This window comes from Xanthomonas sp. NCPPB 1067 (genome assembly GCF_020783795.1).
Taxonomy (GTDB): domain Bacteria; phylum Pseudomonadota; class Gammaproteobacteria; order Xanthomonadales; family Xanthomonadaceae; genus Xanthomonas; species Xanthomonas melonis.
On the sequence record NZ_JAJGQG010000005.1, the window covers coordinates 1 to 113511 of the forward strand.

103 protein-coding genes, 2 other RNA genes, 1 pseudogene and 1 riboswitch (1 of these 107 only partly in view) are annotated in these 113511 nt (G+C 65.9%); of the genes and pseudogenes, 49 read left to right on the top strand and 57 right to left on the bottom strand.

The window, feature by feature from the left end; genetic code table 11:
• Window positions 1-417: 417 nt before the first annotated feature.
• The gene (locus tag LL962_RS05475) at window positions 418-1152 is read right to left on the bottom strand and encodes a 16S rRNA (uracil(1498)-N(3))-methyltransferase (protein WP_228316226.1); all 735 of its coding nucleotides are present in this window, start codon (window positions 1150-1152) and stop codon (window positions 418-420) included.
• Complete coding sequence (gene bioA / locus LL962_RS05480; RefSeq protein WP_228316227.1) at window positions 1143-2561, bottom strand: adenosylmethionine--8-amino-7-oxononanoate transaminase; 1419 nt, start codon at window positions 2559-2561, stop codon at window positions 1143-1145. The genes LL962_RS05475 and bioA overlap by 10 nt, the downstream gene beginning before the upstream one ends.
• Window positions 2562-2602: 41 nt before the next feature.
• Here bioA and nudE point away from each other — a divergent pair, with 41 nt between their 5' ends.
• The 8 genes from nudE (at window position 2603) to gcvH (ending at window position 8660) form a co-directional block, all read left to right on the top strand.
• Window positions 2603-3151: an ADP compounds hydrolase NudE gene (gene nudE / locus LL962_RS05485; protein ID WP_167395245.1), complete on the top strand. Its 549-nt coding sequence runs from the start codon at window positions 2603-2605 to the stop codon at window positions 3149-3151.
• Complete coding sequence (cysQ, locus tag LL962_RS05490; protein ID WP_228316228.1) at window positions 3148-3948, top strand: 3'(2'),5'-bisphosphate nucleotidase CysQ; 801 nt, start codon at window positions 3148-3150, stop codon at window positions 3946-3948. Before nudE ends, cysQ begins: the two co-directional genes overlap by 4 nt.
• Before the next feature lie 169 nt (window positions 3949-4117).
• Complete coding sequence (mazG, locus tag LL962_RS05495) at window positions 4118-4969, top strand: nucleoside triphosphate pyrophosphohydrolase (protein WP_228316229.1); 852 nt, start codon at window positions 4118-4120, stop codon at window positions 4967-4969.
• On the top strand, window positions 4966-5301 hold the full coding sequence (locus LL962_RS05500; RefSeq protein ID WP_104586531.1) for a YnfA family protein: 336 nt from the start codon (window positions 4966-4968) through the stop codon (window positions 5299-5301). Before mazG ends, LL962_RS05500 begins: the two co-directional genes overlap by 4 nt.
• 153 nt (window positions 5302-5454) lie before the next feature.
• Entirely contained in the window at window positions 5455-6420 is a 966-nt protein-coding gene (locus LL962_RS05505) for an SPFH domain-containing protein (RefSeq protein ID WP_104586530.1), read from the top strand.
• A gap of 3 nt (window positions 6421-6423) precedes the next feature.
• Window positions 6424-6858: an NfeD family protein gene (locus LL962_RS05510; RefSeq protein WP_104586529.1), complete on the top strand. Its 435-nt coding sequence runs from the start codon at window positions 6424-6426 to the stop codon at window positions 6856-6858.
• A gap of 157 nt (window positions 6859-7015) precedes the next feature.
• Window positions 7016-8125 (top strand): glycine cleavage system aminomethyltransferase GcvT, encoded by a 1110-nt coding sequence (gene gcvT, locus LL962_RS05515; protein ID WP_228316230.1) that lies wholly within the window; start codon window positions 7016-7018, stop codon window positions 8123-8125.
• 139 nt (window positions 8126-8264) lie between these two features.
• The gene (gene gcvH, locus LL962_RS05520) at window positions 8265-8660 is read left to right on the top strand and encodes a glycine cleavage system protein GcvH (RefSeq protein WP_104586527.1); all 396 of its coding nucleotides are present in this window, start codon (window positions 8265-8267) and stop codon (window positions 8658-8660) included.
• Window positions 8661-9108: 448 nt separating this feature from the next.
• On the opposite strand, the gene LL962_RS05525 is transcribed toward gcvH, so the two are convergent.
• A complete protein-coding gene (locus tag LL962_RS05525; RefSeq protein WP_228316231.1) occupies window positions 9109-9522 on the bottom strand; it encodes a hypothetical protein in 414 nt (137 codons plus the stop codon).
• Window positions 9523-9670: 148 nt separating this feature from the next.
• Between LL962_RS05525 and LL962_RS05530 the strand changes: the two genes are divergently transcribed.
• Window positions 9671-10123 (top strand): hypothetical protein, encoded by a 453-nt coding sequence (locus tag LL962_RS05530; RefSeq protein ID WP_228316232.1) that lies wholly within the window; start codon window positions 9671-9673, stop codon window positions 10121-10123.
• A 423-nt stretch (window positions 10124-10546) separates the two neighbouring features.
• On the opposite strand, the gene LL962_RS05535 is transcribed toward LL962_RS05530, so the two are convergent.
• Window positions 10547-11890 (bottom strand): serine hydrolase domain-containing protein, encoded by a 1344-nt coding sequence (locus tag LL962_RS05535; protein WP_208621409.1) that lies wholly within the window; start codon window positions 11888-11890, stop codon window positions 10547-10549.
• A 364-nt stretch (window positions 11891-12254) separates the two neighbouring features.
• Here LL962_RS05535 and LL962_RS05540 point away from each other — a divergent pair, with 364 nt between their 5' ends.
• On the top strand, window positions 12255-13613 hold the full coding sequence (locus LL962_RS05540; RefSeq protein WP_228316233.1) for an NTP/NDP exchange transporter: 1359 nt from the start codon (window positions 12255-12257) through the stop codon (window positions 13611-13613).
• 295 nt (window positions 13614-13908) lie between these two features.
• The gene (locus tag LL962_RS05545; protein ID WP_104586522.1) at window positions 13909-14262 is read left to right on the top strand and encodes a DUF1304 domain-containing protein; all 354 of its coding nucleotides are present in this window, start codon (window positions 13909-13911) and stop codon (window positions 14260-14262) included.
• Window positions 14263-14738: 476 nt separating this feature from the next.
• Here LL962_RS05545 and LL962_RS05550 read toward each other — a convergent pair whose 3' ends face one another.
• Window positions 14739-17213 carry an acyl-CoA dehydrogenase gene (locus LL962_RS05550; protein WP_104586521.1) on the bottom strand — a complete coding sequence of 825 codons (2475 nt, stop codon included), beginning with the start codon at window positions 17211-17213 and terminating at the stop codon, window positions 14739-14741.
• Window positions 17210-18133, bottom strand: coding sequence for an alpha/beta fold hydrolase (locus LL962_RS05555; protein WP_228316234.1), 924 nt, complete (start codon window positions 18131-18133; stop codon window positions 17210-17212). Before LL962_RS05555 ends, LL962_RS05550 begins: the two co-directional genes overlap by 4 nt.
• A 136-nt stretch (window positions 18134-18269) precedes the next feature.
• Between LL962_RS05555 and LL962_RS05560 the strand changes: the two genes are divergently transcribed.
• The 3 genes from LL962_RS05560 (at window position 18270) to LL962_RS05570 (ending at window position 24169) form a co-directional block, all read left to right on the top strand.
• On the top strand, window positions 18270-18878 hold the full coding sequence (locus tag LL962_RS05560) for a TetR/AcrR family transcriptional regulator (RefSeq protein WP_228316235.1): 609 nt from the start codon (window positions 18270-18272) through the stop codon (window positions 18876-18878).
• A 341-nt stretch (window positions 18879-19219) separates the two neighbouring features.
• Entirely contained in the window at window positions 19220-22183 is a 2964-nt protein-coding gene (locus tag LL962_RS05565) for a TonB-dependent receptor domain-containing protein (protein ID WP_228316236.1), read from the top strand.
• Window positions 22184-22378: 195 nt separating this feature from the next.
• Window positions 22379-24169, top strand: coding sequence for a tetratricopeptide repeat-containing sulfotransferase family protein (locus LL962_RS05570; RefSeq protein WP_228316237.1), 1791 nt, complete (start codon window positions 22379-22381; stop codon window positions 24167-24169).
• On the opposite strand, the gene LL962_RS05575 is transcribed toward LL962_RS05570, so the two are convergent.
• The 4 genes from LL962_RS05575 to hslO form a co-directional block, all read right to left on the bottom strand.
• Window positions 24170-24832 carry a 2OG-Fe(II) oxygenase gene (locus LL962_RS05575; RefSeq protein WP_228316238.1) on the bottom strand — a complete coding sequence of 221 codons (663 nt, stop codon included), beginning with the start codon at window positions 24830-24832 and terminating at the stop codon, window positions 24170-24172.
• The gene (locus LL962_RS05580) at window positions 24786-27713 is read right to left on the bottom strand and encodes a TonB-dependent receptor domain-containing protein (protein ID WP_228316239.1); all 2928 of its coding nucleotides are present in this window, start codon (window positions 27711-27713) and stop codon (window positions 24786-24788) included. Before LL962_RS05580 ends, LL962_RS05575 begins: the two co-directional genes overlap by 47 nt.
• 197 nt (window positions 27714-27910) lie before the next feature.
• A complete protein-coding gene (locus LL962_RS05585) occupies window positions 27911-28747 on the bottom strand; it encodes an XOO1806 family protein (protein WP_228316354.1) in 837 nt (278 codons plus the stop codon).
• Window positions 28748-28899: 152 nt separating this feature from the next.
• Complete coding sequence (gene hslO, locus LL962_RS05590; RefSeq protein ID WP_228316240.1) at window positions 28900-29790, bottom strand: Hsp33 family molecular chaperone HslO; 891 nt, start codon at window positions 29788-29790, stop codon at window positions 28900-28902.
• A 76-nt stretch (window positions 29791-29866) separates the two neighbouring features.
• On the opposite strand from hslO, the gene mtgA reads away from it, so the two are divergent.
• The 3 genes from mtgA to LL962_RS05605 are packed head-to-tail and all read left to right on the top strand — an operon-like array spanning window position 29867 to window position 32038.
• Window positions 29867-30604 carry a monofunctional biosynthetic peptidoglycan transglycosylase gene (gene mtgA, locus LL962_RS05595; protein ID WP_228316241.1) on the top strand — a complete coding sequence of 246 codons (738 nt, stop codon included), beginning with the start codon at window positions 29867-29869 and terminating at the stop codon, window positions 30602-30604.
• 2 nt (window positions 30605-30606) lie between these two features.
• Complete coding sequence (locus LL962_RS05600) at window positions 30607-31650, top strand: glycosyltransferase family 2 protein (protein WP_228316242.1); 1044 nt, start codon at window positions 30607-30609, stop codon at window positions 31648-31650.
• Entirely contained in the window at window positions 31610-32038 is a 429-nt protein-coding gene (locus LL962_RS05605) for a CBS domain-containing protein (protein ID WP_104586511.1), read from the top strand. Before LL962_RS05600 ends, LL962_RS05605 begins: the two co-directional genes overlap by 41 nt.
• A 90-nt stretch (window positions 32039-32128) precedes the next feature.
• Here LL962_RS05605 and LL962_RS05610 read toward each other — a convergent pair whose 3' ends face one another.
• The 4 genes from LL962_RS05610 to LL962_RS05625 form a co-directional block, all read right to left on the bottom strand.
• The gene (locus tag LL962_RS05610; protein ID WP_167395242.1) at window positions 32129-34093 is read right to left on the bottom strand and encodes an AsmA family protein; all 1965 of its coding nucleotides are present in this window, start codon (window positions 34091-34093) and stop codon (window positions 32129-32131) included.
• A 52-nt stretch (window positions 34094-34145) separates the two neighbouring features.
• Window positions 34146-34790, bottom strand: coding sequence for a PAQR family membrane homeostasis protein TrhA (gene trhA / locus LL962_RS05615; protein ID WP_104586510.1), 645 nt, complete (start codon window positions 34788-34790; stop codon window positions 34146-34148).
• A gap of 75 nt (window positions 34791-34865) precedes the next feature.
• Window positions 34866-36470, bottom strand: coding sequence for a peptide chain release factor 3 (locus LL962_RS05620; RefSeq protein ID WP_228316243.1), 1605 nt, complete (start codon window positions 36468-36470; stop codon window positions 34866-34868).
• A 126-nt stretch (window positions 36471-36596) separates the two neighbouring features.
• Window positions 36597-37505: a M23 family metallopeptidase gene (locus LL962_RS05625; protein ID WP_434988014.1), complete on the bottom strand. Its 909-nt coding sequence runs from the start codon at window positions 37503-37505 to the stop codon at window positions 36597-36599.
• 129 nt (window positions 37506-37634) lie between these two features.
• Window positions 37635-37755: riboswitch (SAM riboswitch) on the top strand.
• 71 nt (window positions 37756-37826) lie between these two features.
• Between LL962_RS05625 and metX the strand changes: the two genes are divergently transcribed.
• The 3 genes from metX to LL962_RS05640 are packed head-to-tail and all read left to right on the top strand — an operon-like array spanning window position 37827 to window position 41157.
• The gene (gene metX / locus LL962_RS05630; RefSeq protein ID WP_228316244.1) at window positions 37827-38858 is read left to right on the top strand and encodes a homoserine O-succinyltransferase MetX; all 1032 of its coding nucleotides are present in this window, start codon (window positions 37827-37829) and stop codon (window positions 38856-38858) included.
• Window positions 38855-40072: an O-succinylhomoserine (thiol)-lyase gene (locus LL962_RS05635; RefSeq protein WP_228316245.1), complete on the top strand. Its 1218-nt coding sequence runs from the start codon at window positions 38855-38857 to the stop codon at window positions 40070-40072. Before metX ends, LL962_RS05635 begins: the two co-directional genes overlap by 4 nt.
• The gene (locus LL962_RS05640; protein WP_228316246.1) at window positions 40069-41157 is read left to right on the top strand and encodes a homoserine dehydrogenase; all 1089 of its coding nucleotides are present in this window, start codon (window positions 40069-40071) and stop codon (window positions 41155-41157) included. Before LL962_RS05635 ends, LL962_RS05640 begins: the two co-directional genes overlap by 4 nt.
• 352 nt (window positions 41158-41509) lie before the next feature.
• On the opposite strand, the gene LL962_RS05645 is transcribed toward LL962_RS05640, so the two are convergent.
• Both LL962_RS05645 and LL962_RS05650 read right to left on the bottom strand, forming a co-directional pair.
• On the bottom strand, window positions 41510-42517 hold the full coding sequence (locus LL962_RS05645) for an alpha/beta fold hydrolase (protein WP_228316247.1): 1008 nt from the start codon (window positions 42515-42517) through the stop codon (window positions 41510-41512).
• A 339-nt stretch (window positions 42518-42856) separates the two neighbouring features.
• Window positions 42857-44239, bottom strand: a complete 1383-nt coding sequence (locus tag LL962_RS05650) for an L-serine ammonia-lyase (protein ID WP_104586506.1) — start codon at window positions 44237-44239, stop codon at window positions 42857-42859.
• Window positions 44240-44324: 85 nt separating this feature from the next.
• Here LL962_RS05650 and LL962_RS05655 point away from each other — a divergent pair, with 85 nt between their 5' ends.
• Window positions 44325-44567: a glutaredoxin family protein gene (locus LL962_RS05655; RefSeq protein WP_104586505.1), complete on the top strand. Its 243-nt coding sequence runs from the start codon at window positions 44325-44327 to the stop codon at window positions 44565-44567.
• 186 nt (window positions 44568-44753) lie between these two features.
• Here the strand turns inward: LL962_RS05655 and LL962_RS20950 are convergent, their stop codons facing one another.
• The 4 genes from LL962_RS20950 to LL962_RS05680 all read right to left on the bottom strand — a co-directional run bounded on the left by LL962_RS20950 (window position 44754) and on the right by LL962_RS05680 (window position 47263).
• A complete protein-coding gene (locus LL962_RS20950; protein WP_268983287.1) occupies window positions 44754-45329 on the bottom strand; it encodes an excalibur calcium-binding domain-containing protein in 576 nt (191 codons plus the stop codon).
• 132 nt (window positions 45330-45461) lie between these two features.
• A complete protein-coding gene (locus tag LL962_RS05670) occupies window positions 45462-46031 on the bottom strand; it encodes a YceI family protein (RefSeq protein WP_228316248.1) in 570 nt (189 codons plus the stop codon).
• A 9-nt stretch (window positions 46032-46040) separates the two neighbouring features.
• The gene (locus tag LL962_RS05675) at window positions 46041-46604 is read right to left on the bottom strand and encodes a cytochrome b (RefSeq protein WP_104586502.1); all 564 of its coding nucleotides are present in this window, start codon (window positions 46602-46604) and stop codon (window positions 46041-46043) included.
• On the bottom strand, window positions 46601-47263 hold the full coding sequence (locus LL962_RS05680; protein ID WP_104586501.1) for a YceI family protein: 663 nt from the start codon (window positions 47261-47263) through the stop codon (window positions 46601-46603). The genes LL962_RS05675 and LL962_RS05680 overlap by 4 nt, the downstream gene beginning before the upstream one ends.
• Before the next feature lie 96 nt (window positions 47264-47359).
• Between LL962_RS05680 and LL962_RS05685 the strand changes: the two genes are divergently transcribed.
• Both LL962_RS05685 and LL962_RS05690 read left to right on the top strand, forming a co-directional pair.
• Window positions 47360-50947, top strand: coding sequence for a hybrid sensor histidine kinase/response regulator (locus LL962_RS05685; protein WP_228316249.1), 3588 nt, complete (start codon window positions 47360-47362; stop codon window positions 50945-50947).
• 154 nt (window positions 50948-51101) lie between these two features.
• Complete coding sequence (locus tag LL962_RS05690) at window positions 51102-54710, top strand: two-component regulator propeller domain-containing protein (protein ID WP_434988033.1); 3609 nt, start codon at window positions 51102-51104, stop codon at window positions 54708-54710.
• A gap of 55 nt (window positions 54711-54765) precedes the next feature.
• Here the strand turns inward: LL962_RS05690 and mdtD are convergent, their stop codons facing one another.
• Entirely contained in the window at window positions 54766-56187 is a 1422-nt protein-coding gene (gene mdtD, locus LL962_RS05695; RefSeq protein ID WP_228316250.1) for a multidrug transporter subunit MdtD, read from the bottom strand.
• On the opposite strand from mdtD, the gene LL962_RS20885 reads away from it, so the two are divergent.
• A complete protein-coding gene (locus tag LL962_RS20885; RefSeq protein WP_255626208.1) occupies window positions 56186-56311 on the top strand; it encodes a hypothetical protein in 126 nt (41 codons plus the stop codon). The genes mdtD and LL962_RS20885 overlap by 2 nt on opposite strands.
• 314 nt (window positions 56312-56625) lie before the next feature.
• Window positions 56626-58161 carry an AraC family transcriptional regulator gene (locus LL962_RS05700; RefSeq protein WP_228316251.1) on the top strand — a complete coding sequence of 512 codons (1536 nt, stop codon included), beginning with the start codon at window positions 56626-56628 and terminating at the stop codon, window positions 58159-58161.
• A 158-nt stretch (window positions 58162-58319) separates the two neighbouring features.
• On the opposite strand, the gene LL962_RS05705 is transcribed toward LL962_RS05700, so the two are convergent.
• The 6 genes from LL962_RS05705 to LL962_RS05730 all read right to left on the bottom strand — a co-directional run bounded on the left by LL962_RS05705 (window position 58320) and on the right by LL962_RS05730 (window position 62955).
• Window positions 58320-59504: a hypothetical protein gene (locus LL962_RS05705; protein ID WP_228316252.1), complete on the bottom strand. Its 1185-nt coding sequence runs from the start codon at window positions 59502-59504 to the stop codon at window positions 58320-58322.
• A gap of 65 nt (window positions 59505-59569) precedes the next feature.
• Window positions 59570-59644, bottom strand: a non-coding RNA gene (locus LL962_RS05710) — sX9 sRNA.
• A gap of 399 nt (window positions 59645-60043) precedes the next feature.
• Window positions 60044-60730, bottom strand: coding sequence for a glycoside hydrolase domain-containing protein (locus tag LL962_RS05715; RefSeq protein ID WP_228316253.1), 687 nt, complete (start codon window positions 60728-60730; stop codon window positions 60044-60046).
• Between the two features lie 170 nt (window positions 60731-60900).
• Complete coding sequence (locus tag LL962_RS05720) at window positions 60901-61521, bottom strand: hypothetical protein (protein ID WP_228316254.1); 621 nt, start codon at window positions 61519-61521, stop codon at window positions 60901-60903.
• The gene (locus LL962_RS05725) at window positions 61518-62588 is read right to left on the bottom strand and encodes a hypothetical protein (RefSeq protein ID WP_104587195.1); all 1071 of its coding nucleotides are present in this window, start codon (window positions 62586-62588) and stop codon (window positions 61518-61520) included. The genes LL962_RS05720 and LL962_RS05725 overlap by 4 nt, the downstream gene beginning before the upstream one ends.
• A 19-nt stretch (window positions 62589-62607) precedes the next feature.
• Window positions 62608-62955 carry a hypothetical protein gene (locus LL962_RS05730; protein ID WP_047695780.1) on the bottom strand — a complete coding sequence of 116 codons (348 nt, stop codon included), beginning with the start codon at window positions 62953-62955 and terminating at the stop codon, window positions 62608-62610.
• Window positions 62956-63044: 89 nt separating this feature from the next.
• Between LL962_RS05730 and LL962_RS05735 the strand changes: the two genes are divergently transcribed.
• Window positions 63045-63266 carry a hypothetical protein gene (locus tag LL962_RS05735; protein ID WP_228316360.1) on the top strand — a complete coding sequence of 74 codons (222 nt, stop codon included), beginning with the start codon at window positions 63045-63047 and terminating at the stop codon, window positions 63264-63266.
• 214 nt (window positions 63267-63480) lie between these two features.
• Here LL962_RS05735 and LL962_RS05740 read toward each other — a convergent pair.
• From LL962_RS05740 to LL962_RS05790, 11 genes and pseudogenes are all read right to left on the bottom strand, one after another.
• A pseudogene (locus LL962_RS05740) lies at window positions 63481-63690 on the bottom strand (RebB family R body protein); the annotation flags it as partial.
• Complete coding sequence (locus LL962_RS05745) at window positions 63687-63866, bottom strand: RebB family R body protein (RefSeq protein WP_167395309.1); 180 nt, start codon at window positions 63864-63866, stop codon at window positions 63687-63689. The gene LL962_RS05745 and the pseudogene LL962_RS05740, both read right to left, overlap by 4 nt.
• An 88-nt stretch (window positions 63867-63954) precedes the next feature.
• Entirely contained in the window at window positions 63955-64290 is a 336-nt protein-coding gene (locus LL962_RS05750; protein ID WP_228316255.1) for a hypothetical protein, read from the bottom strand.
• Between the two features lie 102 nt (window positions 64291-64392).
• Complete coding sequence (locus tag LL962_RS05755; RefSeq protein WP_228316256.1) at window positions 64393-64671, bottom strand: RebB family R body protein; 279 nt, start codon at window positions 64669-64671, stop codon at window positions 64393-64395.
• A 55-nt stretch (window positions 64672-64726) separates the two neighbouring features.
• Window positions 64727-64993, bottom strand: a complete 267-nt coding sequence (locus tag LL962_RS05760) for a RebB family R body protein (protein ID WP_104535982.1) — start codon at window positions 64991-64993, stop codon at window positions 64727-64729.
• Between the two features lie 30 nt (window positions 64994-65023).
• Window positions 65024-65293 (bottom strand): RebB family R body protein, encoded by a 270-nt coding sequence (locus tag LL962_RS05765; RefSeq protein ID WP_022973269.1) that lies wholly within the window; start codon window positions 65291-65293, stop codon window positions 65024-65026.
• 38 nt (window positions 65294-65331) lie between these two features.
• Complete coding sequence (locus LL962_RS05770) at window positions 65332-65619, bottom strand: RebB family R body protein (RefSeq protein ID WP_104587201.1); 288 nt, start codon at window positions 65617-65619, stop codon at window positions 65332-65334.
• Window positions 65620-66397: 778 nt separating this feature from the next.
• Window positions 66398-67462, bottom strand: coding sequence for a uroporphyrinogen decarboxylase (gene hemE, locus LL962_RS05775; RefSeq protein WP_104587202.1), 1065 nt, complete (start codon window positions 67460-67462; stop codon window positions 66398-66400).
• A 13-nt stretch (window positions 67463-67475) separates the two neighbouring features.
• A complete protein-coding gene (locus LL962_RS05780) occupies window positions 67476-67727 on the bottom strand; it encodes a WGR domain-containing protein (RefSeq protein WP_104587203.1) in 252 nt (83 codons plus the stop codon).
• Window positions 67728-67994: 267 nt separating this feature from the next.
• Entirely contained in the window at window positions 67995-69107 is a 1113-nt protein-coding gene (gene aroB / locus LL962_RS05785) for a 3-dehydroquinate synthase (protein WP_228316257.1), read from the bottom strand.
• Entirely contained in the window at window positions 69104-69646 is a 543-nt protein-coding gene (locus LL962_RS05790; protein WP_228316258.1) for a shikimate kinase, read from the bottom strand. The genes aroB and LL962_RS05790 overlap by 4 nt, the downstream gene beginning before the upstream one ends.
• Before the next feature lie 190 nt (window positions 69647-69836).
• On the opposite strand from LL962_RS05790, the gene pdxH reads away from it, so the two are divergent.
• From pdxH to LL962_RS05830, 8 genes are all read left to right on the top strand, one after another.
• Complete coding sequence (gene pdxH / locus LL962_RS05795) at window positions 69837-70436, top strand: pyridoxamine 5'-phosphate oxidase (RefSeq protein WP_104587414.1); 600 nt, start codon at window positions 69837-69839, stop codon at window positions 70434-70436.
• A gap of 166 nt (window positions 70437-70602) precedes the next feature.
• Window positions 70603-71019 (top strand): YjfI family protein, encoded by a 417-nt coding sequence (locus LL962_RS05800; protein ID WP_104587206.1) that lies wholly within the window; start codon window positions 70603-70605, stop codon window positions 71017-71019.
• 9 nt (window positions 71020-71028) lie between these two features.
• Window positions 71029-71802 (top strand): PspA/IM30 family protein, encoded by a 774-nt coding sequence (locus tag LL962_RS05805; RefSeq protein WP_228316259.1) that lies wholly within the window; start codon window positions 71029-71031, stop codon window positions 71800-71802.
• Between the two features lie 26 nt (window positions 71803-71828).
• Window positions 71829-72911, top strand: a complete 1083-nt coding sequence (locus LL962_RS05810) for a potassium channel family protein (protein WP_228316260.1) — start codon at window positions 71829-71831, stop codon at window positions 72909-72911.
• The gene (locus tag LL962_RS05815) at window positions 72908-73585 is read left to right on the top strand and encodes a YjfK family protein (RefSeq protein ID WP_228316357.1); all 678 of its coding nucleotides are present in this window, start codon (window positions 72908-72910) and stop codon (window positions 73583-73585) included. Before LL962_RS05810 ends, LL962_RS05815 begins: the two co-directional genes overlap by 4 nt.
• Window positions 73586-73619: 34 nt before the next feature.
• A complete protein-coding gene (locus LL962_RS05820) occupies window positions 73620-74024 on the top strand; it encodes a DUF350 domain-containing protein (RefSeq protein WP_104587210.1) in 405 nt (134 codons plus the stop codon).
• A gap of 13 nt (window positions 74025-74037) precedes the next feature.
• Entirely contained in the window at window positions 74038-74607 is a 570-nt protein-coding gene (locus LL962_RS05825) for a DUF1190 domain-containing protein (protein ID WP_104587211.1), read from the top strand.
• A gap of 1 nt (window position 74608) precedes the next feature.
• Window positions 74609-75775, top strand: coding sequence for a glutathionylspermidine synthase family protein (locus LL962_RS05830; protein ID WP_104587212.1), 1167 nt, complete (start codon window positions 74609-74611; stop codon window positions 75773-75775).
• A gap of 501 nt (window positions 75776-76276) precedes the next feature.
• Here the strand turns inward: LL962_RS05830 and LL962_RS05835 are convergent.
• A complete protein-coding gene (locus tag LL962_RS05835) occupies window positions 76277-77647 on the bottom strand; it encodes an MFS transporter (protein WP_228316261.1) in 1371 nt (456 codons plus the stop codon).
• Window positions 77648-77737: 90 nt separating this feature from the next.
• On the opposite strand from LL962_RS05835, the gene soxR reads away from it, so the two are divergent.
• The 5 genes from soxR (at window position 77738) to LL962_RS05860 (ending at window position 85900) form a co-directional block, all read left to right on the top strand.
• Entirely contained in the window at window positions 77738-78184 is a 447-nt protein-coding gene (gene soxR / locus LL962_RS05840; protein WP_228316262.1) for a redox-sensitive transcriptional activator SoxR, read from the top strand.
• 719 nt (window positions 78185-78903) lie between these two features.
• Window positions 78904-82059, top strand: coding sequence for a TonB-dependent receptor (locus LL962_RS05845; RefSeq protein WP_167395310.1), 3156 nt, complete (start codon window positions 78904-78906; stop codon window positions 82057-82059).
• A gap of 344 nt (window positions 82060-82403) precedes the next feature.
• A complete protein-coding gene (locus tag LL962_RS05850) occupies window positions 82404-83156 on the top strand; it encodes a SapC family protein (protein WP_228316263.1) in 753 nt (250 codons plus the stop codon).
• Window positions 83157-83169: 13 nt separating this feature from the next.
• Window positions 83170-84210 (top strand): cupin-like domain-containing protein, encoded by a 1041-nt coding sequence (locus LL962_RS05855; RefSeq protein ID WP_104587216.1) that lies wholly within the window; start codon window positions 83170-83172, stop codon window positions 84208-84210.
• A 178-nt stretch (window positions 84211-84388) separates the two neighbouring features.
• Window positions 84389-85900 carry a tryptophan halogenase family protein gene (locus LL962_RS05860; RefSeq protein WP_228316264.1) on the top strand — a complete coding sequence of 504 codons (1512 nt, stop codon included), beginning with the start codon at window positions 84389-84391 and terminating at the stop codon, window positions 85898-85900.
• 30 nt (window positions 85901-85930) lie between these two features.
• On the opposite strand, the gene LL962_RS05865 is transcribed toward LL962_RS05860, so the two are convergent.
• From LL962_RS05865 to LL962_RS05875, 3 genes are all read right to left on the bottom strand, one after another.
• The gene (locus LL962_RS05865; RefSeq protein WP_228316265.1) at window positions 85931-86941 is read right to left on the bottom strand and encodes an MBL fold metallo-hydrolase; all 1011 of its coding nucleotides are present in this window, start codon (window positions 86939-86941) and stop codon (window positions 85931-85933) included.
• Between the two features lie 198 nt (window positions 86942-87139).
• Window positions 87140-88537, bottom strand: a complete 1398-nt coding sequence (locus LL962_RS05870) for a trypsin-like serine peptidase (RefSeq protein WP_104587219.1) — start codon at window positions 88535-88537, stop codon at window positions 87140-87142.
• 422 nt (window positions 88538-88959) lie between these two features.
• Window positions 88960-90342 carry an APC family permease gene (locus LL962_RS05875; RefSeq protein ID WP_228316266.1) on the bottom strand — a complete coding sequence of 461 codons (1383 nt, stop codon included), beginning with the start codon at window positions 90340-90342 and terminating at the stop codon, window positions 88960-88962.
• Window positions 90343-90518: 176 nt separating this feature from the next.
• Between LL962_RS05875 and LL962_RS05880 the strand changes: the two genes are divergently transcribed.
• The 8 genes from LL962_RS05880 to cydB all read left to right on the top strand — a co-directional run bounded on the left by LL962_RS05880 (window position 90519) and on the right by cydB (window position 99046).
• The gene (locus tag LL962_RS05880) at window positions 90519-91283 is read left to right on the top strand and encodes a LuxR family transcriptional regulator (RefSeq protein WP_228316267.1); all 765 of its coding nucleotides are present in this window, start codon (window positions 90519-90521) and stop codon (window positions 91281-91283) included.
• Between the two features lie 60 nt (window positions 91284-91343).
• Window positions 91344-91419: non-coding RNA, sX9 sRNA (locus LL962_RS05885), on the top strand.
• Between the two features lie 125 nt (window positions 91420-91544).
• Complete coding sequence (locus tag LL962_RS05890) at window positions 91545-92492, top strand: proline iminopeptidase-family hydrolase (RefSeq protein WP_228316268.1); 948 nt, start codon at window positions 91545-91547, stop codon at window positions 92490-92492.
• Between the two features lie 175 nt (window positions 92493-92667).
• Window positions 92668-92853, top strand: coding sequence for a hypothetical protein (locus LL962_RS05895; RefSeq protein WP_104587223.1), 186 nt, complete (start codon window positions 92668-92670; stop codon window positions 92851-92853).
• A 446-nt stretch (window positions 92854-93299) separates the two neighbouring features.
• On the top strand, window positions 93300-94361 hold the full coding sequence (locus tag LL962_RS05900; RefSeq protein ID WP_104587224.1) for a pectate lyase family protein: 1062 nt from the start codon (window positions 93300-93302) through the stop codon (window positions 94359-94361).
• A gap of 465 nt (window positions 94362-94826) precedes the next feature.
• Complete coding sequence (locus LL962_RS05905) at window positions 94827-96215, top strand: amino acid permease (RefSeq protein ID WP_104587225.1); 1389 nt, start codon at window positions 94827-94829, stop codon at window positions 96213-96215.
• A 417-nt stretch (window positions 96216-96632) separates the two neighbouring features.
• Window positions 96633-98030: a cytochrome ubiquinol oxidase subunit I gene (locus tag LL962_RS05910; protein WP_228316269.1), complete on the top strand. Its 1398-nt coding sequence runs from the start codon at window positions 96633-96635 to the stop codon at window positions 98028-98030.
• The gene (gene cydB, locus LL962_RS05915) at window positions 98030-99046 is read left to right on the top strand and encodes a cytochrome d ubiquinol oxidase subunit II (RefSeq protein ID WP_104587227.1); all 1017 of its coding nucleotides are present in this window, start codon (window positions 98030-98032) and stop codon (window positions 99044-99046) included. Before LL962_RS05910 ends, cydB begins: the two co-directional genes overlap by 1 nt.
• A 102-nt stretch (window positions 99047-99148) precedes the next feature.
• Here the strand turns inward: cydB and LL962_RS05920 are convergent, their stop codons facing one another.
• From LL962_RS05920 to LL962_RS05990, 15 genes are all read right to left on the bottom strand, one after another.
• Window positions 99149-99958 carry a prolyl oligopeptidase family serine peptidase gene (locus LL962_RS05920; RefSeq protein WP_228316270.1) on the bottom strand — a complete coding sequence of 270 codons (810 nt, stop codon included), beginning with the start codon at window positions 99956-99958 and terminating at the stop codon, window positions 99149-99151.
• A 63-nt stretch (window positions 99959-100021) separates the two neighbouring features.
• Window positions 100022-101383 carry a magnesium transporter gene (mgtE, locus tag LL962_RS05925; RefSeq protein ID WP_104587228.1) on the bottom strand — a complete coding sequence of 454 codons (1362 nt, stop codon included), beginning with the start codon at window positions 101381-101383 and terminating at the stop codon, window positions 100022-100024.
• Window positions 101384-101686: 303 nt separating this feature from the next.
• Window positions 101687-103426 (bottom strand): phosphoenolpyruvate--protein phosphotransferase, encoded by a 1740-nt coding sequence (gene ptsP, locus LL962_RS05930; protein WP_104587229.1) that lies wholly within the window; start codon window positions 103424-103426, stop codon window positions 101687-101689.
• Between the two features lie 58 nt (window positions 103427-103484).
• Window positions 103485-103754: an HPr family phosphocarrier protein gene (locus tag LL962_RS05935; RefSeq protein ID WP_104587230.1), complete on the bottom strand. Its 270-nt coding sequence runs from the start codon at window positions 103752-103754 to the stop codon at window positions 103485-103487.
• Window positions 103747-104139, bottom strand: coding sequence for a PTS sugar transporter subunit IIA (locus LL962_RS05940; RefSeq protein ID WP_228316271.1), 393 nt, complete (start codon window positions 104137-104139; stop codon window positions 103747-103749). Before LL962_RS05940 ends, LL962_RS05935 begins: the two co-directional genes overlap by 8 nt.
• A 460-nt stretch (window positions 104140-104599) precedes the next feature.
• Window positions 104600-105472, bottom strand: a complete 873-nt coding sequence (gene rapZ, locus LL962_RS05945) for an RNase adapter RapZ (RefSeq protein ID WP_228316272.1) — start codon at window positions 105470-105472, stop codon at window positions 104600-104602.
• Window positions 105469-106419 (bottom strand): HPr(Ser) kinase/phosphatase, encoded by a 951-nt coding sequence (hprK, locus tag LL962_RS05950; RefSeq protein ID WP_104587232.1) that lies wholly within the window; start codon window positions 106417-106419, stop codon window positions 105469-105471. Before hprK ends, rapZ begins: the two co-directional genes overlap by 4 nt.
• Window positions 106416-106874: a PTS sugar transporter subunit IIA gene (locus LL962_RS05955; RefSeq protein ID WP_104587233.1), complete on the bottom strand. Its 459-nt coding sequence runs from the start codon at window positions 106872-106874 to the stop codon at window positions 106416-106418. Before LL962_RS05955 ends, hprK begins: the two co-directional genes overlap by 4 nt.
• Before the next feature lie 21 nt (window positions 106875-106895).
• Entirely contained in the window at window positions 106896-107213 is a 318-nt protein-coding gene (gene hpf / locus LL962_RS05960) for a ribosome hibernation-promoting factor, HPF/YfiA family (protein WP_011037930.1), read from the bottom strand.
• Between the two features lie 87 nt (window positions 107214-107300).
• Window positions 107301-108737, bottom strand: coding sequence for an RNA polymerase factor sigma-54 (locus tag LL962_RS05965; RefSeq protein WP_228316273.1), 1437 nt, complete (start codon window positions 108735-108737; stop codon window positions 107301-107303).
• A gap of 40 nt (window positions 108738-108777) precedes the next feature.
• Entirely contained in the window at window positions 108778-109497 is a 720-nt protein-coding gene (gene lptB, locus LL962_RS05970) for an LPS export ABC transporter ATP-binding protein (protein ID WP_104587235.1), read from the bottom strand.
• Entirely contained in the window at window positions 109497-110045 is a 549-nt protein-coding gene (gene lptA, locus LL962_RS05975; RefSeq protein WP_228316274.1) for a lipopolysaccharide transport periplasmic protein LptA, read from the bottom strand. The genes lptB and lptA overlap by 1 nt, the downstream gene beginning before the upstream one ends.
• Window positions 110023-110598, bottom strand: coding sequence for an LPS export ABC transporter periplasmic protein LptC (lptC, locus tag LL962_RS05980; RefSeq protein WP_228316275.1), 576 nt, complete (start codon window positions 110596-110598; stop codon window positions 110023-110025). Before lptC ends, lptA begins: the two co-directional genes overlap by 23 nt.
• Complete coding sequence (locus LL962_RS05985; protein WP_219195377.1) at window positions 110595-111143, bottom strand: KdsC family phosphatase; 549 nt, start codon at window positions 111141-111143, stop codon at window positions 110595-110597. Before LL962_RS05985 ends, lptC begins: the two co-directional genes overlap by 4 nt.
• A 49-nt stretch (window positions 111144-111192) precedes the next feature.
• The gene (locus LL962_RS05990; protein WP_219195379.1) at window positions 111193-112194 is read right to left on the bottom strand and encodes a KpsF/GutQ family sugar-phosphate isomerase; all 1002 of its coding nucleotides are present in this window, start codon (window positions 112192-112194) and stop codon (window positions 111193-111195) included.
• 53 nt (window positions 112195-112247) lie between these two features.
• On the opposite strand from LL962_RS05990, the gene LL962_RS05995 reads away from it, so the two are divergent.
• The gene (locus LL962_RS05995; RefSeq protein WP_104587240.1) at window positions 112248-112475 is read left to right on the top strand and encodes a BolA family protein; all 228 of its coding nucleotides are present in this window, start codon (window positions 112248-112250) and stop codon (window positions 112473-112475) included.
• A 220-nt stretch (window positions 112476-112695) separates the two neighbouring features.
• Window positions 112696-113511 carry the 5' portion of a UDP-N-acetylglucosamine 1-carboxyvinyltransferase gene (gene murA / locus LL962_RS06000; protein ID WP_104587241.1) on the top strand. It continues 459 nt past the right edge of the window, so 816 of the gene's 1275 nt are visible here — the first part of the coding sequence; the start codon lies at window positions 112696-112698; its stop codon lies off the right edge, out of view.

The window sequence follows — 113511 nt, forward strand, 5'->3', positions numbered from 1 at the left end:
AGCGTCCGTTCGTGCACCATCACACCGGTTCGGCGAAACAGCTCATCACCGATCTCTTCCAGCGTCGCGGTCGGATCAGACTCGACGATCTGTATCAAAACTGCTTCATGCGTGCCTTGAATCTTGGGTGGGCGCCCCATCTCGATCCCTTGTTTCCACGTTGGGATCATAGATTACCATTATGTAAACACCCTCTAAGTCACGGCCGCTGATCCGAGACCAAAGATCGCATCCGCTTCGTAGAAGCGGCCCTGATGGTGATGGGCTTCGGGGGGGGGGAGCACTGGGAACTCGTTCGGAAGGGAAGTCCCGTCGCGCCCGGGTGCGCTGCTACACCTGATCGCCGCTACCTTGCCTGTGGATCGTCCCACCCACGGGTCATCCATCCCATGCAATCCGTGCTGCCACGGCTGCGCCTCACAGATCCCCGAGCCGCGACTGCAATGCGGCAATCGCGGCCAACCCGGCAGTTTCGGTGCGCAGGATGCGCGGCCCCAGCTGCAGGCCACTGAAACCTGCCTCTGCGAGGATGGCCCGATCGCGCGGCGACCAGCCACCCTCCGGCCCGATCGCTACCACCACTGCCTGGTCGCTGCCCGCAGTCAGCGTGCCCAGGCGATGTTCGCCCTGCGGATCCAGGGTCAGTCGGAGTGCCCGCGCGTCGCAGGCCTGCGACGCTTCCCGCAGGCCCAGCGGTGCTGCCAGCTCGGGGACGCGCGCGCGGCCGGACTGTTCGCATGCGGACACCACCACGCTGCGCCAATGCGCCACACGCTTTTCCAGGCGCGCCGCGTCGAGCTTGACCTCGGTGCGTTCGGCGTTGACCGGCACGATGGCCGCAACGCCCAGTTCGGTGGCCTTCTGCAGGATCAGGTCCATCTTCTCGCCACGCGCGATGCCCTGGATCAAGGTGATCCGCAGCGGCGATTCGTTGTCCAGCGGCTCGACACGCTCGACCAGCGCGCGCGCCTCGCGCTTGCCGGCCACGCTTATACGCGCGTAGTAATCGTTGCCGTCGCCATTGAAGAGTATGCAGACATCGCCCTCGCGCAGCCGCAGCACACGCAGCAGGTGATTGGCGGACTCTTCGGGCAGGCTGACTTCCTGGTCGCACTGCAGAGGCAGCGCCACATGCGAGCGGGTCAGGCGCATGCGACGGCCTCCTCGATGGCGTGGCGGGTGGTGGTGGCCAGCAGCGCCAGTTGCGCCTCGTCCACGCAATACGGCGGCATCCAGTACAGCACATCGCCCAGTGGGCGCAGTACCACGCCGCGCGCCAGTGCGGCGCGATACGCCTTCAGCCCGACCCGCGCGGAAGCAGGGAAGGGCGTGCGCTTGTCGCCCCCGCGGGTCAGTTCGAATGCCACGATCATGCCGGCCTGGCGCACGTCGGCCACCGCCGGGTGTTCGCCAATCTGCGCCGCGAGGCTAGCCATGTGGGCGGCAGTGTGCTGGTTGCGCGCGATCACGTCATCGTCAGCGAAGATCTGCAGGGTCGCCAATGCGGCCGCGCATGCGAGTGGATTGCCGGTGTAGCTGTGCGAATGCAGGAACGCGCGTTCGCGCGAATCGTCCAGGAACGCGTCGTACACCGCCTGCGTGGCCAGCACCGCCGCCAACGGCAGGAAGCCGCCGGTCAGGCCTTTGGACAGGCACAACAGATCGGGCATCACCCCGGCCTGCTCGCAGGCGAACAAGCTGCCGGTGCGGCCGAAGCCGGAGGCGATCTCGTCCGCAATCAGGAACGCGCCATGCGCGTCGCACAGTTCGCGTGCGCGACGCAGATAGGCCGGGTGATACATGCGCATGCCGCCGGCGCACTGGACCCGTGGCTCCAGGATCAACGCGCAGATTTCGCCGGGTGCGCGTTCGAACAGCGCCTGCAGCGCATCGGCCGCCTGCAGCGCGTAGTCCTCGGCGCTCTGGCCGGGCTCGGCAAGATAGGCATCCGGCGACGGGGCGAACATGGCTTCCAGCAACAACGGGGCGTACACGCGTCGATACAACGGAATGTCGCCCACCGACAGCGCACCGATGGTTTCGCCGTGGTAGCCGTTCTCCAGCGCGATGAAACGCGTGCGGCGATGCTCGCCACGGTTGTGGAAGTAGTGGAAGGCCATCTTCAGCGCCACTTCCACCCCGGCCGAGCCGTTGTCGGCATAGAACACCTTGGACAACGGCGCGCGTCCGCTCTGGCGCGGCGCGATGGCCAGCAGCCGCTCGGCCAGTTGCACCGCCGGCGCATGGGTGAAGCCGGCCAGCATCACCTGCTCCAGCGTTCCCGCCTGCTGCGCGATGGCCGCGCCGATACGTGGCTCGGCATGGCCGAACAGGTTGGTCCACCAGCTGCTGACCGCATCCAGATAGCGGCGGCCGTCGTGGCCGATCAGCCAGGCGCCCTCGCCACCGGCGATCGGCACCAGCGGAAGCGTATGTGGATGCTCGCGCATCTGCGTACACGGGTGCCACAGCACCGCGAGATCGCGTTGTCGCCAATGATCGGCAGCTTCGGAGGCTGCCGGGTCTGCTAGGATTTCGGGCTCATGAACATGTCGATGCATCCGCCTATTCTATCGGCCCGCTCCGCGGCTGCGTGCCGCGCATGAGCCCGCGCCTGCCGACCATCCACAAGACCACCGATCTGGGCGAAGGGCCGTTCCGTCGCCAGCAGTTGGATCTGGAGTTTTCCAACGGGCAGCGCCGCATCTACGAACGCCAGCTCAGCCAGGGCCATGGCGCGGTGGTGGTGGTGCCGATGCTCGATGCGGCCACCGTGCTGTTGGTACGCGAATACGCCGCCGGGGTTCACCGCTACGAGCTGGGCCTGGTCAAGGGCCGCATCGATGCCGGCGAGACGCCGGAGCAGGCTGCCGATCGCGAGCTCAAGGAAGAGGCCGGCTACGGCGCACGCCAGGTGCAGGTGCTGCGCGCGATGACGCTCGCTCCTACTTATATGAGTCACCAGTCGTGGCTGGTGCTGGCGCGTGACCTCTATCCCGAGCGCCTGCCCGGCGACGAGCCGGAAGAGATGGAGGTGATCCCCTGGCCGCTGGCACGCCTGGACGAGCTGATGCTGCGCGAAGACTTCTCCGAGGGCCGTTCGCTGGCGGCGCTGTTCATCGCGCGCGAGTGGCTGGAGCGTCATCCATGATCCGCATTCCGATGGAGTTGCGCGAAACCGTGATCGCCATCGCCCGCCAGGCCGGCGACGCCATCATGCAGGTGTACGCACAGGATTTCGCGGTCCAGATCAAGGACGACGCCAGCCCGCTGACCCAGGCCGATCTGGCCGCCAACCGCGTCATCGTCGAAGGGTTGCGCCGCATCACGCCGGACGTGCCGGTGCTGTCGGAGGAATCGGCGCACGTGGCGTGGTCCGAGCGCCAGTACTGGACCAGCTACTGGCTGGTCGATCCGCTGGACGGCACCCGCGAATTCGTCAAGCGCAATGGCGAATTCAGCGTCAACATCGCGCTGATCCATATGGGCGCACCGGTGCTGGGCGTGGTGCAGGCACCGGTCGATGGCCGGGTCTGGTATGCCGCGCGCGGCGAGAATGCCTATCGCCGCGACGGCGATCGCGACGAGATGCTGCAGACGCGCACGCCAGCGGCCACGCCGTTGCGCGTGGCCGCCAGCCGCTCGCACCGCGATGCGCGCACTGCGGCGGCGCTGGAGCGCATGGGGCAGATCGATCTGGTGGCGCAGGGCTCGTCGTTGAAGTTCTGCCGCATCGCCGAAGGCGACCTGGATGTGTACCCGCGCTTCGGCCCGACCTCCGAATGGGATACCGCGGCCGGCCAATGCGTGCTGCATGCCGCCGGTGGCATGCTGCTCGCCGGTCATACCGGCAAGCCGTTCCGCTACAACCGCCGCGAGACCTTGCTCAATGGCGACTTCATCGCACTGGGCGACCCCAACCTGCCCTGGCGCGACTGGCTGGCCTGATCCTGTGCTGCCGTGGGCACCCCGCGGCAGATGCACGGAGCACGCATCGGCTGACCGCTACACTGCGCACGCTTCCGGCGCAGCATCGGCTGCTGCAGGTCACCGCGCATCGCGCCCTGTCGGCGCCTCCCGTCGGGCGCCCTCCACTCGCATCCTTCAGGAATACCGCATGTCCCACGCTCCCGCCACTGGCGATATCCAAGGCCTGCTGCAGCTGATGGCGCGCCTGCGCGACCGCGAGCACGGATGTCCCTGGGATGTGGAGCAGACCTTCGCCAGCATCGCGCCGTACACCATCGAAGAGGCCTACGAAGTGGCCGATGCGATCGACCGCAACGACCTGCCGGGCCTGCGCGACGAACTGGGCGACCTGTTGCTGCAGGTGGTCTTCCACGCGCAGATGGCTGCCGAGCAGGGCGCGTTCGGATTTGCCGATGTGGTCGCCACGCTCAGCGACAAGCTGGTGCGCCGTCACCCCCACGTGTTCGCAGCGCAGGCGGCCGACGACGCGCAGGCAGTGAGCGCCAACTGGGAACAGATCAAGCGCGAAGAACGTCGTGCCGCCGGCCACCAGGACGACTCGGCGCTTGCCGGCATCGCCCGTGGTCTGCCGGAGTGGCAGCGCTCCACCAAGCTGCAGGCGCGCGCGGCGCGGGTCGGTTTCGATTGGCCCGGCCCGGCGCCGGTCCTGGAAAAACTGCAGGAGGAAATCGAGGAGCTGCGGGTGGAATTCGCGCGCGGCCCGGTCGCCGACAATCGGGCGCGTCTGGAAGACGAACTCGGCGACGTGCTGTTCGTCTGCGCCAATCTGGCGCGCCACGCCAAGGTGGACGTGGGCGCGGCGTTGCGACACGCCAACCTGAAGTTCGAACGCCGCTTCCGCGCGATGGAGACGCGCGCACATGCACAGGGAACCTCGCTGGACGCGTTGTCGTTGCGGGCACAGGAAGCGCTGTGGCAACAGGTCAAGCACGAGGAAGCGGCCGCGGCGGTGTCCATCGATGTCGTGGTCGGCCAATGAGCTCCGCGCCTGGCACGCTGGGGTTGTTCCTGGCAACTGCCGTGGCGGAGCTGGTCGGCTGCTACCTTCCTTATCTCTGGCTGCGCAAAGGCGGCAGTGCGTGGTTGCTGCTGCCGACCGCGTTGAGCCTTGCCCTGTTCGTGTGGCTGTTGAGCCTGCATCCCACCGCCAGCGGGCGGACCTATGCAGCTTACGGTGGGGTCTACATCGCCAGCGCGTTGCTGTGGCTGTGGTGGGTGGACCGCATCACGCCCACGCGCTGGGATCTGCTCGGTGCAGGCTGCTGTCTGCTGGGCATGGCCATCATCATGTTCGCGCCGCGCAACGTCTGAGCCGGCGTGGGTCCCGATGGCCCCCAGATCCGCGCCGATGAGGCTGGAGCGCAGACCCGTGCCACATCGGCTGCCTGCTTCTGCCATTGGAGATGTGTGCTGCCGGTGCATACTCCGCCCCAGGATCGACTCGTCATTGCAAAGGGGCTGCACATGTTTCCAACTTCGTTTCTGGCCATGGCCGTACTGGTCGCCGGCGTGATCGTGCTGTTCAAGACCGTGCGCATGGTGCCGCAGGGATTTCAGTGGACCGTGGAGCGCTTCGGCCGCTACACCCACACCATGGGCCCGGGGCTGCACTTTCTGGTGCCGGTGGTCTACGGCGTGGGCCGCAAGATCAACATGATGGAACAGGTGCTGGATGTCCCCAGCCAGGACGTCATCACCAAGGACAACGCGGTGGTGCGCGTGGACGGGGTGGTGTTCTTCCAGGTGCTGGATGCGGCCAAGGCCGCCTATGAAGTCTCGAACCTGGAAATCGCCTCGATCGCCCTGGTGCAGACCAATATCCGCACGGTGATCGGATCGATGGATCTGGACGAATCGCTGAGCCAGCGCGAAACCATCAATGCCCAGTTGCTGAGCGTGGTCGACCAGGCCACCAACCCGTGGGGCATCAAGGTGACGCGGATCGAAATTCGCGACATCCAGCCCCCGCGCGACCTGATCGATTCGATGGCGCGGCAGATGAAAGCCGAGCGCGAGAAGCGCGCGCAGATCCTGGAAGCCGAAGGCTCGCGTCAGTCGGAGATCCTGCGTGCCGATGGCGAGAAGCAGGCTGCCGTGCTCGAGGCCGAGGGCCGCAAGGAAGCCGCCTTCCGCGACGCCGAGGCACGCGAGCGACTGGCCGAAGCCGAGGCCCGCGCCACCCAGGTGGTGTCCGATGCGATCGCCAATGGCAGCGTGCAGGCGATCAATTACTTCGTCGCCCAGAAGTATGTGGAAGCGTTCCAGGCGCTGGCCACCGCGCCCAACCAGAAGTTCGTGCTGATGCCGATGGAATCCAGCGGCATCATCGGTTCGATCGCCGGCATTGCCGATCTGGCGAAGGAAGCGTTGGCCAGGCCCGATGCCGCCGGCGTGCGCGTGCCGCCGATGCCGCCGCGCACGGGGGGCTGAGCCATGCGCTGGGACGTGGTGGTGTGGGCGGTGCTTGCGCTGTTGCTGATCGCGGCGGAGACACTGGCGCCCGGCGCATTCCTGTTATGGATGGGCATTGCCGCGGCGGCGGTGTGCCTGCTCGTGCTCGCGCTACCCGGCACGTCGGTGCTGATGCAGATCGTGGCCTTCGTGCTGCTCAGTTTCGTGTCGGTGCAGATCTATCGCAGCTGGTTCCGCGGCAAGGGGCGGCAGAGCGACCGGCCCCTGCTCAATCGGCGGGCCGAACAACTGATCGGCCGTCGTGTGCTGCTCGATCAGCCCATCCACCACGGCCGTGGCCGTGCCAAGGTCGACGATGCGTTCTGGGTGGTCAGCGGTCCGGACCTGGCGGCGGGCCTGCCCGTGCGTATCGTCGGCGTGGATGGCATGACCTTGCTGGTGGAAGCCACCGATTAGCCGCCGCCCTTAGTCGCTGCGTTGCATGTTGCGGTGCGGTGCGGTGCGGTGCGCCGGCGTCGGAGCGGGCGCCCGATCTTCGCCCTGCGTTCGCATGGCTTCACCGCAACTGCAGCCGGACGGCGATAATGGACGTCTTTCCCTTGGACCGGCGCTCATGACCCAGAAGACCATCCTCAACGACACCCATCGTGCGCTCGGCGCCAAGATGGTCGACTTCGGCGGGTGGGACATGCCGATCCACTATGGTTCGCAGATCGACGAACACCACCAGGTCCGCCGCGACGCCGGTATGTTCGACGTCAGCCACATGACCGTGGTCGACCTGCACGGTGCGCGGGTGCGCGAGTTCCTGCGCTACCTGCTCGCCAATTCGGTGGACAAGCTCAAGCTGGCCGGCAAGGCGCTTTACACCTGCATGCTCAACCCGCAGGGCGGCGTCATCGACGACCTCATCGTGTACTTCATGCGCGAGGACTTCTTCCGCCTGGTGGTCAATGCCGCCACGCGCGAAAAGGACCTGCAGTGGATCGGCGAGCAGGCCGCACGCTTCGACGTACGCGTGGAAGAGCGTGGCGACTTCGCCATGGTCGCGGTGCAGGGGCCGAACGCGCGCGCCAAGGTCATCGGCCTGCTGGACCCCGCCGACACTGACGCCGCGAGCAAGCTCGGCCGCTTTGCCGCGTTGCAGACCCGCTCGCGCGATGGCATCGACCTGTTCCTGGCGCGCACCGGCTACACCGGCGAAGACGGTTTCGAAATCGTGTTGCCGCAGGACGCGGCGATCGCATTCTGGAATGCGTTGCTCGCGCAGGGCGTCAAGCCGGCAGGTCTGGGCGCGCGCGATACGCTGCGGCTGGAAGCAGGCATGAATCTGTACGGGCAGGACATGGACGACACGGTCAGTCCGTACGAGGCCGCGCTGGCATGGACGATCGCGCTGGACGAAGGGCGGCAGTTCATCGGTCGCGACGTGCTCGAATCACAGAAGGCGCAGGGCGCGCCACGTCAGATGATCGGCGTGGTGATGGATGAGAAGGGCGTGCTGCGGCACGGCCAGACCGTGCTGACCGCCAGTGGCGAAGGCGAGATCCTGTCCGGCACGTTCTCGCCCACGTTGGGCAAGGCGATCGCTTTCGCACGCGTGCCGGCCGGCAGCATCGACGATCTGCGCGTGGACATCCGTGGCCGGCAGGTGCCATTGCGCGCGGTGAAGTTTCCATTCGTGCGCGAAGGCCAGGCGCAGCCCGGCGTGCTCGGCGAATGATCCCCGGCGATGCCGGCCGCAGCTGGCCGGCATCGTGCAACCGCGAGCAACACGGCCTTCGCGACGCGCGTGCACCTGCCTCATCGCGCGGTCTAAACTAACCGCCTGTCCCCAACCACCGTTTCCCCGGAGCACACCCATGAGCGAGATTCCTGGCGACCTCAAGTTCCTCAAATCCCACGAGTGGGCCCGCATCGAGAGCAACGGTCGCGTGACCGTGGGCATTTCCGATCACGCGCAGGGCCTGTTGGGCGACCTGGTCTACGTCGAATTGCCTGGTGTCGGCGATACCGTGCAGGCCGGCAACGGTGCTGCGGTCGTCGAGTCGGTCAAGGCGGCCTCCGACGTCTACAGCCCGGTCAGCGGTACCGTGGTCGAGGTCAACAGCGCGTTGGGCGACAAGCCGGAGACCATCAACGAAGACGCCTACGGCGAAGGCTGGATCTTCGTGGTGGAGATAGACGACAAGGACCAGCTCAACGATCTGCTGTCGCCGGACGACTACGCCGAGTTGCTCGAAGACGACGACCACTGATCCGGTTCCGTCTGCCGCGATACCCAGGCCGCTCTCCGAGCGGCCTTTTTTATGGAGAAGTACCGGTTCCCGGGCGGCGTCGGCCAAGTCGCATGTGTCGGCCGGCATGCTTGGCCGGCATGCCAGGTGCGTCGTCGGTTGCCGATCGGCTGCGCGATGGCCCGGCAGTTGTCCGGAACGCTGCGCATCGCCGCGCGCACTCGCCGCATCCTTCGATGCGATCGATCCGCAGCGGGCGACGGGTTTCCGGCGTGAGTCGTTCGTGAGTATGCAGCGTGCAGGCGGTGAACGCGTGCATGGCAGACAGGCGTCTCGGTGCCACGTTCGAGCGCGCGTCGCACGTCGTCGAGCGCGTGCATCGAGGCATGCAGAGCGATCGAGACGCGCGAGAAGTTTGCGCATTTCTGCTTGTGCGGCGCCGGAAGCGCATGCGTCGCGAAAAATATTTTCAGCTGGCGGACAGGCGGTGGACGATCTCGATGCCTTCGTGGCGTTGTGGCGATCGGGTTGCTGTCGCTGCCGTTCGAATTCTTGATGCAATAAAAAAACAGCGAAAAAGAAGTGGTTTTCCGCAAGCACGGGCGCGCGCGTGCGCAGGCTGGTCGAGCGCATTGGGAGGTGCGGTGCGCGCCGATGGCCCTCCGATGCAGGACGTCGCGATGGCGGTCTGAAAAAAAAATGCAAAAGAGTGTTGACAGTAAAAAAAAGCGTGATTAGGTTTCGCCCAGCAGACATTGCTGCGAAAGAGAGTGAGCAGAATCGACATCGGGCCGACAAGCTTGTTCCAGACGTCCACCGAAGCGCCATCGACGGTGGAGTCGGGTTCGCTTCCCTCCGAAAAATGCAGCACTGTTCCGACCATGCACCCGTGTCGTCGCTCGATGCGGGTGTTTCTGTATCCGTCCCGCCGCGCATTGCCTGCGGATGGTTCCCGACGACGGCATGCCGGCGCGGGGTTTGGTTCAACTGGGCGTTTCAACTCCATAGTTCACTGACGAGGAGCCAATTACATGGCCACTAAAAAAGCTGCGAAAAAGAAACCCACCGCCAAGAAGGCAGTGAAGAAGACCGCCGCCAAGAAGGCGACCAAGAAGGTCGCGAAGAAGGCAACTGCCAAGAAGGCAGTGAAGAAGACGGCAAAGAAGGCCGTCAAGAAGACTGCGAAGAAGGCAACCGCCAAGAAGGCAGTGAAGAAGACTGCGAAGAAGGCGACCAAGAAGACCGCTGCCAAGAAGGCAGTGAAGAAGACCGCCAAGAAGGCGACCAAGAAGACGGCCGCCAAGAAGGCAGTGAAGAAGACCGCCAAGAAGGCAACGGCGAAGAAGGCGACCAAGAAGTCTGCCGTCAAGAAGTCCGCTGCCAAGAAGCCTGCTGCGAAGAAGGTCGCCAAGAAGAAGCCGGCCGCTCGCAAGAAGAAGGCCGCTCCGGTCGCGCTGCCTGCAACCCCGGCGCCGCTGATCTGATCCGCACCACCCGATCGCCGTAACCATCGAGCTCTCTCCCCGACGCCCAGCGGGGAGGGAGCTTTTTTATTGAACGTAGCGGTCGCATCACGCCGCAGAGGTCGAAGCTGCTACCTTCCTTCCCCCGCCTGCGGGGGAAGGTGCCCGAAGGGCGGATGGGGGCCTGTGCAACGGCATCGCCAGCCCATCAGCGCATCCATCCGCCCGATCGAGCGGAGGTGCTGCTCCATCCCTGCACCGCAGCTGCGCGGTGCCGCACCGCTCGTCCTTCGCGTCGTCCTGTCGCTGTAGCGTGGCAGGTGGCCTTCGACAATACCCGCGGCTGTTGCGTGCATGGCGCGCCCGGCAGAAACGACACAGGCGGCCGAAGCCGCCTGTATCTGCATGTGCGCCACGGGGCGCCGGTGACCGCGACCTACCGGGTCAGCGCGGCGAGGCCACCGACTTGCCGGACGAAGCGCCCTTGCCGGCCGGATCGGGTCGTTCGGCCAGCATGTTCTCGCTGCCGAAATCACCGTCTACATCGATGTCCAGCCAACGCTTCGCCGGCAGGCCGAGCGCGCGGTCCAGAATGGTCGGCAGCATGCCCGACGGCAAACCGCTTTCACCGTTCCACATGATGGCAACGCCGAGGTCGCGCTCGGGCAGCAGCGCGACCAGGCCGCGATAGCCCTGTACCGCACCGGCGTGGAAGATCACCTGATGGCCGGCATAGTCGAACACACGCCAGCCCAGCGCATAGCTGGCCGCGTCCACGCGTTCGTGCCGCCAGCCGGACCGCATTTCGCCGGGTGTGGATACCAGCGGCGCATGCAGGGTGGCGAGCAGTGGTGCAGGCAGCACATCGGTGCGATGGCCGGTATGCGCCAGCAGCCACTGCGCCATGTCGCTGGCGCTCGCATTGACGCCGGCGGCTGGAGCGAGGCGATAGTAGGTGGGCTTGGGTGTGAGCGACACCCAGCCGTTGCGGCTGCGCACATGCGGGCGCGCCCAATGCGGGCTGGCCTGGATGCCGGCCAGCCCCATGCTCGCATCGTTCATGCCCAACGGCTTGAAGATGCGGCGTTCCACCGATTGTTCGTAAAAACTGCCGGAGGCGGCGAACACCACATCGCCGACCAGGCTGAAGGCGACGTTCTGATAGGCGTAGCAATCGCCCGGCGCGCAGCGCAGCGGCGCCGAGGCCAGCTTGTGGCTCAGCGAGTAATAGTCCGCGTTGGACTCGATGTCGCGATCGTAGGCATTGCGGGTCAGCCCTACACGATGGCTGAGCACTTCGGCCACGGTCAGCTGGCGGGTGGCCGCACCGTCGCTGAGCTGGAAGCCGGGCACGTAATCGACCACCTTGCTGTCCCAGCGCAGCACGCCGTCGTTGACCAGCAGGCCGGCCATGGTGCCGGCAAAGGCCTTGGACAGCGATGCCAGACGGAACACGGTATGGCCATCGACCGGCTGCGGACGATTGACGTCGGTAACACCGTAGCCGCGCGCACTGAGGACCTTGCCGCCCTGGACGATGGCCATCGCCATGCCCGGTACACGGTTGCCATAGGTCAGCTGGTCGGCCATCGACTCGAACGCCGCCACATCGAAACCGGCGGCCGGTGCGAGCACGCTGCTGGCCGGCAGCGAGGCGCGGTATGCCAGCGGGGCAGTGGGCGACTGCGCGATGGTGGCCGGCTGCAATGCGGAAGCTGTGGGCGCAGGCGTCTGTGCCGTGGAAGAGAGGGCCAGTGGCAATAAAGCCCCGAGCAGCCCGATGGCCAACGGACGGAACCGTCGGCGCCTGCGCATTTGTGTCATGGTTGTCCCGCCTGTTCCACTGCCTTCGGCGATTCTAGCGCCGCACTTCGCAATAGCACAAACTGCCGGAAGATGAATGGGCATCGTATTGATCCTATTGACGATTTGGGTCCCGCAATCTGGTCTGTCCGCCCCAGAGCTGGGGTCGGGCGCCGCCATGTGGGCATGCTGCAAGCCGCGTGCCGGGGAAAGCGGGGCAATGCTGTCGCACAGGGGGCAGTGTGTTGTTGACGATGCCCGCATCCGCTAACGTGCGCGCTTCCTCGTCAGGTGCCGCCGCTGCCATGTTCTTCCTGTCGGGCTCGTCCATACGGACTTCGTTGTCGGCATGACTGGCTCGCCTGCGCCGCGTTCGGCGCTCGGTCGGCTGGGGCAGGCGCTGCGCAGCTCGCCGCCGCTGGCTTGGTCCTTCCTGTACTTTTTCTGCCTGCTCAGCGGGTATTACGTGCTGCGTCCGGTACGCGAGGCGATGGGCGCATCGGCCGATGTGGAAGCGATCTTTCCTGCAGGCATGATCGCGTTCTTCGCCGCGCACGGCATTCCGCTCAAGGACTTCACCCTGCAGGTCCTGTTTACCTGCACCTTCCTGATCATGTTGCTGCTGCAGCCGGTGTACGGAGCACTGGTCAGCCGTTACCCGCGACGGGTATTCCTGCCGGTGGTCTACGGGTTTTTCATTGCGACCCTGCTGCTGTTCTATGTGCTGTTCGACAGCGGTGTGCCCGGGCGCGGCATGGCGTTCTTCCTGTGGGTGACGGTGTTCAACCTGTTCGCGGTGGCGGTGTTCTGGAGCTTCATGGCCGATGTCTTCAGCAATGCCGAGGCACGCAACTACTACGGCTACATCGGTGCGGCGGGGACGCTGGGCGCGTTCCTCGGGCCGATCCTCACCCGCACGCTGGTCGAGCGCATCGGCATCGCGCATCTGATGCTGGTCTCGGCCGGCTTGTTGACGGTGTGCGTGGTGTGCGTGCTGCGGCTGCGGCTGTGGGCGGTGGCGCGCGAGCGGCAGTTCCGGCTGGACTCCGGCGAAGTGCCGATGGGCGGCGATGTGTTCGGCGGGCTCAAGTTGATCGTGCGCGAGCCATTGCTGCGCTGGCTGGCGCTGATGACCTTGTTCGGCGTGGGTGTCGGCACCTTGCTCTACAACGAACAGGCCGCGCTGGTACGGCGGCTGTATACGGATGCGGCCGCCAGCACGGCGTATTACGCAAGCATCGATCTGGCGGTCAACGCGCTGACGCTGGTGCTGCAAATGCTGGTGACGCGTGCGCTGTTGTCGCGCTTCGGGATCGCGCCAGCGCTGCTGATTCCCGGTGTGGCCATCGTGGTGGGCTATGCGCTGCTGACTGCCTCGCCACTGCCGTTGATGATCGCCATCGTGCAGGTGATCACGCGCTCCAGCGAGTTCGCGCTTGCCAAGCCGGCGCGCGAGACGCTGTACACGCGCGTCGATCGCCAATGGCGCTACAAGGCCGGTGCGGCGATCGATACGGTGGTCTACCGGGGCGGCGACCTGAGCTTCGTCTGGATCCACAAACTGGTGTCCGCATTCGGTTCGAGCACGGTCTTCGGGGTGGGCTTGCTGGCGGCCACGGGCCTGACGGTGGCCGCGTTCGGGCTGCTGCACCAGGCCCGCAAGCTGCCCGCGGAACGCATGCCGGGTGCTGCCGGGACGCACGACTGACCGTTCCGGGCCGCGGCGCCGATAGGCCGTCGCGCCCGGGCAGTGCGCTCTCCCGCACGTCGGCTCCACCGCCACGATGCGTGGCCGGTCGGCATGTCATGTGCGGTCGCGCGTGCAGCGGCGCCCGCCGGTCCGCCGGCTGTTCAATATGGTCCTGATGCGGTCCGTGCGAAGGCATGACTGCACGGCTGTTTCGCTGTCGGAAGATGGCGGTGTTCGGCATGTGGGCGTCCGAACAGCCAAGCCGGCGTCATCGCGGCTATGCTTGCTGCCACATCCTTCTCAGTGGTCTGCCATGTCCCTGTTCGCCATCGTCGCCGGCCTGTGTGTTGCTCTGCTGCACGTCTACATCCTGGTGTTGGAGATGCTGTTGTGGACCCGTCCATTGGGCCTGAAGACCTTCCGCAACACGCCGGAGAAGGCACAGGCCACGCGCGTGCTGGCGGCCAACCAGGGGCTCTACAACGGCTTCCTGGCGGCAGGGTTGTTCTGGGGCGCGCTGGCCGCGCGTGCCGATGTGCTGACCTTCTTCCTGGGATGCGTGGTCGTGGCCGGGTGCTACGGCGCTTACAGCGTCAATCGCCGCATCTTCTTCGTGCAGGCGGTGCCGGCGCTGATCGCACTGGCGCTACTCTGGCTGCCGGCCTGAGCGAGGATTCAGCGGCAGCGCGGCCTGCGCACAGGCGCGGCTGTCGGCAGCAAATGAAGCGTCATGCCGCGCCGGCTCGCATGCGCAGGGCGTAGCCGGCTGCAGGGCTCATCTGCGCAGCTGCCACCAGCCCGATTCTGCGCATCGGGCTGATCGCGGACCGAGCGCGATGGTCCGTGCACCCTCCAAGCGCGCCCGCGAAGGTCCCGGGCTGCGCGTTGCTGAGGCAACAGTCCGTGTGGGCAACAAGGGCGCCGATACGTTCGACGCTACGGCCATGCGCATCTGCTGGCCGGCCAGCCCGGACGGCCCCGGCAACTGCCGCGCGGCGGACCGATGGCGGCCACGGCGGCTGGCACGGCAGTCGGCCTTGACCGCTTCGGTGCCGCGACCGATGCAATGAAGGAAGCACAAAAGCGAACGGCGAGCCTGAGCTCGCCGTTCGTTTCCATCGTGGCAGCGACCTCGCCGTCGACTCAGGCCGCTTCGCGCGGCTGTTGCGCCTGCGGCTTGTCGTAGAAGCTGGCCGCACGCAGCTCATGCGGATCGAAGTCGTCGACGGTGATGGTGTCCATCATGATCTCGCGCAGCTCTTCCAGCAGCTTGCGCTCGTCTGTGGTCAACACGCCTTCGGCCACTGCCTCGTCGAGCTGGGCGGTGAAGTCCAATGCTTCGATGCCCTTGGTCTTGAGCGCCTTGAGGAACTTGCGCTCCACCGGCTCGGCCATCACCGCCTTGGTCAGATAGCTGGCGATGCGGCCGCCCGGATTGTTCGCGCACGGCGTCAGGAACACGCCCTGCGCCAGACGGTCGCGTGCCTCGTTCGGTGCCATCAGCAGCGACGCCACGCGGTGTCCCAGACGATCGCCAGGCGCTTCGGCACGACGGCCCAGCGGGAAGATCAGCACCCACATCAACCAACCCACCGGACGGATCGGGAAGTTGCGCAGCGCAGCCGACAGCGCGGTTTCGATCTTGTGCACGCTGTCGTGGAAGGCCCAGGCCAGCAACGGCTGGTCGCTCGCCGGCGCACCCTCGTCGTGGTAGCGCTTGAGCATCGCGCTGGTCATGTAGATGTGGCTCAGCACGTCGCCGAGGCGACCGGACAGCGATTCCTTGAACTTCAACTTGCCGCCCAGCATCAGCATCGACACGTCGGCCATCAGCGCCAGGTTGGCCGAATAACGGTCCAGCTTGCGGAAGAAACGGCGGGTGTAGGCATCGCCCGGCGCTGCGCCGAGACGTGCGCCGGTCAAACCGAACCAGAACGAACGCACTGCATTGGAGATACCGAAGCGGATATGGCCGAACAGGCTCTGGTCGAACGCTTCCAGGCCACGACGCGTATCCGGGTCCTGCGCCGCCTGCATTTCCTTCATCACCCACGGATGGCACAGGATTGCGCCCTGGCCGAAGATCAGCAGGCTGCGGGTCATGATGTTGGCGCCTTCCACAGTCACGCCGATCGGAGCCGCCTGCCAGGCGCGGCCGGCGAAGTTGCGCGGTCCCAGGATGATGCCCTTGCCACCGATCACATCCATCATGTCACTGACCACTTCGCGGCCCATGGTGGTGCAGTGATACTTGGCAATCGCCGACGGCACCGATGGAACGTCGCCACGATCCACCGCCGCTGCCGTGGCCTGAGACAGCGCACTGATCGCATAGGCCTTGCCGCCGATGCGTGCCAACGCCTCTTCCACGCCTTCGAAGCGGCCGACCGACAGGCCAAACTGCTTGCGGATGCGCGCATACGCACCGGTGACCACCGCCGCAGCCTTGCTGCCGCCGCTGGCGGTGGAGGGCAGGGTGATCGAACGACCCACGGCCAGGCACTCGTTGAGCATGTTCCAGCCCTTGCCGACCATCTCCACGCCGCCGATCAGCTGGCTCAGCGGAATGAACACCTCTTCGCCATGGATCGGGCCGTTCTGGAACGGCGAGTTCAACGGGAAGTGGCGGCGGCCGATTTCCACGCCGGGCGTTTCGCGTGGCAGCAGCGCCAGGGTGATGCCGATGTCCTTCTTGTCGCCGATCAGGCCTTCCGGATCGTAGGCGCGGAAGGCCAGGCCGATCAGCGAGGCCACCGGTGCCAAGGTGATGTAGCGCTTGTCGAAGGTGAGCTTGACGCCGAGCACGTTGGCGCCGTTCCACTCTCCCTTGCAGACGATGCCGTAGTCCGGGATCGAGGTCGCATCGGAGCCGGCAAACGGGCCGGTCAGACCAAAGCACGGTACTTCGGCACCCACGGCCAGACGCGGCAGGTAATAGTCCTTCTGCTCCGGAGTGCCGTAGTGCAGCAGCAGCTCGCCGGGGCCGAGCGAATTCGGCACACCGACCGTGGAGCTGACCACGCTGGAGATCGAGGACAGCTTCTGGATCACCTTATGGTGCGCCAGCGCGCTGAAGCCCAGGCCGCCGTATTGCTTGGGAATGATCATGCCGAAGAACTTGTTCTTCTTGATGAAATCCCACAGCTCCGGTGGCAGGTCGGCGTGGACGTGGGTGATCTCCCAGTCATTGACCATCTTGCACAGCTCTTCGACCGGGCCATCCAGGAAGGCCTGCTCTTCGGCCGTCAGCTGCGGCTTGGGGTAGTTGAGCAGCTTCTGCCAATCCGGGTCGCCGGTGAACAGCTCGCCCTCGAAACCGACCGAGCCGGTTTCCAGCGCGATGCGCTCGGTCTGCGAGAGCGGCGGCAGCACCTTGCGGAAGAAGCCCATCAACGGCGTGGTCAGCAGCGGCTTGCGCAGGAACGGCAACAGCACCGGGGCCGATACCAGCACGACCAACGCTGCGGCGACGAGGGTGGCCGTGAGATTGGCGCCCAACAGCCAGCACGCCACCAGCACGCAGGCGCTGATCGCAACCCAGGTGGCAAGGCGCATCCGGTGATAGGCAGCGATGCCCGCCGCCAGGATGACGAAGAGGAACGGTGCAACGATGCTCATGGTCTTGCTCCAGTGACATGCTCGGTGATGTTGGACGCTGCGATGGTGCCAACCGGGGGCAGTGCGTCCAGATAATGCAACACGGTGGCGGTAAACGTGGTGTTGTCGTCGCCAGCGAGCATGTGCGTTGCATCGGGCAGCTGCACATGCTGCGCATGCGGGGCGATCGACAGGAATTCGTTGATGGTGGCCGGTGTGACCAGGTCGCTGCGGCCGCCGCTGATCAGCAGCATCGGGCAACGCACCTGCGCTGCCGCATCCAGCAGTGCGTGTTGCTGCATTTGCGCATCCTGCCCGGCCAATTCCTCGACAAGGCGTGGGTCCCAGTGCCACTGCCAGCGGCCGTCCTGGCGCGGGCGCAACAGCGCCCTCAGCTGATCTGCGCTCTTGCGTGGGCGATGCGGCAGGTAGGCGGCGATCGCATCGGCGGCGGCATCCAGCGACACGAAGCCGTCCGGATGCGCGGTCATGAAGCGCAGGATGCGCTCCACGCCCGTGACGTCCCAGCGCGGCGTGATGTCGACCAGCACGAGTGCGCGGAACAGTCCCGGCCAGCGCGCTTCGGCAAGCAGTCCGAACAAGCCGCCCATCGAGGCCGCCACCAGCACCGGCGGCTCGGCCTGCTCACCCGCGAGCACGATCAGATCGTCGGTGAACTGCGCCGGCGAGTAGGGCAGCTGCGCCGCGTTGGCGCTTGAATCCCCGTGCCCACACGCGTCGTAGGAAAGCGCCCGATAACCCGCCTCGGCGAGTGCGACTGCCGTTGCTTCCCAGGCATGGCGGGTTTGCCCGAAGCCGTGCGCGAGCAGAACCGTCGGCGCCCGCGTCGGGCCCCGCACCGATACCGCCAGCCGTACATCGCCAGCGTGGACGCTGGACACGATTGCAGCTTCGGCTAGGGTAGGAGATGAGCTGACCATACTTAATGGTATGGATGCCACTCCGTCGATGTCAATACTGCCTAGTATGGATGGTTAAGCCATTGAATCGTGTCGGGTGGGTGCCAGATATGTGACGCATACTGCAACTGACTCAAGCGTATGGTTAAATCGTCGAATGAACGACATCATCGACTCCAGCTCCACCACGCCCCGCGCCAGCTCAGGTCGCGGCAACCGCCTCAGCGCCGACGATTGGGCGCAGGCCGCGCTGGACCTGATCGCCGAGCAAGGCGTCGGTGCGGTGGCAGTGGAGCCGCTCGCGCGCCGCCTGGGAGTCACCAAGGGCAGCTTCTATTGGCATTTTCCCTCGCGCGACGCGCTGCTGCAGGCCGCCCTGGAGCGCTGGGAGATCTTCGAACAGAAAGAGGTCTTCGGCAGCCTGGAAGACGTGCCCGACCCCAGTGCCCGCCTGCGCGCGCTCTTCCAGCTGGTGGCCCACGAAGTCACCCCGCATGTCATCTATAGCGAGTTGCTCAAGGCGCTCGATCACCCCGCGGTACGCCCGGTCATCGACCGCGTTTCGCAACGCCGCCTCGATTACCTGATCGCCTCGTTCCGCCAGGCCGGCCTGTCGCGTACCGACGCCCAGCACCGCGCCCGCCTAGCCTATGCCGCCTATGTCGGCTTCCTGCAGCTATCGCTGCAGCTCCAGCAGCCCAAGCAAGCCCGCGAAGAATTTGAAGCCTATGTAGAGCACGTGATTCAAACCCTGATCCCCGGGTGAGTCGAATGTCGTGCGTGTTGCAAGGATGTGGCGTGAGCACTGCCTGGCTTGAGTGGCTGAGAACACGGTCGCGGTAGTCCGCGCTGTCGAATAATGCTCGAGCGATAGGTAGAGATCCCGGGCGTTAGCGGCCGCGTAGCGTTCTTCTTTAGCGATTTTCAGAACAATCTGTGTAACTGAATAAGGGCTGAAATTCACGACAACACAATTTTTTGTTAACGCATCTTTAATTTCTCCAGCTTGATGGCTACTATCAGCGCAACCTTCGTTTTGGGCTCGCTTTTCGATCCCCCGAAGGCTTGTTCTTCACGCCATTACCAAGATCTTGGAGAGAGAGCTCAATGATGTACAAAACCAGCAAGCTGCGCGACGCGATTTCGTTCGCCATCGCGGTCGGCGCTTCCGCTTCGGCATTGCCATCGGTGGCGATGGCGCAGGATGCCGGGGCGACCAACCTCGATCGCATCGAGGTGACCGGGTCGCGCATCCGGCAAGTCGACACCGAAACGGCTCAGCCGATCCTGACGGTCAGCCGCGCCGACATCGAGAAGCAGGGTTTCTCGTCGGTTGCCGACATCCTGCAAAACATCAGCGCGGTCGGCACGCCGCCGATCAGCCGCGCATCGCCGCTTTCCTCTGGTGAGGCCGCCGGTGGTACGTACATCAGCCTGCGCGATCTTGGCGCGGCGCGTACTCTGGTGCTGGTCAATGGCAAGCGCCTGGGCATCACCACCGACGGCCTGCAGGACATCTCCACCGTGCCGGTCTCGTCGATCGACCGCATCGAAGTGCTGAAGGACGGCGCTTCCTCGATCTACGGTTCCGACGCTATCGCTGGCGTCATCAACATCATCACCCGCACCAATTTTGATGGTGCGACCGGCAACGTGTACTACGGCCAGTACTCGCAAGGCGACGGCGAAACCACCAACGCCGACTTCGTGATGGGCGTGACCGGCGAGCGTGGGACGCTGACCGTCGGCGTCGAGTACGCGAAGGAAGACCGGGTTGCAGCCTCCGACCGTCCGTATTCGGAGTTTCCGCGTTCATCCAACCACCCCGATTTCGCCTGGACTGCCGTGGGTGAGTTCGGTGGATTCGTGAGCCGTCCGGCTGACGCACTTCCCAACGTCCGGTATCCAGCCACCGCGACGGCGACCAATCCGAATCGGGAAGTTCGCGTTCTGGTGCGCGATGGTGGAAATCCGAACAATCCGGCCGACTACCGCCTGCAGAACACCGACCAGTTGGTTACGCAGGACAAGACCAACACCAATCGCTGGACCGACCTGCGTACGCCGCAGGAGCGTCGTTCGCTGTTCGTGGATGGCTCGTACGACGTGACCGAGAACGTGCGCTTCCGTACCAACGTGCTGTACAGCAACCGTGATTCGGAACGCCAGATCGCGGGCTACCCTTACCAGGCGCTGGCATTCGGTTCGCCGATCTCGGCCGATAGCGCGTTCAATCCACTCGATCGCGAGATCCCCAACTGGTGGCGTCGCACGACCGAAGTGCCGCGCACCACGCGTGCAGACCTCACCACCTATCGTTTCTCGGGTGCGTTCGATGGTTCGTTCAACATCGGAGAGCGCATCTTCGACTGGGATGTGGGCTACCTGTACAACAACAACAAGCTGGTGCAGAGCGGCTACGGCGATCTCAACCTCACCTCCTTGCGTGCGGCTGTCGGTCCGTCGTTCATCAATGCCCAGGGCGTTGCGCAGTGCGGCTCCGCCGCTGCTCCGATCGCACTGGCGCAGTGCGTCCCGTTCAATCCGTTCATCGCCGCCGGTCTGACCGGACCGGGTGCTTTTACTGGTAACCAGGCGCTGCAGGACTTCCTGATCCCCACCACGCACGCAACCGCCAACACCAAGACCAAGGTGATCACGGCCAACCTGGCAGGTAGCCTGTTCTCCCTGCCTGCCGGCGACCTCGGTTTCGCCGTGGGTGCCGAGCAGCGCAAGGAGGAGGGCGAGTTCAGCCCCGACGCGTTGACACAGTCGGGCAATACCTCTGGCCTGGCCAACTTCCCCACTGGTGGTAGCTACAAGGTGGAAGAAGTCTATGCCGAATTCAACGTGCCGCTGCTGGCCGATCTGCCGTTCGCGCGTGAGTTGAGCCTGAGCCTGGCGTCCCGTTACTCCGACTACAACACCTTCGGCGACACCGTGAACAGCAAGTTCGGCTTCAAGTGGAAGCCGCTCGACTCGCTGCTGGTTCGCGGTACCTGGGCAGAGGGCTTCCGCGCGCCGACGATCTCCGATCTTTACTCCGGTGGCTCGCAGTCGTTCGACTCGTACACCGATCCTTGCGACGTCCAGTTCGGCGCGTCTCGGACCAGTGCTGCGGTTCGTGCACGTTGCGCTGCCGCTCTGCCGGTCAACGCCGCTACCTTCCGTCAGCAGGCCCAGGGCTTCGTACCGACCACGGCAGCCTCGTCCCAGACGCCGGTGCCGTTCCTGTCAGGTTCCAACGACCAGTTGGTCCCCGAGACCTCCACCTCCAAGACCTTGGGCTTCGTGTGGAGCCCGGGCTTCGTGAGCGGCCTGAACGTTTCGCTAGACTGGTGGCAGATCCGCGTCGAAAACACCATCATCGCCGACACCGCAAACCTGATCCTCAACGACTGCTACCTCAACGGAATCGCCGAGCGTTGCAACGCGTTCACCCGTGACCCGGTCAGCGGTATCGTCAACACCTTGAACCGGACCTCGATCAACGCAGGTTATCGTGAGGTCGAGGGTTACGATCTGGACCTGGGTTACCGTCTGGCGACCGATACGGTCGGTACGTTCGGCATCAAGTGGACGACCACCTACACCAGTCGCGACGAGTTGGTGACGACTCGCAATCCGGTCACCAACCCGAACCCGTTCACGGGCGTGGGTTGGGCGGGCACCACCACCGGTACCCACTTCCGTATCCGTTCCAACGTTGCATTGAATTGGGATAAGGGCGATTTCGGTGCCAGCTGGACGGTGCGTTACTTCTCCGGCCTGAAAGAAAGCTGCCTGAGTGCGTCGTTGTTCCCGGACGAGTGCAGCGATCCGAATTACCGCGCGCCCAACAATCAGGGCGTTTCGGTCGGCAATCCCACCAACGAGCGTGGCGCGACCATCTTCAACGACGTCCAGGTGCGTTGGAATGCGCCGTGGAACGCGACCATTGCCGCCGGCGCCAACAATGTGTTCGACCGCGTCGGCCCGACTCTGTACAGCCAGCCGAGTTCCAATGTGTCTTACTTCGGCGGGTTCGACATCGGTCGCTTCCTGTACATGCGTTACACCCAGCGCTTCTGATAAGAGGCCGTTGAGGATTTAAGTGCAGCTACGCCCCCGCATGGGGGCGTAGTTTTTTATGCAATCCACATCCCCGAGCATTGCGGACTGTTCTGGCTGAGTACAAGCAGATCGTGTGATACGGCAATGCCGTTATGACCAGTAGCCATTGGCCCTGGCAGCCATCGCGACGTGGCAGTGTGAGATCATCCGTGAATGATTTCCCTGCCGCCTGAGCATCAAGCAACAATTCAAGCGTGGATACGTGACGGACTGGCGCCGCATGCCCTCGATAGCGCCGCTTGGTCCCGGTTCGCCGAGAAGCTGCACGGAGATAATGCGCTGCGAGATGCGTGTTACGCGTATTGGCAACTGGCTCTAATTGAGCCGGATGAGCCCGCATATCTAATCAATGTTGGAAACCTGCTGCTCGAGCTGGAAGAGTTTCAGGGTTCATTGATGGCGTTTGAAGACGCGATGCGGTGCGGCGCCGCCGATGCAGTTGCCTGTCAATTGGGGCGGGGACTGGCGCTGCTTTATCTGCAACGGTTCGGGCAGGCCGAGGAAAGCTTGCGCTGCGCTTGGAGGCAGGAACCACATGCCTGCGATGTCGCGTTGGCTTACTCCCAGTGTTTGATGGAGCTGGAACGCTTCGATGAGGCAAATGTGTGCCTCATGCACCTTGATGATCGGGACATGTCACGCACCCAGCGCGAAGCTTTCGCCTGGCTATTGGCCAACTGCGGCCATGAGCAGCGTGCGATCGCGCTGTATGCAGAACTGCTGGACGACACCCACGCAACCATCGAACTACGGATACAGCTTGTCCTGTTACTCGAAAGGCTCAATCGCCTTGACGAGGCCGATGCCCACCTTCAGCACCAGACAATTGTCTCAGGCCAGATGTCGCCCATGAAGGCGCTCGCCATGGGGCGCATGTTGCGGCGCCGGAGCAGGCATGCAGCCGCTGAGAATTGTCTGGAATCGGGACTTGCGATGGTGGGAGAGGGAGCACTGGGGGCGCTACTGGAGTTCGAGCGAGCCAAGAATGCCGATGCGGACAACAACTTCGACGAAGCGATGGTCGCCTTAGGTCAGGCGCACGAACGCGCCATCGCCGCATACCGATGCCGTTTTCCTGATCGGGCAGGTGATAATGCGTTGGCCTGGCTAGATGACGCGTTGGCCTTTACGGCACCTGACGCTTGGCGGGCGGAACCGATACATGATGGTTTCGAGGATCCGACGTTTTTGGTGGGTTTCCCGCGCTCCGGTACCACGCTGCTGGAGCGCATTCTCGATGCCCATCCGGCCACAGCCATACTGGACGAGCGTCCTGCGCTCGAGGAAGCGATCGCATCCTTGCCATCGGCGGCGGCCGATCCGGGCGTTGGTCTTGGTGATCGGCTGACCGCTCTTTCCTACGATCGGATCGCAGCGGCTCGAAGCGTCTATTTCAAGGTTGCTGCCCGATATACCTCGGTGCAGCAAGCTCTTGTCGATAAGTACCCACTGAATCTGACGCGGGTGCCTTTCATCGCGCGGCTGTTCCCACGGGCCAAATATATTCTTTTGCTACGCGACCCCTGCGATTGTGTTCTGAGCTGTTACATGCAGGCATTCGGTATGCGTGGGGGCGTCCTCTCGTTCTCGACGCTGGAGTCGTCTGCCGAGACGTACGTCAAGGTGATGTCGCACTGGGAGCATCATAGGGCGTTGGTTGACGCCCCGGTTCATGTCATTCGTTACGAGGATCTGGTGCGTGATATGCCGTCAGAGATTACTCCGCTGCTACGCTTTCTGGAGCTCGCATGGACTGATGCGATCACTGATTTCCAGGCGCTTGCCAGATCACGAACCATGCGAATCAACACGCCCAGCTATGCGCAGGTAGTGGAGCCGATCAATGGCAAGGCAGTAGGACGATGGGAAAATTATCGTCACCACTTTTCTCCGCAGACCCTGGATCTTCTCGCGCCCTGGCGTCGCCGTTATGGTTATGCCTAATCAACGCTGCGGGAAGCGGAGGTAGGTGGAAAGGATGTATTTGTCCCCGCTCTTGGGGTGTCTACCTTGATGGGCGTACATCCAGTATGGTGGAAACATCAGGAGCCGTCCAGCGCGAGGTTCAACCCCGCAGTTCAGGTCTGGGAACCATGTCTCTCCGCCTTCGGAAACGTCGTTGAGATACCAAAGGAATACCAGGTACCGGTCGCAGACGCTATTTATCGAATCGAAATGCGTCTGGAAGCTCTCATCGCTTCCGGAGCGATAACGCTTGAGGATCAATGGGCTCAGAAGCGGGCTATCTGGGACCGCGATACTGAGACCGACATCAGCGTTGTAGCGCGCGAGTTCCTGGCTGATGAGAGAACGGAAAAAGCTCAAAAATGCGTGATCTGACAGCTTGGAGATATCCAGCTCTGTCCACGCGCTGTCGTCCAGCCCGGGGCGTACGCCTCGGCCATTCCGCTCATGGAATTCGCTTAGCGTCAGAAACGATTCGACCAGCTTGGCGCACAGTTGCGGCGGCAGGCTATTGTCGTATGTCCGAATGAAGTGCCGAAGATGATCCTGAGAGGAGGGCGCCGCAGATGCGGCGCCCTCTTTCCCGTGATGCAGATCAGAATCGTGCAGTCCAACGCATCCAGTAGTACCTGCCGATGGCATCGTAGGTCCGCAAGTCGGTGGAGGCATTGAAGCCGGAATAGACCAGAGGGGGTTGGCGGTCTGCCAGGTTGCGAACGCCGATCTGGATCGTGCTGTTGTTCAAGGCTTCCAGGCGATACCCCAGCTGGAAATCGGTCTGGGTATAGGACGGAACCTGGCGCTTTGCCACGTAACCGTCGGTACCGACCTCGGCCACGTCCGGTGCCTCGTTGACATGATGGACGTAACGCGTGGTCAGGCTCGCATTGAGGTTGCCGAAGGTCCAGGTCAAGTCGTTGAGCGCACGCCAGCGTGCGATGTTTCCGAAGCCCGACGATGCGGAGTCCACGAACGTGCCCGCCAGACCCTTGCTCTGCGGAATCCCTGGGAACGCGCCCACATCGCTGCTCGGATCCCCCGATAGGAGGCGAACGTCATACTGGCGGATATAGGTGGTATCGAGATTCCATGACAGCCTGCCCCACGCGGCTTCCGGGGTGTTGTAGCGGAAACCGAGATCCACGCCGCTGGTACGCAACTCGCCGAAGTTGCCGATCGCATTGGTCATCTGCGCAACGTCGCCGGCCTCGTCACGGATAAAGGTGTCGCAGTAGCGCCCGAACTGATAGCACTGATTCAGCATCACGGTTTCGGGAAGTCGGGTAATGAACTGATCCAGACTCACGCGCCAATAGTCGGCGGTGACGCTGAATCCGTCCAGCCAACTCGGGCTATAGACGAAGCCGTAGGTGAATACGTCGCCTTCTTCCGGCTGAAGATTGGGATTGGCGACCTGGAACGAGGTCACCTGGTTATTGCTCTGGCGGAACGAGCCATCGGGAGCAACGCCTGCACAGGCACGCGGATCAGCGGTCGCCTGCCCGGAGTAGCCATTGCAAGGGTCGACATAACTGTTCGCGCTAGGCGACGTGGGCGAGAAGAGATTGCCGATCGTGGGTGCGCGGAACACGTCGGCATAGGTGCCGCGGAGCAGAAGATCGGAAAACGGCTTCCATTCCACGCCAATCTTGGAGTTGGTGGTTCCGCCGAAATTCGAGTAGTCGGAATAGCGCGTACCCAGTGTCAGGTTCAGCTTTTCCGCAAAGGGTACGTCGGCCAGCAACGGGACCAGTGCCTCGGCGTACACTTCATTGACATCGAATTCGCCCGAGATGTTGCCGAATGTACAGGCTTCCTGCGTCGTCAAGCAGACAGTCTCGCCTGGCGGAATGATGGTCAGGAAGTCGCTGGTCGAGCTTGCGGATTCTTCGCGGCGTTCGACACCGACCGCCAGCGATACCGTTCCTGCAGGAACATCGAACAGGTCGCCGGTTGCATTGGCGTTGTAGACCTTCAGGGTGTTTTCGCTGGTATTGGTGATCGTGGGATTGATCAAGCCGAGTGCAGACAATTGCGCCTGGCCCGTGGGGGTGCTCGGATCAGGGGCGGGCCCCAGGAAGTTGACCGGCAAGCAGCCATTGATTGCAGTTGCGGGATTGCCGGGCGTACGAACGCAGATCGGATTTCCAGTTGCGGGATCGATCATGGACGGGCCAAGCGCTGCGGCAAGCCCCGGGCTGAATAGGTAGCCCTTTACCGAAGAGGTCTGCGGCGAGCGGCCGTATCCGTAGGACGCGTCCCAGCTCCAGCTGCTGTCGCCGAATGCGCCGCGCAGGCCACCGGTGATCTGATAGGTCTCGGTGATGAATCGCGTGGTGCGCGTGGGAATGAAATCGCGAAGGCGCAGGCGCGCGTCTGTGATGTTCACGCCGAACGGGTTGTAAATGCTATTTGCACTGATCGGGACATTGTCCACTGCAGGCCGGCCGTCGAATGGCAGCGGCGCCAGTGCGAAGGAAGAGTCGGTCCGCAGCCAGGAACCCAGCACGAACGCTTCGACGTTATCGGTGAGCTTGTAGGTACCGTTCAGGAACATGCTGGTCCGCTCTTGCGGCGTCAGCGTCAGGTTGCCATCGGCCTGAAAGTTGTAGACGTCCGTCTGCGGATTGAAACAACGGAAATCCGACGGTGCCGAGCCGGGCCGGCCGTCGATGCGAGTCAGCGTGACGTTGGCGCCGGTGCCGCAATTGGGATCGCTCAGGTTGACGCCGGTGGCGTTGGCGCGCGGAACGACGTAGCGGCCGGTCAGGATTCGGCTGGTACCGCCGATGCCCTTCTCGCCCGCATAGAGCTGGTACGGTTGGCTGGAATAGGCGCGATCCGACGCGCGCACCTGGTCCGCCTTGTCGTAGCTCGCACCCAGCATCAAGCTGCCGCGGTCGTTGGTCATGCCGAAGACGGCATCGTAGCGCTCCGTCGCCGCGTCGCCGCGCGAGGAAGTGCCGTAGTACGCACTGGCTTCGACCCCGTCGAAGTCTTTGCGGATGATGAAATTCACCACGCCGCCGATGGCGTCGGATCCGTAGATCGCCGAGGCGCCGTCCTTCAATACCTCGACGCGCTCGATCAGGCCTAGCGGAATCGAGTTGATATCCACCGCACCGCTGGCATTGCTGACCGAGCCGATCCAGCGTCGTCCATCGACCAGAACCAGCGACCGATTGACGCCGAGGCCGCGCAGATCCACGGTAGCTGCACCGCCGCCGCCGCCGTTGTTCACCTGCGGATTGGTAGCCGCACCGGCAATTGCGGGCGTGCGCTGGAGAAACTCGCCCACCGTGGCTGCGCCAGAACTCTGGATGGCCTGGCGGTCGATCACGAATACCGGGCTTGCGGTTTCCAGGTCGGCGCGTTTGATACGGGAACCGGTCACTTCGATCTTGTCGAGGTTGGTTGTGGCACTGGCCGCCGCGTCCTGCGCAAAGGACGCGGGCGAATAGGCTCCTCCAACAACGAGCGCGAGGACGACGGCGTCACGCAGTTTGCTTGACGTGCACTTCATGGGCTCTCTCTCCGAATACGGAACTGGGGTTGGCCTGGCAAGCGGATCTGAAAGGCAGTTCCAAGGCGTCAGGGTGAACCGATGGTATCTGGCTGTTCGAATAAATTAAAGTCCCGTTAATGCGGCGTCGGAGACAAATGAAAACGCCACCGTGGTGACGGTGGCGTTGGTCTAGAAGCTTTGTTGGGCAAACCCGCTTACAGATCTTGCTCGTACCGAACGTACGGAATCGTGCCGTCGCTATTGCTTTCGTTGTTGGGCGCGAAAGGATTCTTGCCGCGGGAGATGACATTCTCGGCGCCGACCGTCAGCTGCCCGCTCCAGGGGGTCCGCCAGGTCAGGCCCAGGCCCAGGCCCTCCCATTTTTCGGGTTGACCGGGAACATCGACCACCCGGCCGATGACATTGGCGCTGAAGGCGCCATAGCCGCCGCCGACGCTGAGCGTCTTGCTGTCCCACTGGTCGGCGATTGCCGGAGAGACATCGGCCAGTGGCACCAGGCGTGCGCGGGCGTAGGTGCCGCCGATCGAGACGAAACCCTCGCGGCCGATGTTCTTCTGGCCGAAGACGGTCAGGTCGTTCTGCTCGACACGCGTCAGTGGCGCCTTGCCGGCGCCCATCAGCCATGCGGGAAGCGTGTCGCGGCCGCTACCGGCAGTGACGCCGACGCGGCCATTGCCGCGGTTGAAGCCCAGCGTGCCGGACACACGTCGCGATGCGGCGGTGCTGTCTTCCTCGTCGTCACCGATACCGGCGAGCAGGCAATGGCTGGCCAGTCCGCTGATATTGGTGCCGCGGCTGCTGTTGCACAGCAGGCCCAGCGAATCGCCGGAGGTCAGGCCGAATGCGGCGTCCAGCGAGTTACGACCGAAATGCCAGCGTGCCCCCGCCTTCTGCTCGCCGGTGGGTTCCAGGTACAGGAACGCCTCCACCTTGCCGCTGCCCTTGTTCCACACCGGCAGGATCGTGCTTTCGCGCACCTGCTGCGGTGCCGACTGCGCATGCACGCCCGCCGTTGCCGCGAGGGCAACCAGCAGGGCGAGCGGAAGGCGCAGGAGGTGTCGCATACGGGAGGTCAGACCCAGGGGCAGTTGTTAAGTTCCCGGAAGCGGGCAAGCGGGATGCTAGGGGGTTTATGATTATTTAACAAGTAGTCACGTTCCCCCGAACGCTCGCGCAATGCTATCTATTGCAACCGATCTGGCGCCTGCTGGGACGGTTGCGCTGACTCGAAAAGTACGGCCAGCTCGGTCAACGGAAAGTGATACTCGCGGCCGCAGAATTCGCAGCGTACTTCCACCTGCCCGCGTTCTTCGGCTGCGGCGCGGGCTTCCTGCTCGCCCAGCGACTGCAGCATCGAGGCGACCCGTTCGCGAGAGCAGGAGCAGCCGAAACGCAGCGGCTTGCTGCCCAGCAGTTGGGTGTCCTCTTCGTGGAACAGGCGATGCAGCAGGTCTTCGCCGGCGATCGAGAGCAACTCCGGCGCACCCAGCGTGTCGAACAGGGCGCCGATGCGCGTCCAGCCGTCGGTATCGCCCTCGTCGCCTGGAAGCTTCTGCAGCAACAGACCGGCGGCCTGATCCGGGCCGGCCGCCAGCAGCAGGCGGGTGGGTAGCTGTTCGGATTGCTGGAAGTAGGTCTCGAAGGCTTCGGCCAGGTCCGGCGCCTGCATGCCGACCAGGCTTTGGTAGCGCTGCGGTTCGCGCGGGTCCAGGCCGGGATTTTCGATGGTGATCGCCAGCAGGGCGGCCTCGCCCAGTTCGCGCAGATCGGTGGGCGCGTCGGCGCCGTCGGCCAGTTGCACGATGCCGCGCAAGGTGCCGGAGGCAGTGCACTCGGCGAACAAGGTCCGCAGCGTGTCGTTACCGCGCAGTTGCACCGACAGGCGCCCGTCGACCTTGGTATGACCTGTGAACAGGGCCGCAGCGACGGCCGCTTCGCCGAGCAACTGGCGGGCCGCCGGCGGATACTCGGCCGTGCCCTGGATGTCGTGCCAGGCCTGGGTCAGGCGTACGTGGACGCCGCGCACACCGGCGGCAGGCAGCAGGAAGCGGGAGAGCTGGTCGTGATCGGTCATGGAGACATCGGACGTAAGGGACGCTGGTTGCCGGATAATGCGGCAAGGCATCGGTGATGAAAGGTCGTAACGCACAATGGGGACGGATGCATGGGATGGCAAGCAGGCCGCGCCGCCGCGGCGTAGACGCTGGCTGCGCTGGATCGTGGCGGCACCGCTGCTGTTCGCGGCCGCGAGCGTGCTGCAGGTGCTGGTGCTGCGGGTGGTCGATCCGCCGATCAGCAGCATGATGGTCGGGCGCTATCTGGAAGCGTGGGGCGAGGGCGACTGGCGCTTTTCCCTGCACCAGCAGTGGCGCGACTACGACAGGATCGCCGCCAGCCTGCCGATCTCGGTGGTGGCGGCGGAAGATCAGCAGTTCCCGCTGCATCATGGCTTCGATCTGCAGGCCATCGAGAAGGCGCGCGATCACAATGCGCGCGGTGGGCGTGTGCGCGGGGCGAGTACGATCAGCCAGCAGGTCGCCAAGAACATGTTCCTGTGGCAGGGCCGCAGTTGGGTGCGTAAAGGTCTGGAGGCCTGGTACACCGTACTGATCGAGCTGCTGTGGCCCAAACAGCGCATTTTGGAGATGTATCTCAACGTGGCCGAGTTCGGCGATGGCGTGTATGGCGCGCAGGCCGCCGCCCGGCAGTTCTGGGGCAAGGACGCGGCCGGGCTGTCGGCGACCGAGTCGGCGCGCCTGGCGGCGGTGCTGCCGTCTCCGCGGCGCTACGACGCGCGACGCCCGGGAGGTTATGTGCAGCGGCGTACCGCGTGGATCCAGCGACAGGCGCGGCAGTTGGGCGGCCCTGCCTACCTGCAGGTGAAGTGAGCATGCAACGGATCGAACAGGCGGCGCCAACCGCTTCCGAGCGGCTGACGGTGGTGATCGCGGCCTATAACGAGGAAACCAGCATTCCGCTGCTGCATCCGCGCCTGTGCGCAGTGCTTGAGGAACTGACCGATCTGAACGCGTATGTGCTGTACGTCGACGACGGCAGCACCGATGGCACCTGGGGCGTGCTGCAGGCATTGGCGCAGGCCGATGCGCGGGTGGGTGCGCTGCGTTTGTCGCGCAACTTCGGCAAGGAAGTCGCGGTGTCTGCGGGCCTGGACCATGTCGCGCCTGGCGCGGTGGTGCTGCTCGATGCCGACGGGCAGGACCCGCCGGAACTGATTCCGGAATTCGTCGCGCTATGGCGGGCCGGCTACGACAACATCTTCGGCACGCGCGTCTTTCGCGAGGGCGAGGGCTGGCTCAAGCGCAGCGCCGCGCATGCCTTCTATCGGGTGATCCGGCGCCTCTCACGCACCCCGATCCCGGCCGATACCGGCGATTTCCGTCTGCTGTCGCCGCGGGTGGTGCAGGCCTTGCAGCAGCTGCGCGAGCGCCACCGTTTCATGAAGGGCTTGTTCGGCTGGGTGGGATACCGACAGGTCGCGCTGCCCTATCGGCGCGCGCCACGGCTGTCCGGGCGCAGCAAGTTCACCGTGTGGCGTCTGTGGAACTTCGCGTTGGAGGGCATCACCAGTTTTTCCACGGTGCCGCTGCGCGCGGCGACGTATCTGGGCCTGATGGCTGCTGCGGTGGCCTTCGCGTTCGGTGCCTGGGTGGTGGTCAAGGCGGCCTTGGTCGGCGATCCGGTGGCCGGCTGGCCAACGATGATGTCGGTGATCCTGTTCCTGGGCGGTATCCAGTTGATCGCGTTGGGGCTGATCGGCGAATACCTGGGCAGGCTGTACGACGAAGCGAAGCAGCGTCCGTTATACCTGGTCGATACCCAGCGCGGCGTGGTGGGAGTAGGCTGCCAACACCAGACCGAGCGCGGAGCGGATCATGCAGACCGTACGACAGCTGTTGGGAACCAAGAAGGGTGAGATATTCGCGGTGGCGTCCGACGCTGCGGTGATCGAAGCGATCCGGCTGATGGCCGCAAAGAGCATCGGTGCGGTCTTGGTCATGGACGGGCCGACGCTGGTCGGCATCGTGTCCGAGCGCGACTACGCGCGCAAGGTGGTCCTGCGCGAGCGTTCCTCGTCCAATACCAGCGTGGCGGAGATCATGAGTTCGGATGTGGTGACGGTGCTGCCATCGGAGACGGTTGAGCGCTGCATGCAGCTGATGACCGCAGGCCGGTTCCGTCATCTGCCTGTGGTCGAAGACGGCCGCGTGTTGGGCGTGATCTCGATCGGCGACCTGGTCAAGGCGGTGATCGAGGAGCAGCAACGCGACATCGATCAGCTGCAGCGCTACATCGCCAGCTGAGGCATTCCGCTGAAGACCGCAAACGCATACCGGATGTGGTCGGCGTTCGCATTCGCAGCACCCTTGGCTCGATCGGTGAGCCGAGCATGTTCACTGCGCATACTTGCCGCCGCAATCGCTGTCCTTGCCGGGGCCGGGTTCGAAGGTGGCCAGCAGGGCGGCCGGGGGCGCGATGCTTCCCAATGCGACCGCAATGGCACCGCGCACGCCCAACGCCTTGAAGTCGGGGCGGAAGCTTGGGTCCTTGAAGGTTCCTGCGATGCGCAGCGGCGAGCGCAGGCTCAGGATGCTGCGGTCCTTCGGGCGCGGGCGCAGCAGCAGATCGAGCGTCTCGTTCTTGAGACTGATGTTTCCTTCGCCGACGATGATGGTGTCGGTGCTGTCGAACGCCAGGGCGCGTGATTGCATCACCCCGTCCTGCACGCCGAAATCACCGAAGATGCAGCGCACCGGGATCTGCCGATCCTTGGTGATCAGATACTTCAGCGATTCGGCGATGTCCAGGCCTGCCAGCTCCATGATCAGGTTGCCGACATGGCCGCGGCCCATGCCGACGCCGACCGAGCCGTCGGCACTACCGAGCATCGCCGCGACCGAGTTGCCACGCCCGCGCAGGTCCAGCTCGCCGCCGATTGCGCCCGACGCCTGCTTGGCGAGCGTTGCATCGGGAAACAGACGATCCAGCCGGATGCCGCGGATACCGGCTTTCAGGTGTGTGGCGATGACCGCGTTGCGCGCATCCATGCGGATGGTGGAGCGGATGTCGCCACCGGCCACGCCGAAGTTGAGCGGATCCAGCTGCAGCAGGCCATCTTCCAGCTTCAGCGAGGCATCCATGTCATCCAGCGGCCAGGACGGTGCGTTGATGCGCTGCGCCCGCCAGCGCACCTGGGCATCCATCGCGCGCAGCTTGGACAGGTCGTACGGCGTGGCAGGCAGGAGACGCGCGCTGGCGGCAAGGCGTGCGGCCTGCTGCTTCTGATCGGCATTGGCCGATTCGTCGCCGCCGGTCTTGGGTGGGGCGCCGACGAAGCCGGCCAGGTCGTCGAAATCCAGGCGTCTGGAGGCCAGGTCCGCGCGGAGGTAAGGGCGCTTGTTGCGCAGGTCGATCTCGGCGGTACCGGACAGGTCGCTGTCGCCGGCGGTGCCGGCGAACCTTTCGTAGCGCCACACATCGCCATCACGCCGCAGGCGACCGTCGAGCGTGTACGGCGGGGTGGACGGGATGGCGACGCCGGTGAGTGGATACAAATCCTGCATGTCCTGGCCGCTGAGCGCCATCTGCAGATCGAAGACGCGGAACTGGAACGGGTTGGTCAGCGTGCCGCGCACATGCGTGCGGGTAGCACCTGCGCGACCGCGCAGATCGATACGGAAGGGGTGCTCGCTCTGGCTCAGTTCCAGGGGCGATGCGGTATCGCCTTTCAGCGTGAAGGGGTAACCCTTCCAGCGGCCTTTTCCTTCGATGCCGATCGGTGCCGCACGCTGATCGCTGCGTGGCGGTGCCAGGCTGTTGATCGCCACGTCGATATCCGATCGGCCGGCCTCGTCGATGTAGCGCAACCGGCCCGCACTGACCAGCAGGCGCCCCAGGCGCGGCATGCTTCCATCGCCGCTGTTGCCATCGAACACCCAATTGCCGGGGTGGCTGTCGTTGCCGGCCTCCAGCAGCACGCTTGGGTGGTCGAGACGAATCTCCGGCAGCCGCACCGTGCCGCGTAGCAGTGGCCAGAACTCGATATCGATCTCGGCGGAATCGAGCTCGGCCATCGCGCCCCGTTTGGACCAGGAGGCGTTGCCCAGTCGCAGCCGCTCTCCTCGCACGGTGGTGACGCGTCCCAGATCCACGTCCAGATGGCCGAGTCGGAACTCCCGGCCGGTCTTGGCGCTGACCGCGCGCTCGACCGGGCCGCGGAACCAGTTCCAGTCGAACAGGATCAGCACGATTGCCACGATCGCGGCAGCGATACCCAAGCCGATCAGCCAGCGCCGCCGGCGTACCCGGCGGGAAGATCGAGTGGAAGTGGTACGGGTCGCAGTGTTCACGTGCGCCATGGTTGGCGATCGCTCGTGCACGCTGCGCGAAACATGCCCGAGGCCTTGCGCGCTACATCACCTGCGCGATCACCGCCACGAAATGGCAGGCGCTGCCAGCGAGCACGAACAGGTGCCAGATGGCATGGAAGTAGCGTTGCGTATCGCGTTGGTAGAAGTACGTACCCAGCGTATAGAAGAGCCCGCCTGCCAGCAGCCAGCACAACGACCAGGTATCGACGGAGCGCAACAGGGGCTCGATCGCCACGATGATCAGCCAGCCCATGGCCAGGTAAAGGGCGGTCGACAGCAGGCGGAAACGACCGGTGAAGAACAGCTTGAAGATCACCCCCGCCGCAGCGATCGTCCAGATGGCCGCGAACAGACCCCAGCCCCAGGGGCCACGCAGGTTGATCAGGGTGAACGGCGTATAGGTGCCGGCGATCAACAAATAGATCGCGCAATGATCCAGCACCTGCAAGCGTGCCTTGGCGCCCGGATGCGGAATCGCATGGAACAGCGTGGACGCGACGTAGAGCAACACCAGCGTGGCGCTGAACACGATGGCGGTCGCCAGTTGCCAGCCATCGCCGTAGATGGCGGCCAGGGTGATCAATACCGAACCACCGGCCAGGGCGGCAATGGCGCCCAGGCCATGGGTCACGGCACTGGCGATTTCGTCGCGCAGGTCGGTGGAAGGGGAAGCGTCTGCATTCATGCCAAAAAGGTAACGCAACTGCGAGCAATTCGCATCGCCGGCGGTAGCGTACGCTTGTTGTGGTTCAAGCGCGGCTCAATCGACGGCCTTTGCGTGCGCATGTTCGCGTGTGGCCGAGAAGCGCACATCCGGGGCGCGTTCCTGGGCCAGTTGCAGATTGACCCGTGTCGGTGCCAGGTAGACCAGCTCGCCAGCCGCGTCGATGCCCAGATTGCCGGCGTTCTTCTCGCGGAATTCCTCCAGTTTCCTGGCGTTATCGCAATGCACCCAGCGCGCGGTGGTCACGCTCACCGGCTCGAAGATCGCATCCACACCATATTCGTCCTTGAGCCGGTAGGCGACCACGTCGAATTGCAGCACACCGACCGCACCCAGGATCAGATCGTTGCTCATCAAGGGGCGGAAGAACTGCGTGGCGCCTTCCTCGGACAGCTGCGCCAGTCCTTTTTGCAGTTGCTTGAGCTTGAGCGGATCGCGCAGACGCGCGCGTCGGAACAGTTCCGGCGCGAAGTTGGGGATGCCGGTGAACGACAGCGACTCGCCTTCGGTGAACGTATCGCCGATGGAGATGGTGCCGTGGTTGTGGATGCCGATCACGTCGCCCGGCCACGCTTCGGCGGCGATCTCGCGGTCGGAGGCCATGAAGGTCAGCGCATTGGCCAGCTTGACGTCCTTGCCGCTGCGCACATGCAGCGCCTTCATGCCGGCGGTGAACTTGCCCGAACACACGCGCATGAACGCGACGCGGTCGCGGTGCTGCGGGTCCATGTTGGCCTGGATCTTGAAGACGAAGCCGCTGAGTCTGGGCTCGGTGGCTTCGACACGGCGGCCGGTGGTGTCGCGCGGCTGCGGCGGCGGTGCGTGTTCGACGAAAAAGTCCAGCAGCGGTTGCACGCCGAAGTTGTTGACGCCCGAACCGAAGAACACCGGCGTCTGCTGGCCGGCGCGGTACGCCTCCAGGTCGAACGGATTGCTGGCGCCTTGCACCAGTTCCAGCTCGTCGCGCAGCTCGGCCAGCATCTGCTCGCCGATCTTGGCGACCAGGCCGGGCGCATCCAGGGACGGGAAGATGGTCGAATCCTGACGGGTGAAATTGCGGCCCTGTTCGTACAGATGCACTTCGCCGCTGATCAGATGCACCACGCCCTTGAGGCGCTGGCCCATGCCGATCGGCCAGGTGACCGGGGCGCACTGGATGCCCAGCACGGTTTCCACTTCGTCCAGCAGCTCGATCGGGTTCTTGCCCTCGCGATCGAGCTTGTTGATGAAGGTCATGATCGGGGTGTCGCGCAGGCGGCAGACTTCCATCAGTTTGATGGTGCGTTCTTCCACGCCCTTGGCGACGTCGATCACCATCAGTGCCGAGTCCACCGCGGTGAGCACCCGGTAGGTGTCCTCGCCGAAATCGGCGTGGCCGGGCGTGTCGAGCAGGTTGACGATCTTGCCTTCGTAGGGGAACTGCATCACCGACGAGGTCACTGAAATGCCGCGCTCCTTTTCCAGCGCCATCCAGTCCGAGGTGGCGTGGCGGGCGGCCTTGCGCCCCTTGACCGAGCCGGCCATCTGGATCGCACCGCCGAACAGCAGCAGCTTTTCGGTCAGCGTGGTCTTGCCGGCGTCGGGGTGGGAAATGATGGCGAAGGTGCGGCGGCGCGCGGCTTCGTTGGAGACTTCGGACATGAGGGAGCGCGCCCGGTCGGACGCCTGCGGAAACTGAGGAAGCCGACGATTATAGCGGCATCGATCGGTGCGCCCGGGTCTGGGTGCCGGACCGGTCCCCGGATGGGTAGCCGCAACGCCCGGCGGTCAAGGCGCCGGCGACGGGAACTGCAGCTCGCCCCCCGGCCCGGACATGCGAAAGGGTAGCGAGATCAGGCGCATTCCCACATTGCGCTGCACCGAGAAATGCAGATGCGGCGCGCGGGAGAACCCGGTGTTGCCGGAACTGCCGATGCGGGCGCCCGGGTCCACGCGCTGGCCGCTGCGGACAGCGATCCCATCCGGCGCCAGGTGGGCGTAGATGGCCATGCTGCCGTCGTCGTGCAGGATCCTGACGAGGTTGCCGCCGCCGGCCTCGGGGCCATGCGGGCCATCCTCGTCGAAGCCCTGCTGCACATCCATCACCGTGCCCGCACGCGCGGCAAGCACCGGGGTGGCGCGCGGCAGCGCAAAGTCCACCGCGTACCAATTGAGTTCGTCGTGGTGGCTGAACGGCCCTCCATAGCCCTGGGCGACCCGCACCGGCGCATCACGGAAGGGCAGCTGGTAGTGCGCCTGCTGCAGCTGCGCCTCGGCATCGCCGGGTACCAGCGCCAGTTGCAGACCGAGTCCGGCCGCAGGCCGATGCCCGCTGGTGGGGTAGAGCCTGGCCAGCAGGCGACGCTCGTGCGCGGCCAATTGGGCGACCACGGGCAGCTGCGGTACCACGCGGTAGTCGTCGCTGGCTGGCGCGCTCAGGCGGAATTGCGCCGGCCCGGCCAGCGGATTGGTGGCCCAGACCAGATAGGTCGGCGACTGCCATTCCACCAGCAACGTGGGAGCGGGCGGAGACATCGCCGTGTCCGGACCGCGCGGCATGCCCGGCGCCTGTACCGGGACGCCCGGTGTCGGTGTCGGCCAATGCCAGCGCTGCTGGGCCGCCAGCGTGCCGATGGACGCCAGGATCGACAGGCCGGCGCCTGCAAGGATGGCGCGGCGGAGGACACGGTGTGGCACGTCGGGCTCAGGCGGGGCAGGGGCGGCAAGTATGCGGGGGCGCGGTGGCCAGGGTGGTATCGGATGAAAATATATCTTTCCATCCGCATGAAGCGATTGACATCGTAAAAATGCGGTGGCATCGTAGCCTCACCATCGAGACCGGCGGAGGGACAGGCCCTTTGATGCCGGGGCAGCCAGCGGAGCGCGCAAGCGCCCGCGTTTGGTGCCAAATCCTGCGGGGACCACCGCGTCCGCCGAAAGATGGTTCGAATCGTGCCTTGCGCACGTCGAACGCGAGCTCCCGCGAAGCTCGATGGCCGATCCACCCCGGATATCGCCATGAGCCTCGTGACCACAGCATCGCCAACCACTCCAGATGACGTTGTAACCCCCGCTGCCGAAACTGCCGGGCCTGCTGCCGTGCGCGGAGAACTGGTGGTGTCGCTGCCGATGCGACATGCCGGGCTGCGCGAGTTGCGGCTGCGCTACGAACTGGTTGGCGCGGCCAACGCGCCGGTGGTGTTCGTGGCCGGAGGCATCTCCGCGCATCGGCACCTGGCGGCCGGCGAGATGTATCCCGAAAAGGGCTGGGTGGATGGCCTGGTTGGTGCCGATCGCGCGCTGGATCCTGCCTCGCGGCGTCTGCTGGCGTTCGACTTCCTGGGTGCCGATGGCACGCTGGATGCGCCGATCGATACGGCCGACCAGGCCGATGCGATCGCCACCTTGCTGGATGCGTTGGGCATCGCGCGTCTGCACGGCTTTGTCGGCTATTCGTACGGCGCCTTGGTCGGGCTGCAGTTCGCGATCCGGCATGCCGCTCGCGTCGGCACGCTGGTCGCCGTCAGTGGCGCACATCGCGCCCATCCGTACGCGGCGGCGTGGCGCGCCCTGCAGCGCCGCGCGGTGGCGCTGGGCCAGCTGCAATGCGCCGAAAGCCATGGCCTGTCGCTGGCGCGCCAGTTCGCCATGCTCAGCTACCGCACGCCGGAAGAATTCAGCGAGCGCTTCGACGCGCCGCCGGAAGTGATCAATGGCCGCGTGCGCGTGGCGGCCGAAGATTATCTCGATGCCGCCGGCGCGCAATATGTGGCGCGCACCCCGGTCATGGCCTATCTGCGCCTGTCCGAGTCCATCGACCTGCACCGCATCGATCCGGCGCAGGTACGCGTGCCGACCGTGGTGGTCGCGGTGGAAGGCGATCGCCTGGTGCCGCTGGCCGACATGGTCGGCCTGGTCGAAGGCCTGGGGCCGCGCGGCAGCCTTCGCGTGCTGCGCTCGCCCTACGGCCATGACGCCTTCTTGAAAGAAATCGATCGCATCGACGCGATCCTGACCACTGCCCTTCGCATCACCGGAGAAACCGCATGAGCTTTCGTGACCCCGCCGACGCCCCCTGTACTGCCGCCACCGCCGCCGTGCGCGCCGGGATCGATCGCGACACCGCCTATGGCGCGGTGACCCCGCCGATCGTGCTGTCGTCGAACTTCTCATTCGACGGGTTCGGCAACAAGCGCCAGTACGACTACACCCGCAGCGGCAATCCTACCCGCGACCTGCTGGGCGAGGCGCTGGCCGAGCTGGAAGGCGGTGCGGGCGGGGTGATCACCGCCACCGGCATGGGCGCGATCAACCTGGTGCTCAATGCGGTGCTGCAGCCCGGCGATACGCTGGTGGTGCCGCACGATGCCTACGGCGGCAGCTGGCGGCTGTTCAACGCCTTGGCCAAGAAGGGCCACTTCGCGCTGATCACCGCCGATCTCACCGACCCGCGTTCGCTGGCCGATGCCTTGGCGCAGTCGCCCAAGCTGGTGCTGATCGAAACCCCGTCCAACCCGCTGCTGCGCATCACCGACCTGCGCTTCGTCATCGAAGCCGCAAAGAAGGTTGGCGCGTTGACCGTGGTGGACAACACCTTCCTGTCGCCAGCGCTGCAGAAGCCGCTGGACTTCGGTGCCGATCTGGTCCTGCACTCAACCACCAAATACATCAATGGCCACAGCGATGTGGTGGGCGGTGCGGTGGTGGCGCGCGATGCGGAGCTGCATCAGCAGTTGGTGTGGTGGGCCAACGCGCTGGGCCTGACCGGTTCGCCGTTCGATGCCTTCCTCACCTTGCGCGGATTGCGCACCCTGGATGCGCGCCTGCGCGTGCATCAGGAGAACGCCGACGCGATTGCCGCCCTGCTGGATGGGCATGCGGCGGTCAACCAGGTGTATTTCCCGGGGCTGGCAACGCATCCGGGCCACGCGCTGGCAGCGCGTCAGCAGAAGGGATTCGGGGCGATGATGAGCTTCGAGCTGAACGGCGGCGAGGCAGCGGTGCGTGCGTTCGTCGATGGCCTGCGCTATTTCACCCTGGCCGAGTCGCTGGGCGGCGTGGAGAGTCTGATCGCGCATCCGGCCTCGATGACGCATGCGGCGATGACCGCCGAAGCGCGCGCGGCGGCCGGGATTTCCGATGGGTTGCTGCGCCTGTCGATCGGTATCGAATCCAGCCAAGACCTGCTGGCCGACCTGCAGGCCGGTCTGGCGCGTGCAGAGGCCACCCTGGCCGGTGCAGCCCGCAAACAGGTCGACGCATGAGCAGCGTCCTTCCCGTATCGCCGCGTGCAGCGAAGGCGGCGGTGACGCCCACGCCGCGACTCGCCTTGCTGGGCACCGGCACCGTGGGCCGCGCCTTCGTCGCCCGATATTCGGCCCTGCAGCAGCGGCAGCTGCGGCTGCCCCGGTTCGATTGGTTGGCCAATTCGCGTATCGCCCACGATTGCGGCGTGGGCGCCGAACAGGCCTTGCAGCAGGCCAACGCCGCGCCGCGTGGTCAGGCCGGCCTGCAGCCCTGGGCGGAGACCGTGGCGTTGCGCGCCGGCGATGTGCTGGTGGACGCCACCGCCAGCGATGTGGTTGCGCAGTGGCATGTGGAATGGCTGAGCCGCGGTGTGCACGTGGTCACCGCCAATAAGCTCGGGCAGGGCACCGCGCTGTCGCGCGCACAGGCGCTGCATGCCGCTCGGCATGCCCATGGCGCGCACTACGGCGACAGTGCCACGGTGGGCGCCGGGCTGCCGGTGCTGAGCAGCGTGCGCGCGCTGGTGGCCGGCGGCGACCATATTCATTCGATCGAAGGCGTGCTGTCCGGATCGTTGGCGTGGCTGTTCCATCGTTATGACGGCAATGGCGCCTTTTCGGATTGCGTGCGCGAGGCGGTGGCGGCGGGTTACACGGAGCCGGATCCGCGTATCGATCTGTCCGGTGAGGACGTGCGGCGCAAGCTGCTGATCCTGGCGCGCGCGGCGGGTTGGCAACTGGAGGCCGAACAGGTGCATGTGGAATCGCTGGTGCCGGCCAGCATCGTCGGTGCGTCGTTGGCGGAGCTGGATGCACGGCTGGGCGAGCTCGATACCCCGCTGAATGCGCGTTGGCAGCAGGCCCGGGCCGCAGGGCGTTGCCTGCGCTTCGTTGGGCGCGTGGATGCGCACGGTGCAAGCGTGGGGCTGCGCGAGCTGGCGCTGGAGCATCCGCTGGCGGGCGGCGCGGGAACCGACAACCGGGTCGCTATCAGCAGCGACCGGTACCGCGAGCAGCCCTTGCTGATCCAGGGGCCGGGTGCAGGTGCGGAAGTGACGGCAGCTGCCTTGCTGGACGACGTGCTGCGGATCGTGGCCGGTTGATCACGCCACGGAGCCGGCTCCATCGTGTTTGCGTCCACCTGGCGTGTGCGCCCTCTGCGCGGCGGCTACCGACGCTGGCTGGAACGTCGATTGCGTGTTCCGGGCGGCCGGGAATTGGATCCAGGAGGGGGCGCGAGATGGCGGTGGGCCGGAACCAAAGCCTGACCGACGATGGTCTTCTGGCGTGGATCCGCGCCGACGGTGGTGCGCGCTGTGTCGTGCCGACACCATGTGTCATTTCCCATGGGGCGGTGGCCCCCCGCAGGGCGGCGCCCGCGGTCGCCCGGTATCGGCCGACCGCGGTGCAGCTGGGAGCGGCAACCGAGCTTGCCATTCCCGCGTGCCGACACGACTATCGCGCAATCGCTTTCAACAGCGCAGCGTTGAAACGCGCCGGGTCCTGCACCTGCGGCGAATGGCCCAGGTCGGCGAACTCGATCAGCGTCGCATTCGGAATCGCGGCCGCTGCGCGTTTGCCCAGCTTGGTGTAATCGCCGACGCGCGCCTTGACCTCGGGCGGGGCGGTGTCCTTGCCGATCGCGGTGCGGTCCTTGAGGCCGATGAACAACGTAGTCGGTACCGCAAGCTTGGGCAGCTCGTACACCACCGGCTGGTTGAACACCATGTCGTAGGTCAATGCCTGGTTCCACGCCACTGCCTGTTTGCCGTTGCCCAGCGACATGCCGGCCTGCATGCGCGCCCACCGCTCGAACTTTGGTGTCCACTGGCCGGCGTAGTACACCTCCATCTGGTACTTCTTGATCCGTTCGAAGCTGGCTTTCAGCTCGTTCGCGTACCAGGCATCCACGCTACGCCACGGGATGCCTTCGGCCTTCCAGTCTTCCAGGCCGATGGGGTCGACCAGCGCCAGATGTTCGGTGGCGTGCGGGTACATCAGCGCATAACGGATCGCCAGCATGCCGCCCATCGAATGGCCGACCACCACCGCACGCTCGATGCCGAGCTTCTTCAACAGCGCATGCGTGTTGTCGGCCAGTTGTGCGAAGGAGAACTGATAGGCGGCCGGCTTGCTGGATTTGCAGAAGCCGATCTGGTCCGGCGCGATGACGCGGTAGCCGGCCTTGCTCAGCGCGGCGATGCTGTCTTCCCAGGTGGCGGCGCAGAAATTCTTGCCATGCAACAGCACCGCGGTGCGCCCGTTGGGCGCGCCGCTGGGTGCAACGTCCAGGTAGGCCATTTCCAGTGGCTGCTGTTGCGAGGTGAAGGCGTAGGTCTTGACCGGGTGGGGGTAGTCGAAGCCCTCCAGGCGTGGGCCATAACTTGCTTCCTGCGCCATCACTGGACTGCAGGCCATGGCCAGGGTAAGGGTGCAAGCGAGTTGTCGCATCGCGATCTCCATCCGAATCCAGCGTCCGACAGTACAGCGGAGGATGTGGTGGGGACGTACAGCTGGCGGCGTTTGGCGGGCGCTGGTGTGGTATTGGCGAATGCGTTGCCAGGGGAGGTTGCGATGCACGCGCCCTCATCCGCGCTTCGCGCACCTTCTCCCGCGTGCGGGAGAAGGGCAGAGCGCTTACCGGCGCTTGGTGCGTTCGCTCATCCGCGCTTCGCGCACCTTCTCCCGCGTGCGGGAGAAGGGCAGAGCGATCAACCGTACTTGCATTCGCTTACTGCGCTTTGTGCGGCTTCTGCCGCTCGTGAGAGAAGGACGTGCAGCCAGCCGTCGTGTGCTGTTGGCTCAGCACTCGATGACGTTCACCGCCAGGCCGCCGCGGCTGGTTTCCTTGTACTTGTCCTGCATGTCGCGGCCAGTGTCGCGCATGGTCTTGATGACCTTGTCGAGCGAGACCTTGTGCTTGCCGTCGCCGCGCATGGCCATGCGGCTGGCGTTGATGGCTTTCACCGCGCCCATCGCATTGCGTTCGATGCACGGGATCTGCACCAAGCCGCCGATCGGATCGCAGGTCAGGCCGAGGTTGTGCTCCATGCCGATTTCCGCGGCGTTCTCGATCTGGCCCGGATTGCCGCCGAGCGCAGCGACCAGGCCGCCGGCGGCCATCGAGCAGGCCACGCCCACTTCTCCCTGGCAGCCGACTTCGGCGCCGGAGATCGAGGCGTTTTCCTTGTACAGGATGCCGATGGCCGCAGCGGTGAGCAGGAAGTCGAAGATGCGCTGCTCGGACGCGCCTGCGCAGAAACGATCGAAGTAATGCAGTACCGCCGGAATGATGCCGGCCGCGCCGTTGGTGGGGGCGGTGACCACGCGGCCGCCGGCGGCATTTTCTTCGTTGACTGCCAGCGCGTAGAGGTTGACCCAATCCAGCGTGGTCAGCGGGTCGCGCATGGCCGCTTCCGGCTTGGACGAGAGTTCGCGGTACAGCGCCGGGGCGCGCCGCGAGACACTCAGGCCACCGGGCAGGGTGCCTTCCTCGCGGATGCCACGCGTCACGCAGGACTGCATCGCATTCCACAGCTCGCGCAGGCCGGCGCGGATCTCGTCTTCGCTGCGCCAGCTCTTTTCGTTTTCGAACATCAGTGCGGCAATGCTCAGGCCGCTGCGTGCGCATTGCGCCAGCAGCTCGTCGCCGCTGAGGAACGGATACGGCAGCGGGGTTTCGTCGGCCACGATGCGGTCGTCGGCGGCATCGTCCTGGTTGACCACGAAGCCGCCGCCGACCGAGTAGTAATCGCGCGTAGCGATCACCGCGTCTTCGGCGTCGTAGGCGGTGAAACGCATGCCGTTGGTGTGGTACGGCAGCTTCTGCCGCTTGTTCATCGGCAGATCGCGTTTTTCGTCGAAGCCGATGGCGTGCTCGCCCATCAGATTGATACGCTTGCTCGTGCGGATGCGTTCCAGCGTGGCCGGAATGATGTCCGGGTCGATCAGGTTGGGACGGTGGCCTTCCAGCCCGAGCAGCACCGCCTTGTCGGTGCCGTGGCCGCGACCGGTCAGCGCCAGCGAGCCGAACACTTCGGCGCGGATGCGCACCACGTCCTGCAGGCGGCCCGCGTCGAGCAGCCAGCGGTGCACGAAGCGCTCGGCGGCACGCATCGGCCCCACGGTGTGGGAGGAACTGGGACCGATACCGATCTTGAACAGGTCGAACGTGCTGACAGCCATGCGTGCCGGAGAGGTTAGCGTAAAGGCGGCTATTCTAGACGTTCGGCGCTTGCGGCACGGCTGCAGCGCAGCATGAGACCCCTGCATGGCCCTGACCCTGTACCAGCGCGACGACTGCCACCTGTGCGATCAGGCCATCGAAGTGCTGGCGCAGGCGCGTGCCGGCGACTTCCTAAGCATCTTCATCGACGAAGACGCCGCCCTCGAGGCCGTTTATGGGGCACGGGTGCCGGTGCTGCGGGACGCGCAGGGACGCGAGCTGGCGTGGCCATTCGATGGCCCCCTGCTGCGCGCATGGCTGGAGCAAGGCCGCGACCAGGGCGGATGAGTGCTGAGATCGCTTGCAGTCGCCTCCGTTGGCCTGCGTGGGTGATGGCGATGGATGACCGGTGGACTTCGCTTTGCCGGGTATTCACCGTGCGCGACATCGGATCCGTCTTGCTGCGCTGGCGATCCACGGCATCCGGAGGGCAACGCTCGAACCGCCAGGCCCATGTCGAGGGCCGACCTCGGTTCAGTGGCACCACTGCTGCTCGCAGGGCACGCCGTCGCCGTCGCCATCCATCCGGGTATTGGGGCAGTGCTGCAGCACGTAGGTGGCATCGTCACAGGAACGCATCTGTGAACACTGGGTACGACCGTCGCAACCGGCCGGCGCGGGGGCGGCTGCGGGCGTGGCTGGCGAGCGTGCTGGCGCCGGTTCTGCCACGGCGGTGGGCGCTATCGCCTCGCTCAGTGCATCGCGCTGCAGGTAGGCGAACGCCGCGCCACCGGTCAGCAGCATCAGCAGCACCACCTTGCCGAGCCCGAGCTGGAAACTTCCGCTGTTCGCCGCACGCGGTGCGTGGCGGCGGCGGGAAGGTTCGCCCTTGCCGGCCTGTGCACCGGCGCGGGTGATGCGCACCGCGCGCGGGCGCATGTCCGGGCCGGCTTCGGTCTCGAACGCGATCAGCTCGCCGATACGCGGCGCCTGCGCGCCGCTCCCGAATGCGGAGATATGCACGAAGACATCGTCTCCGGGGCGCGCCGGAGTGATGAAGCCGAAGCCTCGATCGCTGTTCCAACGGGTCAACGTTCCGTGTGTGCGCATCGTTCACGTCCTTGATGGGATCGCCGAGTCTAACTGTCTATCGGTATCATCTGGTGTTTCAGGCACAAAAAAGCGGCGGACCCGACGAGGTAGTCCGCCGCTCAGTGGCCGCATCCCGTGCGGCCTGTGGCGCTACTTCGCCTTCAACACGACCTTGGTGCTGATCGCGGTTTCGTTGGGGATGGTCTTGGTATCGGCCCAGTCGCCGCCGCCTACGCCGAAGTCCAGCCGCTTCACCACCGCCTTGCCCGTCAGCACCGGCTGCGCGCCGGGCGTCCAGGTGAAGGTCAGGGTGACCGGCTTGCTGACACCGCGCAGTTCCAGGGTGCCGTCGGCGGCATACTGGTTGCCGCCCAGTGCGCGGAACTTGTCGGCGCGGTAGCGCGCGGTGGCGAACTTGGCGACGTTGAAGAAGTCCGGGCCCTGCAGGGTGGAATCGCGGTCGCTGTTGCCGCTGACCGCGCTTGCCAGCGGAATGCGCACGTCGAGCTTGGCGCCGGCCAGGTTGGCCGGATCGAAATTCAGCGTGGTGTCGAAGCCGGGGAACTTGCCGGTGAACACTTCCCCGTCGTACTTGCTGGCGAACACCAGCGTCGAGCCGGGGGCCTGGACGTAATCGGCGGCCAGCACCGGGGCGGCTGCGAAGGTGGTCACCAACGATGCAGCGACCAGCATGGGAGAGGCGAACAGCTTGGACGACATGGGAAATCCTTAGGGTCTGGAAGAAAGCCAGCCGCGCGGCAACATCCGCGCCAGGGTGGCGTCACGCTGGAACAGGTGGTGGTAGAACGCGGCGCCGGCATGCGCCAGCACCACGGCGATCAGCAGCCAGAAGCCCCATTCGTGGACGAAGTGCGCGATGGCGCGCAGGTGTTCGTCCGGCGGGCTGAGCTTGGGCACATCGAACAGGCCGAACCAGCGGAACGGCCGCAGGCCGCTGGTGGAGTCGTACAGCCAGCCCGACAGCGGCATGGCGAAGATCATGGCGTACAGCAGCCAGTGGGTGAGCCCGGCAATGCGCTCCTGCCAGCGCGGCGTCCCCACCACCGGCGGGGGTGCGCCCGCATACAACCGCCAGCCCAGGCGCAGGATCACCAGCGCCAGCACGGTCAGCCCGAGCGACTTGTGCGCGGTGTAGACCCAGAAGTATTTCGGTGTCCTGGGCAACTCGCCCATGGTCAGGCCGACGATGCCCAGTACCAGGATCAACAGCGCGATCAGCCAGTGCAGGGTCTGGCTGACGCCGCCCCAACGGTCGGTATTCTTCAGGCTCATGTGCCGGATTCCCGGTGTTCAGTGGTGTCGGGTGTGGCGGGTTCAGATGGCGGTTCGGGCGCTTCGTCGTCCGCGCGCCCCTCGCGCACGGCTTCTGCTTCGATGCGCAGCTCCACGGTGTCGCCGATCATCGATTTCCACGCATCGATGCCGAACTCGGCCCGGCTCAGCGTGGCGGTGGCGGAGAACCCGGCGGTGCGCCTGAACGGCGGCAGCGGATGGCGCTTGAGCGCGTTGAGGGTCACCTCCAGGGTGACCGGACGGGTGACGCCATGCAGAGTGAGATTGCCGGTGACCCTGGCATGGTTCTGGCCGCTGGCTTCCACGCGCGTGGAGACGAAATGTGCGTCGGGAAAACGCTCGGCGTCGAGTAGGTTGCGTGCCAGGGTGGCCTGGTTCCACTTCGCATCGCCCAGGTCGGCCCGATGCAGCGGCACGGTGACATCCAGCCGCGCCGACGCCCAGTCGTCCGGGTCGAAGACCAGGCTGCCGGTGCTGCCGGATACCGTGCCCAACGCCTTGGAAAAGCCCGCATGTTCGACCGCGAACAGCACCCGGGTATGCACCGGGTCCAGCGCATAACGCGCCGGTGCGGCGCTGGCGGCCAGGCTGGTGAGGGCCAGGGCTGGAAGGAGCAACAGGCGGGCGAGGGACGTCATGGGCGGATTCTAGACACATCCCGCCAGCGCGCGCTCGACTTGCGCTCGCAACGATCCGTTGCGAGCATGCCGGCTGGACGTGGAAGGGATTCCCACATGCGTGTGCTCATCGTCATCGTTGCCTTGCTGCTGGGCGTGTTGCCGTGCGTGGCCAAGATCCCGGAAGTGCCACGTTTCCGCATCATCGGTCCCAGCGATGGTCTCCCATCGACCATGGTGGTGGCCATCCATCAGGATCGCGCCGGCTATCTGTGGCTCGGTACGCTGGACGGGCTGGCGCGCTACGACGGCGCCGGCTTCAGGAGCTGGCGTCATGATCCAGCGGATCCGGGCTCGCTGCCGTGCAATGCGATCCAGGCGCTCCACATCGATGCGCAGGACCGGATCTGGATCGGATGCGGCAAGACGCTGAGCGTGATGGACAGCAGTCGTGCCCACTTCCGTCATTACAGCGCCGCCGCATACCCGCTGTTGAAGGACGGGGAGATCTTCAGTATCGCCACGTTCGATGGCGCGATCTGGGCAGGGACAACGACCGGTGCGCTGGTGCGGGTCGATGCCGATGGCGGCATGTCCTCGCTCGATCTGGGGACGGTCGACGGCGAACTCGATCAGGCCATCGTGATGAATCTGGCGGTCGATGCGCGGCACCGCCTATGGATCGGTACCAGCAAGGGACTCGCCTACTACGATGGAGCGCGGCTGCGCCGCGAGTACGTTCCGGGCGAGGAGAATCCGCAGGCATCGATCTTCGGTCTGCAGTGGGCGGGCGATCGCCTCTGGTTGGGTAGCGATTCGGGCGTGCATGTCAGAGGGCCTGGCGAACGATGGCAGGCGCTGCCCTGGGCAGGCATGTTCGGTCCAGGCAACGAAGTCTGGGGTGTGGTGGCCGCCGGCGATGGAGAGTTCTGGGTGGGTAGCGGGCGCGGTTTGTGGCGTACGCGCGGCGAGCGTCCGCCGGTGCCAGTGCTGAATGGCGAAGGCGCATTGTCGCGCCGCAACGTGGTCGGTCTGCTCAGCGCGGCCGATGGCGGCCTCTGGGTGCCGCTGCACGGCACCGGCCTTGGCTATCTGCCGGCGGACTGGAAACGCACCGCAGTCCTCAAGCCGGCGGTGCCGGCGGGTCATGCCATCTACTGTAATCTGGCTCCGGCGACCCGCTCCGGGGGGCTGTGGCAGGCAGATACGGAAGGGCGTCTGCTGCGGGTGGATCCGTCCACCGGCGAAAAGGTCCAGACCGGACTGCAGTCGCGGCATCTCAAGGGAATGGAACTGGTCTCGGCATTGGAGGATCGCCTGCAGCGCGTCTGGCTGGGCAATCTCAGCTTTGGCCTGTCGCGGATGGACCTGCGCACCGGCGACTTCATCCACTGGCCATCCGATGGCCCGGATCCGGCATCGTCGCTGTCGCCGGCGGAGTGGATCGTGGAGGACGGCGATACCGTCTGGATGGCGTTCATCGACATGGTGCAGCAACGCGACCTGCGCAGCGGTCGGGTGTTGCAGCGAATCACCCCGCAGGACCTGCATGGGCTGCCGGAGATCGGCGTGCATCAGCTGGCGCATGGACCCGATGGACGCCTCTGGGCGGCAGCCGAGGGCGGCATCTTCGCCTGGGATGCGGCATCGCAAGGTTTCGTGCCGGTGGCTGGCCTAGAAGGCGCAACGGTGCAGGCATTTGCCAGCCGCACGCCGCAGACGCTGTGGGTGTACCGCGCCAGCGGCGCAGAGCAATGGACACAGGCGGCGGGGCGCTGGAAGCGGGTGCTCGCCCTTGGCGCGGCCGATGGCTTGACCGGATTCGATGCCTCTGCCATGCAGATCGATCCGCGCGGCCGGGTCTGGATCTCCAGTTTACGCGGGCTATGGCGGATCGATCCAACCGTGACGCCGGCGCGCCTGCGCAACATCGGCACGCGCGATGGATTGACCAGCCAGGAGTTCATCTCGCGGTGTCTGCTGATGGCTGGCGATACGCTGATCGGAGCGACCAGCGATGGCGCCAGCGTGCTGCTGGATACTGCGATGGCCGACCCCGCTCCGGTCACCCCGGCATTGCAGCTGGAACAGGTCAGTGTGCTGCGCAATGGCGCGCGTATCGCCTTGCCGATGGATCGTCCGTTTCAGCTGGGTCCCGGGGACCGGCAGTTGCAGGTCGTCAGTCGGTTGCTGTCGTACACCGACCCGGTGTCCAACCGCTACCGCAGTTTCCTCAAGGGCTTCGACACGGACTGGCAGACCTCCGGCAACGCAGGGATGCGCGAGTTCGCCGGTCTGCCCCCAGGGCACTACGAACTCGCCTTGCAGGGCGTGGATCCGCTGGGCAACCGTTCGCGGGTGCGTACGCTGCAGTTTTCGGTCAGGCCATCGTGGTGGCGAAGCGAGGTCGGCATCGCGCTGATCTGCCTGTCCGGGTTGTTGCTGGCCGCACTGTTCGCCGCGGCCTACCGGCGCCGGGTCCGCCTGCGCGCGCAATGGCAGTTGGCCCAGCACAAGCGTGAGCTGGCCGAACAGGCCTCGTTGGCCAAGACGCGGTTCCTGGCGACGCTGGGACATGAGGTGCGTACGCCGATGACCGGGGTTCTGGGCATGAGCGAGCTCCTGCTGCAAACGCAGCTGGATCCCCGTCAGCAGGGCTATGCCGGTGCGATCCAGTCTGCGGGCAAGCATCTGCTGCGACTGGTCAACGACGCGCTGGATCTGGCCCGGATCGAAGCGGGCAAGCTGCCGCTGGATCACCGCGATTTCGATCTGCGTCAGTCGATCCGGCAGGTGGTGGATCTGGTGCGCCCGAGCGCCGAACAGAAACAACTGCGCTTCGACTGCGAGCTCGACGACGCGTTGCCGCCGGCCTTGCATGGCGATGTCAACCGGGTGCAACAGATCCTGCTCAACCTGTTGTTCAATGCGGTCAAGTTCACCGAGCGTGGCAGCGTGCGTCTGCGGGTCTCGTCATTGCCGCATGCACCTGGACAGGGCATCCGGATGGAGGTGTGCGATACGGGCCCCGGCATGAGTGCCGAACAGCGCACGCGCCTGTTCCAGCGTTTCGAGCAGGCCGAAGGCGCGCTGACACTGGCACGGCATGGCGGCAGCGGGCTGGGCCTGGCGATCTGCCGCGAACTGGCGGCGGCCATGGGCGGTGCGGTGAATGTCAGCAGCGAGTTGGGCCAGGGCGCCTGCTTTGTCGTCGAACTGCCGTTGCGGTGGGTGACGACGCTGCCCGAGGGCATGCCGGATGCGGCACGGGCGATCGCGCCGCAGGATCAGACCCCACTGCAATTGCTGCTGGTCGAAGACGACCCTACCGTCGCGCAGGTGATGATCGGCCTGCTGCAGGTGCGCGGACACACCGTGACCCATGTGCTACATGGGCTCGCGGCGCTGGCCGAGGTCAGCACGCGCAGCTTCGACGCCGGCCTGTGCGATCTGGATCTGCCCGGCATCGATGGTGCAGCCCTGGTCGCGCAGCTGCGCGCACGTGGCGTGCGCTTCCCGATCGTGGCGGTGACCGCACGCGCCGATGCCGACGCCCAGCCGCAGGCGATGGCCGCCGGCTGCAACGGCTTCCTGCGCAAGCCGGTGACCGGCGATCTGCTGGCGCAGGCCCTGGCGCAGGCGCTCGCCGATGCCGCCGACGCAGCGGGCGAACACCCGATGGACCCACCGGCCGGCAATGCTTAGCCGCTGCGCGCAGTCGCCGGTGCCCGGCTGCTGTGTCACCCCCCTTTGCGCATGGCAGCGCTGGCTCGCCTGCGGCGATGCGCACGGTGCTCGGGCGTGTTGCCAGCATGCGGCGCGGTGCGCACTATGCGTGCAAACAAAACAAGGACGCACGTTGCAAGACAGACCTCTCCCCCGCCGCAGGCCGACGACCGCGCAAAAGGCGCGGCGTCTGTTGCTGTGGTGCGTGATCGCCGTGTGCGCATGGCCGGTGCTGGGGATCGGCGCGGTGCCCGTCTTGCCGCAGCCGCGTCAGTTGACGGTCGCCGACGGGCTACCGTCCAACATCGTGTACGAGGTGGAGGAGGACGCCAACGGCTACCTGTGGCTGGCCAGCAGCGATGGACTGGCACGCTACGACGGCCGCAACTTCCGCATCTGGCGCATCGAGGATGGACTGCGCGACAACCAGGTGTGGGCGATCCACATCGACAAACGCAACCAGGTCTGGGTTGGAACCGGTATGGCGGGACTGGGCATGCTGGACCCGGCGCGTCATGCGTTCACCTTCTATGACGGCACCCGTTACCCGGCACTGCGCGGTGCGGTGATCTGGAACATCGTGTCCACCGACGACGGCAGCGTCTGGTTCGGTACCGAAAGCAGCGGGCTGTTCCGGCTGCGGCCCGATGGCGTGCTGGACCACTTCATGCATCGCGCCGACGACCCGCGCAGCGTGCCCGACGACGCCATCTATCGGCTGAGCATCGATACGCGTGGCGTGCTGTGGGTGGGAACCGCCGACGGCCTCGCGCGCTGGACCGGCAAGGACTTCGAACGTCAGCAATTCCCGCAGGGCACCGCGCAGATCATCACTCAGCTGACCGCCGACCCCGACGGCAGCCTCTGGATCGGCACCAGCGATGACCAGGTGTTCCGACGCGATTTGCAGGGCGGCCTGAGTCCGCACCGCTGGCAGGCGCCCACACGGTATCCGGTGCTGGGGGTGCTGCTGCGCGATCACGACGGTAGCTACTGGCTGGATACGGCGGCCGGCCTGGGGCATGCCACCGGCAGTCAGGTGCACAATGTCCCGCTCTATAACGCATCCACGCACGGCCGCGTGCGTCCCAACTGGGAATCGGCCTACCAGGATCGCGAAGGCGGTGTATGGTTCGCCAGCCCGATCGGCGGGCTCTGGCACCTGCCGTCGAACTGGCGTCGCTTCGCGGTAGTGGTGAATCACGAGGAAGACGGTCGGCTGCAGGGGAATCTCGCGATTCAGGCCACCGCGAAGTCCAGCGACGGGCGCTTCTGGCTGGTGGGCAGTTCCGATGCGCTCGAGCGGGTCGATCCTGCACAGGGCAGGATCGAGCTGGTGCTGCGGACGCTGGGCTCGCAAGGCTGGGCGAACAGCATGCTGGAAGATCGCAAGGGCCGGGTGTGGGTGGGCAGTTTCGGACACCTGTTGCGCTATGACCCCGCCAGCGGTGAGGTACTGCATTGGAAGTCCACCAAGGACCTGCACGGTAGCGTGCGTGATCCCACCTGGGAGGCGGTCCTGGAGCGTCTGCAGCAGACCGCCGATGGGCATGTCTGGATCCAGACCCCGATGGGGCTGCAGGAGCGCGACGAAGACGGCCGGGTGCTGCGCAACCTGCTGCGAGGCACGCATGGCCTGGCCCCCGACCTGGTGGTGCGTCAGTTGCAGAGTGGGCCGGACGGCATGCTGTGGCTGGCCGGAAGCCACGGCCTGCAACGTTGGAATGCGACCCGCGAACGCTTCGAGCCCATCGCCGGTGCGCCGCAGGAACAGATCTTCAACTTTCGCTTCAGCGACAACGAGGTCGCCTGGCTCGCGGGGCTGGGGAAGTTGCATCGCTATCTGTGGAAGGACGGCAGTCTGCATCACCTGGACACGGTGGGTGCCGACCAGGAGTTCCCGGCGCTCGCCCCGCAGGGCCTGGTGGTCGATCGCGATGGCGTGGCCTGGCTATCGAGCATGCGCGGCCTGATCCGGGTCGACCCGGCCACCCGTGGCGTGCGGGTGTTCGGCGTGCACGACGGCTTGCCCAACCCGCAGTTCGTGCCGCGTTCGTTGGCGCAGTCGTCCAAGGGCATGATCGTGGGCGCCACCCCCGACGGCCTGGTCATCTTCGATCCTGCCCAGCTCAAACCCAAGGATCATCGGGTACCGCTGGTCATCGAGCGGGTGGGATTGCGACGTGGCGAGCGCGGGCTGGATGTGAGCCATGTCAAACCGTTGATCGTGCAGGACGGCGATCGCGATCTGCATATCGTGGCGCGGCTGCTCAGCTTCGCCGACTCCGAATCCAACAGCTACCGCTTCCGCCTGAGTGGCTACGATCCGGACTGGATCGATGTGGGTCCGAGCGGCGAGCGGCTGTTTTCGCGCCTGCCGGCCGGGCACTACACCCTCGAAGTGCAGGGACGCACCGCCGACGGCATCTGGTCGGCCAGCCAGAAGCTGCGCTTCCAGGTGATGCCGCCCTGGTGGCTGGCGCCGTGGGGGCTGGCCGGGTTGGGCCTGTTGGCGCTGTGCATCGTGGCGGCCTCGATCCTGATGTACCGGCGGCGCCTGCGGCGCCTGAGCGCGTGGCAGCTGGCAGTGCACAAGCAGGAACTGGCCGAACAGGCGTCGCTCGCCAAGACCCGATTTCTGGCCACGCTCGGCCACGAAGTGCGCACGCCCATGACCGGCGTACTGGGCATGAGCGAATTGCTGCTCAAGACCTCGCTGGATTCCCAACAGCGCGGCTATACCGAATCCATCCGCCGCGCGGGCGCGCATCTGCTGCGTCTGGTCAACGACGCGCTGGATCTGGCGCGGATCGAGTCCGGACGCCTGGAACTGGACCTGCAGCCATTCTCGGTACGCCAGCTGGTGGCAGAGGTCGAAGCGCTGATGGCGCCGCTGGCCCGCGAGCGCGGGCTGCATTTCAGCCTGGAGGTGGGCCTGCTGGGCGACATCACTGCCAGCGGCGACCCCACCCGTATCCGCCAGATCCTGCTCAACCTGCTCAGCAACGCGATCAAGTTCACCGAGCGCGGCGTGGTCGGTCTCAAGCTGACCACCCAGGGTTCGTATCAGGGCCTGCGTTTCGAAGTGGCCGACACCGGGCCAGGCATCAACGCCGATCAGAAGGCGCGCCTGTTCCAGCGTTTCGAGCAGGGCGACGGCGCCAAGACCACGTCGCGCTATGGCGGCAGCGGCCTGGGATTGGCGATCTGCCAGGAACTGGCAGTGGCCATGGGCGGACATATCGAGGTGATCAGCCGGCTTGGCGCCGGTACGCGCTTTGTCGTGGATCTGCCGCTGCGCTGGGTCAGTTCCAATGTCGCGCCGGGCAGCGAGGGCTCGCGTGCCGACGTGCACGTTGCGCCGCAGCGCATCCTGCTGGTCGAAGACGATTCCACCATCGCCGAGGTCATCGTGGGCCTGCTGCGGGCGCAAGGGCACACCGTCGTGCACGCTCCGCATGGCCTGGCGGCATTGACCGAAGCGGCCGACAACACATTCGATCTGGCGCTGCTGGATCTTGACTTGCCCGGGCTGGACGGCTTCGCGCTGGCCCGGCAACTGCGCGTGTTCGGCTACGAGATGCCGCTGATCGCGGTGACCGCACGCTCGGACGAGGCCGCCGAACCGGCCGCGCAGGAAGCCGGTTTCGACAGTTTCCTGCGCAAGCCGCTCACCGGCGACATGCTGGCCGATACGATCGCCGAGGCTTTGCGCGGCGCGCGTCCGGGCCAGGGCCGCTAGGCAGGCGTCGATAAGCGCTGGTTTTTTTTTGGGGCTGGAGTGCGCTGGGCAGCGGCTATTCGGCCACCGCCTCCACCTCCCTGGGATGCGGTCGGGTGTCGGCCAACTGCCAGAAGATCAGTGTCGAGGTCAGGGTGATGCCGCCCACGCACAGGAAGGTGGCATGCAGCGCGGCAGTGGCGCCGTGCGTCTCGCCCAGCTGCGTGTCGAAAGCGGCCAGCAGGCTGCCTGCCGCTGCGGCGCCGAAGCCGGTGGCCAGCATCATCACCATCGACAACAGGCTGTTGCCGGGGCTGGCCTGATCGCGATCCAGATCGCGCAGGGTGACGGTGTTCATGACGGTGAACTGCAGCGAATTCACTCCCCCGAAGCAGGCCAGCTGCAGCAGTCGCAGCCACAGTGGCTGGCCGGCTTCGCTCAGCGCGAAGCTGGCCATTGCCAGGCCCACCAGCACGGTGTTGACCATCAACGTCGTGCGGTAGCCGAAACGTCCCACCAGCCTGACCGCAGCGCGTTTGGCTGCCATGCCCGCCAGTGCCACCGGCACCATCATCAGCCCGGCGTGCATCGGACTCATGTCCAGGCCCACCTGCAGCAGCAACGGAATCAGCAACGGCATCGAGCCGCTGCCCACGCGGGCGAACAGGTTGCCCAGGATGCCGATGCGATAACTTGCCACTTTGAACAGAGCCAGCGGAAACAGCGCGTTGGCGGCATTGCCGGCATGCAGCCAGTAACCGGCAAGGGCGGCCAGCCCACCGATCGCCAGCAGCATGACGAAGGCGTGGCGCATGCCGGGCTCGGCGATGCCGTCCAGCGCCAGCGACAACGCCACCATGCCGACCGCCAGCATCAGATAGCCGATCAGATCGAAGCGTCTGCGCGCTTGGCCGTAATGGTCCGGCATGATCCTGAGCGCGGCGATGAAGCCGATGATGCCGATCGGCAGATTGATCAGGAAGACCCAGTGCCAAGAGGCCACTTCCACCAGCCAGCCGCCCAGCGTGGGACCGATCAACGGGCCGATCAGGGCGGGAATGGCGATGAAGCTCATCGCGCGCAGGAAGTCTTCGCGCATCACCGTCTTGAGGACCGCCAATCGCCCCACCGGCAACAGCATCGCGCCGCCGATGCCTTGCACCACCCGCGCGGCGACCAGTTGTGGCAGCTGCTGCGCGGCGGCGCAGAGCAACGAGCCCAGCGTGAACACGATGATCGCTGCCAGGAAGGTGCGCCGGGTGCCGAAGCGGTCGGCGATCCAGCCGGAGGCTGGAATGAACATGGCCACGGCCAACGCATAGCTGAAGACGACCGACTGCATCTGCAGCGGGCTTTCGCGCAGGCTGCGCGCCATCGACGGCAACGCCGTGTTGACGATGGTGGCGTCCAGCATCTGCATGAAGATCGCCAGCGACACCAGCCACAGCAAGGGCTTGATGGCGGCGTAAGCGTGCAAGGTAGGGACGGGTGCAGACATGAGCAATGTTGAAGGAAGGGCAGCGCATTATCCCCGCGCCAATGTGCAGAAGGTCGCAATGGCATGCGGTATTGCGTTGCTTGAGTTCGTCGCAGCGCCGCAGCGCTGCAGCGGCAATGAGTGAGACGGCCCTCACCCAATTGATTGGCTGTGCGGTCGCGCGATACCAATCGTCGGGACAACCGGATGGCAGCGTGCTAATGCCGAACCTGGCTTGCAACAAGCGTTGGATTCGCTGGCGAATCTCTTGCGCCTTCAACGGGTCCAGCCAAGGCAAGCGCGGGTCTCCGTGTTGCCATGGAGTGATCGAGTGGCAGGCGCGGCGGTGAACCGAGCAGCGAATGCATTGCCTGGAGCTTTGCCGACGGTCTGGTCAGGGATGGCGCGACTTGGGTATGGCCGCCTTCCGAGCGCGCCGGTGATCAGGTCGAAAAATCCATGGAAAAGCAGGTCTTCGATGTAATGCAGCGCGCGTACTTCCCCGGCGATCCTCTGGCGAAAATGCTGGAAAGGATCGCTGCGGAACTGTCGCACAGTGAGATCGCAGACGGCGCGGTCTGCACGTTTGTCGCGGTGGAGGAAGGCGATCCACCGGTTCAGGATCCGGCGCAGATGCATGCCACGCCTGCACAGATGTTTCTCGTCCAGCATGGCCAACAGGTTCTCGGCGCACTGAGCGTGAGGCCGGGGCAAGACGGCATCACCACACAGGCGATGACGCTATACCGGCAGATCGCAAAGTGTTGTGCGTACCTGATCCAGCGCGATATCGCGCGGGCGCTGGCTCAGGACCGGTTCGGTCGAGCGCTGCCGCTTGTGGGCGTGAGCGAGGAGGTCTGGACGATCGATGCGTTCGTCGAACACGTCGCATACAGTCGCTTGCCTGTCATCGTGCGCGGCGAGTTCGGTACCGAAAAGGAACACGTGGCGATCCTGCTGCATGCCGCCGCACCCTGGCGGGAGGGGCCGTTCGTTGTGGTCGATTGCGCCACTGCTGTTGGCGACGTGCCGGCACTATGGTTCGAGCGTGCAGCGGGAGGAACCTTGTTCCTGCAGAACGTGGACGAGCTCGACGACGCGCTGCAACGCCAGGTGGCCGGATATCTCTCGGCCCGCGATTGGCCATGGTCCGTTGCGGGCGGTGAGGCCTTGCCGCGGGTCGTCGCCTCCACGACCGCCGATCTGCCGCGCCGTGTCCGCGCCGGACGCTTTTCGCGGGCGCTGCTCTCGCAACTGGATGTCCTGGCAATCGAGCTCGCCCCTTTGCGCAGGCGGCACGCCGACATCGGCTTCCATATCGAGCGCGTGCTGGATCGGCATGGCCTGGATCACCGCTCTTCTGTCACCGAGCCGCTGATGGATGTCCTGGCCCATTACCCATGGCCGGGAAACCTTCAAGAGCTGGAGCGGGTGATGCTGCGCCTGGCGGTCATGACGGCCGGCAGGCCGGTCGGCATTGCCGATATCCAGCGCCATGCACCGCATCTGGTGAAAGACCGCGAATGGCAAGCGCAGCGCGATGTGCGCGCGACACCACCACCAACGGCCGGGCTTGCAAGCGCGTCCATGCTTCCGGAAACGCCGGTCGATTGGATCGATGGCCTCCCGCATCGCCCTGGCCAACGTCTGGCCAGCTTGCACGACGCACTCCGGCGCGCCCTGGTGCATCTGGGTGAGCACTACGCCGAGCCGCTGACCCTGGGCGACCTGGCCCGGCAGGCGCATGTCAGCCAGTCGCATCTGGGCTTTCTGTTCCGCGAGGAGCTGGGCACCCCGTTCAAACCGATGCTGCAGCAGCTCCGCATCGAAAAGGCCAAGGAGCTTTTGCAACGGCAACCGAGACTGCGCATCACCGAAGTGGCGCTGAAGGTAGGCTTCGGCGACCTGAGCCATTTCGAGAAGAGCTTCCGGCGGTTGGTGGGGGTGAGTCCGCGGGAGTTCCGTAACGCCGGTACGAGCAGTGGGATCGACTAGCCTCGGGTAGCGGTGTTCCTGGTCGCTTCGTGCTGGGTTTCTTGCGAATAGCTCAGCGCGAAGTTCTAGTGCGATGAATTCGATAAGTTCGCGCCTCGCCAAGGCGAGCATCCACGTACATCATGATTGCATCGATTAAGAGTCTTAGAGTGGCAGAGCTAGTCCTCAACTTCTTTCCTTGAAGATTTGATCGATTGATTGGCGAAGTATTCAGACTGGCTTTCCGCAATTTTTCTGATCCGATCCCCCTGGTGTAGCACTTGGTCTGCACCTGCAGACAATGCATTGCGCACTTCATCTTTGGATAAATTGAACCCGCGATTTTCGCATTCGCGCACGATTTCCTTTATCAAATAATAGTCTCTGGTCTTGATGGCGCCTTCGATGGCCGGCTCTTGAAAAAAGAATCGTGCCGGAGAAAAGTGCTTAAATAGGTTGAGCGGAAAGACTTCCATGGGAACGGGCAGTAATCGTTCAGTTCTGAATATATAAAGATCTCGTTCGGCCTCCTCGATGTAAGTGATTGTTCCAGTCAGGGACCCGATTGCAGCTTGCTTGGCCAGTTCGCACGCCGATCCAATCAGTTCGATTTTTTTCAGCAATATTTCCTTTGATTCATGGCCATCGCCTAACATATCTCGAAGTCGCTTCAATACTGCGTTGGGTACGTCTTGAAACAAGTGTGCCAGCCCCGTGCCGGATCCAAACGAGCTAAGGATGCCTAGACTTGGCACTTCGGAAGGCAGTACTAGCCATCTTTTTCCCACTTCGACTGTTATTTCGTAGGCCAGCCTTGCACACGGGTTTTCGCTATTTTCCGCGTAAAATGTGAGTAATGCCAAATTCAGCGCTGCCTGTTGTTGAGTCGTGGCGCTTGAGTTTAATAAGTTCAATGCCATGCGCATGGTTAGTACGCCGCCAGCGCTTTTTGCGTCCTCTTCAGGCAAGTGGTCCAGGGGCGATGGGATATAAGTATCACCAAAAATCGGCGAAAAACTGGCGACGACATCTTTAGCATGGGCAATACTCAGGAATTCCGCAACTCTAAAAGTGCGCTGAGTTACAGCGAGTGGGGCGACTACACCCATGAGATCGAGTGACTGAGATGTCGCATCACTAACTCCAAATTTTCTCAATGTCATGCGGACGAGTTCTTCACAGTCCAAGCCAACATCTATCTTTGCAGCCAGGTTTTCTTTGGTCCGACTTCCCAGGATCCACTTCGCAGGCCCTGACCGTGAAAATGATGTGGCTGCACCTGTCGCCAGAAATCCTCCATGCGTCAAGCCTTGAGCTATCATTCTGGCAGCCATTTTTTTCCTTATTTTAAAGAATGCACGCATTTACGCGTATCCTCGTCATGTTATGGAAGTGGAGTAAGTGCGTCAGTTCGCTTCGGATTAAGAGCGACTAACAGAACGTGCGAGCGATCGTCAGGTGGGTGTGGACGGCGCGGAGGAACCCGAGTGCACGTATGGCGCACGCCGATTCCGAGGGTCGGCCACGCCCGCTTGGCGGGGAGCGCAGTCGTTTTGTTAGCCGCTCTAGAGTGGTTGCATCCGATCAGGCTCGGTCCCTTGCATTCATGCGTAAGCTTGGCGCAAATGGATAAACGCAGCAGTCGCCTTAATAACGCTGGAAACAACTATTCTTCAAAGAGGCTTGGCGGCGCAGAAGTAAATCCCACTTCTCTGGTTGACCCGGATTGGCTTCGGCCAGTTACGTGGGATGTGGTAGCAAAGTACGAGTTCCCCCGCATTCCAAACGCATGACTGCGGCTGTCGATCAGCTGAGTGAGCAAGCGGCTAGCAGCATGGCTCTTCTCGCGTGCCTGCCGAGGTGCGTCCATTCAGCACTTCGTTGGAACGGGGAACTTGCGCAATCACGCCGCGCTCGGATCAGCCAAGCTCGAATAACTGAGGTCCACTTCCAGCCCATCCAAGGGCGTGCCGGGAAGCGACAGCACCGCATCCTGTTCGTATTGCCAGAGCATGGCCTGGGAATAGCCGCAGCCGGCGGGATCGGCGGGCTGGATGTGCCGTATGTCGCCGGCGTAGGGATGACGCGCTGCCGTCGAGACGCGCCAGGCCCAGACGCGTGGGGTGGGGCCGGGGCCGATGCGCGACAGCAATTCCACTGCGCGCGCGTGCGAGCAATACAGGCCTGGCGAGTAGCCATGCTCCACCAAAGCGGCGATCCACATGCGGATGTAATCGATGGCAGCCTGGGGCGGGCTGCCGCCATCTTCCCAGTCGAGATAGACGACCGCACCGCCGGGAAAGCCTTCGGTGCGTGCCAGCGCCGCAGCCTGTGCACCATCGATACTGCCCTGTCGCGCGTTGGCCTCATGCGAACCCGGGCCGATCGTCTGCTGGCCTAGGTACACCGGCGCCAGACCCCAGCCTTGTGCGGTCAACGCCGCGCGTTGGCCCATCCAGCCGGTATCGGCGTGGCTTGGCGCCGGTGCCAGGTAGTAGCCGCACCATGCCAGGCTGGTCTCGTTCTTGAGCCAGTCGAGGGCGGGGAGTCCGGGGAATTGATCGGTGTCGAAGCCTGTGTAGAACGTCATGTCGGCATTCCTTGGGATCGGGCGGTGGCTGGACCGGGGCGCGATGGCTAGAACGACGGGGTTGCGCTACTGGATCGAAGTGGCGGCCGGGTCGGGTGACCCGCCCCAAAGGAAACGGGTGTGCTCGCTGCAGGACCGGCGTCGCCGCGACATCGATACGTTCCGATGCGTTAGGCGGCTGTTCCGTTGTCTGCGTCTGGGTTTGCCGAAGGCGTTGCGTTCATCGCCTGCTCGGCCTGTTGCTGCGCGGCGGCAACCGCAGCGGCTGCGGCCTGGTCGGCCTGCTGTAGCGCCTGGGTTGCGTTGTCGACCGCTGGATTGTTACCGGCTGCGGCGGTCGCGGCGTTCGCAGCCTGCATGGCCGCCTGCACGGCCCTGTCGCTGGCCGCCATCGCCTGATCGATCTGGGCTTGCGCCGCCTTCAGTGCGGCTTCGATCTGCGACGATCCTGGCGATTGCGCAGGAGTGGCAGTGGGCGGAACCGGAGGCGTGGGCTGGGTATCGTCGGTCATGCGGATGTCTCCTGAAGTGGACGCGGGATGGAGCGGGGCAACGGCATCGGTACGCGATGGCCGGAGCGGGACCGTGAGTGGTGCGGTATCGGGCGGGCGCTGCGCCGCCAGCGTGCGCAGCATCGCGCCCAGTGCGTGTTCGGCTTGCGCCATGGTCTGGCGTGCGGCCGCCAGGGCAGCGGCGCGTCCTGCATGCACCGCGTCACGGGCCGCGTCAGCGGCGCTGATCGCAGGCGGGGTCTGGTCGCTGGCCGCAGGAAGCGAGCGCGATGCGTTCACTCCGAAGCCTCCGTGTCCGCAGCTTGCGATGTGCTGCTGGATGCAGGCGCCGCACCGAAATCGCGGAGCGAGATGACGCCGCCGTTGACCTGGAGCAGCGCGGCCAGGGTGTCGTTGCGCATGGCGAACACGCAGCTGTTGCCGTCCTGACCAAGCACGCCACGACTGGGCCGGTTGGCTGCCAGGAAGGCCTGCGCCGATTGCAGGTAGAGGCCGATGGCGTCGTTCGCCGCCTGGTCGTCTCCGCTGCCTTGGTAGCGGGTGTGCTGGACGATCTGCTGGGCCGCCAGCGATAGCCGCGCGAAGCCGATCTGGCGACCGCGCGCCAGCCAGTCGGCAACGCTGCGTTCGACCTCGTTGGGCGAGGGCAGTCCCTGGACCTGTGGGCAATCCAGGGTGGCGAACAGCAGCGGCAGCAGCGTCTGCAGCGCCGAGGCCGCCGCATGCGCACGCTCGTCCGCAGCGGTAATCGTGGCGGTGCAGGCCAGGTAGAAACGGTAGTAATCGCAGAATTCCAGCGGTGTTCGCGCCTGCTCGACGGCGAACGCGGCTGCTTCCTGCTGCAGCGCCGGCGTCACGTTGGCCGGCGGCGCGTCCGCAGCCAGCTGGCGCAGCGCCAGGCTTTCTTCCAGGTCCAGCGACTGGAACACCGCAGCGCCGTCGACCTTCAGCTGGGTCAGCAGGCTACGGCCTGCGCCCAGGTCGCTTGCGGTGAACAGGGCGTTGTCGCGGAAGATGCGCTGCAACTGCGCCTTGACCACCGATCCGGTATCGCCGGCTTCGGCCTGCGCCAACGTGCCCAGGTCGGTCGCGCTCAAGCTCATCAGCTTGACCGGGCTGACCTTCAGTTCCAGCTGCGGCAGCAAGGCCAGGCGCGAGCCATGCAGGCCTTGCTGCACCTCATCGAGCAAGCTGCTCTCGTCGGGAAAGTCGTAGCGCACGCCGGGCGACTGGATCGCCCAGGCCAGCCATTGGGTGCCTCCATCGATGAAGGCCAGGCACTGCCTGCCCAGCGTCGAGAGCATCGTCGGCATCGAGATCAGGCGGCCAGCGATCGAAACGGACATTGCATGACTCCTTGTGAGTTCAACCAGCGGGGAAGTTTTTCAGCACCAGGCCGGCCGCCGAGCCGATCCTGGCGAAGTCGTCGGTGGCACCCTGCATCAGCGCCTGTGCCTGGGTGAGCGCGGTGACGTATTTGGCGTCGCCGGTGGCCAGGTATTGCGCCATCGCCACGCCGACGGCCGTGGTGGCGATGGTGGAGACATTGCGCAGCGCGTCGGTGGCGTCCTGCACCGCGATGGCCGTGGACTGCGCCACCGATTGATAGGCCTTTCCGGCCCCGCTGGTCAGCACGACCTGCGGGCTCATGGTGGCCATCTGCGTCTGGTTGATCACATCGATGACCTGGGCATTGACCTTGCTCGGTTCCATCTCAGCTCCCGTGGATTGATCTGCGGCCTGGCGATGAGGCCTGGTGGTGAAACACGCCTCTACGCGGTCGGCTTATGGCGGAGGCGGCGTTGGAGATGCAGGTGCAGGTGCAGGCACAGATGCAGATGCAGGTGCAGCAGGAACAACAGGTGCAGATGCAGGAGCGGGTGCGCCAGCAGCTGCGGCTGCGGGTGGAACTGGGGGTGGAGCAACAGGAGCATCAGCAGTGGCAGCATCATTGGGGCCGGCGCCGGGGGCGGGGGGAGTGGCAGGCAGAGGCGGCGGGACGCTCAGTGCATGGACTTCCATGAGGTCGGCGGCTGCGGTCGCGGCATCTGCCGATGCGCCTTGCGCCTGCGTTTTCAGCACATCGACCGCCGTCTTGGCTTCCGCCGCTGCAGCAGCGATCAGCGCCGCCGGGGGAGAAGGCGCGGGCGGTGGGCCAGGTAACGGCGCCACGGTCGGCGCTGGTCCGGGTGGTGCGGGCGGCGGCGGTGGCGGAACCGGGAACGGCGCCGAGATCATCTTGGCGCAGGCGGCGGTGATCGCAGCAGCATTGATCATGCCTGCGCCCTGCTGCCGGTTCACGGCGTTATGCATCGCCATGCCCAGCGTCTCCAGCATCACCGCATCGAGCATGCCCAGCGCCTGTGCGGGCGCTTGACCGGTGGTCAGCGTCACGATGCTGCTGACGGCATCGACGATCTGACTGTTCACGCTGCTATCGTCGATCATGATGAAGTCGCTCCTTTCTGGATGATCAAGGCAAGGATCTGGGTGAGTGCGGCATCGGCAAGAACCTGTCCGCGTTGCTGGTTGGCGACGGCGTTTTCCATTGCGAGCGCGATGGAGTCCGCCAGCGCCAGATAGGTGGCTCCCATCGCGAAGGCCGGCGCTTGCCCGATGGCCATCGCCGCACCTGTTGCGGCAGGGCCGACCAGGCTGGCGATGCTTGCGGCCTGCGCGCTTGGCTGCATGACAGGCACTGGCGTCGGTGTTCTAGGCCAACGACGGCCTGCGCTGTTCAACCCCTGCCGACGCCGAGAACAGCACGGTGTTCTGCGGCTCGTGTCTGCACGCGTACTGCAAGGCCACGCCATCGGGAACGCGTTCCAGGAAAGCAAAATTGCCGCGCGGCACGTCGATCACGTTGCCCGGCCTCTGGCGATAGACCAATGGCTGCGCTCCGGGAATCAGGGGCAGGATGCCGTCGAAGGCGACATTCATCACCGCTTTCTGGTGAGGTGCGAACGTGGCCACGATGGTGCGGCCCCTGATGAGTCTGACCACCACATCCAGGGTGTTGGACGTGGGGATATGATGTAACTGCAACATGGTGCGTCCTTTCTGGAATCGACCAGCCAGATGCGGGGGAGCATGGCGCCGCGTATCGAACCAGGCACCACCGGCGAGACGGCGGCGGTGCCTGGCCACCGATTACCGCAGCCCGGCGCTGAGGATTTCGCGCGTGGCCACGCCATCGGACGCGGTATCGATCGAATACAGGGTGGACACGCCCTGCGTCGTCGATGCCTGCATCGTCACGTAGGACTGCTGCTGGTTGTTCGTTGCGTTGTGTGCGGCATTGGACAGCGCCTGGCTGGTGGCCACGAACAGGTTGCCCATTGCGATCGCCGGCGCATCGCCGAGGACCTTGGTGTTGACCTGGGAGACGGAATCGGTGACCTGGCTGTTGACGGCAGTCGGAAAGGCCATGGTGATAGCTCCTTAGCGGTGGTGGAAGAGCGAAGAGCCTGCGGCGTTGGTGGTGTTAGCCGAGAATCTTCTTGGTGGCGGCACCTGTGGCGCCGGTATCGAGCGAGTACAGTAGCGAGACGCCCATCGTGGTTGCTGCCTGTGCGGTGACGTACATCTGCTGCTGCGCGAGCGTTGCGTTGTGGGCCGCATTCGCCAGCGCTTGCGCGGTGGCCTGATACAGATTGCCCATGGCTGCGGCTGGAGCGCTGCCCAATACCTGCAGATTGGCTTGGGTGACCGAATCGGTGATCTGGTCGTTGACGGCGGTGGGAAAGGCCATTGGCGGATGTCCTTGGCGTCAGCCGGGTCGTCAGACGCCCAGGATCTGCTTGGTGACGACGCCGGTGGTCGCGGTGTCGATGGAGTACAGCGTTGCCACGCCCATGGTGGTGGCCGACTGCGCGGTGACGTAGCTCTGCTGCTGCGCGTTGGTCGCGTTGTGGGCGGCATTGGCCAGTGCCTGCGCGGTGGCCTGGTACAGATTGCCCATGGCGATGGCCGGGGCGTCGCCCAGCACCTTGGTGTTGACCTGGGTGACCGAGTCGGTGATCTGGTTGTTCACTGCAGTTGGGAATGCCATGTGGTGCTCCTTGGTGGACGGTGGTCAGCGCATCGGGTTCAACCCAGGCCCTTGATGCCGGTGCTCAGGATCTGTTTGGTCGCAACGCCCGTGGTGGCGGTATCGATGGAGTAGAGCGTGGCCACGCCCATGGTGGTGGCCGATTGCGCGGTGACATAGCTCTGCTGCTGCGCATTGGTCGCGTTGTGGGCGGCGTTGGCCAGCGCCTGCGCGGTGGCCTGGTACAGATTGCCCATGGCGATGGCGGGGGCATCGCCCAACACCTTGGTATTGGCTTGGGTGACGGAGTCGGTGATCTGGTCGTTGACGGCAGTTGGAAAGGCCATGCTTTTCTCCCTGGTTCGCGGGTGAGTGAAGCGTTTGAACAAACGTGACGGTGTCGAGGTTCGGCAGGCGGAGAGCCTGTCTGGAGGTGTCGCAGTGGCGCCGCATCACCGTGGAGCAACAGTAGATCGCCGTGCCGTGGAAGAATTGGTGCAAACGACGGCAATGCCGGGTTTATCGACGTGAAGCCGTGCCGGCTTGAGAGCGACACGCGGCTTGTCGCCGCGATCTGGAACGCGGTGCGGGGAATTCATTGGCGAATCGCAACCGGATTGACATAAATACCCTGCAGAACGCGCGAGAACGCGCGCCGTCCGGGCCGGGCTGCCAGCCGGGACCGCATTACGTTCGTGCGCCAGCCGCACCACGTGCCGCTGGTGCGGGATCAGAGCGAGCCGGCTGTGTCGCCGCAGACGCAGTGCTTCGACCGACAGTTTGAGCGCCGTCACAAACCGATGCGCGTCTGCAGCGAGTCACTACGCGCTGGCCGTACTGTCTGCGAGATCGCCAGGCATGCGCGCTTCGTCAGGGCCTGGCATGGGCGGAGGTGCCGCGACCAAGACCAACGTCGCGGCGTCGGTGGGGCGCCAGTGCAGAAGTGGGGATGCATCGGTGATGATGCGGAGCGTCACCACGAACCGATGTCAGCAATGCAGACAGCGTTTCAACGCCGGGTGCGTTGAAACGCAGCGGTACGCGGGAAAGGCACATGTTCGCAATCGCTCATGTGCCTGCTGCGGCAACCGGCAGCGCGTGCAGTGCCGCCGGTCATCTGGCCCGTCAGCGCTTGCTCAAGCTCTGCACCGCTTCGACCAGCACGCCAACGTGATCCGGATCCATGTCCGGCGACATGCCGTGGCCGAGGTTGAACACGTGGCCTTCGCGCGAGCCACCGTTGCCTTGCGCGTAGCTGTCCAGGGTCTTGCCGACTTCGGCGCGGATCGCGTCGGGCGAGCCGTATAGAGTGGCCGGGTCGAGGTTGCCCTGCAGCGCGACGCGGCCTGCGGCGCGCTGGGCGGCATCGGCCAGCGAGATGGTCCAGTCCACGCCGACCGCTTCGGCGCCGCTGGCGGCCAGCTCGCTCACATAGGCGCCGTTGCCCTTGCCGAACAGCACCAGCGGGGTTCGCTCGGCCCCACTGCCGCGCTCCAGCTCACGCGCGATACGGGTCAGGTAAGGCAGCGAGAATTCGCGGTACATCGCCGGCGACAGCACGCCGCCCCAGGTGTCGAATACCTGCAGCGCCTGTGCGCCGGCGGCGCGCTGCGCCGACAGGTAGGCGATCACCGCATCGGTGACCGTACCGAGCAGGTGATGCAGCAGCTCCGGTGCATTGAAGGCCATGGCCTTGATGCGTGCGTATTCCTTGCTGCCGCCGCCTTCGATCATGTAGCAGGCCAGCGTCCACGGGCTGCCGGAGAAGCCGATCAGCGGCACTGCACCGTCCAGCTCGCGGCGGATCAGGCGCACCGCATCCATCACGTAGCGCAGCTCGGTCTCCATGTCCGGCACGCCCAGCCGCTGGATCGCGGCTGCATCGCGGACCGGGTGGCGGAACTTGGGACCTTCGCCTTCGACGAAATACAGCTCCAGGCCCATCGCATCGGGGATGGTCAGGATGTCGGAGAACAGGATCGCCGCATCCAGCGGAAAGCGTTGCAGCGGCTGCAGGGTGACCTCGCAGGCGATTTCCGGGTTCTTGGCCATGCCCAGGAAACTACCGGCGCGCGCGCGGGTGGCGCGGTATTCCGGCAGGTAGCGGCCGGCCTGGCGCATCAGCCAGACGGGCGTGCGGTCGACGGGCTGACGGTTGAGGGCGCGCAGCAGGCGATCGTTCTTGAGCATGGGGAAGATGTCCTCAGTGCGGCGCGTCGGCGCCGCCGGTGATGAGTCGGAAGCCGCGTTTGAGCTGGGTATCGCGGGCCTTTTCGAACGCGCGGTCGGCCTCGTCCTGTAGCAGGTACTGGTCGCGCCGTAGTTGCGTGCGGCCGCCGATCTGTCCGCTCTCGCGCAGCAGTTCCCAGCCGCCGAACAGATCCGGTTGCAGGGTCAGCTGGACATAGCGAAGCGGCGCGTTACCGCCGGGATCGTGTTGCAGGAGAATGCGCATGTGCACGATTGTAGCCGGGCGGTGCTGAAGGCTGGGGGCAATGGGCACGCCTGCTCGCTCCGGTTGCGAAGCCAGTGCTGGCTGGCATCCAGGCCTGCCGGCGCGCTCACGGGCAGCAGTGCGCACCGCCCGCGCCGATGTTGGCAGGCAGTGCGTGGGAGCGCAGCTGGGCGCGATGGGAAGTGCTCGGCAAGGCCCGGCCGCGCCCGGGTGCCCCTACCAATGCGCTGGAGACGGTGAGCGAGGGCGTCGCGCGGCCGGCTGGTCTCAACCCGCCAGGACGTCGAGTACTGCGGCCTCTTCGACATCGGGGACCACGTCGGCCTTGCCGATGCCGCGCCACAGCACCAGCCGCAGGCGCCCGGCGATGTTCTTCTTGTCCAGACGCATGCGGCCGAGCAGGGCCTCGGGTGCCAGGCCGGCCGGAATCTCGGTCGGCAGCTCGAAGTCGCGCAGCAAGGCGCGCAGCGCCTCGGTGTCTTCGGCGCTACTCATCCCCAGCGCGGCCGACAACCGCGCCGCCAGCACCATGCCCACCGCCACCGCTTCGCCGTGATTGAGGTTGTCGTTGCCGGGCGCGCCATAGCCCTGTTCGGTTTCGATCGCGTGGCCGAAGGTGTGGCCCAGGTTGAGCAGGGCGCGTTCGCCTTTCTCCAGCGGATCGCGCGCCACGATCTCGGCCTTGTGTTCGCAACTGCGCGCAATGGCCTGCGCCAGCGCGGCCGCGTCGCCGTCCAGCAAGGCGCGGCGTTCGGCATGCAGCCATTGGAAGAACAAGGGGTCGCGGATGGCGCCGTACTTGATCACCTCGGCCAGCCCGGCGCGCAATTCGCGCGCGGGCAGCGTGCGCAAGGTGTCGGTGTCGGCGATCACCGCACGCGGCGGATGGAACGCGCCGACCAGATTCTTGCCCTGCGGGATATCCACCGCGGTCTTGCCGCCGACCGAAGAATCCACCATTGCCAGCAGGCTGGTGGGCAGTTGCACGCAGTCCACGCCGCGCATCCAGCACGCAGCGGCGAAGCCGGCCAGGTCGCCCACCACGCCGCCGCCGAGCGCGAACACGCAGGCATCGCGGGTTGCGCCCAGTTCGGCCAATGCAGCGATGGCAGCGCCGAAGTTGTCCAGCGTCTTGGAGGCCTCGCCGGCGGCGATCACCAGCTCGCCCAGCTGCAGTTGCGGGCGTGCCTGCAGCAGCGCATTGCGTACGCCGGCCGCGTAGTGCGGAGCCACCTGCGAGTCGCTGAGCAGCAAGACGTGGCGACCGCGGACGTGCCCGGCCAGGCGTGCGCCATCGTCGAGCAGGCCAGGGGCAATCGTGATGGTGTAGGGAATCGCTGCGTCGACGGCGACGCTGCGCGAGGAACGGGGAAGTGTCATGCGGGAGGGCTCGACATGCGCCATTGCGCGGCCAGCCGCAGCACCAGCTGCGCGGTGGCCTCGGCGGGGGAGAAATGATCGGTTTCCAGCGTGAGGTCGGCGACCTGCTGGTACAGCGGGGTGCGCTGGGCGGCCATCGTGTGCAGCGCCTGTGCGCGGTCGGCGCGCTGCAGCAGCGGTCGGTTGCGGTCGCGCGCCAGGCGCGTGAGCTGCGCCGGCACGCTCACGTGCAGGTAGACCACGAAGCCGCCCTCGCGGATGCACTGCCGGTTGCGTGCATCCAGTACCGCGCCGCCGCCGGTGGAAATCAGCTTGTTGTGCTGCTGCAGCAGCGTCTGCAGGGTATCGGCTTCCAGTTGCCGGAAGTGGGCTTCGCCGTGCTGCTCGAAGATGTCCGGAATGCTGCTGCCGGCCTGCTCGACGATGACCTGATCCACGTCCACGAAGTCCAGCCCGAAGCGCTCGGCCAGGCGGCGGCCGATGCAGCTTTTTCCGGCGCCCATCGGGCCGACCATCACGAGATTGGGAGCGGGGTTCATGCGCACCGATCCTAGCATTGGCGCTCGCCCACCGGGCCGGTGGACGCGCGCTGACACCATTCGGCAGTGCCGCGCCGGCCGTCGCGGCATCGCCGGTCGCACCGCTGCAGGCGCGGCAGCGCCCCCGCGCCCGGGACAAGCGCACACGATGCGCCCACAATAGGTGCCCACCTTGCTGCCACGCACCGTCATGCCCGATCTGTACGCAGAAGCTCTTGCCACCTTCACCGCGCTGTACGCCGAGGCGCAGGCCAGCGCCGAACCCGAAGCCAGCGCAATGACCGTGGCGACCGCCAACCTGGATGGGCGGCCGAGTGCACGTACCGTCCTGCTCAAGGCCTTCGATACGCGCGGGTTCGTGTTCTACACGCATCTGGACAGTGCGAAGGGGCGCGACCTGCAGGCCCACCCGCAGGCGGCGCTGCTGTTCCTGTGGCGTACGCTGCGCGAGGCAGGCATCCAGGTGCGTATCGAGGGCGCGGTGCAGCTGGTGAGCGCAGGCGAGGCCGATGCCTACTTCGCCTCGCGTCCACGCCAGAGCCAGATCGGCGCCTGGGCCTCGCTGCAATCGCAGACGCTCGGCTCGCGCGAGGAGTTCGAGGCCGCCCTCGCCAAGGCCGAGGCCACTTTCGACGGCCGGCAGGTGCCGCGGCCGGATGGCTGGGGCGGTTTCAGGGTGGTGCCGCAGGCGTTCGAATTCTGGTATGGCGCCAGGTTCCGCCTGCACGAGCGCTGGCGCTACGAGGCCGATGCGGCCAGCCACTGGAGCAAGCGGATGCTGTATCCGTGATCCGCCCGCGCCCGGCTGCAGCCACGCTGGTGTCGCGGCGACCGCAGCGCGGCCAGCGTGCAATGAACGGCCAGGCCGAACGGGCCTTTCTGCCGATCGCGAACAGTCTGTAGTATGTCCGCCCATCGCATGGCCACGGCTGCATGACCAAAGGACAGGACATCGTATGACCCAATACACCACCGTCGACCTGCACGGCCTGTTGGCCGAGCGCTACCGCGGACAGCCGATCGAGGTCGAGTTGATCGACGGGCTGGAACCGGCCATCAACCTCACCCTGGCCGACCACGGCGATATGCAGATCCAGGTCGCCGCCTCCGGCTCGCAGATCTTCGTGTCCACCTTGCTGGCGCATGCCGAGCAGGTGAGCGACCGGGCTGCGTTCAACGACGCCTGCCTGCGGCTGAACCCGCTCAATCCGCTCTCCAACCTGGGCCTGGTACAGGTCGAAGGCAAGGACAGCTATGTGGTCTTCGGCGAGCTCTCGGCGTCGTCCACGCTCGATCAGATCGACGAGGAAATCCAGACCCTGGCGGCCAACACGCTGGATGCCGCCGAATCTCTCAAGCCGTTTTTTTCATAAGGCGTTGTCATGAGTATCTTTTCCAAGCTGATCACGCTGCTGCGTGGGACCGCACACGAAACCGGCCAGAAGGCCGTGGACGCCAATGCCTTGCGCATCCTGGACCAGGAAATGCGCGATGCCGGCGCCCAGCTCACGCGCTCGCGCGAGGAGCTGACCAAGCTGATGGCGCAGAGCAAGCTGGCCCAGCAGAAGATCGACGCGCGCGCCGGCAAGATGGCCGAGTACACGCGTTACATCGAAGGCGCCCTGGCCAAGAACGACGAAGCGCTGGCGCACGACGTGGCGGTGAAGCTCGCCGCGCTGGAAAGCGAGGATGCCGGCGACAAGGCTTCCAAGACCGCGCTCGACCAGTCGGTGGTGACCCTCAAGGCCACCATCCAGAAAACCGAGAACCAGCTGCGCGGCATGCGCCAGCAGATCGACACGGTCAAGGCCACCGATGCGGTGCAGCGGGCGCAGGCCGCCATCGCCGCGCGCCATTCCGGTGCCAGCAGCAAGATGGGGTCGGCACTGGAATCGCTGGAGCGCATCAAGGCGCGGCAGGCGGAGACCTCGGCGCGCATCGAATCGGCCGAGGAACTGGAAGCGTCCAGCGGCGATGGCGATCTCAATCGGCGGCTGGCCGCTGCCGGCCTGATGGAAGGCGAGTCCAACGCCGCTGCGGTGCTGGCCCGGTTCAAGAAACCGGCTGCGCAACTCGGCCACGACACCGCCAGCGGCGCCGCGCCATTGATCGGCCAGGTACGCGACGTGCAACAGGTTCCGCGTAGCGACAGCTGATTTCAGCCCCCGGCACAGGACGCGCCATGATCATCGTCGGACGGTTGTTCCGGGTCTTGCGACGCCACGTGCGTCGCGTCAGCTGGGGTGTGGTGGCGCTGGCGTTGCTGGCGCACATGGGGTTGAGCTGGGCGTTGCTGCTGCTGGCCGGCGAGCACAAGCTCGTCGGCCTGGATGCGTTTCCGTACTACTACATGACCACCGCCACCACCATCGGCTACGGCGACCTGTCGCCGGGTTCGGTGGCCGGGCGCTACATCGCCGCGTTCGTGCTGATGCCGGGTGCGGTGGCGCTGTTCGCCACGGTGCTGGCCAAGACCAGTGCGGTGCTCATCACCTTCTGGAGGCGTCACTACATGGGCAAGATGGCCTACGACGCGTTGCGCGGGCATACCATCCTGATCGGCTGGCAGGGCGCTGCCTCGGCCAGGCTGCTGGAGCTGCTGCTGTCGGACACCGCTACCGACGATGAAGGCGTGGTGCTGATCGCCGAAGGCATCGCCGAAAACCCGATGCCCGACCATATGCGCTTCGTCGCTGCCGAGTCCTATACGCATACCGAGGTGTATCCACGTGCCGGTATCGCCGGCGCGGCGCGAGTGATCGTCAATCCACCGTCCGACGACCAGACCCTGGCCGCCGTGTTCGCGTTGATGGCGCATGCGCCGGCCGCGCACGTGGTGGCGCACTTCGATTCGGCCAGTGCCGCGCAGTTGGTGAACCACCATTACCCGGCGATCGAATGCACCCGGCCGATGACTGCCGAGATCCTGGCGCGTGCCGCGCAGGACCCTGGCAGCGCGGCGATCACCGCCGAACTGCTCTCGGTGGACGATGGCCCCACCCAGTTCAGTCTGATCGTGCCCGACCAGCAGGCCGTGCTGGACTACAGCCGGCTTGCTGGCGAATTCGGTCAGCGCGGCGCCTTGCTGCTGGGGCTGCGTGCGCCCGGTGGCGCAGTGCGCCTGAATCCACCGCCGCGCACCACGGTGCCCGGTGGTGCCATGCTGTACTACCTGGCCGAGCAGCGCATTGCCGCCGATGCCATCGCATGGCAGGCCTTGCGCGCAGCCGAGGCTCCCATTTCCGCATCGCCGCGAGGTCTCTGACGATGAGTTTCTTCAGCAAGTTGTTCGGCCAAGCCACTCCGCCCCCGCTGCCGACCACCGGCAACGGTGCGATCGGGCATGCGCTGCCGCTGGGCCTGCGCCTGGGTGGCCAGGTCGCCATCGACACCACGCTGTACCGCATGTCGCCGGAGGCCATGACCGCCGAATTGCCCGGCGGCCATCAAGGCATTCCGTGCTACGGCCATGTCGATCTGGGCGACGGTTACGCGCTGCACCGGTTCTACCTGGACGACGATGCCTTCCTGCAGGTCACCACCGTGGGCGGCGAACTGGAGGCCATGAAGGCCTTCGTGTTCTGCGAAACGGTGAACCCGCCGAGCAAGCAGGCCTTCCAGGAGTTCGTGATGCAGCATCCGCATCTGGGCGCAGCGCAGATCGACTATGCCGGCAAGCGCTGGCAGCGCGCCACCCAGTCCACCGACGATACCGGGCGGATCCCGCCGATCGTCTACGACGAGGTGCTGTTTCGTTACCAGCCGCCGCGCCGCGACGGCGACCTGACCCATTACGCCATGCTCTACAGCCGGCAGGTGCCGGAGCTGCAGCGCGAGGAATTCCTGCTGGTCACCGGCGAGGATTCCGGCCCCAACGAGTTCTGCGTCACCTATGCGGTCGGGATCGATGTCACCGTCGCCGATCTGGATATCACCTGAGCCTGCGCTCGCCCCTTCCTCAACCGGTCCTGTCATGAACCCGATCAATCTGCAGAGCTTTCTGGCGTTTCTTTCCTACTTCGGCACCGGCCTGGGCGTGCTGATCGTCTCGGTGGTGCTGGTGACCCTGGTCACCCCGCACAAGGACTTCACCTTGTTGCGGCAAGGCAACGTCGCCGCCGCCACGGCGCTGGCCGGCAACCTGATCGGCGTGGCGCTGCCGCTGCATTCGGCCATTTCCCACTCGGTGAGCCTGGTCGATGCGCTGATCTGGGGCGCGGTGGCCTGCGGCATCCAGATCGTGGCGTACCTGTTGGCCAACCTGGTGGCCGGGCGCATCTCGCGGCAGATCACCGACAACGTCGCCGCTGCCGGCATCTTCTCTGCCGGTGTGTCGATCGCGGTAGGCCTGATCAATGCCGCGGCGATCACGCCGTAACGGAGCCTGCGCCATGAAGCGATCACGCAATCTCAAACTCACCCTGATGGCCGCCTTGCCGGCCGCACTGGCCACCGGCTGCGGCTCGGAACCGGAAACCGGGGTGGTGCTGCAGTCGGCATCGGACTGCTACCAGATCAAGCAGGAACAGGGCAGCATCGAGCAATGCCTGAAGGCCTACGACGAGGCTTCCACCAAGCATCAGCAGAGCGCACCGCGTTTCAGCACCCGCTACGAATGCGACGAACAATTCGGCAGCTGCACCGCGATCCAGAACCAGGGCCAGCAGAGCTGGATCCCGCCGATGGGAGGGTTCCTGCTGGGCTATGCGCTGGGCAACATGAGCGGCGGTGGCGGGTACCGCTACGGCGGCGCAATACCGCTGTATCGCGACTACCGCAGCGGCGGCTTCTACAAGCCCAACGGCGATCTGGCCAGCAATCGCATCGGCACCGTGCGCGGGCGCAGCGGTGCGATCGACATGCCGACCCGTGCGATCACCGTGTCGCGTTCGGGTTTCGGTTCCAGCGCCGCGGCACGCAGCTCCTTCGGCGGCGGCGGGCGTTCGGGGTTCGGCGGCTGACATGCAACGCATCGCGATTGCCGAACGCCCGGATTGGCGCACGCAGGCCGAGTCGCTCGGTTTCCACTTCCACACCATCGATGGGCAGCCGTACTGGGACGAACGCGCGTACTACGCGTTTTCGTTGCGGCAGATCGAAGACGACATCGAAGCGCCCACCCAGGACCTGCACGACATGGCGATGCAGCTGGTGGACGAGGTGGTCGGCTCGGAAGAGTTGCTGGGCAAGCTGGCGATCCCGCCGTTCTATTGGGACTGGATCGCCAGCTCCTGGAAGAACCGCGACCCGCATCTCTACGGCCGCATGGATCTGGCCTACTCCGGCCAGGGCCCGGCCAAACTGTACGAGCTCAATTACGACACGCCGACCGCGTTGTACGAGGCCGCGTATTTCCAGTGGCTGTGGCTGGAGCAGCAGATTGCCGCCGGTGCGCTGCCCAAGGGTAGCGATCAGTACAACCTGATCCAGGACTTGTTGTGCGAAACGCTGGGCGCGCTGGCGATGGAGGGCACGCTCGGCGCGCAGATGCATTTCGCTGCGGTGCGCGAGTCGCTGGAAGACCGCGCCACGGTACGTTATCTGCGCGACTGCGCGCACCAGGTGGGTATCGCCACCGAGGAAGTGGCCATCGAAGACATCGGCCTGAGCGCCGAAGGCTGGTTCACCGACGAGCAGGACCGCGTGATCCACACGCTGTTCAAGCTGTACCCGCTGGAATTCATGATGGAAGAGCGCTTCGGGCCGGCATTGATCGCCAACCGCGTGCGCCTGATCGAGCCGGCCTGGAAATCGGTGTTGAGCAACAAGGGCATCCTGCCGTTGTTGTGGGAACGCCACCAGGGCCACCCCAACCTGTTGCCCGCGCACTTCGCGCAACCGGGCCAGGCGGCAAGTGCCGGCTGGGTGCGCAAGCCGCTGCTGTCGCGCGAGGGCGCCAACATCGCCCTGGTGACTGCACAGGGCGAGACGGTGCAGACCGACGGACCCTATGCGGACGGGCCGGCGATCCTGCAGGCGCATCATCCGTTGCCGGTGTTCGAGGGCCGGCACGCGCTGGTCGGCAGCTGGGTGGTGGCCGATCGGCCGGCAGGGCTGGGCATGCGCGACGACGATGGCCCGATCACTCGCGACACCTCGCGCTTCGTACCGCATGTGATCCTGGACTGACGCTCGTCGCGCGCGGCGGCTGCGTGCGCCTCCGCCGGTGTGCTGCGCGTGCGCCAGGACGCAGGCGCGGCTGACGGTAAGGCCACCGCAGGGCGGCCGATGCCGCCCTAGATGGGCGGCGTGGTACGAGCATGGCATCACGAGCGTGCGCAAGTCCGTTCGCAGCCGTGATGCGGCGGGGGTTTTCCACACCCCCTGTGGATGGAACTTGCACAAGGCTGTGGACAAGTGCGCGCAGGCCCCGGCCCGCAACGTTGTCAAGATGGGTGGTGAAAAAATGACCAGCCACATGCGAGCCCGCATCGGCAGCATCGATTCGGGCAATGCCGCCAGGATCGGCAACGTCGTCTGTGTTGCGCATCGATGCGCCGCGCGGCCGGCATGGGCTGGCACCTGCTGTCTTCACTGGCGCGATGGCGCGGGCGATGCCTATCGAACCGGCGCCGACGGCTCGGCAGTCACATCAGTGCGTCACCACTGCCCGCGTACGCGCAGCGCGGCTCATACCCGCCGTGCCACCGCCAGGCTCGCTGCGGCCAACAGCCAGGCCAGCGCGAAGACGCTCAGATAGGCGGCCTGCGTGGCCGAGGCCAGCAACGCTGCGAACAGCGCGCCTGCCAGCGCCAGTGTCCCGGCGACGGCGATGGCTTCGCTCAACTGCATCGCCGAGCTGTTGAGCCCCTGGCGCTCCGGTGGCGACATCGACAAGGTCAGCACCGACAGGCTGGGAAACAGCAGGCCCATTCCCAGGCCGGTCAGCGCCCAGCCGGCGATCGCTGCGGGCACCGGGAATGCAGGCCAGGCCGCCATGGCGCTGATGGCGATGCCGATCATCATCAGTACCGCACCGGTCTGCAGCAGGCGCCTGCGCGACCAGCCACCGCGGCCATGTCCCTGATACCACGAGCCAAGCGACCAGCCGAGCGCACCTACGCTCAGCGCCACACCGGCCAGCAGCGGCGACAGCCCTCGTTCGCGCGACAGCAGCAGCGGCAGGAACGCCTCGAAACCGAAGAACGCTGCCGCCGCGATGCCACGCAATGCGATCACGCTGGGCAGGCCGCGGGCAAGCCGCAGCGTGCCGGCCGGCAGCAGACGCCAGGCGCACACCAGCATGAGCAGCACTGCCGGCGCCATCGTCAGCAGCGCACGCACGCCATGCAGTTGCCCGCCCACGTACACGCAAAGCACGCCTGCCGCCGCTGCGCAGGCCCACCCCAAGTTCTGCTGCGATCCGCTACCGGCCTCGCCGTTCCAGGCGCGCCCACGCAGCGCCGGCCACAGCGCCAGCCCGGCGGGAATCGCCAACAACGGGACCGACAGGAACACCCAGCGCCAGCCCACGTGCTGCACGATCAGCCCGCTGATTGCCGGCCCGATCAACGACGGCACCACCCAGCCGGCCGAAAATGCCGCAAATACCCGCGGGCGCAAGTCCTCCGGATACAACCGCCCGACGATCACGTACAGGGCCACCGAATACGCACCGGCACCCAATCCCTGCAACAGGCGCCCGACGATGAGCTGGGGCATGCTCGGCGCCAGGCCGGCGATCAGCAGACCGAGCACGAAACACAGCAACCCGCCGCCCAGGACGCCGCCGGGCCCGTGACGGTCGCTCCAGCGCCCGGCGGCGCTCATGCCGACCACGCTGGTGGCCAGCGTGCCGCCGAATGCCAGTGCGTACAGCGGCAGGCCGTTCAGCTCGCGCGCCACGCTCGGCATGGCTGCGGCTACCGCCAGCGATTCGAAGGCGTTGAGCGACACCAACGCCACCATGCCCAGTGTCGCGGCGCGGTACGGCGCCGCGAGGATAGAGATGGATGGCGACGCAACCGGCGGTGCGTTGAATGAAGTGGTTTCGATCGACATCGGACATCCAGGGCGAGTGAGTGTGGCCACGACCTTGCGTCGGTCGTGGCCGCGCAGCATCCTTCCTCAACCAGGGTTGAGGTCAAGGCGATGCAGCGCGAGTTGTCGGTGGGCGAGGTGGCCAAGCGTAGCGGCGTGGCGGTATCGGCATTGCATTTCTACGAACGCAAGGGCTTGATCCGCAGTCTGCGCACTGCCGGCAATCAACGCCGCTATGCGCGCGACGTGCTGCGGCGGATCGCGGTGATCCGCGTCGCGCAGCGGCTGGGCATACCGCTGCAGCAGGTGCTGGAGGCGTTCTCGGTGCTGCCGGAGCAGCGTACCCCCACGCGCGCGGAATGGGCGCGGATGTCCGCGCGCTGGCGCACGCAACTGGATGCGCGTATCGGCCAATTGCAGGCGCTGCGCGATCAGCTCACCGATTGCATCGGCTGCGGTTGCCTGTCACTGCGTCGCTGCGCGTTGAGCAATCCGGACGACCGGCTGGCCGATGACGGCGATGGTGCCGTACGTCTGGACACCGCAGGTCTGGGCTAGCAACCGGGTCCGGCACCTCCGCGGGACCTTCCCACGGACTGTCCCGGGACGGGGCGCAGCGGTGGCCCAGCGGAGCCCTATGCACGGCCGCCTCCACACCAAGGCTGCGCGACCTGTACGCGGCCCTGGTCGTGCTGCGGTTCCTGCCCGCTGCCGCCGGCCTCGAACGACGAACACGCACCGATCACTCGTAACGCAATGGTCCGTTGGGTCAGCCTGAGTTTGCGCAGTTGCCACATCGGTGAGCGCGCGGTGCGCAGGCATTGTGCAATTTTCGCTGCCTTCCGCGTGCGAATCCGCGTAATCGGATGGTAACGCTTACAGCCGCGCCGGGCTTGAAACACCCAGACGGACTCGAGCGACTGCCGTTTCGGCTGTAACCGTGCAGCCCCATCACTATGCTGCAACGCATGGTGGACAAGCGCTCGACGGGATGACTAGGCTTCGCGGCGTGTTAGCGCTATCACTGGGGACACGCAGGTAAGGCGCCATCGCCTCCGCGGTACGACCGTCCACGGTCGTTGCCGCGTGCCGCAGATGCGCACCGTATACCGCACGCCGATGCTCGAAGGGGAAGTGTCGGCCTGCGCGCTGGGGGACTGAATTGAAGTGCTGCAGTACCGCTTGCCAACGCCGTCGGGCGGTGGGCAAGACTCTGCCGTGTCGCATGCCGCGACAGCGGTCGTAGACGGTTGGACTCCATTCCCGAGGACAGATCGATGCGTCGTACGTTGAACAGCTTCAAGTCGAAGGCCATGTTCACCTTTGTCGGTGGCTTGCTCGTCATCAACCCCGCGTTCGCGCAGGACGTCGCTCCGCCCGCAGCGGCAGCGCAGTCCGGCAGCGATGCCGCCACGACGCTCGACACCGTGACCGTCACCGGGATCCGCAGCAGCCTGGATCAGTCGATGGGCATCAAGCGCGACGCCGCCGGTGTGGTGGATGCGATCAGCGCAGAAGACATCGGCAAGTTTCCCGATACCAATCTGGCCGAATCCTTGCAGCGCATCACCGGCATCTCGATCGAACGCCGCGATGGCGAAGGCGCGCAGGTCACCGCGCGCGGCTTCGGTCCGCAGTTCAATACCGTCACCCTCAATGGCCGCCTGATCCCCGGCGCCGATGCCTTCGGTGCGCCTGGGCAGACGCCGATCGGCGGCGTGGACGTGGGAACGCGCGCGTTCAACTTCGCGCAGCTCGCGTCCGAAGCCATCACCGGTATCGAAGTGTTCAAGACCAGCCGTGCCACCGCGCCCAGCGGCGGTATCGGCGCCACCATCAACATCCAGACCGACAAGCCCTTCAACCACTCCGGCGTGGTGGCCAGCGCCGGTGCCAAGATGATGTCCGACCGTTCCCAGCCCTTCGGCGATACGCTCACTCCGGAACTGTCGGGCATCTTCAGCTATACCAACCCGGACAAGACCTTCGGCATCGGCCTGAGCGCCAGCTACCAGAAGCGTCACGGCGGCTCGGTGCAGGCCACCGAGAACCGCTGGAACATCCAGCGCTGGACCGGCACCGATCCGGCCTTGCGCCCGGATACGGTGGTGACCAACGCGCCTGCGATCGGCCAGTTGTATGGCATGCCCAACGATCTGCGCTACGCGTTCGCCGACTTCCAGCGCGAGCGCACCAACGGCCAGGCGGTCATGCAGTTCGCGCCCAGCGACAGCCTGACCCTGACCCTGGACTACACCTATTCGTCCAACGAGATCCGCGAAGACCGCGGCGAGCAGGGCATCTGGCTGCAGCGCGCCAACAGTTTCACCAATCTGACCTTCGATACCGGCCAGACCGTGGCCACGCCGATCTACCTGCGCGATGTGCCCAATGGCGCCAAGGACTTCGGCATGGAGCAGCAGCGCAACGAGCAGAAGTACAGGCTCGGTTCGCTGGGTTTCAATGCGGACTGGCAGGTGAGCGATCGCTTCCAGCTGACCTTCGATGCGCACAATTCCAAGACGCAGAGCCTGCCGAACGATCCGGTGACCGGCGGCAGCGCGACCTACTTCAGCTTCGCCGGCACCAATAACTGCGTCAACGGCCCTTCCTGCGGCGGACAGTGGGCGCAGGAACTGTGGTTCAACAATTCGCTGCCGATCGGCGCGCGGACCTGGTATCCCACCGTCGCCGATTCGCTGGCCGGCACCAACGGCGTGGTCAATCCGGACTTCACGCCGGCCAATCTCGGTTCGCAGGTGCAGCGTATCTACTACCAGAAGCAGGTGACCGAAACCAAGGAAGGCCGGCTGGACGGCAAGTTCGACTTCGACGACGGGCGCTTCCAGTTCGGTGTCAGCTCGTCGAACACCACCATGAATCGGTTGACCAGCGACACTTACTCGGCCCTGGGCGACTGGGGCGTGGCCAACGCCGGAAACGAACCGGGCATGGTCGCGTTGCTGCGGCCGGTGAGCATCGTCGGCATGTTCGACGATTTCAACGCCAATGGCGCGCCGCGTAATGCCTGGCGTGGCAATGCCAGCGAGCTGGCGTTGTGGGGGGGCAGCCAGTACGGCGCCGCCACGCGCTACAACCCGCTCTACAGCGCAAACAATCAGGTCGAAGAGAAGACGCGCGCCGCCTATGTCCAGCTGGAACTCAGCGGCGATATCGCCGGCATGACCACCAATACGCGCCTGGGCCTGCGCTACGAGCGCACCGATGTGGAATCCACCTCGCAGGTGGCCACCCCGGTCGCGCTGCAATGGCAGGCCAACAACGACTTCCAGCTGGTGCGCTCGGCCGAGCAGCAGCCCTTCAGCGAGAAGACCAGCTACAACTACATCCTGCCGAATCTGGACTTCAGCATCGATATCACCGACCAGCTGAAGGGCCGTGCCTCGTTCGGGCAGACCATTGCGCGGGCGCCGTACAACAACCTGCTGGCCGGCCCGACCCCCAACACCCCGGCCGGTTCCATCCTGATCAATCCGTCCAACCGCGCCAGCGGCGATGCACAGACCCCGACCCTGGAGCCGCTGGAATCGGACAATCTCGACCTGGCGCTGGAGTGGTATTTCGCCGACGCAAGCTACGTGTCGGCGACCTTCTGGAACAAGCGCGTCAGCAACTTCATCGGCAGCACGGTATCGCGCGAAACCCTGTATGGGCTGACCGATCCCACCTCCGGGCCAGACGCGCAGGCGGCGCTGGCGTTCCTGCAGAGCGGTGCCTGCGCCGCGCAGGTCGGCGCGGCCGGCAACGATGTGGCGGCCGCGTGCTCGGCCAACGACACTTCGCTGTTCGCCGCCACTGCCTTGCTGCGCAATGCCGCCGCCACCGGCGGGCTGGCCGCCTACAACGGCAGCTCGGCGCAGAGCCTGGCGCTGGAAAATGCCTACGACCTCGCCGGCACTGCTGCCGATCCCCTGTACCAGTTCGATGTCACGCGCCCGGTCAACCAGAACAAGGCCAACATCCACGGCTGGGAACTGGGCGGGCAGTACTTCTTCGGCAGCAGCGGATTCGGCATCTATGCCAACTACACCATCGTCGAAGGCGATGTGGCCTTCAACAACAACGTCATCGACCGCGACCAGTTCGCCTTGCTCGGCCTGAGCGATACCGCCAATGTCATGCTGATGTTCGAGAAGTACGGCTGGAGCGCACGTCTGGCCTGGAACTGGCGCGACGAATACCTGATCGCGGCCAACCAGGACGCCTCCAACCGCAATCCGTACTACGTCGAGGCGTACCATCAGTTCGACCTGAGCGTGAGCTATGCGCTCAACAAGCAGCTGTCGGTCGGATTCGAGGCGATCAACCTGACCGGCGAAGACGTGCGCTGGCATGGACGTTCGGAGAAGCAGATCGTGCGCCTGATCGATCAGCAGCCGCGTTACACACTGGGCGTGCGCTACGCGTTCTGAGCCGGCAGTGCGGCCGTGCGACCGGCTGGCAGGCCGCGGCGATGGCTCGCCACGCTCCTGCCAGCCGCTGCTGGACGGCGGCCGCGACCGTGCGCGGTGCCGCGGGTCGATGGCGCGTGGTATGACCGCTGCTGCGTGCGGTGTCGATCGATCGCGCGCGAGGAGCGGCGCACGCGCATGCGTCTGCAGGCGCCCACGCGCTGCCGGAGGTCGCGGATGCTGCCCTGCGGCTTGCCGGGCGGTGCGTTTTTGGCAATGCTCGGTCCTCGGCGTGCGCAGCTGCGCAAGCGCGCGCGATCCTTTTCAATGCAGGCGTCCAGCGCAGACGGCTGCGGGAGCATGAGATGAGCCGATACGCCGTACTCAACAACGTGGCCCACCACGATCTGCGGGTGATCCTGCGCTTCGGCACCGAGTTCGGCGATGCCGTGGGCCTGGTGCCGGCGTTCGTGACCGAGTACGCCGAGCTGCAACGCGAATATCCGCTGTTCTTTCGCAAGGATCCGGCCACCGGTGGCTATCAGGCGGTGGCGTTGCTGGGCTTTGCGCAGGATGAGAACCTGTTCCTGCACGAAGGTCGCTGGAATGCGAGTTACCTGCCCGGCATCGTCGCCAAGGGACCGTTCCTGATCGGGTTTCAGGAACAACGGATCGATGGCGCGCTGGTGCAGGAGCCGGTGATCCATGTCGACCTGGGACACCCGCGGGTGAGCCGCAGCGAGGGCGAAGCGGTGTTCCTGCCGCAGGGCGGTCATAGCCCGTATCTGGAACACATCATCGGCGTGTTGCGCGGCATTCGCGAGGGTGTGGACGCGGGCCAGGCGATGGCGGCCGCGCTCGATGCGCAGGGACTGATCCAGCCGGTGCGGCTGGACGTGACGCTGGATGCGAGCCATGCCACGCATCTGGACGGCCTGTTCGCCATCGATCGCGAGCGCCTGGCCGCGCTCGATGCACAGGCGCTGGAACAGCTGCACCGGGCCGGGTATCTGGAAGGTGCGTATCTGATGCTGGCGTCGTTGCACAACGTGCGCCGGCTGATGGCCGAGAAGCAGCGTCGCCTGCAGCACCTGCAGGCCGCCGCCGTGGCGGCTTAGGTCCGCCGATCGAATGGGCGGATTCGTGGCTTCCGTGCGTCCTGCTATGGCCATCGCCGAGCGCAGCGATGGCCGTCCGGGCGCGTTGCCGCTGGCCGAGCTGTGCGCCGCTGCCGAGCCGGTGGTGCTGCGCGGTGTCGCCGCCGACTGGGCGCTGGTACAGGCCGGGCTGCGTAGCGCCGACGAGGCGATGGCGTTGCTGCGCGCGCACGACACCGGGCGTGCCCTGCAGTATTCCTACGGTGGCCCGGAGATCGCCGGCCGCCCGTTCTACACCGACGACGGCAGCGCACTCAACTTCGAGGTGCGGCGCGGCACGTTGAGCGCCTTGCTCGACGCCATTGCGGCCCATCGCGACGACCCGCGACCGCCCACGTATTACCTGGCCTCGCTGCCGGTGGACGACAACCTGCACGGCCTGCGCGCGTGCAACGATCTGGACCTGGCCGCCAGCGGCGTCGTGGCGCAGCCGAGCATCTGGATCGGCAATCGCGTGACCGCGTCCTGCCATTACGATGCGCCCGACAACCTGGCCTGCTGCGCCGTCGGGCGACGCCGATTCACCCTGTTTCCGCCGCAGCAGGTGGGCAACCTGTATCCCGGCCCGCTGGAGCCCACGCCGGGCGGGCAGGTGGTGAGCATGGTGGATGTCGCCGATCCCGACCTGCAGCGGTATCCCCGTTTCGCCGATGCGCTGGAACACGCGCGCACCACCGTGCTGGAACCGGGCGATGCCTTGTTCATCCCGAGCATGTGGTGGCATCACGTGCAGGCGCTGCAGCCGTTCAACGTGCTGGTCAATTATTGGTGGAGCAGCGCGCCTGCGCAGTTGCCGGCAGCGATGCCGGCGCTGTACCACGCACTATGGGCCATCCGCGATCGGCCGTCGGCCGAGAAGGATGCCTGGCGCGCGCTGTTCGACTACTACGTGTTCGGGCCCGCCGAGCGCGCCGGCGAGCACCTGCCCGAACCGGTGCGGCAGGCGCTGGGTCCGGTCGACCCTACGCTGGCACGACAACTGCGTGCCATGCTGATCGGCCGGCTCAATCGCTGATGCCCGGCGCGGCATGCAGTGTGAGCGCGCAGACTGGCACCGGCTGTGCTGGGCGGCGGCGGAGTCGGCAATCGCAGCGCTGCGGTGTCGAACCCGTGCCCGCAGCGCATGCGCCAGCGCGGGCAGCCGGTCCCGGCGGCGTGTCGGCATCCCGTCATCGTTCCCACAGGAGTTCGCAGTGAACCGGATTCGCAAGGTAGTCATCGCCGGTGGCGGCACCGCCGGCTGGATCGCGGCATGCGCGCTGTCGCATCAGTTTCGCGAGTTGCTCGAGATCACGCTGGTCGAATCCGAGCAGATCGGCACCGTAGGGGTAGGCGAGTCCACCGTGCCGCCGATCCGGACCTTCCACCGTTTCCTGCAGATCGACGAACAGGAATTCCTGCGCGCGGTCGCCGGCACCTTCAAGCTGTCGATCTCCTTCGAACACTGGCTGCGTCAGGGCGACCGCTATATCCATCCGTTCGGCATCACCGGGCACAGCACTCTGGTCTGCGCGTTCCACCATCTGTGGCTGGAAAGCCAGCGTCGCGGCATGCCCGGCAGCTTCGGTGACTACTGCCTGGAAACCGTGGCCTCGCGGGTGGACCGCTTCGGCATGCTGCGCGAGCCGGCGGTCAATTACGCCTATCACCTCGACGCGGCGCTGTATGCGCGCTTTCTGCGCGCGCGCAGCGAGGCCTGCGGGGTCCGCCGTATCGAGGGCAGGATCCAGCGGGTCGTGCTGCAGCCGGAGAGCGGCGATGTCGCCAGCCTGGTACTGGAGGACGGGCAGGTGCTGGAGGGCGAGCTGTTCATCGATTGCAGCGGCTTCCGTGGGCTGTTGATCGAGCAGGCGCTGCAGACCGGTTACGAGGACTGGAGCCATTGGTTGCCCTGCGACCGCGCCGTGGCGGTGCAGACCGAAGCGCTGGGGCCGCCGGTGCCGTATACGCGCGCCATCGCCCACGAAGCCGGCTGGCGTTGGCATATTCCGTTGCAGCATCGTGTGGGCAACGGCCTGGTATTTTCGAGCAAGCACCTGTCCGACGACGAGGCGCACGCCAAGCTGCTGCGCGAGGTTGCCGCCCCGGCGGTGAAGGAACCCTGGATGGTGCCGTTCCGCACCGGCCGCCGCCTCAAGGCCTGGAACCGCAACGTGGTGTCGCTCGGCCTGGCCAGCGGCTTCATCGAACCGCTGGAGTCCACCAGCATCCATCTCACCATTTCGGCCGTGGTCCGGCTGCTGACGCTGTTCCCGGCCGATGGCATCGCGCCCTCGCAGGTGCAGCTGTTCAACGATGTCAGCCGCGCCGAGATGGAGCATGTGCGCGACTTCGTCACCCTGCATTACCACGCGACCCGGCGCGATGAGCCGCTGTGGCGGCAGTGCCGCGAGATGGAGCTGCCCGAGTCGCTGGCGCTGCGCCTGCGCGCATGGCGCGAACGCGCGCATGCCTGGCAGGGCACCGACGAGCTGTTTCGTGTCGATTCCTGGACCCACGTGCTGATGGGCCAGGGCCTCATGCCCGAACAGCATCACCCGCTGACGCGCGCGTTCTCCGACCATGATCTGCAACGGCTACTCGACGGCATTGCCGTGCCGATCCGGCAGGCAGTGGACCAGCTGCCGTCGCAGCAGGCGTTCATCGAACGGTATTGCAAGGCAGGCGCGCAGGTCTGGGGTGCGCGTGCGCCGGTTCCGGCCTGAGCATCACCGCATCCGATGCGGCCGCTGCGTCTACAGCCGCATCAGATCCTTGCCCACCACGATCGGGCCGCTGTAGTGCCTGCGTGCGCCCTCGCTCCACATCGCATCGGTGATGGAGGCATCGCCGCCGGGCACGAAGTGGTTGAGCACCAGCATCCTGACGCGGGCGGCAGCGGCAATCCTGCCGACCTGCTCGCTGGTGGAATGGCTCTTGAGCAGGTGATCGAGCAGGGTAGGGGCGTTGTCGTCGGTCTCGAGCAGCTTCTTCAGCGCCGGTAGGTACATCACCTCGTGCACCAGGATGTCGGCGTCCTTGGCGAAGTCGGCCAGTGCCGGCAGATAACGCGTGTCGCCGGAAAACACCACGCTGCGGTCGCGCGCCTGGAAGCGGTAGGCGAATGCCGGTGCGAGCGTGTAATGATCCACCAAGGTGGCGGTGACCTCGACCTGGTCGTTCTTCAGCACGCTGCCGGGCCGGTCGAATTCGTGTACATGGATCAGCGGCCTGAATGCCGGACGGCCTTCTTCGCGCATGCGCGCGTCGATGTCGATGGCATTCATCTCCACGAAGGCATCCACCATCCTGCCGATGCCCGGTGGGCCATACAGGTGCACCGGCGTCTGCAGGCCGCTGGCCCAGGCCAGCCACACCACATTGAGCAGGTCGGCGTTATGGTCGGAATGATGGTGGGTCACGAAGATGTCGCGCAGCGCAGGGAGCTGGATGCCGGCCTTGGCCAACTGCTGTGCCACGCCATTGCCGCAATCGATCAGATAGGGTTGCCCATCGATCACCAGTGCGTTGGCGGCGGCAGCGCGCAACGGCGACGGTGTCGGCCCCCCCTTGGTCCCCAGCAGCACCAGCACGCTGCCTTCGGCCGGAAAGCCGGGTTCCGGAGCCCTGGCCGCATCTGCCGGTTGCGCGTGTCCGGCACCGGCCCGCGACGCCGCGACCAACGGACCGACCGCCATCGACGTTGCCGTGGCCAACGCCAGCCGCAGCAGCGTACGGCGGGAGTGCGGTCGGGAGGGTACGGACATGGCGGCTCCAGGGGCGTGGCGGGAGCATAGGGTAGCGCCGACACGCCGCACCGCATTGCGGTGACCAAACGTGGCAGGCTGCACGGCCTGCCGTGTTCGCGCTGCCGGCCCGCAGCGTGCGCAGTGGCAAGGCGCCAGCGCGCACGCTGCGATCGCACATGGCAGGCGAGCCGATCGCCTGCCACGTGCATCGGCCGCTTACTGCCCGAAGAAGCTCGAGATCGAGGAGTACACGTCCGAGAAACGCGAGTAGTAATCCGGATCGCTCTGCGCGGTGCAGAACGAGTAGCCGCCGTACAGGCCGCCGCGCAGCTGGTACGCACCGCCACTGGCGATGGTGAACAGGCCCGAGCCCGAAGAACCGCCCTCGGTGACGCCATCGCTCCAGACCACCCGATACAGCGGGCTCTTGCCGTCGATGGAGGTGTTGAGCGCATTGACCGTGCCCAGCGAATACTTCTTGACGTCGCCGGACGGGTGATGGATGCCGACGATCGATGTGCTGGTGGAAGCGATCGCCGCGCTGGTCCAGGCGGCGTAGAACGCCCCGCTGGGCGGTGCGGTCTTCAGTTCCAGCAATGCGGTGTCACGCGTGCTGTTGGCATGGCGCAGGAACGCGCCGCCGCTGAGCGTGGTCGCCTGCGGGCTGACGGTATTGCCATTGCAACGCGCCGCGTCGTAGAACCAGTAGGTCTGCAAGGTGTTGGCCACCGTCTGGTTGCTGATGCAATGCGCCGCGGTCCAGAACAGGTTGCGCTTGGGCGTATTGGTGTTGTTGAGCAGCGTGCCGGTGCACAGGAACGAGCCCTGGCTGGTGGTGAACACCATCCGTGCCACCGCCTTGGACGCATTGGTGAAGCCTGCAGTGGGGTTGGTGCGGCACATCACGTCGTTCTGACAGGCATCGCTCTCGCCGATGGCAATGGTCATCATGTCGCGCGTGCTGGCGGTGGGGCTGATGTCCAGATGCGACACCTGCGGCACGCTCAGGCTGAAGTTTTCCGGATACAGGCCTGCGGGCAAGGAGATTTCCACCAGCAGGTTTTCGCCGCTGACCGTCGGCGACCAGCCGATGGCATCGCCGGTGGTCACGAAGCTGGCGCCGGACTGCTCGAACACGCGGCCGTCGTCACCGGCAAAGCGCAGCGTGACCCTGGACGGGTCGCCCGGCGTCGCGCCGGCGCCACGCAGGACAAGTGCCGCACGCAGCGCAGCGGCCTGCGCCGAGCCGAGTTTCAAGGTGGCAACGCGCGAACCGTCGCCTGCCATCTGCCAATCCAGCTTGGCCAGGTTCACCGACGGCTGCTTCAGTGCGCGCGAGAAGCCGATCTGCAGCGGTTGGCCATGTTTGACCTGCGCGACGCGCCGCTCACGTACGCGGCCGAGTTCCTGGCTGGTCGGCGCCGCCAGTTGCGCCACACGCGTCGGCACGATGCCGCCCCGCAGCGCGGCCGACTGCAACGACGCCCCGCCCAGCTTGGCCGCCTGAGGCGCCGAACTCACCGGTGCGGCGTCCATTTCGGTAGGCGGCGCTGCCAGCGCAGAGCCGGAAACAGCCGAGAACAGCGCCAGATACAACGCATTCTTGCGATTCATGGATAGTCCTTCTCGTCAGGGAACAACGGGCTGCGGCGGGGGCCACAACCCGCGGCGCCATCGTTGGCGCTCGACGAGACTAGCGAATGTACAAAAATGAATATGTGCTAACTATCTCGTTCGGAGATAAGTTATATGCAAAAATACATTACCGATTTGGCAGGGCGGCAGATGGCAGTATCGCGACCGTACGGCTCCGGCGTACAGCGCATTGATGCGTGCGCAGCACTGGTGGCAGGCCACAGGAGCGGGCGTGATGCGTGGGCGAATGAGAGCGTCCGGCTGCGTCGAACGCAGCGGTGACGGCGCACCTGTGATGCGGCGATCGGCTGCAGCTGCGCAGTGTCGGCGCGCGTTGGCAGCGTGGCCTGCCGGCTGCCTGCGCGAGTGTCTCGATCGATGTGCCGGACGGGCGGCCGCGGTTATTCGCGTGCGTCGCTGGCGCGGAAGTGGGTGGAGCGACCGCTATGCTTCAGGAATGCCAGCACGGCCACACCGATGCACATCCATGCCACGCCGCCGAGTTGCGCGTGCCGGTCGGCATTGATCAGCACATAGCTCAGGATCACGATGCCGATCGACGGCACCAGACCATGCAGCACGATGCCGGCGCGTCGACGGAAGTGCCAGAGCACGGCGATATGCAACAACACGAAGGCGCTCAGCGCGCCGACGTTGCATAGCGACGACAACAACGCGATCTGGCCGACGAACACTTCCCCCAGCACCATGCTCAGCGCTGCGACAAGCAGGATCGCGCGCTGCGGCACTGCGGTGCGCGGATGGATGTGGCGCAGGAAGGCCGGCAGCTGACGATCACGTGCCATGGCGAACAGCAGGCGCGAGGTCGCCGCCTGTGCGACCAAGGAATTGGCGATCGCCGCGCTGATGGCCACCGTCAACGCGATGACGATCTGCAGCCATGGCCCGGCGATCAGCCGCCCGATTTCGAAGAAGGCATCGTTGGAGGCCTGCGCATCGGGATAGCGCTGCAGGTTGGGCTGCAGCAATGCCGCCAGCCAGGTCTGCAGCACGAACAGGCCGGCCACCAGCACCAACGCCAGCAAGGTCGCGCGGCCGACCACGCGGTTGCCACCACGGGTTTCCTCCGACAGCGTGGAGATCGCGTCGAAGCCCAGGAACGACACCACTGCGACCGACAAGGCGCTGAAGATCAGCTGCGGCGAGAATGCTTGCGGGTTGTAGAACGGGCGCAGGCTCCAGTGCGCGCCGTTGACGCCGCGCTGGATGGCCAGGGTCGCCAGCACCACGAACAGCGCCAGCACTGCTAGTTGCGCGTACAGGAAAAACCGGTTCGCGCGTGCGGTGGTTTCGATGCCGCGCAGGTTGACCACGGTGTTGAGCACCACGAAGAAGGCGATCCACGCCGGCTGCGGCACGGAGGGAAACACGGTATGCATCGCATTGGCGCCGACCACGTACAGCAGGGTCGGCACCAGCAGATAGTCCAGCAGGATCGCCCACCCGGCCAGGAACCCCATGCCGCTGCTCAATCCGCGCCCCACATAGGCATAGACCGAGCCGGCCACCGGGAACGCCTGCGACATCTGCTGGTAGCTCAGCGCGGTGAACAGCATCGCCACGAAGCCCACCAGATAGGTCAGCGGCACCATTCCCGCGCTGATGTCGAATACCCCGCCGAAGATCGAGAACGGCGCGGTGGGCACCATGAACACCAGCCCGTAGATCAGCAGATCCTTCAGCGTGAGCTGGCGCCTGAGCTCCTGCGCATAGCCGAAGCGTTCCAGCGCGGCCGCGTCGTCGCGGCGTGGGGTATCGGTCATGCAGGTGTCCGCTGTGAGGGGGGCCGGGGCCGCGCGCGTCGCCTTGCGAACGAAGCCACCGCTGCGCGACCGGCATTGTGACGATAATGTGGCCGCCGCACCCATCCACTGGTAAAAATGCTAGGTTTTCCGTGCTGGATCCCTTCCAGTGCGCTGGTTTTCCGCGAAGGACACCCATGTTCGACTCACTGGCCAGCCTGGACCACGATCTGCAGGCACGGCATACGCTGGATGCCTGTCTGGACCGGGTCTTTGGCGACATCAGCGCGCTGGGTTTCCAGTCGCTGGTGTACGACTACGCGCCGGTTCCACTGAGCATCGAGGGCGCGCTGATCACGCCGACGGTGTTCATGCAGCGCAATGCCCCCGGCGACATGCAGGACGTGTGGTGCGCGCACGGCTACTACCAGCACGATCCGGTGCAGCAGCGCGCGACGCGGCGTACCACGCCATTCGTCTGGTCCTACCGCAACGACGGCGGCGCCTCCGGGGTGGAGTATGTCGGCGGGCAGCACCGCCAGGTCACGCGCTACCTGTGCGACAGCGGCATGGCAACCGGTGTCACCGTGCCATTGCATCTGCCGGGCGGCGCATTCGCGACCTTCAGTGGCGCGGTCGACGCCGCGGCGGCCGAAGCGCCGCGCCTGGCCGAAGCGCAGCTCTCTGCGTTCATGCTGATTGCCCACGCCTTCCAGGCACGCGCGCAGGAGCTGCTGGACCCGCAGGAGCGTCGCTGTCACCACATCGTGCTGACCCGGCGCGAGCGCGAATGCCTGCACTACTCGGCCAAGGGGCTCACCGCCAAGAGCATCGCTGCCGCGCTGAATCGGTCCACGGCCACGGTGAACCTACACCTGAATTCGGCCGCGCGAAAACTGGGCGCACGCAACCGGGTCGAGGCGGTGGTGCGGGGCATGCACTACCGGTTGCTGGAGCCTTAGAGCGGCTGACAAGACGACTGCGCTCCCCGCCCGGCGGGCGCGGCCGGTGCCCGGATCGGCATGTACCGCTCGTCCACTGCGGTTCCTGCGCGCCGTCCACACCCGCCTGACGACTGCTCGCGACGTGTTGCTGGCCGCTCTTCGGCCGCTCGACCGCCGCCGGGCACCGGGCGCCGCAAACCTGGGAGATTTGCCAGTACACGCGGAGCGGCATGCCCGCTAGGCTCGCTGGTCATCATTGCCGCACAGCAGGCGCAGGTCATGCAGTCCACCGAAGGTTACGTCGAGTTCCGCGGCTACCGCACCTGGTACCGCATCACCGGCGACCTGCGCAGCGACGCCTGCCCCCTGGTGGTGTTACACGGCGGGCCCGGTTGCACGCACGACTACGTCGACAGTTTCAGGGATCTGGCTGCCGGTGGCCGTGCGGTGATCCATTACGACCAGCTCGGCAATGGCCGCTCCACCCACCTGCCCAACGCCGATCCCGGCTTCTGGACGGTGGGGCTGTTTCTGGACGAGCTGCAGGCCTTGATCACGCACCTGGGCTTTGCGCGGTACGCATTGCTGGGGCAGTCGTGGGGGGGCATGCTGGCGGCCGAGCATGCGGTGCGGCGCCCTGCTGGCCTGTGCGCGCTGGTGATCGCCAATTCGCCGGCGTCGATGGGGCTGTGGCGGGCCGCAGCATTGCGGCTGCGCGCCGAACTGCCCGAGCCGGTACAGGCGGTCCTGGACGAACACGAGGCGGCGGGCACGCTGGACCATCCGGCCTATCGCGCCGCCAGCCAGGTGTTCTACGCCCGCCACGTGTGCCGCGTGTTGCCCTGGCCCGACGAGGTGGCCCGCACCTTCGCCGCCATCGACGCCGATCCCACCGTGTACCACGCCATGAACGGGCCGACCGAATTCCACGTGGTGGGCAGCCTGCGCAACTGGAGCATCATCGAGCGCCTGCACCGCATCAATGCGCCCACGCTGGTGCTTTCGGGCAGGTACGACGAAGCCACTGCGGAAACCGTCGAACCCTACGCACGCCTGATTCCGGATGCGCGCTGGCACGTGTTCGCGCAGTCCAGCCACATGCCGCACGTGGAAGAACGCGTGGCCTGCATGCGGCTGGTCGGCGATTTTCTCGATGACCACACCCCGTGGGCCTGCAGCGAGGTGGCCGGCGCACGGGCACTGGCCAGCCCCAGCCGCACGATCTGAACCGAGCAGGCGGACGCGCCGCTGCAAGCTGCAGGCCGGTGCGCGCAGCGGGTTGGCGAATACGCCCGCCAGCATTCCTGCTGCGTTCTGCGCACTGGTAGGCCTCGCGCGCTTGGGCAAGGCGATGATCGCGTCTGCGGCCCGCCTTGGGGGGGCAGCTGCCGGCGGACGGCCAGTGGCGATCATCGCCGACGTGCAGGGTCGTTGGGTGGATCGACATATCGGCGTTTGGTTCGCCTCGCTGCTGCGTGGCGCAGGTACGAAACGGCCGCGCAGCAGCGCCGGTAAGCGCAGCGCACAGGTGCGCGACCGTGCGCGCGCAACAGGCGCAACGGTGCATCCGGTTACCGACATGGCCTGAGCGAGCGATGCGTCATTTGCGTATCGCCGGGCTGGTTGCGATGCAGCCTCCGCGGTCGTCGTCGCCTCAGCGCAGCTGACGAAACCACTGCGCTCGCCGCCAGGCGGGGAAGGGCGACTGTTGGCCGTGCTTGCTTGCAGCTGCTGCGGTACGACGGCAGTGCAGCTTGAAAGACGCATGCAGTTCTTTCGGGTGGTGGCGGCAATGCGTCGATCCTGCGGGCGCCAGCGTGCGTTGCGCCGGTGTCCTGTCCCTGCTGTCCCATGCTGTCTCTTTTGCATGTCCTGCAAGGAGAACACCGGGGTACGTCAAAGTTTCAAAGATGGATAATTGTTTTCTGTTTCAAGGCGCGCGAAGAATGCAGCCCCCCACGTAACGCGTTGTCGTCGCCATTGCCACTGCGCAGGCGCGACGCAGCGCTCATCGACTTTTTTGGGAGAGGCTGCATGACTAGCAAGATGCTCCAGGGCGCGCTTGCGCTCGCACTGTCCGCCTGCGCTGCCGGCGCGATCGCCGGGCCGGTCGGATACGGCGCCGCCACCACCGGTGGCGGCAACAAGACACCGGTCAACGTGGCCAGTTTCGAGGCAATGCAGGCGGCGATCGATGGTTACTCCGGCAGCGGTGGGCTGGTTCTCAACTACACCGGCAAGTTCGACTTCGGCACCATCAAGAATGTGTGCGCGCAATGGAAGCTGCCGGCCAAGACCGTGCAGATCAAGAACAAGAGCAACATCACCATCAAGGGCGCCAACGGCTCGGCGGCGAACTTCGGCCTGCGCGTGGTCGGCGATGCGCACAACGTGATCATCCAGAACATGACCATCGGCCTGCTGCAGGGCGGTGAGGCGGCGGACTCGATTTCGCTGGAAGGAAACTCCAGCGGCGAGCCATCCAGGATCTGGATCGACCACAACACGGTCTTCGCGTCGTTGACCAAATGCTCGGGCGCCGGCGATGCCTCTTTCGATGGCGGCATCGACATGAAGAAGGGCGTGCACCACGTCACCGTGTCCTACAATCATGTCTACAACTATCAGAAGGTCGCGCTCAACGGCTTCAGCGATAGCGACAGCAAGAACTCGGCGGCGCGCACCACCTATCACCACAACCGCTTCGAGAACGTGGAGTCGCGCGTACCGCTGCAGCGGCGCGGCCTGAGCCACATCTACAACAACTACTTCAACAACGTCACCACCTCCGGCATCAATGTGCGCATGGGCGGGGTGGCCAAGATCGAATCCAACTATTTCGAGAACATCAAGAACCCGGTGACCTCGCGCGACAGCAGCGAGATCGGCTATTGGGACCTGATCAACAACTACGTCGGCGGCGGCATCACCTGGAGCACTCCGGACGGCAGCAAGCCCTACGCCAACGCCACCACCTGGATCAGTTCGAAGGTGTTTCCGGAACCGTTGGGCTACATCTACACCGTCACCCCGGCCGCGCAGGTCAAGGCCAAGGTGATCGCCACCGCAGGCGCAGGCACGAACCTGGCGGAGTAAGCGTCGGCGTCGCGCATCACCACAGATCCCCGGCAGCGCCGGGGATCTTTTCAATGCGGCAGGCAGGCCCGCGGGGCGCCGCGCGTGCGTGGAGGGGAGCCTGGCTTCGACCTGCCCGCGCAGGTCGTGCAGGCAGGCCTGTGCCTCGTCGCCGGGCAGAGCCGGTGGCCGCTTGTGCAGCGCCGCGATAGGAGGGGCGCGACACAAGCGTGGCTTCAGGTCGCCATGCGACTGCTGTTCAAGGCGTGGGCGTGATCGCCAACGTCTCTGCCGGTGGGTGTGCACCGCAGCACAGCGGAGCGGCGGTGTGCGCCGGACACGGCGTGGCGCGGTCGTTGCCAACCGTCGCGCCTGGCCTGGCTGCGTTGCCCCCGCCTTCGCCTGTCCCAGGCCTCGACGTCAAGAGGCGCGATGGGCGCCGCGACGCGGTATCGTGTCGGGCTACCACCTTTCCCGATTCCTTCCATGTCGCTTCCGACCGATCCTGTTGCCCAGAACGCTTCGACCGCCGCGCCCGCCTTGCGCCACGCGCTGAAACCGCGGCAATTGATGATGATGGGCCTGGGCACTGCGATCGGTGCCGGGCTGTTCCTGGGCTCGGGCGTTGGCATCCAGAAGGCCGGGCCAGCGGTACTGCTGTCGTATCTGATCGCCGGTGCGCTGGTGATCATCGTGATGAACGCGTTGGGCGAGATGGCGGCGGCCAAGCCGTCCAGCGGGGCGTTCTCGGTGTATGCCGCCGATGCCATGGGGCCGACCGCCGGCGCCACGGTGGGCTGGCTCTGGTGGTTTCAGGTGGTGGTGGTGATTGCGGCCGAGGCGGTCGGCGCGGCCGGGTTGCTGGCGTCGGTGTGGCCCAGCCTGCCGGTTCCGCTGCTGGCATCGCTGTTCATGGCTGTTTTCACCGCGATCAACCTGCTGGGTGTGCGTAACTTCGGCGAGTTCGAATTCTGGTTCGCCATCCTCAAGGTGGTGGCGATCGTGGTGTTCCTGCTGATCGGCTTCGCTCTGCTGGCCGGCTGGCTGCCCGGCGTGGCCTCGCCGGGCGTGGCCAATTTCACGCAGAACGGTGGCTTCGCCCCCAACGGCCTGGCCGGCGTCGGTGCTGCCTTGCTGGTGGTGGTGTTCGCCTTCGGCGGCACCGAGATCGTGGCAGTGGCCGCTGCGGAAACCGCCGACCCGGGCCGTAGCCTGGCGCGCACCATCCGTACCGTGGCCTGGCGCATCCTGGTCTTCTACATCGGCTCGATCAGCGTGATCGTGGCGGTGGTGCCGTGGACCAGTGCCGCACTCGGCTCGCCGTTCGCGGCGGTGCTGGACGTGGCGCGCATTCCCGGCGCGGCCACCGCGATCACCCTGGTGGCGGTGGTGGCGTTGTTGTCGGCGCTCAATGCCAACCTGTACGGCGCCTCGCGGATGATCTTCTCGCTGGCGCAGCGTGGCGAAGCGCCGCACTGGTTGAGCAGGACCAGCAAGGAACAGGTGCCGTTGGCGGCAGTGGTCGCCAGCGTACTGTTCGGTTTCGCCGCAGCGGTGCTGGAACTGCTGTATCCCACCAAAGTGCTGCCGATGCTGCTCAACATCGTCGGTGCCACCTGCCTGCTGGTGTGGACGATCTCGCTGCTGTCGCAATTGATCCTGCGTGCGCGTGCCGATCGCGCCGGCGTCGCGTTGCCGTTCCGCATGCGCGGCTATCCGTTCCTGACCGTGCTGGCCTTGGCGATCCTGGCGATGATCTTCGTGCTGCTGGCCCGTTCGGCAGAAACGCAGGTGCAGTTCCTGTCGATGGTCGGGCTGACCGTCGCCATTGCGCTGGTCAGCGAAATCGCCCGGCGCATCCGCCGCACGGTGTGACGGCACCAGCACCACGTGAGGCAGCGCTCCGCGCTGCCGCTCGCCGGCCCGCGTGTCTCAAGCTTCGGTGGCAACGCACCTGCCGGAGCCGGAAGCATCCGATGGCCGCCAGGAGGCAGGTACAGGCCGGTTGCAGCGTGCGGGCATCATTGCATGCGCCTGCACGAGCAACCGTCGCGTCTGCCGTCTCCGGGCAGCGGATACGGGCGGACGCCGTTGTGGCAGAAAACACATGTTGCGTTACACAGCAGGCGTAGCATCCCGATGCAGGAAGGCCGCGACGGTTCGACGCAGATGCGACGCCGTGTCGCATCGGGAACCGAGGCGGGCGTCCTTATCATGACGGCGTAGCGCAGGCGAATGCGGTCGATCGACCGCCGATGCGCCAACGGTCCACTCACTCCTGGAGGGTTCTCCATGGACGCCCTGTTGTTGTCGCGGATCCAGTTCGGGTTCGTCATCGCGTTCCACGTGCTGTTCCCTGCGTTCACCATCGGGCTGTCCAGTTTGCTGGCGTTCCTCGAATGGCGCTGGCTGCGCACGCGTCTGCCGGTCTGGCGCGAGCTGTACTTCTTCTGGCAGAAGATCTTCGCCGTGTCCTTCGGCATGGGCGTGGTCAGCGGCATCGTGATGGCGTTCCAGTTCGGCGCCAACTGGCCGGAGCTGAGCCGCATCGCCGGGGGGGTGATCGGCCCGCTGTTGAGCTACGAGGTGCTGACCGCGTTCTTCCTCGAAGCCAGCTTCCTGGGCGTGATGATGTTCGGCTGGGGGCGCATTTCCGAACGCCTGCATTTCCTCGCCACCTGCATGGTGGCGCTGGGGACCTTGTTTTCCACGTTTTGGATACTGTCCTCCAACAGCTGGCTGCAGACGCCGGCCGGCTACGAGGTGATCGATGGCATCGTGCACCCGGTGGCGTGGCTGCAGATCATCTTCAACCCGTCCTTCCCGTACCGTCTGGCGCACATGGCGCTGGGATCGTTCATCACCACCTGCTTCGTGGTGGGTGCGGTGGGCGCGTGGTATCTGCAGCGTGGCGTGCACCGCGAGGCGGGCCTGCACATGCTCAAACTGGCGGTGGTGTTCGCTGCGATCACCGTGCCGCTGCAGATCGTGGTTGGCGATATGCATGGCCTGAACACGCTCGAGCACCAGCCGATGAAGATCGCCGCGATGGAAGCGCACTGGCATGAAGGCGAGCCGGGCGAGGGTGTTCCGCTGGTGCTGTTCGCCTTGCCCGATGCGCAGGCCGAGCGGAATGCGTACGAGCTGGCGATTCCGCGCCTGGGCAGCCTGATCCTGACCCATAGCCTGGAGGGCAGCATTCCACCGTTGACCACGGTGCCGGCGGCCGAGCGCCCGCCGGTGATGCCGGTGTTCTTCGCCTTCCGCATCATGGTGGGGCTGGGGACCTTGATGCTGCTGGTGGCCTGGGTGTCGGCGTTCGCGTGGTGGCGCGGCCGCCTGCTGCAGTGGCGCTGGCTGCTGACGGTGTGGCGCTGGATGCTGCCGAGCGGTTTCGTCGCGCTGCTCTCGGGCTGGTTCGTCACCGAGATGGGCCGGCAGCCCTATGTGGTCTATGGGCTGCTGCGCACCGCCGATGCGGTGGGCCCGCAGTCGGCCTGGATGACCGCGATCTCGTTGGCAGTCTATGTGGCCGGCTATGCGTTCGTGTTCGGCTGGGGCATCTGGTATCTGGTCAAGATCGGCAAGATCGGGCCGACTCCGCACGACGCGCCGCAGCTGGATCACGGCGAACACACTCCGGCGCGACCGCTGTCGGCCGCCGACGAACCCATCGACGGAGCGGTGTGATGGACATGACGAGCGTGTTGCCGGTGGCGTGGTTCGCGGTGATCGGCTTCGGCGTGCTGATGTACGTGGTGCTGGACGGCTTTGTGCTCGGGATCGGCATCCTGGCGCCGTTTCGCCGCGACGAACAGCAGCTGGATCTGATGATGAACACCGCCGCGCCGATCTGGGACGGCAACGAAACCTGGCTGGTGCTGGGCGGGGCGGGCCTGCTGGCGGCCTTCCCCAAGGCCTATGCGGCGATCCTGTCGGCACTGTATCTGCCGGTGCTGCTGATGGTGATGGCGCTGGTGTTCCGTGGCGTGGCGTTCGAGTTCCGTTTCAAGGCGCAGCGCTCGCGGCGGCTGTGGAGCAACGCGTTCGCGGCCGGATCGATTCTGGCCACCTTCGCGCAGGGCGTGATCCTGGGGGCGCTGGTGCAGGGGCTGCCGATCGAGAACGACCGGTATGTCGGCGGCGTCTGGGGGTGGTTCAGTCCGTTCGCGATGCTGACCGGTGCGGCGTTGGTGTTCGGCTACGCCCTGCTCGGCAGCACCTGGCTGATCCTCAAGACCGACGGCCATGTGCAGCAGCTGGCGCGCCAACTGACCCGGCCGCTGACCATCAGCGTGTTGATCTTCATCGGGCTGGTCAGCGCCTGGTTGCCGTCGTTGCAATCGCACGTGATGGAACGCTGGTTCACCGGCGCGCATTACCTGTGGCTGATGCCGGTGCCGCTGCTGGTGGCCGTGGTGGGGATCGCATTGTGGCGCGCCAGTGCGCCCGGGCAGCCGGATACGCCGCCGTTCCTGCTGGCGATGGGCTTGTTCGTGCTGGGCTTCGTCGGCCTGGTACTGGGCATGTGGCCGTATCTGGTGCCGCCCATCTACACCATCTGGCAGGCGGCGGCGCCGCCGTCCTCGCAGGCGTTCGCGATGGTGGGCCTGGTCATGCTGCTGCCGCTGATCCTGGGCTATACGGTGTGGTCGTACCGCGTGTTTCGCGGCAAGATCACTGCCGACACCGGCTATCACCACTGACGCGGCGAACGCGACGTCGCCGGCAGGGTCGGGTGGATGTGGATGGCACGCCCGGAACCGGCGTGCACGCATACCACTGCCGGGTCCGGGCAGCGGCCGTCCTCAGCGCAGCCGCTGTTTGAACATCCACTCCCACATTGCCGGGTCCGCGTAGGTCGCGTCCCAGGCATTGTGGTTGCCGTCGGGATACTCGCTGTAGCGCAGGTTCGCACCCACGCCTTTGCCCGCGCGGTACAACGCGCGGTCGTCGTGTGGCGGCACCGAATCGTCGTTGGCGCCATGGAACATCCAGATCGGCACGTGCTTGAGCTGGGTGACCGCCGCGGTATACGGGTCGGCTTCCTTGGCGACCAGGCTGACATAGAGCGTGCGGCGTTCCTCGCGCGGTGCCTTCAGCGCGCCGCAGATCGGCACGATCGCCGCGAAGCGCCGCGGCTGCATCAAGCCGATCTCCCAGGCGCCGTAACCGCCCATCGACATGCCGGTCAGGTAGGTGCGCTGCGGATCGGCCGCGAACTCCGCACTGGCCGCATCCAGCGCGGCGATCGCCATGCGCGCGTTGATTCCCAGCCACTCTTCGTTCTCGGGAACCTGCGGCAGCACCACCAGCGCGGGGAACCGGTCGGCATGCGCGCTCAGATAGGGGCCAAGCCCGACCTCGGCCTGATCGCGGCCGTTGTCGCCGCGCTCGCCGGAACCATGCAGGAACAACACGATGGGCCGTGGCTGCGGCGCCTTGGCCGCCGGCACGAACACCTGGTACCGATACAGGCGACCTTCCATCTGCAGGGTGCGAGTGACGAAATGGCCGCTTCGTCCATCGCCGGGACCACGCATGCTCGAACAGCCGGCGAGCGCCAGCGCCAGAAGACCCAATATCACGTAACGACCGATCACGCACGCCTCCCGCATTAATACAGGCCTGGAGTATCACGCATATGGCGCGTCTGTCGCGTCGCGGCGATGGGGGCCGCCTCAGCGCAGCAGGATCAATGTGGCCAGGCCGAGGAAGCTCAGAAAGCCCATCACGTCGGTCAGCGTGGTCAGGATCACCCCGCCGGCCAGCGCGGGATCGAAGCCCAGGCGTTTGAGCGTCACCGGCACCAGGACGCCGCCGAAGGCGGCGGTCAGCATGTTCACCGTCAGGGCGGTGCCGATCACCAGCGACAGCATCGGTTGGCGAAACCATGCCAGCACGATCAGGCCGAGCCCGACGCCCAGGCACAGGCCGTTGATCAGCGCCACGGTGAGCTCCTTCTTGAGCAGGGTCATCACGTTGGACGAGCCGATCTGCCCCAGCGCCAGGCCGCGCACCATCAATGCCAAGACCTGGGTTCCGGCGTTGCCGCCCATGCCGGCCACGATCGGCATCAGCGCCGCCAGCGCCACCAGCTTCTCGATGGTGCCTTCGAACTGGCTGACCACGCTGGACGCCAGGAACGCGGTGCACAGGTTGATGCCCAGCCAGATCAGGCGGCGCCGGAACGCGCGCCGCGCCGGGCTGAACATGTCCTCGTCCTCGTCCAGACCGGCGGCGCTCAAGGCCTGGTGCTCGGCCTGCTCGCGGATGATGTCGACCACGTCGTCGATGGTGATGCGGCCGAGCAGGATGTTGTTGTCGTCCACCACCGGCGCGGAGATCCAGTCGTGGTCGGAGAAGCGGCGTGCCACTTCGTCCGAGCCGTCCCCCACGTCGATGGCCGGCTGCTCGTCGTCGATCAGCCGGTTGACCGGGGTGCTGTCCTCGTGGGTGACCAGCGCTGCCAATGGCACGCGGCCCAGATACTGGTGGCGACGGCTTACCACGTACAGGTGGTCGGTATGATCGGGCAGCTCGCCGCGCAGGCGCAGGTAACGCAGCACCACATCGACATTGACGTCGGCGCGCACCGTCACCACGTCCGGGTTCATCAGGCGGCCGGCGGTGTCTTCCGGATACGACAGCACCTGTTCGAGCCGTTCGCGGTTCTCGCGATCCATCGACTTGAGCACTTCGTCGATGACGGTGTCTGGCAGGTCTTCGACCAGGTTGGCCAGGTCGTCGATGTCCAGGTCTTCGACCGCAGCGACGATCTCGTCCGGATCCATGTCGGCCAGCAGGCTTTCGCGCACTTCGTCGCCGACGTGCAGCAGCACCTCGCCATCGTCTTCCGGATCGACCAGCCCCCACACCACTTCGCGCTTGCCCGGCGGCAAGGATTCGAGCAGGTTGCCGATCTCCGCCGGCGCCAGCGTATTGACCAGCCGGCGTACCGGCCCCAGGCGTCCGCTATCCAGCGCGTCGGACAGCAATCGCAGCTGGCGCGCGGTCTTGTCGTGGCGGACGGCTTCGGCCATGCGCGGCTCCCTGGAAGAGTGGGCGCGCCGTCAGTGGAAGACGCGGTGCTGGGTCAGCACGGCATTATCGCTTGCGCACGGTGACGAAACATACAGTGTCGGCGCGCTTGCGGACGGTCGATGGGGCGCCGCCGGCTCGCCGGCGCGCTTGGCAAACGCTGCATGCCGCCACGACGCCCCCAAGTTGGTCCGTCGGTAGTGACTGGGTGATTGAGTGCCGGGTCGATGATCGGCGCGGCGCCCCCATCCGCCCTACGGGCACCTTCCCCCGCAAGCGGGAGAAGGAGGTGCAGCTGCGCTGTCCTAGCTGCTTTTGCCGCTGCAGCCGTGTGCGATGGCTGCCAGCCATTTCTCGATACCCTTGCGGTCGCGCGCGCGCAGCAATTTTTCGCCGTGCACACGCAGTTCGCCCAGATGGCTGTCGCGAATGGCGCGGCGCACTTCCAGCAGGGTGCCCGGATGCAGGCTGAATTCGGTGAGCCCCAGCGCCAGCAACATCGGCGCGAAGCGTGGGTCGCCGGCGATCTCGCCGCACACCGCCACCGGCTTGCCGTAGGTGCGCCCGATGGCGATCACCTGCGCGATCAGGCGCAGCACCGCCGGGTGCAGCGGCGAGTACAGCTCGCCCAGCGCTTCGTTGTTGCGGTCCACCGCCAGCAGGTACTGCACCAGATCGTTGGTGCCGATCGACAGGAAGTCGATGTCGTCGATGAAACAATCCAGCGCCAGCGCCGCCGCAGGCACCTCGATCATCGCACCGAGCGGAATATGCTCGGCGATCTCGTGGCCCTCTTCGCGCAGCTGCGTACTCAGTTTCTTCAGCTGCTTGCGCAGCAACTGGATTTCCTCGCGGCCACTGACCATCGGCACCAGGATGCGCACCGGCCCGTAGCCGGAGGCGCGCAGGATGGCGCGCAGCTGCGCCTGCGCCACCGCCGGCCGGGCGAGCGACAGCCGCACCCCGCGCAGGCCCAGTGCCGGGTTGTCCTCGTCGCTCAGTGTCAGCCCGGTGCGGTCGGCCTTGTCGGCGCCCAGGTCCAGCGTACGGATGGTGACCGGGCGGCCGCTCATGCCCAGCACGGTATCGCGATAGGTCTGGAACTGCTCGTCTTCGTCGGGCAGCTCGTTGCGCTGCAGGAACAGGAATTCGGTGCGATACAGCCCCAGCCCGCTGGCGCCCAGCGCGTGCGCGCTGGCGACGTCTTCCAGCGATTCGGCGTTGGCGAGCAGGGTGATGTCGACGTTGTCGCGCGTGCGCGTGGGCTTGGAGCGCAGGCGCCCGAGTTCGCGCTGTTCCTTGGCCAATGCGCGCAGGCGTTCGCGGTAGTCGCGCAGGTGTTCGGGCGTGGGATCGACGATCACCTGGCCGGAGCCGGCATCGACGATCAGCACATCGCCATCGTCGATCCGCTGCAATGCTTCGCCAACACCCACGACCAGGGGCAGATGCAGGCTACGCGCCAGGATCGCGCTATGCGACAGCGCGCTGCCGGCAGCGGTGACGATGCCGACCACGCCCTGGGCCTGCAACTGCGCCAGTTCGGACGGCGCCACGTTGTCGCAGACCAGGATCTCCCCGGCCACGCCCTTGAGGTCGGGGGCGCGCTTGTGCAGGAACGCGTGGATGCGGCCGATGACATGGTCCAGATCGTCCATGCGGCTCTTGAGGTAGGCGTCCTCCATGCCGTCGAACACCGCCGCCAGCCGGTCGCGTTGCACGCACAAGGCGTAGTCGGCGCTGTAGCGGTGGGTACGAATCAGCTCGTCCAGACCCTGCAGCAGTTCGGGATCGTCCAGCAACAAGGCGTGCAGCTCGAGAAACTCGCCCACCTCGCGCGCCAGCGCACCATGCAGCCGATCGCGCAACTGCTGCATCTCGCCGCGGGCCGCGTCGATCGCTGCATGCAGCCGCTGCAATTGCGTTTCCACCTGGCTGGCGGGCACGCGTTGTTCGGCCACCTCCAGCGCGTGGCTCTGGCGGACCCGTGCGCGCCCGAGCGCATTGCCGCGCGCGGCGCCGTGCCCGCGCAGGCGCACGCTCATGCGTGCCCCCGGCGCAATCGCGCCGTGCCGGTCGTAACGGCACCGACGCCGCGCATGCTCAGCTGTCCTCGTCGAAACGACGCTCGAACAGGTCCACCAGGGCTTGCAGGGCCTCGGCCTCGTCTTCGCCCTCCAGCCGCACCATCACCTTGGTGCCCTGGCCGGCGGCCAGCAGCATGACGCCCATGATGCTCTTGGCATTCACTTCGCGGCCCTTGGCCGCCAGCGTGGCGTTGCTGCGATAGGACGACAGCGTCTGCACCAGCTTGGCGGTTGCCCGCGCATGCAGTCCGAGTCGGTTGGACACAATGAGTTCGCGTTCAAGCATCGTCGATGATCGCTCCGTTGCGGGTACCTGCCGCCGCGGTGGCGGGCAGCTCCTGCAAACCTTGTTCGGGGTAATTCATCACCCGCAACAGCATCGGCAGACTCAGGGCGGAGACGCGGCGCACCGGTGTGCCGAGCCTGGCCAGGCGGCTGGCGAGATTGCTGGGGCTGGCGCCGTACAGGTCGGTCATGACCAGTACGCCGTCGCCGCCGTCGACCCGCCGCATCGCCGCCGACGCCTGGGGCAGCAAGGCATCCAGGTCTGCATCGAACGGGACGTCGAACGCTTCGGTCTTCAGCGGCAAATGCCGCAACAGCCCCGTCGCCACGCTCAACAACGCTGCGCCGATGCCGGGATGGGTGATGAGGAGAATGCCACAGGCCATGTCGAAACGTTAACAGGTCGGCATGACTGCGCGATAGCGTTTGTCCGCACCGAAGTGTTGCGAACTGAATAGCCGTTTAGAAGTGCTGCAGCCGAAGCGGGTGCAGCATATGTCGCCATCGTGTCGTTGCATGCGTGGCCCTGATCCGTGACGTCTGCAGCGTCGGCGGTGCGGCCCACGTCTCAAGCGAGCGCTGCCTTTCATGCGATGGCGGGCGGGGCACTGGAACCATGCGCGTGGCGGAGACACCGACGCATGGCTTGTGACGGCGCCAGCGCATCGATCGTGCAGTGTTGCGTCAGCTACAGCGCTGTCGGACTGCGCAGCGTCCACCACACGCCAGCCACTCGCAAGCGATCGCAACCTGAGGCCAGCAAGCATGACGTCCTCAACCTAGGTGCAGCACGCTCACGTCGCAGGATGCCGCTTCAACGATTCCCGATTCCCGAATCCCCGCCCCTCAATCCTGCTCGCGATGAAACGTCGCCACCTCTGGCCAGCCCTGCGTGCGCGCGTGCTGGGCCAGGCGTTCGGCCATGTAGACCGAGCGGTGCTTGCCGCCGGTGCACCCGAAGGCGATGGTCACGTAGCTGCGGGTGTCGTTGCGCAGCCGCGGCAGCCAGGTATCGAGCAGATCCACGATCTGCGCGCTGTATCGCTGCACGTCGGCCTCGTTGTCCAGATACTCGCGCACGCCGGCATCGCGGCCGGTGAGCGGGCGCAGCTCAGGGTCCCAGTGCGGGTTGGGCAGCACCCGCGCATCGAACACGAAATCGGCCTCGGCCGGCACGCCGCGTCTGTAGGCGAACGATTCGAACAGCAGCGACAGCCGATCATGCGAGCCGAGCGCGAACTCGGTCACCACGCGGCGGCGCAACTGATGCACGTTGAGCGCACTGGTGTCGATGATGGCGTCGGCCTGATCGCGCAGCGGCTCGGTCAACTGCCGCTCGCGGGTGATCGCTTCGGGCAAGGCCAGGCCGAGATGGCTCAGCGGGTGGCGGCGACGGGTGTCTGCATAGCGCTTGATCAAGGCTTCGTCGCTGGCCTCGAAGAACAGCAGGCGGGCCTCGATGCCGTACTCCTGGGCGGACTGGCGCCACTGCGCGAGCTGGGTCAGGTCGCTGCGGCTGCGCACGTCGATGCCGACCGCCAACCGCTGGTCGCCCAGCGGATTGCCGCGCAGGCGGCTGCGCACGAAGTCCGGCAGCAGCTCCACCGGCAGGTTGTCCGAGCAGTAATAGTCCAGGTCTTCGAAGGTCTTGAGCGCGACCGATTTGCCCGAGCCGGACAACCCGCTCACGATCATCAGCGAGGAGGGCGCGGTGCTCATGGCGTGCGTCGCTCCAGCAGGTTGCTGTGGCGCGCGATGAACATCGCCGCCGGGTCGATGCCCTTGGTGCGCAGGATGTGCAGCCGGGTGGCCGCCTCGGTCAGCACCGCCAGGTTGCGCCCGGGCATCACCGGCAGGGTGATCAGCGGCACGTCCAGATCCAGCACGTGGCGGCTGCCCGAATCGCCGGTCAGGCGCTCGTAGCCGGATGGCGTGGGCTCGGTCATCGGCCGGGTCAGGTGCACGATCAGGCGCAGGTACTTGTTCTTCTTCACTGCGGTGTCGCCGAACATGTCGCGCACGTTCAACACGCCCAGGCCACGCACCTCCAGCAGGTCCTGCAGCAGCTCGGGGCAGGTGCCGTCCAGCACGTCCGGTGCGATCTGGGTGAACTCGGGCGCGTCGTCGGCCACCAGACGGTGACCGCGGCTGAGCAGTTCCAGTGCCAGCTCGCTCTTGCCCGAGCCCGCTTCGCCGGTGATCAGTACGCCGATCGAATAGATCTCCATGAACACCCCATGCAGGGTGACCCGCGGCGCCAGCGTGCGCGCCAGATGGTAGGAGAGGTGGTTGAGCAGCTCGTGGCCGCGCTTGGGCGAGATCCACAGCGGGGTGTTGGATTCGTCGGCCGCCGCGCGCAGGTCTTCCGGGCACGACTGGTTCTTGCTGATCGCCAGCGCCAGCGGCTGCACCTGGATGATCTTCTCGATGGTTTCCCAGCGCTGGCGCGCATCCAGCGAATCCAGCCAGGCCAGTTCCTCGCTGCCCAGGATCTGCACCTTGTTGGGGTAGATCACATTGAGGTAGCCGGCCAGCGACGGGCGGCGGGCATTGTTGCTGCCGGCCTGGATCTCGCGGTGTTCGCCTTTCTGCCCGGCCACCCAGCGCAGCGCCAGCTTGTCGCGCTGCTGGTCGAACAGTTCGCGTGCGGTGATGGCGGTATTCATGCCGCGCTGGCCTGCGCTGGCGGCGTGTCGCCGAGCAGGGCCAGCAAGGTCTGCGCATCGGGCGCCTCGCGCAGCTGTCGCCGGAACCCCGCGTCGGAGAAGCGTTCGGCCAGTTCCGACAGCAGCATCAGGTGCTGATGGGTGTAGTGCGCCGGCACTGCCATGGCGAACACCAGATCCACCGGTTCATCGCCGCCGAACGGCACCGGGGTGTCCAGCCGCAGCAGCGCGCCGCGCGGTTCGGTGAGGTTGGAACATCGCCCATGCGGAATGGCGATGCCGTGGCCGATGGCGGTACTGCCCAGGGCCTCGCGTTCGCACAGGTTGGTGTAGAGCTCGTCTGCGCCGGCCTGCGGGCAGGACAGCAGCTCGGCGGCGACGCGCAGGACGGTGTCGCGATCGGCGGCCGGCGACACCACGGTGCGCACGGCCGCCATCAGATCGGTTAAGGGCATGAGGGCATCAAGCGGGAAGCGTCATGCGGGATTGTCGCGCACCTCGCGTGCGTGGTGGTTACATTTCTTCTCTTTGTGTTTCAGGACCAGCCGGTCGAGCTTGTCCACCAGCAGGTCGATGGCCGCATACATGGTGGAGCCGCTGGCATCGGCGTGCAGGGTGCGGCCGGGGAGGTTGACGGTGGCGACCACGTGATGGTCCGGTTTTCGGACGGCCAGCTGGGTGCGGACTTCGCAGTGCTGGTCGAAATGGCGCTGCAAGCGCTGCAGCTTGCTTGCCACGTAATCCCGCAGGGCGGGCGTCACTTCAAGCTGGTGGCCATACGTCTCGATGCGCATCGGATACCTCCATTGGTCGGTGGGCCAATGAACCGTTCCGGTGCTCCGACAAACCCGGCACGCGCCGGCGTTGCGGTGGTTGCAACGTCAGGCGATGCGCACGCGTTCGTGGGAGGCGGAAATGTTCATGGCCTCACGATACTTCGCAACGGTGCGCCGCGCCACCGGGACGCCGGATGTTTTCAGCAGTTCGGCAAGCTTGGCGTCAGACAAGGGTTTGCGCGGGTTCTCCGCCTCGATCAGGCGCCGGATCATGGCCTGGATGGCGGTGCTGGAGGCCTCGCCGCCGCCGTCGGTGTCGATGCCGGACGCGAAGAACGAGCGCAGCGCGATGGTGCCGCGGGGCGTGCGCACGTACTTGCGCGCGATCGCGCGCGAGATCGTCGACTCGTGCAGGCCGAGTTCGCCGGCGATCTCGCGCAGGGTCAGCGGCCGCAGCGCCTGCGCGCCGAACTCCAGGAAGCCGGCCTGGTGCTGCAGCAGGCAGCGCACCACCCGCAGCAAGGTCTCGCCGCGGGCCTCCAGGCTCTTGAGCAGCCAGCGCGCCTCCTGCAGCTGCCCGCGCAGATAGCCGGCATCGGACTCGCCGCAGCTGCGGATCAGGTTCTCGTAGCCGCGATGGATGGTGACCTTCGGCTGCGCGCGTCCGGCCAGCGCCGCGCGCCAGACACCGCGCTGGCGCCAGATCACGCAATCGGGCACCACGTAGGTGTCCTGGGCCAGTTCGCCGATCTGCTTGCCCGGGCGCGGGTCCAGCGAGCGCACCAACTGCACCGCCTGCTCCACGTCGGCGGCCGAGCGTTTGAGTTCATGCGCCAGGCCGGCCACGCCGCTGCGCGGCAACCGTTCCAGCGGGCCGGCCACGATCTGCAGCGCCAGCTCGCGGCCCGGGGTGGCGGGATCGAGCACCGCCAGCTGCAGCGCCAGGCACTCGCCCAGGGTGCGTGCGCCCACGCCCACCGGGTCGAAGCGCTGGATCTGATGCAAAACGGTGAGGACTTCGGCCTCATCGACCGCGGTGCCCAGCGCCAGGGTGTCGAGAATGGCCGACAGCGGCTCGCGCAGGTAGCCGTCTTCGTCCAGCGCATCGATCAGGGTCGCTCCGATCTGGCGGTCGCGCGGCGACAGTGGCGACAGGTGCAACTGCCACAGCAGATGGTCGGCCAGGGTCTCCGATTCGGCGACGCGCTCGGCCGCATCGCCGGTGTCGTCGTCGTCGAAGCTGCCGCCGCTGCCCGAGCCGGTCCACTGCAGTTCGTCCTGCGACCAGTCGTCGTCGCGCTCGGCGGGCGTGCTGTCCTCGTGTCGGCTGTCCTCGCCGGTCGGGGATGCCGCGTCTGCAGGCGGCTCGTTCGCCGCCTGGACGGCTTCGTCGGCCCATTCCAGCAGTGGATTGGTCTCCACCGCCTCGGCGATCTCCAGTTCCAGTTCGGTGGTGGACATCTGCAATAGCTTGATCGCCTGACGCAACTGCGGCGTCATGACCAACTGCTGTCCTAGCGATGTCTGGAGCCGGGCTTTCATGCGGGCGCTGACTGGGAAAATCGTTGGCGCGGCGGCGCGCTCAAAGGCGGAAAGTTTCCCCCAGATACACGCGACGGACGTCGGGATTGGCGAGCAGCGCGTCCGGTGCCCCCTGCGCCAGCACGCCTCCCTCGGCGAGGATATACGCGCGGTCGCAGATTCCCAAGGTCTCACGCACGTTGTGATCGGTGATCAGCACACCGATGCCGCGTTCCTTGAGGTGGGTGACGATGCGCTGGATCTCGCCGACCGAAATCGGATCCACGCCGGCGAAGGGTTCATCCAGCAGCATCATGCGCGGCTTGGCCGCCAGCGCGCGTGCGATCTCGCAGCGCCGGCGCTCGCCACCGGACAGGCTGGCACCCAGCTGATCGGCCACGTGGGTGATCTGCAGTTCGTCCAGCAGCGCAGCGAGCTCCTTTTCGCGCGCCGCACCGTCGAGGTCCTCGCGCAGCTCCAGCACCAAGCGGATGTTGTCGGCCACGGTGAGTTTGCGAAACACCGACGGCTCCTGGGGCAGGTATCCCACACCCAGTTTCGCCCGTGCATACATCGGCTCGGCCGTGAGGTCGCGCCCATCCAGCTCGATGCGGCCGGCATCGGCTTCGACCAGGCCGACGATCATGTAGAAGCAGGTGGTCTTGCCGGCGCCATTGGGCCCGAGCAGGCCGACCACTTCGCCGGCTTCCAGGGTCAGGCCGAATTCCTTGACCACTTCGCGCTGCTTGTATTTCTTGCGCAGACCGGTGGCGACCAGCATTACGGCTTCCCCTGCGGCTTGGCGGCAGGCTTGGCAGCCGGCGGCGCGGCCGCAGGGGCGGCATTCTTCGGCTGGATGATGGTGCGCACACGGCTGCCATCGCCGCCGCTCTGCATATTGCCGGTCTTGGTGTTGTAGACCATGCGCTGGCCGGCATTGCTGCCCTTGGGCGAGTCGACCTTGTAGTTGCCGGTCAGGATGATGATTTCGTCGGCAACCTTGTATTCGATGTTGTCGGCCTGGCCGTTCATCATCGCGCCGTCGTCCATCTGCTGTTTGAGCGTGGCCTGCTTGCCGGTGAGCACTACGCGGTCGGTCTGGCCGTTCTTCTGAAAGATGTCGGCGGTATCGGCGTGGATCTCCAGCGTGCCCTGGGTGATCACCACATTGCCGCTGAAGCGGCACTTGCCGCTGTCATCGAGCATGTTGCAGTCGTTGGCATTGGAGTCGATCGCCATTGGCTGATTGCGATCGCTGCTCTTGGCCATGGCCATCGCAGGCAGCAGTAGCGCGGCGAACGCCAGTTTAGCGGGCAGCATTCGGTTCATAGCGGGTCTTGACCTGGGAGAGAAGCTTGTACTGGCGTGATTTGAGATCGGCCTCGAAGCCGACCCCGCTCTGCATGATACCCGGCCGGCTCATGCTCACCGGCGCGGCGGTCTTGGCGAGGTTCTGCTGCGGGAACACGTCCAGACTCTGGGTGCGGAAGGTGGTCGGCGGGGTGGGGCCGGTGGTCGGGCTGTCGCCTTCCACATCGCCGCGCAGCCGCAGTTCGTCGCCCTTGGGGCTGATCCAGCCGGTCCTGGAACGCAAGGTCCACGGCTGGTTGGCGTTATCGGGCAGCAGGAACACCGGCGTGGTGATTTCTGCGGTCTGATCGGCACGGTTGCGGTGCATTTCCGGCGCACGCAGCGTCATCGATTCCTTGCCGGTCTGTTTGTCCAGGGCGATCAGCTCGAAATCGCGCAGCACGTAGTCGGCCTTGGACTCGTCCACCGCCGCCGCCACCGGGCGCGCACGCTGCTGCCAGGCCGACCAGCCGGACACCACCGCGGCCACGAACAGCACCACGCCAAGAGTGGTTCGCCAGTTCCAGCTCATGCCGAGAACCGCGCGATGATGGCGTCGACCTGGCCCTGCGCGGCCAGCAGTGTGTCGCAGACCTCGCGCGCAGCCCCTTCGCCGCCGCGGGCCCGGGTATGCCACTGCACCCGCTCGGCGATCCACGGGTGGGCATTGGCGGGGGCGACCGGCAAGCCGACCGCGAGCAGGGCCGGCAGATCGGGCAGGTCATCGCCCATGAACAGCACTTGGTCCAGCGACAGCCCGTGTTCCTGGCACAGCGCCAGGACGGCCAGGCGCTTGTTCTTGACCCCGATCTGCACGTGCAGGCCCAGATCCTGGCCGCGCTTTTCCGCCGACAGGCTGGCGCGCGCGGTGATCAGCGCGACATGGATGCCGGCGTGTTCGAGCTGTTTGAGGCCCTGGCCGTCGAGTACGTTGAAGGCCTTGCTCTCGTTGCCGGCATGGTCGTAGTACAGACGCCCGTCGGTCAGCGTGCCATCGACATCGAAGCAGGCCAGACGGGTGCGTGCGGCACGGTCGATCAACTCGGCGGGGAGGTGCTGCAGGGGAGAGTAGGGCATCGGCACGAATCGGTGGGAACGGGGTCCGACAGGTTGAAAACTGAACCTGTTAAACCACTTTGGCGCGCAACAGGTCGTGAATGTTCAACGCGCCGACCGCACGCTGCTGCGCGTCGACCACGATCAGACCGTTGATCTTGTGCTCTTCCATCAGGCGAGCGGCCTCGGCGGCCAGCTGGTCGGCGCCGATGGTCCTGGGGTTGCGGGTCATCACCTCGGCGATGCCGGCACTGCGCACGTCGATGTCGCTGTCCAGCGCGCGGCGCAGATCGCCGTCGGTGAACAGGCCGATCAGCCGCCCCTCGGCATCCACCACCGCGGTCATCCCCAGCCGCTTGCGGCTCATTTCCATCAACGCCTGGCTCAGGCTGGCGTCTTCGCGCACGCGGGGCAGGTCGTCGCCAGCATGCATCACGTCGGTGATGTGCAGCAGCAGGCGCCGGCCCAGGCTGCCGGCCGGGTGCGAACGGGCGAAGTCGTCGGCAGTGAAGCCGCGCGCATCGAGCAGGGCCACCGCCAGCGCGTCGCCCAGCGCCAGCGAGGCCGTGGTGCTGGAGGTCGGGGCCAGGTGCAGCGGGCAGGCTTCGGCGGCGACGCTGACATCCAGGTGTACGTCGGCGGCCTGGGCCAGGGTGGAGGCGGGGCGGCCGGTCATGGCGATGATGGGGTTGCCCTGGCGCTTGAGCACCGGCAGCAGCATGCGCACTTCGTCCGATTCGCCCGAATACGACAGCGCCAGCACGATGTCGGCCTCGGTGATCATGCCCAGGTCGCCATGGCCGGCTTCGCCGGGATGCACGAAGAAGGCCGGGGTGCCGGTCGAGGCCAGGGTGGCGGCGATCTTGCGCGCGATATGGCCGGATTTGCCCATGCCGGTGGCGACCACGCGCCCGCGCGAGGCCAGCACCAGCCGGCAGGCGGCGGCGAAGTCGTTGCCGATCCGCGCGCCCACGCTGGCCAGCGCGTCCTGCTCGATCCCAAGCACGCGCTGTCCGCTGGCGATCAGGCTGGCGTCGCTGACGGTGGCAGGAGGCAGGTGCGAGACGGCCATGCAGAACCCGGCTGAAGAGTAGAATGTGCGCTCATTTTATGAGGAAACGCTCTTTGGACGCCGAAACCATCCGTAAACTCATCGAATCCGGCTTGCCCGAAGCCCGCGTCGACGTGCACGGCGACGACGGCGTGCACTTCGAGGCCACCGTGGTCAGCGCAGCCTTCGCGGGCAAGGCGCCGCTGGCACGCCACCGCATGGTCTATGCGACCCTGGGCGACCTGATGGGCGGGGCGATCCACGCGCTGCAGCTGAAGACCCTGACGCCCGAGGAAGGCTGAGCACGCCAGGCGGGCCGTGCCGGGGTGGAAAAAACGGTGCGCGCCCGAATCGCGTGGTCCACTGCATCCTCCACCATGACCTGGCGACATCCCTCGCGCGCCGAGCCGTGCCGGCGCCGCCGCTCCTCCGATTGCAGCGCCGCGCCGCGCGTCCCAGCGTCAGAACGTTGCGCTCACCACTTCTCCGACATCCCTCTACTTTCGGACTTCTTAGATTCCCATGGCAAAAATCGTAGTGACCGGCGGCCAAGCGCTGCATGGCGAAGTCAATATCTCCGGCGCCAAGAACGCCGTGCTGCCCATCCTGTGCGCCACCCTGCTGGCCGATGCACCGGTGGAGATCAGCAACGTGCCGCACCTGCACGACGTGATCACCACGGTGAAGCTGCTCGGCGAGCTCGGCGCCGAGGTCACCATCGATGAGGGCACCCTGGCCAAGGGGCGCTCGATCCGGGTCGATCCGCGTTCGGTCACCCACCAGGTCGCCCCGTACGAGCTGGTCAAGACCATGCGCGCCTCGATCCTGGTGCTGGGGCCGCTGCTGGCGCGCTACGGCACCGCCGAGGTGTCGCTGCCGGGCGGCTGCGCGATCGGCTCGCGCCCGGTGGACCAGCACATCAAGGGCCTGCAGGCGCTGGGTGCGGAGATCAGCGTGGAGAACGGCTACATCAAGGCCACCAGCAACGGTCGTCTGAAGGGCGGCCGTTACGTGTTCGACATGGTCAGCGTCACCGGCACCGAGAACGTGCTGATGGCGGCAGTACTGGCCGACGGCACCACCGTGCTGGAAAACGCGGCGATGGAGCCGGAAGTCACCGACCTGGCCGAGTGCCTGACCGCGCTCGGTGCACGGATCGAAGGCGCCGGCACGCCGCGCATCGTGGTGCAGGGCGTCGAACGGCTGGGCGGCGGGCATCATGCGGTGTTGCCCGATCGCATCGAGACCGGCACCTTCCTGGTGGCCGCGGCGATGACCGGTGGCAGCGTCACCGTGCGCCGCGCGCGTCCGGACACCCTGGACGCGGTGCTGGACAAG

What these genes read in the sequence shown, in the direction of transcription:
- LL962_RS05965 (WP_228316273.1), bottom strand. Translation starts at nt 108,737, where the DNA reads ATGAAAGCCCGGCTCCAGACATCGCTAGGACAGCAGTTGGTCATGACG.
- LL962_RS05580 (WP_228316239.1), bottom strand. Translation starts at nt 27,713, where the DNA reads ATGAAGTGCACGTCAAGCAAACTGCGTGACGCCGTCGTCCTCGCGCTC.
- LL962_RS05990 (WP_219195379.1), bottom strand. Translation starts at nt 112,194, where the DNA reads ATGGCCGTCTCGCACCTGCCTCCTGCCACCGTCAGCGACGCCAGCCTG.
- cysQ (WP_228316228.1), top strand. Translation starts at nt 3,148, where the DNA reads ATGATCCGCATTCCGATGGAGTTGCGCGAAACCGTGATCGCCATCGCC.
- lptB (WP_104587235.1), bottom strand. Translation starts at nt 109,497, where the DNA reads ATGCTGGTCGCCACCGGTCTGCGCAAGAAATACAAGCAGCGCGAAGTG.
- hslO (WP_228316240.1), bottom strand. Translation starts at nt 29,790, where the DNA reads ATGACCGATCACGACCAGCTCTCCCGCTTCCTGCTGCCTGCCGCCGGT.
- hprK (WP_104587232.1), bottom strand. Translation starts at nt 106,419, where the DNA reads ATGAATACCGCCATCACCGCACGCGAACTGTTCGACCAGCAGCGCGAC.
- cydB (WP_104587227.1), top strand. Translation starts at nt 98,030, where the DNA reads ATGGACATGACGAGCGTGTTGCCGGTGGCGTGGTTCGCGGTGATCGGC.
- LL962_RS05750 (WP_228316255.1), bottom strand. Translation starts at nt 64,290, where the DNA reads ATGTTGCAGTTACATCATATCCCCACGTCCAACACCCTGGATGTGGTG.
- LL962_RS05730 (WP_047695780.1), bottom strand. Translation starts at nt 62,955, where the DNA reads ATGGAACCGAGCAAGGTCAATGCCCAGGTCATCGATGTGATCAACCAG.
- LL962_RS05780 (WP_104587203.1), bottom strand. Translation starts at nt 67,727, where the DNA reads ATGCGCATTCTCCTGCAACACGATCCCGGCGGTAACGCGCCGCTTCGC.
- pdxH (WP_104587414.1), top strand. Translation starts at nt 69,837, where the DNA reads ATGCCCGATCTGTACGCAGAAGCTCTTGCCACCTTCACCGCGCTGTAC.
- lptA (WP_228316274.1), bottom strand. Translation starts at nt 110,045, where the DNA reads ATGAACCGAATGCTGCCCGCTAAACTGGCGTTCGCCGCGCTACTGCTG.
- LL962_RS05845 (WP_167395310.1), top strand. Translation starts at nt 78,904, where the DNA reads ATGCGTCGTACGTTGAACAGCTTCAAGTCGAAGGCCATGTTCACCTTT.
- LL962_RS05680 (WP_104586501.1), bottom strand. Translation starts at nt 47,263, where the DNA reads ATGACGTCCCTCGCCCGCCTGTTGCTCCTTCCAGCCCTGGCCCTCACC.
- mazG (WP_228316229.1), top strand. Translation starts at nt 4,118, where the DNA reads ATGTCCCACGCTCCCGCCACTGGCGATATCCAAGGCCTGCTGCAGCTG.
- LL962_RS05570 (WP_228316237.1), top strand. Translation starts at nt 22,379, where the DNA reads ATGATTTCCCTGCCGCCTGAGCATCAAGCAACAATTCAAGCGTGGATA.
- LL962_RS05685 (WP_228316249.1), top strand. Translation starts at nt 47,360, where the DNA reads ATGCGTGTGCTCATCGTCATCGTTGCCTTGCTGCTGGGCGTGTTGCCG.
- hpf (WP_011037930.1), bottom strand. Translation starts at nt 107,213, where the DNA reads ATGCGCATCGAGACGTATGGCCACCAGCTTGAAGTGACGCCCGCCCTG.
- LL962_RS05790 (WP_228316258.1), bottom strand. Translation starts at nt 69,646, where the DNA reads ATGAACCCCGCTCCCAATCTCGTGATGGTCGGCCCGATGGGCGCCGGA.
- LL962_RS05655 (WP_104586505.1), top strand. Translation starts at nt 44,325, where the DNA reads ATGGCCCTGACCCTGTACCAGCGCGACGACTGCCACCTGTGCGATCAG.
- LL962_RS05825 (WP_104587211.1), top strand. Translation starts at nt 74,038, where the DNA reads ATGAAGCGATCACGCAATCTCAAACTCACCCTGATGGCCGCCTTGCCG.
- mtgA (WP_228316241.1), top strand. Translation starts at nt 29,867, where the DNA reads ATGGGGACGGATGCATGGGATGGCAAGCAGGCCGCGCCGCCGCGGCGT.
- LL962_RS05830 (WP_104587212.1), top strand. Translation starts at nt 74,609, where the DNA reads ATGCAACGCATCGCGATTGCCGAACGCCCGGATTGGCGCACGCAGGCC.
- LL962_RS05835 (WP_228316261.1), bottom strand. Translation starts at nt 77,647, where the DNA reads ATGTCGATCGAAACCACTTCATTCAACGCACCGCCGGTTGCGTCGCCA.
- LL962_RS05900 (WP_104587224.1), top strand. Translation starts at nt 93,300, where the DNA reads ATGACTAGCAAGATGCTCCAGGGCGCGCTTGCGCTCGCACTGTCCGCC.
- LL962_RS05540 (WP_228316233.1), top strand. Translation starts at nt 12,255, where the DNA reads ATGACTGGCTCGCCTGCGCCGCGTTCGGCGCTCGGTCGGCTGGGGCAG.
- LL962_RS20950 (WP_268983287.1), bottom strand. Translation starts at nt 45,329, where the DNA reads ATGCGCACACACGGAACGTTGACCCGTTGGAACAGCGATCGAGGCTTC.
- hemE (WP_104587202.1), bottom strand. Translation starts at nt 67,462, where the DNA reads ATGCTCAAGAACGATCGCCTGCTGCGCGCCCTCAACCGTCAGCCCGTC.
- LL962_RS05765 (WP_022973269.1), bottom strand. Translation starts at nt 65,293, where the DNA reads ATGGCATTCCCAACTGCAGTGAACAACCAGATCACCGACTCGGTCACC.
- LL962_RS05565 (WP_228316236.1), top strand. Translation starts at nt 19,220, where the DNA reads ATGATGTACAAAACCAGCAAGCTGCGCGACGCGATTTCGTTCGCCATC.
- LL962_RS05715 (WP_228316253.1), bottom strand. Translation starts at nt 60,730, where the DNA reads ATGACGTTCTACACAGGCTTCGACACCGATCAATTCCCCGGACTCCCC.
- aroB (WP_228316257.1), bottom strand. Translation starts at nt 69,107, where the DNA reads ATGACACTTCCCCGTTCCTCGCGCAGCGTCGCCGTCGACGCAGCGATT.
- LL962_RS05475 (WP_228316226.1), bottom strand. Translation starts at nt 1,152, where the DNA reads ATGCGCCTGACCCGCTCGCATGTGGCGCTGCCTCTGCAGTGCGACCAG.
- LL962_RS05875 (WP_228316266.1), bottom strand. Translation starts at nt 90,342, where the DNA reads ATGACCGATACCCCACGCCGCGACGACGCGGCCGCGCTGGAACGCTTC.
- LL962_RS05700 (WP_228316251.1), top strand. Translation starts at nt 56,626, where the DNA reads ATGGAAAAGCAGGTCTTCGATGTAATGCAGCGCGCGTACTTCCCCGGC.
- LL962_RS05940 (WP_228316271.1), bottom strand. Translation starts at nt 104,139, where the DNA reads ATGGCCTGTGGCATTCTCCTCATCACCCATCCCGGCATCGGCGCAGCG.
- mgtE (WP_104587228.1), bottom strand. Translation starts at nt 101,383, where the DNA reads ATGGCCGAAGCCGTCCGCCACGACAAGACCGCGCGCCAGCTGCGATTG.
- LL962_RS05575 (WP_228316238.1), bottom strand. Translation starts at nt 24,832, where the DNA reads ATGCCATCGGCAGGTACTACTGGATGCGTTGGACTGCACGATTCTGAT.
- LL962_RS05770 (WP_104587201.1), bottom strand. Translation starts at nt 65,619, where the DNA reads ATGGCCTTTCCAACTGCCGTCAACGACCAGATCACCGACTCCGTCACC.
- LL962_RS05905 (WP_104587225.1), top strand. Translation starts at nt 94,827, where the DNA reads ATGTCGCTTCCGACCGATCCTGTTGCCCAGAACGCTTCGACCGCCGCG.
- LL962_RS05670 (WP_228316248.1), bottom strand. Translation starts at nt 46,031, where the DNA reads ATGTCGTCCAAGCTGTTCGCCTCTCCCATGCTGGTCGCTGCATCGTTG.
- trhA (WP_104586510.1), bottom strand. Translation starts at nt 34,790, where the DNA reads ATGAATGCAGACGCTTCCCCTTCCACCGACCTGCGCGACGAAATCGCC.
- LL962_RS05955 (WP_104587233.1), bottom strand. Translation starts at nt 106,874, where the DNA reads ATGCCCTTAACCGATCTGATGGCGGCCGTGCGCACCGTGGTGTCGCCG.
- LL962_RS05555 (WP_228316234.1), bottom strand. Translation starts at nt 18,133, where the DNA reads ATGGTCAGCTCATCTCCTACCCTAGCCGAAGCTGCAATCGTGTCCAGC.
- LL962_RS05605 (WP_104586511.1), top strand. Translation starts at nt 31,610, where the DNA reads ATGCAGACCGTACGACAGCTGTTGGGAACCAAGAAGGGTGAGATATTC.
- LL962_RS05755 (WP_228316256.1), bottom strand. Translation starts at nt 64,671, where the DNA reads ATGGCCTTTCCGACTGCCGTCAACAGCCAGGTCACCGATTCCGTCTCC.
- LL962_RS05870 (WP_104587219.1), bottom strand. Translation starts at nt 88,537, where the DNA reads ATGAATCGCAAGAATGCGTTGTATCTGGCGCTGTTCTCGGCTGTTTCC.
- nudE (WP_167395245.1), top strand. Translation starts at nt 2,603, where the DNA reads ATGAGCCCGCGCCTGCCGACCATCCACAAGACCACCGATCTGGGCGAA.
- LL962_RS20885 (WP_255626208.1), top strand. Translation starts at nt 56,186, where the DNA reads ATGAGCAATGTTGAAGGAAGGGCAGCGCATTATCCCCGCGCCAATGTG.
- LL962_RS05725 (WP_104587195.1), bottom strand. Translation starts at nt 62,588, where the DNA reads ATGTCCGTTTCGATCGCTGGCCGCCTGATCTCGATGCCGACGATGCTC.
- LL962_RS05510 (WP_104586529.1), top strand. Translation starts at nt 6,424, where the DNA reads ATGCGCTGGGACGTGGTGGTGTGGGCGGTGCTTGCGCTGTTGCTGATC.
- LL962_RS05865 (WP_228316265.1), bottom strand. Translation starts at nt 86,941, where the DNA reads ATGTCCGTACCCTCCCGACCGCACTCCCGCCGTACGCTGCTGCGGCTG.
- LL962_RS05620 (WP_228316243.1), bottom strand. Translation starts at nt 36,470, where the DNA reads ATGTCCGAAGTCTCCAACGAAGCCGCGCGCCGCCGCACCTTCGCCATC.
- LL962_RS05910 (WP_228316269.1), top strand. Translation starts at nt 96,633, where the DNA reads ATGGACGCCCTGTTGTTGTCGCGGATCCAGTTCGGGTTCGTCATCGCG.
- gcvT (WP_228316230.1), top strand. Translation starts at nt 7,016, where the DNA reads ATGACCCAGAAGACCATCCTCAACGACACCCATCGTGCGCTCGGCGCC.
- soxR (WP_228316262.1), top strand. Translation starts at nt 77,738, where the DNA reads ATGCAGCGCGAGTTGTCGGTGGGCGAGGTGGCCAAGCGTAGCGGCGTG.
- LL962_RS05890 (WP_228316268.1), top strand. Translation starts at nt 91,545, where the DNA reads ATGCAGTCCACCGAAGGTTACGTCGAGTTCCGCGGCTACCGCACCTGG.
- LL962_RS05810 (WP_228316260.1), top strand. Translation starts at nt 71,829, where the DNA reads ATGATCATCGTCGGACGGTTGTTCCGGGTCTTGCGACGCCACGTGCGT.
- LL962_RS05855 (WP_104587216.1), top strand. Translation starts at nt 83,170, where the DNA reads ATGGGCGGATTCGTGGCTTCCGTGCGTCCTGCTATGGCCATCGCCGAG.
- LL962_RS05545 (WP_104586522.1), top strand. Translation starts at nt 13,909, where the DNA reads ATGTCCCTGTTCGCCATCGTCGCCGGCCTGTGTGTTGCTCTGCTGCAC.
- LL962_RS05760 (WP_104535982.1), bottom strand. Translation starts at nt 64,993, where the DNA reads ATGGCCTTTCCCACCGCCGTCAACGACCAGATCACCGATTCGGTCACC.
- LL962_RS05505 (WP_104586530.1), top strand. Translation starts at nt 5,455, where the DNA reads ATGTTTCCAACTTCGTTTCTGGCCATGGCCGTACTGGTCGCCGGCGTG.
- metX (WP_228316244.1), top strand. Translation starts at nt 37,827, where the DNA reads ATGAGCCTCGTGACCACAGCATCGCCAACCACTCCAGATGACGTTGTA.
- LL962_RS05985 (WP_219195377.1), bottom strand. Translation starts at nt 111,143, where the DNA reads ATGCCCTACTCTCCCCTGCAGCACCTCCCCGCCGAGTTGATCGACCGT.
- LL962_RS05805 (WP_228316259.1), top strand. Translation starts at nt 71,029, where the DNA reads ATGAGTATCTTTTCCAAGCTGATCACGCTGCTGCGTGGGACCGCACAC.
- LL962_RS05550 (WP_104586521.1), bottom strand. Translation starts at nt 17,213, where the DNA reads ATGAGCATCGTTGCACCGTTCCTCTTCGTCATCCTGGCGGCGGGCATC.
- LL962_RS05920 (WP_228316270.1), bottom strand. Translation starts at nt 99,958, where the DNA reads ATGCGGGAGGCGTGCGTGATCGGTCGTTACGTGATATTGGGTCTTCTG.
- LL962_RS05800 (WP_104587206.1), top strand. Translation starts at nt 70,603, where the DNA reads ATGACCCAATACACCACCGTCGACCTGCACGGCCTGTTGGCCGAGCGC.
- LL962_RS05745 (WP_167395309.1), bottom strand. Translation starts at nt 63,866, where the DNA reads ATGGCCATCGGGCAAGCGCCGGCCTTCGCGATGGGAGCCACCTATCTG.
- LL962_RS05820 (WP_104587210.1), top strand. Translation starts at nt 73,620, where the DNA reads ATGAACCCGATCAATCTGCAGAGCTTTCTGGCGTTTCTTTCCTACTTC.
- LL962_RS05610 (WP_167395242.1), bottom strand. Translation starts at nt 34,093, where the DNA reads ATGGCGCACGTGAACACTGCGACCCGTACCACTTCCACTCGATCTTCC.
- ptsP (WP_104587229.1), bottom strand. Translation starts at nt 103,426, where the DNA reads ATGAGCGTGCGCCTGCGCGGGCACGGCGCCGCGCGCGGCAATGCGCTC.
- LL962_RS05530 (WP_228316232.1), top strand. Translation starts at nt 9,671, where the DNA reads ATGGCCACTAAAAAAGCTGCGAAAAAGAAACCCACCGCCAAGAAGGCA.
- LL962_RS05880 (WP_228316267.1), top strand. Translation starts at nt 90,519, where the DNA reads ATGTTCGACTCACTGGCCAGCCTGGACCACGATCTGCAGGCACGGCAT.
- LL962_RS05645 (WP_228316247.1), bottom strand. Translation starts at nt 42,517, where the DNA reads ATGGAGATCGCGATGCGACAACTCGCTTGCACCCTTACCCTGGCCATG.
- LL962_RS05935 (WP_104587230.1), bottom strand. Translation starts at nt 103,754, where the DNA reads ATGCTTGAACGCGAACTCATTGTGTCCAACCGACTCGGACTGCATGCG.
- LL962_RS05525 (WP_228316231.1), bottom strand. Translation starts at nt 9,522, where the DNA reads ATGGTCGGAACAGTGCTGCATTTTTCGGAGGGAAGCGAACCCGACTCC.
- LL962_RS05560 (WP_228316235.1), top strand. Translation starts at nt 18,270, where the DNA reads ATGAACGACATCATCGACTCCAGCTCCACCACGCCCCGCGCCAGCTCA.
- LL962_RS05600 (WP_228316242.1), top strand. Translation starts at nt 30,607, where the DNA reads ATGCAACGGATCGAACAGGCGGCGCCAACCGCTTCCGAGCGGCTGACG.
- LL962_RS05635 (WP_228316245.1), top strand. Translation starts at nt 38,855, where the DNA reads ATGAGCTTTCGTGACCCCGCCGACGCCCCCTGTACTGCCGCCACCGCC.
- bioA (WP_228316227.1), bottom strand. Translation starts at nt 2,561, where the DNA reads ATGCATCGACATGTTCATGAGCCCGAAATCCTAGCAGACCCGGCAGCC.
- gcvH (WP_104586527.1), top strand. Translation starts at nt 8,265, where the DNA reads ATGAGCGAGATTCCTGGCGACCTCAAGTTCCTCAAATCCCACGAGTGG.
- LL962_RS05650 (WP_104586506.1), bottom strand. Translation starts at nt 44,239, where the DNA reads ATGGCTGTCAGCACGTTCGACCTGTTCAAGATCGGTATCGGTCCCAGT.
- LL962_RS05675 (WP_104586502.1), bottom strand. Translation starts at nt 46,604, where the DNA reads ATGAGCCTGAAGAATACCGACCGTTGGGGCGGCGTCAGCCAGACCCTG.
- LL962_RS05500 (WP_104586531.1), top strand. Translation starts at nt 4,966, where the DNA reads ATGAGCTCCGCGCCTGGCACGCTGGGGTTGTTCCTGGCAACTGCCGTG.
- lptC (WP_228316275.1), bottom strand. Translation starts at nt 110,598, where the DNA reads ATGAGCTGGAACTGGCGAACCACTCTTGGCGTGGTGCTGTTCGTGGCC.
- rapZ (WP_228316272.1), bottom strand. Translation starts at nt 105,472, where the DNA reads ATGAGCACCGCGCCCTCCTCGCTGATGATCGTGAGCGGGTTGTCCGGC.
- mdtD (WP_228316250.1), bottom strand. Translation starts at nt 56,187, where the DNA reads ATGTCTGCACCCGTCCCTACCTTGCACGCTTACGCCGCCATCAAGCCC.
- LL962_RS05850 (WP_228316263.1), top strand. Translation starts at nt 82,404, where the DNA reads ATGAGCCGATACGCCGTACTCAACAACGTGGCCCACCACGATCTGCGG.
- LL962_RS05640 (WP_228316246.1), top strand. Translation starts at nt 40,069, where the DNA reads ATGAGCAGCGTCCTTCCCGTATCGCCGCGTGCAGCGAAGGCGGCGGTG.
- LL962_RS05705 (WP_228316252.1), bottom strand. Translation starts at nt 59,504, where the DNA reads ATGCGTGCATTCTTTAAAATAAGGAAAAAAATGGCTGCCAGAATGATA.